At 69.8% G+C, this 106,337-nt stretch carries 92 protein-coding genes, 1 tRNA gene, 1 pseudogene and 1 riboswitch; of the genes and pseudogenes, 51 read left to right on the forward strand and 43 right to left on the reverse strand.

The window, feature by feature from the left end; translation table 11 throughout:
• The 4 genes from AB0C30_RS54595 to AB0C30_RS54610 form a co-directional block, all read right to left on the reverse strand.
• Positions 1-415, reverse strand: a 415-nt coding sequence (locus tag AB0C30_RS54595; protein ID WP_357959894.1) for an endo-1,4-beta-xylanase, incomplete at its 3' end; no start/stop codon positions are given.
• Between the two features lie 585 nt (positions 416-1,000).
• Positions 1,001-3,826: a glycoside hydrolase N-terminal domain-containing protein gene (locus AB0C30_RS54600; RefSeq protein ID WP_357959896.1), complete on the reverse strand. Its 2,826-nt coding sequence runs from the start codon at positions 3,824-3,826 to the stop codon at positions 1,001-1,003.
• Between the two features lie 169 nt (positions 3,827-3,995).
• The gene (locus tag AB0C30_RS54605) at positions 3,996-5,351 is read right to left on the reverse strand and encodes a lectin (RefSeq protein WP_357959898.1); all 1,356 of its coding nucleotides are present in this window, start codon (positions 5,349-5,351) and stop codon (positions 3,996-3,998) included.
• Between the two features lie 341 nt (positions 5,352-5,692).
• Positions 5,693-6,463 (reverse strand): FadR/GntR family transcriptional regulator, encoded by a 771-nt coding sequence (locus AB0C30_RS54610; RefSeq protein WP_357959900.1) that lies wholly within the window; start codon positions 6,461-6,463, stop codon positions 5,693-5,695.
• 133 nt (positions 6,464-6,596) lie between these two features.
• Between AB0C30_RS54610 and AB0C30_RS54615 the strand changes: the two genes are divergently transcribed.
• From AB0C30_RS54615 to AB0C30_RS54630, 4 genes are read left to right on the forward strand one after another with little or no spacing between them, the layout of a single operon-like run.
• Positions 6,597-7,877 (forward strand): extracellular solute-binding protein, encoded by a 1,281-nt coding sequence (locus AB0C30_RS54615; protein ID WP_357959902.1) that lies wholly within the window; start codon positions 6,597-6,599, stop codon positions 7,875-7,877.
• Between the two features lie 4 nt (positions 7,878-7,881).
• On the forward strand, positions 7,882-8,841 hold the full coding sequence (locus AB0C30_RS54620) for a sugar ABC transporter permease (RefSeq protein WP_357959904.1): 960 nt from the start codon (positions 7,882-7,884) through the stop codon (positions 8,839-8,841).
• Positions 8,841-9,668 (forward strand): carbohydrate ABC transporter permease, encoded by an 828-nt coding sequence (locus AB0C30_RS54625; RefSeq protein WP_357959906.1) that lies wholly within the window; start codon positions 8,841-8,843, stop codon positions 9,666-9,668. The genes AB0C30_RS54620 and AB0C30_RS54625 overlap by 1 nt, the downstream gene beginning before the upstream one ends.
• A gap of 1 nt (position 9,669) precedes the next feature.
• The gene (locus tag AB0C30_RS54630; RefSeq protein ID WP_357959909.1) at positions 9,670-10,833 is read left to right on the forward strand and encodes a mandelate racemase/muconate lactonizing enzyme family protein; all 1,164 of its coding nucleotides are present in this window, start codon (positions 9,670-9,672) and stop codon (positions 10,831-10,833) included.
• Between the two features lie 53 nt (positions 10,834-10,886).
• Here AB0C30_RS54630 and AB0C30_RS54635 read toward each other — a convergent pair whose 3' ends face one another.
• Positions 10,887-12,368, reverse strand: coding sequence for an arabinofuranosidase catalytic domain-containing protein (locus AB0C30_RS54635; protein ID WP_357959912.1), 1,482 nt, complete (start codon positions 12,366-12,368; stop codon positions 10,887-10,889).
• A 333-nt stretch (positions 12,369-12,701) separates the two neighbouring features.
• The gene (locus AB0C30_RS54640) at positions 12,702-13,439 is read right to left on the reverse strand and encodes a FadR/GntR family transcriptional regulator (RefSeq protein WP_357959915.1); all 738 of its coding nucleotides are present in this window, start codon (positions 13,437-13,439) and stop codon (positions 12,702-12,704) included.
• 335 nt (positions 13,440-13,774) lie between these two features.
• Here AB0C30_RS54640 and AB0C30_RS54645 point away from each other — a divergent pair, with 335 nt between their 5' ends.
• The 3 genes from AB0C30_RS54645 (at position 13,775) to AB0C30_RS54655 (ending at position 20,786) form a co-directional block, all read left to right on the forward strand.
• A complete protein-coding gene (locus AB0C30_RS54645) occupies positions 13,775-16,156 on the forward strand; it encodes a ricin-type beta-trefoil lectin domain protein (protein ID WP_357959918.1) in 2,382 nt (793 codons plus the stop codon).
• 87 nt (positions 16,157-16,243) lie between these two features.
• A complete protein-coding gene (locus AB0C30_RS54650; protein WP_357959921.1) occupies positions 16,244-19,069 on the forward strand; it encodes a carbohydrate-binding protein in 2,826 nt (941 codons plus the stop codon).
• Positions 19,070-19,079: 10 nt separating this feature from the next.
• Positions 19,080-20,786 (forward strand): ThuA domain-containing protein, encoded by a 1,707-nt coding sequence (locus AB0C30_RS54655; protein WP_357959924.1) that lies wholly within the window; start codon positions 19,080-19,082, stop codon positions 20,784-20,786.
• Between the two features lie 30 nt (positions 20,787-20,816).
• Here the strand turns inward: AB0C30_RS54655 and AB0C30_RS54660 are convergent, their stop codons facing one another.
• From AB0C30_RS54660 to AB0C30_RS54690, 7 genes are read right to left on the reverse strand one after another with little or no spacing between them, the layout of a single operon-like run.
• A complete protein-coding gene (locus AB0C30_RS54660; RefSeq protein WP_357959926.1) occupies positions 20,817-22,148 on the reverse strand; it encodes a nucleotide pyrophosphatase/phosphodiesterase family protein in 1,332 nt (443 codons plus the stop codon).
• Positions 22,148-23,260, reverse strand: coding sequence for a metabolite traffic protein EboE (gene eboE, locus AB0C30_RS54665; protein ID WP_357960133.1), 1,113 nt, complete (start codon positions 23,258-23,260; stop codon positions 22,148-22,150). The genes AB0C30_RS54660 and eboE overlap by 1 nt, the downstream gene beginning before the upstream one ends.
• A gap of 2 nt (positions 23,261-23,262) precedes the next feature.
• Positions 23,263-24,108 carry a TatD family hydrolase gene (locus AB0C30_RS54670; RefSeq protein WP_357959930.1) on the reverse strand — a complete coding sequence of 282 codons (846 nt, stop codon included), beginning with the start codon at positions 24,106-24,108 and terminating at the stop codon, positions 23,263-23,265.
• Positions 24,109-24,615, reverse strand: coding sequence for an EboA domain-containing protein (locus AB0C30_RS54675; RefSeq protein ID WP_357959933.1), 507 nt, complete (start codon positions 24,613-24,615; stop codon positions 24,109-24,111).
• A complete protein-coding gene (locus AB0C30_RS54680) occupies positions 24,560-25,426 on the reverse strand; it encodes a sugar phosphate isomerase/epimerase family protein (protein ID WP_357959936.1) in 867 nt (288 codons plus the stop codon). The genes AB0C30_RS54675 and AB0C30_RS54680 overlap by 56 nt, the downstream gene beginning before the upstream one ends.
• On the reverse strand, positions 25,423-26,268 hold the full coding sequence (locus AB0C30_RS54685; protein ID WP_357959939.1) for an SCO3242 family prenyltransferase: 846 nt from the start codon (positions 26,266-26,268) through the stop codon (positions 25,423-25,425). The genes AB0C30_RS54680 and AB0C30_RS54685 overlap by 4 nt, the downstream gene beginning before the upstream one ends.
• Positions 26,265-27,398, reverse strand: coding sequence for an inositol-3-phosphate synthase (locus tag AB0C30_RS54690; RefSeq protein ID WP_357959942.1), 1,134 nt, complete (start codon positions 27,396-27,398; stop codon positions 26,265-26,267). The genes AB0C30_RS54685 and AB0C30_RS54690 overlap by 4 nt, the downstream gene beginning before the upstream one ends.
• Before the next feature lie 395 nt (positions 27,399-27,793).
• Between AB0C30_RS54690 and AB0C30_RS54695 the strand changes: the two genes are divergently transcribed.
• The 6 genes from AB0C30_RS54695 (at position 27,794) to AB0C30_RS54720 (ending at position 37,069) form a co-directional block, all read left to right on the forward strand.
• A complete protein-coding gene (locus AB0C30_RS54695) occupies positions 27,794-29,227 on the forward strand; it encodes a sugar ABC transporter ATP-binding protein (protein ID WP_357960136.1) in 1,434 nt (477 codons plus the stop codon).
• Positions 29,224-30,237: an ABC transporter permease gene (locus AB0C30_RS54700; RefSeq protein ID WP_357959946.1), complete on the forward strand. Its 1,014-nt coding sequence runs from the start codon at positions 29,224-29,226 to the stop codon at positions 30,235-30,237. The genes AB0C30_RS54695 and AB0C30_RS54700 overlap by 4 nt, the downstream gene beginning before the upstream one ends.
• Positions 30,234-31,184, forward strand: a complete 951-nt coding sequence (locus AB0C30_RS54705; protein WP_357959949.1) for an ABC transporter permease — start codon at positions 30,234-30,236, stop codon at positions 31,182-31,184. Before AB0C30_RS54700 ends, AB0C30_RS54705 begins: the two co-directional genes overlap by 4 nt.
• The gene (locus tag AB0C30_RS54710) at positions 31,171-32,367 is read left to right on the forward strand and encodes an ABC transporter substrate-binding protein (protein ID WP_357959952.1); all 1,197 of its coding nucleotides are present in this window, start codon (positions 31,171-31,173) and stop codon (positions 32,365-32,367) included. The genes AB0C30_RS54705 and AB0C30_RS54710 overlap by 14 nt, the downstream gene beginning before the upstream one ends.
• Positions 32,368-32,404: 37 nt before the next feature.
• Positions 32,405-33,238 carry a sugar phosphate isomerase/epimerase family protein gene (locus tag AB0C30_RS54715; protein WP_357959955.1) on the forward strand — a complete coding sequence of 278 codons (834 nt, stop codon included), beginning with the start codon at positions 32,405-32,407 and terminating at the stop codon, positions 33,236-33,238.
• Between the two features lie 354 nt (positions 33,239-33,592).
• Entirely contained in the window at positions 33,593-37,069 is a 3,477-nt protein-coding gene (locus AB0C30_RS54720; protein ID WP_357959958.1) for a ThuA domain-containing protein, read from the forward strand.
• 71 nt (positions 37,070-37,140) lie between these two features.
• On the opposite strand, the gene AB0C30_RS54725 is transcribed toward AB0C30_RS54720, so the two are convergent.
• Positions 37,141-37,458, reverse strand: a complete 318-nt coding sequence (locus AB0C30_RS54725; protein ID WP_357959961.1) for a hypothetical protein — start codon at positions 37,456-37,458, stop codon at positions 37,141-37,143.
• A gap of 107 nt (positions 37,459-37,565) precedes the next feature.
• Here AB0C30_RS54725 and AB0C30_RS54730 point away from each other — a divergent pair, with 107 nt between their 5' ends.
• Positions 37,566-38,180, forward strand: a complete 615-nt coding sequence (locus AB0C30_RS54730; protein WP_357959964.1) for an integrase core domain-containing protein — start codon at positions 37,566-37,568, stop codon at positions 38,178-38,180.
• Positions 38,181-38,236: 56 nt separating this feature from the next.
• Here the strand turns inward: AB0C30_RS54730 and AB0C30_RS54735 are convergent.
• Positions 38,237-38,476 (reverse strand): annotated as a pseudogene (locus AB0C30_RS54735) (NAD(P)-binding domain-containing protein); the annotation flags it as partial.
• A gap of 570 nt (positions 38,477-39,046) precedes the next feature.
• On the reverse strand, positions 39,047-39,952 hold the full coding sequence (locus tag AB0C30_RS54740; protein WP_357959967.1) for a LysR family transcriptional regulator: 906 nt from the start codon (positions 39,950-39,952) through the stop codon (positions 39,047-39,049).
• A 93-nt stretch (positions 39,953-40,045) separates the two neighbouring features.
• On the opposite strand from AB0C30_RS54740, the gene AB0C30_RS54745 reads away from it, so the two are divergent.
• Both AB0C30_RS54745 and AB0C30_RS54750 read left to right on the forward strand, forming a co-directional pair.
• Positions 40,046-40,801 (forward strand): SDR family oxidoreductase, encoded by a 756-nt coding sequence (locus tag AB0C30_RS54745; protein ID WP_357959969.1) that lies wholly within the window; start codon positions 40,046-40,048, stop codon positions 40,799-40,801.
• A gap of 102 nt (positions 40,802-40,903) precedes the next feature.
• Entirely contained in the window at positions 40,904-41,788 is an 885-nt protein-coding gene (locus AB0C30_RS54750; protein WP_357959972.1) for an MBL fold metallo-hydrolase, read from the forward strand.
• A gap of 165 nt (positions 41,789-41,953) precedes the next feature.
• On the opposite strand, the gene AB0C30_RS54755 is transcribed toward AB0C30_RS54750, so the two are convergent.
• Positions 41,954-42,166: a hypothetical protein gene (locus AB0C30_RS54755; protein WP_357959975.1), complete on the reverse strand. Its 213-nt coding sequence runs from the start codon at positions 42,164-42,166 to the stop codon at positions 41,954-41,956.
• Positions 42,167-42,419: 253 nt separating this feature from the next.
• Here AB0C30_RS54755 and AB0C30_RS54760 point away from each other — a divergent pair, with 253 nt between their 5' ends.
• Entirely contained in the window at positions 42,420-43,427 is a 1,008-nt protein-coding gene (locus AB0C30_RS54760) for a phosphotransferase (RefSeq protein ID WP_357959978.1), read from the forward strand.
• Between the two features lie 535 nt (positions 43,428-43,962).
• Here the strand turns inward: AB0C30_RS54760 and AB0C30_RS54765 are convergent.
• A tRNA-Ile gene (locus AB0C30_RS54765) sits at positions 43,963-44,036 on the reverse strand.
• A gap of 207 nt (positions 44,037-44,243) precedes the next feature.
• The gene (gene tnpA / locus AB0C30_RS54770) at positions 44,244-44,672 is read right to left on the reverse strand and encodes an IS200/IS605 family transposase (RefSeq protein ID WP_357959981.1); all 429 of its coding nucleotides are present in this window, start codon (positions 44,670-44,672) and stop codon (positions 44,244-44,246) included.
• A gap of 42 nt (positions 44,673-44,714) precedes the next feature.
• Between tnpA and AB0C30_RS54775 the strand changes: the two genes are divergently transcribed.
• Together AB0C30_RS54775 and AB0C30_RS54780 are read left to right on the forward strand one after the other, a co-directional pair.
• Positions 44,715-46,013, forward strand: coding sequence for a transposase (locus AB0C30_RS54775; protein WP_357959983.1), 1,299 nt, complete (start codon positions 44,715-44,717; stop codon positions 46,011-46,013).
• Positions 46,014-46,065: 52 nt separating this feature from the next.
• Positions 46,066-46,431, forward strand: a complete 366-nt coding sequence (locus AB0C30_RS54780) for a histidine phosphatase family protein (RefSeq protein WP_357960139.1) — start codon at positions 46,066-46,068, stop codon at positions 46,429-46,431.
• A gap of 106 nt (positions 46,432-46,537) precedes the next feature.
• On the opposite strand, the gene AB0C30_RS54785 is transcribed toward AB0C30_RS54780, so the two are convergent.
• Complete coding sequence (locus AB0C30_RS54785; RefSeq protein WP_357959986.1) at positions 46,538-47,470, reverse strand: LysR family transcriptional regulator; 933 nt, start codon at positions 47,468-47,470, stop codon at positions 46,538-46,540.
• 97 nt (positions 47,471-47,567) lie between these two features.
• On the opposite strand from AB0C30_RS54785, the gene AB0C30_RS54790 reads away from it, so the two are divergent.
• Together AB0C30_RS54790 and AB0C30_RS54795 are read left to right on the forward strand one after the other, a co-directional pair.
• Positions 47,568-47,792: a DUF6158 family protein gene (locus tag AB0C30_RS54790; protein WP_357959988.1), complete on the forward strand. Its 225-nt coding sequence runs from the start codon at positions 47,568-47,570 to the stop codon at positions 47,790-47,792.
• Positions 47,792-48,028, forward strand: coding sequence for a hypothetical protein (locus AB0C30_RS54795; RefSeq protein WP_357959991.1), 237 nt, complete (start codon positions 47,792-47,794; stop codon positions 48,026-48,028). Before AB0C30_RS54790 ends, AB0C30_RS54795 begins: the two co-directional genes overlap by 1 nt.
• 76 nt (positions 48,029-48,104) lie before the next feature.
• Here the strand turns inward: AB0C30_RS54795 and AB0C30_RS54800 are convergent, their stop codons facing one another.
• Positions 48,105-48,266: a hypothetical protein gene (locus tag AB0C30_RS54800; protein WP_357959995.1), complete on the reverse strand. Its 162-nt coding sequence runs from the start codon at positions 48,264-48,266 to the stop codon at positions 48,105-48,107.
• Positions 48,263-49,894 carry a sodium:solute symporter family protein gene (locus AB0C30_RS54805; RefSeq protein ID WP_357959997.1) on the reverse strand — a complete coding sequence of 544 codons (1,632 nt, stop codon included), beginning with the start codon at positions 49,892-49,894 and terminating at the stop codon, positions 48,263-48,265. Before AB0C30_RS54805 ends, AB0C30_RS54800 begins: the two co-directional genes overlap by 4 nt.
• A 75-nt stretch (positions 49,895-49,969) precedes the next feature.
• Between AB0C30_RS54805 and AB0C30_RS54810 the strand changes: the two genes are divergently transcribed.
• A complete protein-coding gene (locus AB0C30_RS54810) occupies positions 49,970-50,749 on the forward strand; it encodes a putative hydro-lyase (protein ID WP_357959999.1) in 780 nt (259 codons plus the stop codon).
• Here AB0C30_RS54810 and AB0C30_RS54815 read toward each other — a convergent pair.
• Positions 50,746-51,327, reverse strand: coding sequence for an ATP-binding protein (locus AB0C30_RS54815; RefSeq protein ID WP_357960002.1), 582 nt, complete (start codon positions 51,325-51,327; stop codon positions 50,746-50,748). The two genes, AB0C30_RS54810 and AB0C30_RS54815, sit on opposite strands and share 4 nt — an antisense overlap.
• Positions 51,328-51,415: 88 nt before the next feature.
• On the opposite strand from AB0C30_RS54815, the gene secY reads away from it, so the two are divergent.
• Entirely contained in the window at positions 51,416-52,708 is a 1,293-nt protein-coding gene (gene secY, locus AB0C30_RS54820; RefSeq protein WP_357960005.1) for a preprotein translocase subunit SecY, read from the forward strand.
• Positions 52,709-52,762: 54 nt separating this feature from the next.
• Here the strand turns inward: secY and AB0C30_RS54825 are convergent, their stop codons facing one another.
• The 3 genes from AB0C30_RS54825 to AB0C30_RS54835 all read right to left on the reverse strand — a co-directional run bounded on the left by AB0C30_RS54825 (position 52,763) and on the right by AB0C30_RS54835 (position 55,914).
• On the reverse strand, positions 52,763-53,470 hold the full coding sequence (locus AB0C30_RS54825) for a response regulator transcription factor (RefSeq protein ID WP_357960008.1): 708 nt from the start codon (positions 53,468-53,470) through the stop codon (positions 52,763-52,765).
• Positions 53,467-54,744 (reverse strand): histidine kinase, encoded by a 1,278-nt coding sequence (locus AB0C30_RS54830; protein ID WP_357960011.1) that lies wholly within the window; start codon positions 54,742-54,744, stop codon positions 53,467-53,469. The genes AB0C30_RS54825 and AB0C30_RS54830 overlap by 4 nt, the downstream gene beginning before the upstream one ends.
• A 273-nt stretch (positions 54,745-55,017) precedes the next feature.
• Complete coding sequence (locus AB0C30_RS54835; protein ID WP_357960014.1) at positions 55,018-55,914, reverse strand: aryldialkylphosphatase; 897 nt, start codon at positions 55,912-55,914, stop codon at positions 55,018-55,020.
• 175 nt (positions 55,915-56,089) lie between these two features.
• On the opposite strand from AB0C30_RS54835, the gene AB0C30_RS54840 reads away from it, so the two are divergent.
• Entirely contained in the window at positions 56,090-56,545 is a 456-nt protein-coding gene (locus tag AB0C30_RS54840; protein ID WP_357960017.1) for a TIGR02611 family protein, read from the forward strand.
• 55 nt (positions 56,546-56,600) lie between these two features.
• Positions 56,601-57,590, forward strand: coding sequence for a hypothetical protein (locus tag AB0C30_RS54845; RefSeq protein ID WP_357960020.1), 990 nt, complete (start codon positions 56,601-56,603; stop codon positions 57,588-57,590).
• Here AB0C30_RS54845 and AB0C30_RS54850 read toward each other — a convergent pair.
• Positions 57,587-57,907: a co-chaperone GroES gene (locus AB0C30_RS54850; protein WP_219533268.1), complete on the reverse strand. Its 321-nt coding sequence runs from the start codon at positions 57,905-57,907 to the stop codon at positions 57,587-57,589. The genes AB0C30_RS54845 and AB0C30_RS54850 overlap by 4 nt on opposite strands.
• 49 nt (positions 57,908-57,956) lie before the next feature.
• A complete protein-coding gene (locus AB0C30_RS54855; protein ID WP_357960023.1) occupies positions 57,957-58,892 on the reverse strand; it encodes an endonuclease/exonuclease/phosphatase family protein in 936 nt (311 codons plus the stop codon).
• A gap of 66 nt (positions 58,893-58,958) precedes the next feature.
• Here AB0C30_RS54855 and AB0C30_RS54860 point away from each other — a divergent pair, with 66 nt between their 5' ends.
• On the forward strand, positions 58,959-60,212 hold the full coding sequence (locus AB0C30_RS54860) for an ArgE/DapE family deacylase (RefSeq protein WP_357960026.1): 1,254 nt from the start codon (positions 58,959-58,961) through the stop codon (positions 60,210-60,212).
• Here AB0C30_RS54860 and AB0C30_RS54865 read toward each other — a convergent pair.
• Together AB0C30_RS54865 and AB0C30_RS54870 are read right to left on the reverse strand one after the other, a co-directional pair.
• Entirely contained in the window at positions 60,163-61,458 is a 1,296-nt protein-coding gene (locus AB0C30_RS54865) for an NAD(P)-binding protein (protein ID WP_357960029.1), read from the reverse strand. The genes AB0C30_RS54860 and AB0C30_RS54865 overlap by 50 nt on opposite strands.
• 93 nt (positions 61,459-61,551) lie before the next feature.
• Positions 61,552-61,866, reverse strand: coding sequence for a rhodanese-like domain-containing protein (locus tag AB0C30_RS54870; RefSeq protein ID WP_357960031.1), 315 nt, complete (start codon positions 61,864-61,866; stop codon positions 61,552-61,554).
• A 36-nt stretch (positions 61,867-61,902) separates the two neighbouring features.
• Between AB0C30_RS54870 and AB0C30_RS54875 the strand changes: the two genes are divergently transcribed.
• Positions 61,903-62,535, forward strand: a complete 633-nt coding sequence (locus AB0C30_RS54875) for a helix-turn-helix domain-containing protein (protein WP_357960034.1) — start codon at positions 61,903-61,905, stop codon at positions 62,533-62,535.
• Between the two features lie 29 nt (positions 62,536-62,564).
• On the opposite strand, the gene AB0C30_RS54880 is transcribed toward AB0C30_RS54875, so the two are convergent.
• From AB0C30_RS54880 to AB0C30_RS54890, 3 genes are read right to left on the reverse strand one after another with little or no spacing between them, the layout of a single operon-like run.
• A complete protein-coding gene (locus tag AB0C30_RS54880) occupies positions 62,565-63,377 on the reverse strand; it encodes an ABC transporter ATP-binding protein (protein ID WP_357960036.1) in 813 nt (270 codons plus the stop codon).
• A gap of 51 nt (positions 63,378-63,428) precedes the next feature.
• Positions 63,429-64,436: an iron chelate uptake ABC transporter family permease subunit gene (locus AB0C30_RS54885; RefSeq protein ID WP_357960039.1), complete on the reverse strand. Its 1,008-nt coding sequence runs from the start codon at positions 64,434-64,436 to the stop codon at positions 63,429-63,431.
• Positions 64,433-65,482, reverse strand: coding sequence for an iron chelate uptake ABC transporter family permease subunit (locus tag AB0C30_RS54890; protein WP_357960042.1), 1,050 nt, complete (start codon positions 65,480-65,482; stop codon positions 64,433-64,435). The genes AB0C30_RS54885 and AB0C30_RS54890 overlap by 4 nt, the downstream gene beginning before the upstream one ends.
• 86 nt (positions 65,483-65,568) lie before the next feature.
• Here AB0C30_RS54890 and AB0C30_RS54895 point away from each other — a divergent pair, with 86 nt between their 5' ends.
• Positions 65,569-66,564, forward strand: a complete 996-nt coding sequence (locus AB0C30_RS54895; protein ID WP_357960045.1) for an ABC transporter substrate-binding protein — start codon at positions 65,569-65,571, stop codon at positions 66,562-66,564.
• 190 nt (positions 66,565-66,754) lie between these two features.
• Entirely contained in the window at positions 66,755-68,785 is a 2,031-nt protein-coding gene (locus tag AB0C30_RS54900) for a zinc ribbon domain-containing protein (RefSeq protein WP_357960047.1), read from the forward strand.
• Here the strand turns inward: AB0C30_RS54900 and AB0C30_RS54905 are convergent.
• Positions 68,782-71,202, reverse strand: a complete 2,421-nt coding sequence (locus AB0C30_RS54905; RefSeq protein ID WP_357960050.1) for a helicase-associated domain-containing protein — start codon at positions 71,200-71,202, stop codon at positions 68,782-68,784. The genes AB0C30_RS54900 and AB0C30_RS54905 overlap by 4 nt on opposite strands.
• A gap of 79 nt (positions 71,203-71,281) precedes the next feature.
• On the reverse strand, positions 71,282-71,788 hold the full coding sequence (locus AB0C30_RS54910) for an ATP-binding protein (protein ID WP_357960052.1): 507 nt from the start codon (positions 71,786-71,788) through the stop codon (positions 71,282-71,284).
• A 221-nt stretch (positions 71,789-72,009) separates the two neighbouring features.
• Here AB0C30_RS54910 and AB0C30_RS54915 point away from each other — a divergent pair, with 221 nt between their 5' ends.
• From AB0C30_RS54915 to AB0C30_RS54930, 4 genes are all read left to right on the forward strand, one after another.
• Complete coding sequence (locus tag AB0C30_RS54915) at positions 72,010-72,831, forward strand: helix-turn-helix transcriptional regulator (RefSeq protein WP_225299863.1); 822 nt, start codon at positions 72,010-72,012, stop codon at positions 72,829-72,831.
• Positions 72,832-73,068: a DUF397 domain-containing protein gene (locus AB0C30_RS54920; RefSeq protein ID WP_225299640.1), complete on the forward strand. Its 237-nt coding sequence runs from the start codon at positions 72,832-72,834 to the stop codon at positions 73,066-73,068.
• A gap of 87 nt (positions 73,069-73,155) precedes the next feature.
• A complete protein-coding gene (locus AB0C30_RS54925) occupies positions 73,156-73,407 on the forward strand; it encodes a hypothetical protein (RefSeq protein ID WP_357960055.1) in 252 nt (83 codons plus the stop codon).
• A 47-nt stretch (positions 73,408-73,454) separates the two neighbouring features.
• Positions 73,455-74,213, forward strand: a complete 759-nt coding sequence (locus AB0C30_RS54930; protein ID WP_357960058.1) for a hypothetical protein — start codon at positions 73,455-73,457, stop codon at positions 74,211-74,213.
• A 20-nt stretch (positions 74,214-74,233) separates the two neighbouring features.
• Here AB0C30_RS54930 and AB0C30_RS54935 read toward each other — a convergent pair whose 3' ends face one another.
• Positions 74,234-74,818 (reverse strand): histidine phosphatase family protein, encoded by a 585-nt coding sequence (locus tag AB0C30_RS54935; RefSeq protein WP_357960061.1) that lies wholly within the window; start codon positions 74,816-74,818, stop codon positions 74,234-74,236.
• A 59-nt stretch (positions 74,819-74,877) separates the two neighbouring features.
• Here AB0C30_RS54935 and AB0C30_RS54940 point away from each other — a divergent pair, with 59 nt between their 5' ends.
• On the forward strand, positions 74,878-75,843 hold the full coding sequence (locus tag AB0C30_RS54940; RefSeq protein ID WP_357960063.1) for a zinc-binding dehydrogenase: 966 nt from the start codon (positions 74,878-74,880) through the stop codon (positions 75,841-75,843).
• Here AB0C30_RS54940 and AB0C30_RS54945 read toward each other — a convergent pair.
• From AB0C30_RS54945 to AB0C30_RS54955, 3 genes are all read right to left on the reverse strand, one after another.
• Entirely contained in the window at positions 75,833-76,744 is a 912-nt protein-coding gene (locus AB0C30_RS54945; protein ID WP_357960066.1) for a TIGR03621 family F420-dependent LLM class oxidoreductase, read from the reverse strand. The two genes, AB0C30_RS54940 and AB0C30_RS54945, sit on opposite strands and share 11 nt — an antisense overlap.
• 232 nt (positions 76,745-76,976) lie before the next feature.
• Entirely contained in the window at positions 76,977-77,102 is a 126-nt protein-coding gene (locus AB0C30_RS54950) for a hypothetical protein (protein ID WP_357960069.1), read from the reverse strand.
• 101 nt (positions 77,103-77,203) lie between these two features.
• Positions 77,204-81,616 (reverse strand): cation-translocating P-type ATPase, encoded by a 4,413-nt coding sequence (locus AB0C30_RS54955; RefSeq protein WP_357960072.1) that lies wholly within the window; start codon positions 81,614-81,616, stop codon positions 77,204-77,206.
• Positions 81,617-81,733: 117 nt separating this feature from the next.
• Here AB0C30_RS54955 and AB0C30_RS54960 point away from each other — a divergent pair, with 117 nt between their 5' ends.
• The 10 genes from AB0C30_RS54960 (at position 81,734) to AB0C30_RS55005 (ending at position 91,540) form a co-directional block, all read left to right on the forward strand.
• Positions 81,734-82,462 carry a hypothetical protein gene (locus AB0C30_RS54960; RefSeq protein WP_357960075.1) on the forward strand — a complete coding sequence of 243 codons (729 nt, stop codon included), beginning with the start codon at positions 81,734-81,736 and terminating at the stop codon, positions 82,460-82,462.
• A 402-nt stretch (positions 82,463-82,864) separates the two neighbouring features.
• The gene (locus tag AB0C30_RS54965; RefSeq protein ID WP_357960077.1) at positions 82,865-83,626 is read left to right on the forward strand and encodes a phytanoyl-CoA dioxygenase family protein; all 762 of its coding nucleotides are present in this window, start codon (positions 82,865-82,867) and stop codon (positions 83,624-83,626) included.
• Between the two features lie 105 nt (positions 83,627-83,731).
• Positions 83,732-84,688, forward strand: coding sequence for a phosphotriesterase-related protein (locus AB0C30_RS54970; RefSeq protein WP_357960080.1), 957 nt, complete (start codon positions 83,732-83,734; stop codon positions 84,686-84,688).
• Positions 84,685-85,983 carry a cytochrome P450 gene (locus AB0C30_RS54975; RefSeq protein WP_357960084.1) on the forward strand — a complete coding sequence of 433 codons (1,299 nt, stop codon included), beginning with the start codon at positions 84,685-84,687 and terminating at the stop codon, positions 85,981-85,983. Before AB0C30_RS54970 ends, AB0C30_RS54975 begins: the two co-directional genes overlap by 4 nt.
• Positions 85,980-86,795, forward strand: a complete 816-nt coding sequence (locus AB0C30_RS54980) for an SDR family oxidoreductase (RefSeq protein WP_357960087.1) — start codon at positions 85,980-85,982, stop codon at positions 86,793-86,795. The genes AB0C30_RS54975 and AB0C30_RS54980 overlap by 4 nt, the downstream gene beginning before the upstream one ends.
• Before the next feature lie 170 nt (positions 86,796-86,965).
• Positions 86,966-87,829, forward strand: coding sequence for a Gfo/Idh/MocA family oxidoreductase (locus AB0C30_RS54985; RefSeq protein ID WP_357960090.1), 864 nt, complete (start codon positions 86,966-86,968; stop codon positions 87,827-87,829).
• Positions 87,830-87,836: 7 nt separating this feature from the next.
• Positions 87,837-87,957: riboswitch (cobalamin riboswitch) on the forward strand.
• Between the two features lie 72 nt (positions 87,958-88,029).
• Positions 88,030-88,989 (forward strand): ABC transporter substrate-binding protein, encoded by a 960-nt coding sequence (locus AB0C30_RS54990; protein ID WP_357960093.1) that lies wholly within the window; start codon positions 88,030-88,032, stop codon positions 88,987-88,989.
• An 11-nt stretch (positions 88,990-89,000) separates the two neighbouring features.
• A complete protein-coding gene (locus AB0C30_RS54995) occupies positions 89,001-89,999 on the forward strand; it encodes an iron ABC transporter permease (protein ID WP_357960142.1) in 999 nt (332 codons plus the stop codon).
• The gene (locus tag AB0C30_RS55000; RefSeq protein ID WP_357960096.1) at positions 89,996-90,799 is read left to right on the forward strand and encodes an ABC transporter ATP-binding protein; all 804 of its coding nucleotides are present in this window, start codon (positions 89,996-89,998) and stop codon (positions 90,797-90,799) included. The genes AB0C30_RS54995 and AB0C30_RS55000 overlap by 4 nt, the downstream gene beginning before the upstream one ends.
• A gap of 90 nt (positions 90,800-90,889) precedes the next feature.
• Positions 90,890-91,540, forward strand: coding sequence for an adenosylcobinamide amidohydrolase (locus AB0C30_RS55005; protein WP_357960099.1), 651 nt, complete (start codon positions 90,890-90,892; stop codon positions 91,538-91,540).
• Positions 91,541-91,681: 141 nt separating this feature from the next.
• On the opposite strand, the gene AB0C30_RS55010 is transcribed toward AB0C30_RS55005, so the two are convergent.
• Both AB0C30_RS55010 and AB0C30_RS55015 read right to left on the reverse strand, forming a co-directional pair.
• Entirely contained in the window at positions 91,682-93,385 is a 1,704-nt protein-coding gene (locus AB0C30_RS55010) for a hydantoinase B/oxoprolinase family protein (RefSeq protein WP_357960102.1), read from the reverse strand.
• Positions 93,378-95,381, reverse strand: coding sequence for a hydantoinase/oxoprolinase family protein (locus tag AB0C30_RS55015; RefSeq protein WP_357960105.1), 2,004 nt, complete (start codon positions 95,379-95,381; stop codon positions 93,378-93,380). Before AB0C30_RS55015 ends, AB0C30_RS55010 begins: the two co-directional genes overlap by 8 nt.
• A gap of 106 nt (positions 95,382-95,487) precedes the next feature.
• Here AB0C30_RS55015 and AB0C30_RS55020 point away from each other — a divergent pair, with 106 nt between their 5' ends.
• From AB0C30_RS55020 to AB0C30_RS55040, 5 genes are all read left to right on the forward strand, one after another.
• On the forward strand, positions 95,488-97,011 hold the full coding sequence (locus tag AB0C30_RS55020; protein ID WP_357960107.1) for a hypothetical protein: 1,524 nt from the start codon (positions 95,488-95,490) through the stop codon (positions 97,009-97,011).
• Positions 97,011-98,528, forward strand: a complete 1,518-nt coding sequence (locus AB0C30_RS55025) for a serine/threonine-protein kinase (RefSeq protein ID WP_357960110.1) — start codon at positions 97,011-97,013, stop codon at positions 98,526-98,528. Before AB0C30_RS55020 ends, AB0C30_RS55025 begins: the two co-directional genes overlap by 1 nt.
• Positions 98,529-98,616: 88 nt before the next feature.
• Positions 98,617-100,719 carry a DUF6421 family protein gene (locus AB0C30_RS55030; RefSeq protein WP_357960113.1) on the forward strand — a complete coding sequence of 701 codons (2,103 nt, stop codon included), beginning with the start codon at positions 98,617-98,619 and terminating at the stop codon, positions 100,717-100,719.
• On the forward strand, positions 100,716-101,345 hold the full coding sequence (locus AB0C30_RS55035; protein WP_357960116.1) for an SDR family NAD(P)-dependent oxidoreductase: 630 nt from the start codon (positions 100,716-100,718) through the stop codon (positions 101,343-101,345). The genes AB0C30_RS55030 and AB0C30_RS55035 overlap by 4 nt, the downstream gene beginning before the upstream one ends.
• Positions 101,342-102,388 (forward strand): low specificity L-threonine aldolase, encoded by a 1,047-nt coding sequence (locus AB0C30_RS55040; protein WP_357960119.1) that lies wholly within the window; start codon positions 101,342-101,344, stop codon positions 102,386-102,388. Before AB0C30_RS55035 ends, AB0C30_RS55040 begins: the two co-directional genes overlap by 4 nt.
• Positions 102,389-102,428: 40 nt before the next feature.
• Here the strand turns inward: AB0C30_RS55040 and AB0C30_RS55045 are convergent, their stop codons facing one another.
• The gene (locus AB0C30_RS55045; RefSeq protein ID WP_357960122.1) at positions 102,429-103,877 is read right to left on the reverse strand and encodes an NAD(P)/FAD-dependent oxidoreductase; all 1,449 of its coding nucleotides are present in this window, start codon (positions 103,875-103,877) and stop codon (positions 102,429-102,431) included.
• 157 nt (positions 103,878-104,034) lie between these two features.
• Positions 104,035-104,688 (reverse strand): DUF305 domain-containing protein, encoded by a 654-nt coding sequence (locus tag AB0C30_RS55050; RefSeq protein ID WP_357960125.1) that lies wholly within the window; start codon positions 104,686-104,688, stop codon positions 104,035-104,037.
• Between the two features lie 121 nt (positions 104,689-104,809).
• Here AB0C30_RS55050 and AB0C30_RS55055 point away from each other — a divergent pair, with 121 nt between their 5' ends.
• Positions 104,810-105,517, forward strand: coding sequence for a DUF3105 domain-containing protein (locus AB0C30_RS55055; RefSeq protein WP_357960128.1), 708 nt, complete (start codon positions 104,810-104,812; stop codon positions 105,515-105,517).
• A 212-nt stretch (positions 105,518-105,729) separates the two neighbouring features.
• On the forward strand, positions 105,730-105,924 hold the full coding sequence (locus tag AB0C30_RS55060; protein ID WP_357960130.1) for a hypothetical protein: 195 nt from the start codon (positions 105,730-105,732) through the stop codon (positions 105,922-105,924).
• The last annotated feature ends 413 nt before the right edge of the window (positions 105,925-106,337 follow it).

Consider the following 106,337-nt stretch of genomic DNA (forward strand, 5'->3'; position numbering starts at 1 on the left):
ACTGCATCCAGCCGGGCTGCTGGCCGTGCCAGGCCAGCGTGTGCCCGCGCACCCGCTTGCCGTTCTGCACGGCCCAGTTGTAGACCCGGTCCCCGCTGGTGAAGTTGAACTGGCCCCGGTTGGGCTCGGTGGCGTCGATCTTCATCTCGTTCTCGGCCGTCACCATGTTGAACTCGCGATTGGCGATCGTCGTGTAGGCGGAGTCGCCGAGCTTGCCCGAGGCGATGGCGGTGCCGAAGTAGCGGCCGCTCTGCGCGGCTGCCGCGCCGAGCGTGCTCGCTGCGGCATCGGCTGGAATCGCCGTCGCAAGTGCCGTGATCATGCCGAGCGCGCCGAGCGCGCCGGTGATCAGCGCCCGGCGGCGCGCGCCGAGCGGCCGCCGGGCGGCAGGCGGGGACATGGTGTTGACACGCATGCTTGAGCCTCCATAGGCGAATCATGGGAAGGGGGAACTCACCTCGGGCACTCAGTGTGTGGATCTCGCCGAAACTTGTCAAGAAAGTAGTGAAACTTTCGGAGTCGCCTGCTCATTCTGTATCTGCTGGACTGGCCAGATGCGCAATCTTGGTTCGAAATATTTCGGGCGGCTTGGCGGGATGGAAGTTTCATGGCGCCGCTCTCGCTGGGTCGATCGCGTCCGGACCGGATAATCCGAGGTGAGCGCACCTGGTCGGTGCCTCCTCCGGCCACGGCAAGTTAAGGCGCTCTTGACAGTACCTTTTTGCCGCATATTTGCTGCGTCCCTCCACCGACATGGTGAACTGGACCGATCACGGCTCCCCGCTGAGCCTGACCACCTTCAGTTGGGCGAAGTCCGACGCAGCGGAAGCGGCTACCTGTTCAACGTGAACTGGTGGCAGTTCAGGACGACTGCGGCGTCCGCGACTCGACAGGCCCCGTCCCTTCGTCCTGATCCGCCCGCGTTCGGCCCCGCCCATTCGCTCGCGTCGGGCGGTTGAGTAACCCTCTCTCTCCAAAGTGATCGGCGGTGGATATGAGGTCACAGGCCCGTGATGGTCCATTGGTTGTTGGTGCTGTTGTTCGGCGTCCACATGGCCACCGTGGAGCCGGCTGTGCTGTTGCCCATGCCGTCGAGGGCCGTGCCGGTGCCGCGGTTGATGATCTGGTAGCGGCTGTTGCCCGTGCTGTTGAGGCGCCACTGCTGGTTGTCGCCGCCGCCCCACGCCGCCTGCCTGGCGTTGGCTCCGTTGGCGGTGTTGCCCCAGCTGTCGGCGACCATGCCGTTGGTACGGTTGACGATGCGGTACCACCCACCGCCCAGGTCCACGAGCTGCCACTGCAGGTTGGTGCTGCCGTCCCAGTTCCACTGCTTGAGGTTCGCCCCCGAGGCGACATTCCCGCCGCTGTCCAGCGCCAGGCCGGTGGCCGCGTTCGTGATCCGCACGTAGGTCGCCGGCGGGGTGCCGCCGGACCCGGTCATGCGGTATGTACGACCGGCCTGACCGGTCAATCTGATGACGTCGTTCTCGGGTTTGGTGACGCTGACGGTGTCGCCGGTCGTGGTGTCGACCACCTGGTAGGTCCCGGCGAATATCCGGCCGCGCACGTTGACCGTCCCGTCACGGTCGAACCTGATGAGGATCTCGGTGGCCCCGCCGGAGCTCCACGTCGCGTCCACGGTGTAGCCGCCGCGCCCTCGAAGACCCTGTGCCGTCCCGCTCGGCCAGGCCGCCGGGAGCGCCGGCAGCACGTGAAGCTCACCGTTGTGGCTCTGTAGCAGCATCTCGGCGATGCCGGACGTCGCGCCGAAGTTGCCGTCGATCTGGAATGGCGGGTGCAGGTCGAACATGTTGGGCGCGAGCCGGGCCGTCGTCACGAGGGCGCGGATCAGGTCGTGCGCCCGCGTGCCCTCCTCCATCCGCGCCCAGTAGTTGATCTTCCACGCCAGCGACCAGCCCGTACCGTCGTCACCGCGCAGTTCGAGGGTCCGCCGCGCGGCGGTGTACAGCGCGGGGGTGCCGCGCTTGGTGATCTGGTTGCTGGGGTGCAGGCCGTAGAGGTGGGAGATGTGCCGGTGGTTCTGCTCGGTCTCGACCCAGTCGTACAGCCACTCCTGGATGTTGCCGCGCGAGCCCACCTTCATCGGCGTGAGCCGGTCCCGGGCGGCCAGGACCCGCGTACGGAAGTCGGCGTCGACGTTGAGCGCCTGGGCGGCGTTGGCGCAGCCGTTGAACAGGTCACGCAGGATCTGGTTGTCCATCGTGGGTCCGGCGCAGATGCTGACGCCCGAGTGGTGGTTGAGTTCGGGGGAGTTCGACGGGTTCGTTACCAGGTAACCCAGGCTCGGCTCCTGCACGAGGGTCTCCAGGAAGAACTGCGCGGCCCCCTTCATGGCCGGGTAGTACTGCCGCAGGAAATCGAGGTCGCCAGTGAACAGGTAGTGATCCCAGATCATGGTGGCCAGCCACGCGCCGCCGGTCTGCCACATGCCCGCCGCGGCGAAGTCGACGACCGACGAGGCCCGCCAGCCGTCGGTGTTGTGGTGGGTCACCCAGCCGCCGGCGTTGTACTGCACCCGGGCCGTGCGGGCGCCGCTGACCGTGAGATCGTTGATCATCCTGAACACCGGCTCGTAGCACTCCGACAGGTTGGTCGTGTCGGTCGGCCAGTAGTTCATGGGCAGGTTGGCGTTGAGGGTGTACTTCGAGTCCCAGGACGGGGTCAGCGAGTCGTTCCAGATGCCCTGCAGGTTGGCTGGCTGGGTGCCCGGGCGCGAGGAGGAGATCAGCAGGTAACGGCCGTACTGGAACAGCAACGCCGAAAACTGCGGGTCGTTGCTGTTCGCGTGCTGCGCGATCCGTACGTCGGTCGGCTGGTCGGCGGCCGAGGTGCGGCCGAGGTCGAGCGTCGTGCGCCCGAACAGCCGCTGGTAATCGGCGACGTGCCGGCCACGCAGGTCGTCGTAGGTCCGGCCGGCGGCGGCGTCGAGATGGCGCCGGGCGATGCCCTGGTAGTCGCCGCCGACGTCCTTGTAGTTCACGTAGCTGGAGCCGATGGAGATCAGCACCGTCACGCTGTTGGCGGACCTTACCTGCAGGGTGCCGCCGGAGCTGCTGACACTGCCGCCTTCTGCGACGGCCCGGGCCAGTGCCAGGAACCTGACTTTGCCGGCCAGGCCCCTCTGGTCGCCGGAGATGCCGTCGAGCGCCACCGTCGTGCCGTCCGGGCTGGACCGCGTCGTCCGCTGCGGGCTGCCGAAGGTCGCCGAGAACGTGATCGAGCCGGGCTTGTCGGCGGTCAGGCGGAGGGCGATCACCTGATCCGGCGCGCTCGCGAGCACCTCACGCCGGTACCGGACGCCGTTCTGCAGGTACGTCACCGTCGTGGTGGCCGTGGTCAGGTCGAGGAAACGGTTGTACTCCGAAACCCCGGCGGCGCTGCCGAAGGTCAGTCGCAGATCGCCCACGGGCTGGTAGGCCAGCTGAGCCGAAGGGTTGCCCAGCATGTTCTGGTCGACAAGGGTCTGGGCCTGGCTCCACTGGTTCTGGAAGACGAGCTGCCGGATCTGCCCCAGCGCCGCCGCACCCTTCGTGTTGCTCTGGTCGTACGGCCCGCCGGCCCAGATGGTGTCCTCGTTGAGCTGCAGCCGCTCGGTGTCGACGTTGCCGAACACCATGGCGCCCAGGCGACCGTTTCCGATCGGAAGCGCGCGCAGCCACTCCGTGCCGGCGCTTTCGTCGTACCACAAGGCCAGATCGTTCGCGGCGCGCACCTCCGGAGGCGCCACCGACGCGGCCCGGGCCGCGGCCGTCCACTGCAAGGGCAACAGCGCGGCTCCAGCTCCAGCCGCGCCGAATCTCAGCACTTGTCTTCGCGATAAATCAGCCATTTTCGGTTCTCCAAGCCCATGAGGGTTTCGCGGGCGGTCGGCCTCCGTTGGGTACGAGCACTAGCCCTGCACCACATACGTGCCTGCGTGCTCGTGGTCATCGCCGGGGCGATGACTCGTCCCGGCGATGGCGCGTGGTCAGCTGTCAGACGCGGGTCCATTGCTGGTTGGTGGCGCCGGTGCAGGTCCAGATCTGCACCTTGGTGCCGTTGGCGGTGCCGTACCCGGACACGTCCAGGCACTTGTTCGCCCCTACCGCCGTGATGCTCCCGTCGGCGTTGAGGCGCCACTTCTGGTTGTTCTGCCCGTTGCAGTCCCAGATGATCACCGCGGTGCCGTCCGCCGTCCCGGCCCCGTTCACGTCCAGGCACTTGCCGCCGTAGACCCGCAGCTCACCGGAACTGGTGGCGGCCCACTGCTGGTTGGACTGCCCGTTGCAGTCCCAGATCTGCGCCTGCGCGCCGTTGGCCTGCGAGGCTCCGCTGACGTCCAGGCACCGCCCCGACCCCACACCCTTGAACGCGCCTGTCGTCGGCGGATCAACCGTCGGCGTCGGCGTCGGATTCGGGTCGCTGCCTCCGAACTGCGCGAAGAAGTTCCACACCACTGGCCTGGTCCAGGACTTCTCGCCGGGCTCCAAATCGCCGGGCTTCCCGTCCACGGGACCGGGGGTATGGCCGGCGTCGAACGCCGCCCATGCGACCGGATACCCGGCCCGGCACCCCGAGTAGTTGGTGACGATGTGCGTAAGGCTGCCTTGCGCCGGCTCCGGCGGGTTCTGGGGGGTGCAGCCGTTGTTCCTGACGAACCTGTCACGTAGCGACCGGCCCGTGGAGATGTTGAGCACCGGATCCCTGAGGCCGTGCAGCCCGATGTACGCGATGGGCTCGTTGCCGCCGCTGCACCCGCTGAGCTGCCCGCCGGAGTAGACCGCCACGGCGCGGAAGACCGTCGCCCTGGTGCACGCGAGCGAGTAGCTCATGCCGCCGCCGTAGCTGAAGCCCATGGCGAAGCGCTGGGAGGTGTCCACACAGAGGTCCGCCTCGATCCGGCGGATCATGTCGTCGACGAAGGTGATGTCCTCACCGCCCGAGTTGGCCCAGCCGTTGTTGAAGCCCTGAGGCGCGACGAAGATCGCGGTGTTGTTCGACAATGCCCTGAGCCCGTAGTAGGACCAGGGATACCCACTGGTTCCGCCCCCGTCGACATCGTTGGCGGTGCCGCCATTCCAGTGGAATCCGAAGATCAACCGGTATGGGGTGTTGTTGTTGTAGTTGTCTGGAATTCTCAGAATATAGCTACGATTCTTCCCGCTGGTGGTAATCGACTGCGTACCGCTTCTCAGCGTTGGGGTCTTGCCGCATCCAGCGGTGCCCGCGAGGGCGCTCTGTTGTGCGAGAGGCGGGGGCGCGCTGTCGCCCAGCGCCGTATGCACCGTGGCCAGGACGACGAGCAGTACAGCGGAAGCGATAGCGGTGAGGAGGTATCTAAGCCTCGACATCACACATTTCCTTTCCCTTTTTTTGGGGGGACAACGTAAAAGGGAAGCCACTTCCACCGCCGTTTCCGGAGGTGAGGGCGTTGGAGTGTTAGCGCTCACTCAACGCCGCCATAATGGGGCCTCCTTTCTTCCTGGCGGCTGGAGGCGATGGTGCAGCGGAGCAAATATGACCGTGACAAGACCTGTCAAGGCTCGGCCTTCTCGACATTGCGGGCCTGTGCCTGAGACGACCCCATCGCTCCGGCTGCTGACCAGGAAAAGCGACCGTGGTCACCACTGACGCGCCGCGATGAAACTTTCACGGCCCTCGATCGAATCGGTTCCGTGGACGCGAACGGGTGCTAACGCTGCAACCGGGCGGGGTCGGCCGTTCCGCTGCGGCGGACGATCCAGGCCTCGGTGATGTGATGGAACATCGCCTCGGCGGCGCCCGCGGGATCGTGGGCGGCGATGCGTTCGTAGACGCGGCGGTGGCCGAGGTTCGACGCCACGCACAGGGCTCGCTCGGTCCGGCCCATGTACCGGGCGGTGTTGATGACCTGGCTTTCCATCGCCCGTACGACGCCACGGGCGATGCGGTTTCCCGACGCCCGCATGATCGTGTCGTGGAAGGCGCGGTCGCTTTCGGCGTAGGTGACCGGGTCGGCCACGAGCTCGTCCATCCGATCCACCAGTGCGCGCAGCTGCTCGATGGTGTCCGGCTCGGCCAGGCGGGCGGCGACGTTGGCCATGTCGGACTCCAGCACGCGCCGCGTGACGACGAGGTCGTCGAGGATCGTCAGGCTCTCGTCCGCGGCGATGGCCGCGGCGAGGACGAGCTCGTCGAGCATGTCCCACATCACCGGAGGGGTCACCATGGTGCCGGAGCCCTGACGGACCCGTACCAGTCCCTTGTCCTGCAGGACTTTCACCGCTTCCCGGACGACGGTGCGGCTCACGGAGAAGGCTTCGCACAGCGCGGGCTCGGTGGGCAGCGGCGTCCCCGGCGGGTGCACGCCGCGAACGATGCGCTCCACCAGCTCGGCGGTCACCGCTCTGGCGAGACTGGCCGGACGCTGGGCCCAGGCCGGTGGCGCCGGGACGGCGCTGCCCGTTTCCTGCGATGCCGTCATATCCCCCCTCTGGTGACTGGCAAGGACAGCGCGACCGCATCAGTCTACATGTCCCTCTTGACCGTAATACGTCATACGAATTATGTTTCCCAGGGCGACGGGCATATCGGCCGCTCTCGGAGGGTGAACAGCTATGAGGCAGCGAGCGTTGTGGTCGGTCCTGCTTGCCGCGGGACTGGCCGTGGCCGGCTGCGGGAGTGCGGCGCGGACGGAGTCCCCGTCCGGCGGAGACTCGCAGTCCAAGCCGCAGAAGCTCGTGGTGTGGGACTGGAAGTCCGGCGAACCGGCGGCGGCCACCTACATCGAGAAGGCGAAGGCCGACTTCGCCAATCGGCATCCCGGCGTCACCGTCGAGTTCGTCGCCCAGCCCTTCGACCAGTACTACACCTTGCTCGGCACGGCCATTCAGTCCAGCAAGGGACCCGACGTCATGCTGTTCAACGGGGGCGGACAGCTCCGCGATCGGGTCGCCGCGCTCCTTCCGCTGGACCAGTACGTGAGCGAGGACAAGAGCCGGTTGGCGGGCTGGGACGCCTTCAGCAAGGACGGCAAGACCTACGCCGCGCCGGTGACCCTGCAGGGCCACCCGATCTACTACAACAAGGCGCTCTACGAGAAGGCCGGTCTCGACCCGGCGAACCCGCCCAAGACCTGGGAGGAGCTGGTCAGCGGCTGCGCCGCCATCAAGAAGGCGACCGGAGCCGCGTGCTTCGCGCTCGGCAACAAGGAAGGCATCGGCATCCAGTTCTTCATGTCGGGCCTCGGCTCCGGCATCTTGACGCCTCAGGAGTACGACAACTGGATCGCCGGGAAGCGTGACTGGACCTCCCCCCACGTGAAGCGGATCTTCGAGCTGTGGAAGGACGCCGGCGACAAGGGGCTGAACAACGACGGTGCCAACTCCACCGCGATGTTCACCGACATCTTCAGGGTCTTCGAGACCGGTAAGGCCGCGCACATCATCGGGCTGATGTCGGACGTCGGGCACTGGAAGGACTTCGCCGAGTTCCTGCCGCCCGACAAGATCGGCGTCATGCCGGCCCCGGTCGTCACCGACGGAGCCACGCCCAGCCTTCCGTACGACGGCGGCATCGGCTACGCCGTCGCCAAGTGGACGAAGGCCCCGAAGCTGGCCGCCGATCTGGTGCGATCCCTGACCTCGACCGACGCCTTGACCGCGTTCTACGCCAAGGCCGGCGCGATCGCGTCCGACACGACGATCGACGTCTCTCAGGCGGGCCCGGCCGTCGCCGCGATCGTGCCCGAGATCAAGACCGGCAAGCCCGCCCTGCATGTCGCGCTGTCCTCCAAGACTGTGGACCTGATGGGAAGACTGTCCCAGCAGCTCCTGAGTGGTTCGACCACCGTGGACAAGGCTGTGGAGCAGCTGGCCGCCTCCGACCGGACAGGCTGACCGGGTGCCGATCGGAGGTCCGTCGCCGTTGGTCCGCCCGGCCGGCTCCGGGCGAGCCGGCGCAGCGACCGTCACGCACCGGGGCGCCGGTACCACCCGTAGGGCGCGCGCCGAGCGCCTCGCGCCCTACGTCCTGGTGGCGCCGGCCGTACTGATCATCGTGGTGTTGCGGCTGTGGCCGCTGGTCCTGGGGGTCAACTTCTCCTTCACCGGTGACGGCGAGCTCAATGGGGCCCCGGTCGGCCTGAGCAACTATCTGGAACTGCTCGGCGACCCGTTGTTCAGCACGTCGCTGCGCAACGTCGGGCTGCTGGTGCTGCTGCTGCCCGTGGCGGTGGCGATCCCCGGCCTGCTCGCGACCTTCATCTATCTGCGGGTGCCCGGTCACCGGGTCTACCGCAGCGTCTACTTCTTCCCGGCCGTGCTCTCACCGGTGATCGTCGGTGCGATCTTCAACCTCATGCTCGGGTTCGACGGCCCGTTGAACGCCGTCCTCGGGGCGGTCGGCGTCGGCCCGGTCGACTGGCTCGGCGATCCGGGCATCGCCATGTTCACGGTTGTCGGCGTGCACATATGGGCGACGTTCGGGATGGCTCTGGTGGTGTTCCTCGCCGGGTTCAGCACCCTGGACGCCTCGCTGCTGGACGCCGCCCGCGTGGACGGCGCCTCGCTTGGCCAGATCATCTGGCACGTGATCATCCCGAGCCTGACGCGCACCATCCAGTTCGTCTTCGTGACCACCATGATCGGAATGCTGACCTCCATGTTCGGCCTGCTCTTCGTCATGACCGGCGGAGGACCGGAGGGTTCGACCTACCTGCCGGAGTTCTACATCTGGCACCAGCAGGGACAGCTGAACCAGCCGGCGCTCGCCTCGGCCGCCTCGACGGTTCTCTTCGTCGTCATGCTCGTGGTGGGGCTCCTGCAGATCACTCTGCTCCGGCGCGCGGGCAGGCAGGACTGATGCCCGGCAGGCGTCCGGCCAGGTGGGTGGCCGCTGTCTCCATGGCCGCTCTCGCGCTGGCGACGATCTATCCTCTCCTGTTCACCGCCAACGTCGCGATGAAGACCCGCCGCGACTACATCCTCGACCGGTTCTCCCCGGCGGGCTCCCTGCGCTGGGACAACCTCGCCGAGGCGTGGGCCGGCGCCGGAATGGCGCGATACTTCGTCAACTCGTTCATCGTCGTGGCATTCGCCGTGGCCCTGCTGCTGCTGTTGGGTTCGATGGCGGGCTTCGCGCTGAGCCAACTGCGCTTCCGCGGATCCTCGGTGATCTTCCTGGGCTGTCTCGCGGGGCTGTTCATCCCCTTCCAGGTGATCATGGTGCCGCTCACCAGGATCATGGCCGACAGCGGGCTCATCGACACCTATCCGGGGCTGATCCTGGCCTACGTCGCGCAGTTCCTGCCGTTCACCGTCTTCCTGATGACGAGCCACTACAGGACCATTCCGGCGGAGATCGTCGACGCGGCCAGGATCGACGGGAACACGGTGTACGGCGTGTACCGGCGGATCATGCTGCCGCTGGGCGTTCCGGCGCTGCTGTCGGTCGGCATCCTCGACGCCTTGTTCTGCTGGAACGACGTGCTCATCTCCCTGCTGATGATGCCGTCGCCCGAGCATCGCACCCTCATGATCGGGGTCAACGCGCTGCGCGGACAGTATTCCGACGACATCCCCACCTTCGCCTCGGGAGTCCTGATCGCCGCGATACCCGTACTGATGATCTATCTGTTCCTCCAGCGGCAGATCGCCGACGGCGTCACCGCCGGTTCCACGAAAGGCTGACATGCGCATCACGGCATATCGGACCACGACGACGGTCCAGAGATGGGGCCGTCCTGTCGGTGACGCCAACGGTGTCTTCGCCGACGGTGTCGTGTCGGTGCCGGTCGTCATGGTGGACACGGACGAGGGGATCACCGGCATCGGCCTCGGGCCGCACGTCGAGATCGACACCGTGTTCGCCGCGATCGAGGGGGAGGACCCGCGCGGCGTGACGGCTCTTTACGACCGCATGCTGCGGCAGACGTTCAAGGCCGGCCACGCCGGAGCCGTGTTCGGCACGATCGGCGCGCTCGACACCGCCCTGTGGGACATCAAGGCACAGGCGGCCGGTGAACCGCTCTGGCGGCTGCTGGGCGGACGCGACCGGCGGGTCCCCGCCTATGCCTCAGGCCTCGACATCGGCCTGACCGACGACGAACTCGTCTCGGCGTACCAGCTCTACGCCCAGCACGGCCTGCGGGCGGCCAAGCTCAAGGGCGGCCTCGACATCGACTGCGACCGGCACCGCCTGACACTGGTACGGGACGTCCTGACCGAGGCGAGGCACGGATCACGGCCGGGCCTGATGCTCGACGTGAACGAGGCCTGGACCCGCAAGCAGGCGGTCCGGCACGTCTGCGAGCTCGAACGCACCCTGGATCTCACCTGGATCGAAGAGCCGGTCCGGAGGTGGGACGCCGAAGGCCTGGCCGTCGTCGGCAACGGCATCCGCGCCTCCGTCGCCACCGGGGAGAACCTGACCGGGCTCGAGCAGTTCCGTCCGCTGTTGGCCACGGGAGCGGTCGACATCGTACAGACGGCCGCGGTCTGGGGGGTGACCCACTTCCTTCGGGTGTCCGCCCTGGCGCACGCCCATGACCTGCCGGTCAGCCCGATCGGCACCACGCCGGTCGGGCTGCTGCACGCCGCGACGTCGGTGCCGAACCACCTGGCCAGCGAGCTGCAGGATCTGCACCCGCCGATCGGGATCTCGCTCGACCTGTACATCGAGGACGGCGCCTTCATCCTCGGAGACGCGCCGGGTCTCGGCATCACGATCGACGAGAACGCGATCAACGCGTTCACCCGCCGACCGGACGCCAGGGCCGCGGAAGGCCCCAACATCCGGCCGGAGCACGCCGGACGACGGCTGCTGGCGGTCACCGGCGGCTTCCATCAGACCTAGTGTCATGCGCCTCTCGCCGGCCTCCGGGTCTGTCGAAGGTTCGGGAGACCGGGTCAGCGGTAGCCGGCGGCGATGATGTTGGTCTGGACGGCGTTCTCGGTGGCGTCGGTGGGATAGCCGGCGGTCATGGCTCCTTCGTAGAAGGTTCCGGCGCTGAGATTGGCGCCGCCATCGGGCTTGCAGCAGTCGCCGCCGCTGCCCAAGATGATCGCCCCCTGCTTCTTCATCGGGTTGTAGCCGTTGGGGAGCGGCCCGTCGTACAGGGTGTACAGGTTGCCGGACTGCGCGTTGCTGCCCTTGATGGCGAACCGGCTGGTGCCGTTGTTCTTCAGCGTGGCGGTGACGAACTTGTGGGGGAGGGCCCGCTGGTTGGGGTTCCACGACTGGCTGCCGCCGGGGTACAGACCCCATTCCAGGTCGGCCTGGACCCAGGGGCCGCCCCCGGAACAGCCGCCGAACCAGCACTGGGTACTGAAGTTGATGGCGTCCATGGCGCCGGCGGCGTCGGCCTTCCTGGTCGTCTCGCTGTTGCCGTAGTCGAAGCAGCAGCCGCCGTTGACGTGGGTGCCACTCGTCACCATGTACATGCCCTCGGGCGCGGTCCCCGTGGGCACGCCGGTCAGGTGGCCGTCCCGCCAATAGCTGTTGCCGGGGTTGATGTAGAGCGAGTACGCCTTGCCGCCGCCGACGGTGAGCGACTCGGTGGTCGCGATCGCGGGCCTGCTCTGAGGGGAGCCGGGGACCACGCTGGATCCCTGGTACCACAGGTCGTTGCCCCGCCCGGACTGGTCGTACACGACGGTCATGACGCACGTGGTGCCGGCGCAGAACGAGTCCTGGGCCGCGGCGTCGGCGACACCGCCCGCGGTCAGCACGCCGATGTTCCTGGTCGTGTTGTCGGAGCGCCTGACCTGGTACAGGTTGCCGTTGTAGGAGCCGTAGAGCGCCCGTGTCGTGCTGTGCGCGGCCACGCACGGCGTGCCGCCGGAGGCGTAGATGTCGCACGGGCGCGCGCCGGGCGGCTGCGGGGTCGGGGTCGGCGTCGGGGTGGGCTCGGCTCCGGTGGTCCATTTCTGGTTGGTGCCGCCGTGGCATGTCCAGATCTGCACCTTCGTGCCGTTGGCGGTGCCGGCGCCGCTGACGTCCAGGCACTTGTTCGCGCCGACCGCGGTGACGGAGCCGTCGGCGTTGAGGCGCCACTTCTGGTTGTTCTGGCCATTGCAGTCCCAGATGATCACGCTGGTGCCGTCGACGGTGCCGGCGCCGTAAACGTCCAGGCACTTGGTGCCGTACACCCGCAGCTCACCCGCGGCGGTCGAGGTCCACTGCTGGTTGGCCTGGCCGTTGCAGTCCCAGATCTGCGCCTGCGCGCCGTTCGTCTGCGAGGCGCTGACATCCAGGCAACGCCCCGAGCCCACGCCCACCAGCGGCGTTGTCGCTGCCGAGGCCGGTGCCGACCAGGTCAGGGCGGTGGCCAGGAGCGTTGCCAGCGCCGCCACCACAGCTGCGACGACGGCCGCCCGAGAACGCCTCACACGGCCCGATAAGGGAACGGATGAAGGCTGCATTGTCGTACTCCTTGGAGGTAGGGCGAGACGGAGACAGCCGCGCTCGGAGACCGGTGCGAATCGATTCGCCAACGTACTGATCAACTGAGGAGGGGGAGACAGCGGTGTACGGCGAAGCACATACGACGGGCGGACGGCCTGTCAAGGCTCGGTCCTGTCCGGCTGCCTGCCGGAACCCCTGTCCGGCGGCACTCATCGGCCACGCTCGTAGCCGGGCTCGATGAAACGTTCATCCGCCGTCGGCCCGGCTGATCAGGTCCCGTCAGTGCCCCGCAGGGCGAACCGGTTCGGAGGGCCGGATCACTGGGAGGAGAAGAGGCGCTGCTGGATCTCTCTCCGGTAGTCGTCGAGGGTGTTGTCGATGTGCGTGGCCGCGGCCTGGGCGGCCGCTTCCGGGTCGCCGGCGCGGATGGCCTGGTAGATGGCGTCGTGCTCCTCGACGGCCTTGGCGGCGTGCCCGCCCACCGAGCCGCTCAGCCCGATGAGGTTGGACTGAGCCTGTAGCCTGCGGGCCTCCCGCACCGCCACCTGGAGGAACATGTTGTGCGAGGCCGTGGCGATGGCGGTGTGAAAGGTGTCGTCGCCCTTGTTGAACAGGTCTTCTTGCCCGGTCTCGAAGCCGTGGCGGCACACGCCGGCCGCCTCCTCGATGGCCCTCAGCTCCGCGGGGGTGGCGCGGCGGGCGGCCAGCCTGCTGGTCTCCATCTCCTGCACCCGGCGGAACTCGAACAGCATGTAGACGTGGTCGAGGTCGGTCGGGAGGAAGAAGGAGGCCCAGCGCCCGGTGCCGAACATCCCCTCGTCGTCGGCCACGTACAGGCCGCGGCCCTTCTGAGCGCGTACCCGGCCGAGCGCGGAGAGCAGCTTCACCGCCTCGCGTACCACCGTGCGGCTGGTGCCCAGTTGCCCGGCCAGCTCGATCTCGGTCGGCATGCGGTCACCCGGACGCAGGCCGAGCCGGACGATCAATTCCAGCACCTGCTCGGCCGCCACCTCGTAGCCCGGCCGGTATCCGCTCTCGCGCGGGGTGTCGGTCACCGTGCTTCCTCCTCGCCGTTCTCTGCAAAGTATGACTGATGTGGGTTCCTCCCAAGCTCAGACGTACTGCCGATTAGTACGACACATATGAACGGTTCATACGAGGGCGATCGGCGCGGGTAACCGTGATGGCCTGCATTGCCGCTGGTAAAGAAAGAGATGCGGCTAACTATGGCCATGCGCCAGGTGTGCAAATGGTGAAATAAGCGGGCTTAAGGTCTTGACGGCTATCAATACTCACAACGTAATTAGAGGCGAGGACCCTCAGAAGGGTGTCACCTGCCTGAGCAGCAGGGCGTGACCTGGCCACACCCGTACCCCCCAAAGGAACAACTGTGCAGTCATCTTCGCCCGTCACGGCACTGAGACCGGCTCTGATCGGCATCGTCGCCGCGGCGCTGGCCGCGGCGTTCGCCCTCATCGCCCCCGCCACCCCAGCCCTGGCGGCCACCACGACCCTGTACGCGTCACCCGCCGGCACCGGCACCGCCTGCACCTCCACCCAGCCGTGCTCGCTGTCCGCGGCGCAGACGGCGGTACGCTCGCTGAACGGCGCGATGTCCGGTGACATCGTCGTGGAACTGGCCGACGGGGTGTACCGGCTCTCCGCGCCGCTCCGGCTGGCCGCCGCCGATTCCGGGAACAACGGCTACTCCGTCAAATGGCAGGCCGCGGCGGGCGCCCGTCCCGTCATCAGTGGAGCCAGGGCGGTCACCGGATGGACCGTGGCCGATTCAGGGAAGAACATCTGGCGCGCCGACGTCGGCACGGGAATCGACACCCGGCAGTTGTACGTCAACGGCGCCATCGCCACGCGGGCGCGTACGGCCGTGAACCGGTCGGACCTCACCGCGAGCAGCACCGGCCTGCGGTTCGGCAACAGCGCGCTGAACTATCTGAACAACCTGGCCAACCAGAACCGGGTCGAGATGGAGAGCGTGGGCTCGTTCACGGACCGCTATGTGACGGTGCAGAGCATCAGCGGGAACTTCATCACGATGCAGCAGCCCGGCTGGAACAACAACACCTTCGGGTACGACACCTTCACGCAGCCGCACCGGGCGGGTCCGCTGTACCTGGAGAACGCCTACGAGTTCCTGGACGCGCCGGGGGAGTGGTACATCAACCCCGGGACCGGCGTCCTGTACTACATCCCGGCTGCCGGGCAGAACATGAGCAATGTCAACGTTGAGCTGCCGGTTCTCCAGTCCCTGGTGAACGTCGGAGGCACCTACGACGCACCCGCGCACCACATCACGTTCAGCGGGATCACGTTCACCGGCACGACCTGGCTCGGACCCAGCGGCAACCAGGGCTATGCGGACCAGCAGACCGGCGCCTACATCGCGGGTAACTGGAACTGGCCCGCCGACAGGCTGACCTCCTGCCAGGAGGGCTGCCAGCAGTTCGAGGCCGCGCGGCCGCACTGGCAGCAGATGCCGGCAGCGGTGCAGGTGTCCGCGGCCGGCAACATCACCTTCACCGACTCCCGGTTCGTCAACCTCGGCCAGACGGCCGTGGGCATCGGCAACGACGCCAACGCGCACGCCAGCGGGGTCGGCCTGGGCGCCGGCGACATTACCGTCACCCGGTCCGAGATCGCCCAGAGCTCGGCCGGCGGCATCGTGGTCGGTGGCGTGCGCGCCGACGCGCACCACCCCAGTGACCAGCGCATGGTCAACCGGAACATCACCGTCAGCAACAACCGCATTCACGACCTCGGCCTGGACTACCGGGGCATCGTCTCGGTCCTGACCACCTACGTCACCAACACCGACGTGTCACACAACGAGGTCTACAACCTGCCGTACACCGGCATGTCGATCGGGTACGGCTGGGGCGCCAACGAGCCGGGCGGCAGCAACCAGTACGCCAACCGCGGCCTGTACAACTACCAGCCGCGCTACACCACTCCCACCACCGCGTCCGGCAACAAGCTCGTCGGCAACTACGTGCACGACGTCATGCAGCAGATGACCGATGGGGGCTGTATCTACACGCTGTCGTGGAACCCGAACGCGGTGATCAGCGGCAACCACTGCCTGCGGACCAACGGCTGGTTCGGGATCTACTTCGACGAGGGCTCCAAGTACTACACCGTCACCGGCAACGTGCTCTCGAACACCGGCACCTGGGCCACCGCCAACTACTGGGGCGGTGAGAACATGGGGAACTTCACCGTCACCGGCAACTGGTCGACCAACGGCAGCACCAATGTGACCAACGGCGACCGCGGCAACGTGGTGAACAACAATGTCACCGTCACCAACGGCGCTTGGCCCGCGGGCGCCCAGGCGGTGATGGCGTCCGCCGGTCCCCAGGGCCAGCCTTCGGGGAGCACGAGTGCCTTGAAGGGTGTGGGGTCGGGGCGGTGCCTGGACGTCAGCGGAGCCTCGCAGGCCAACGGCGCGCAGGCGCAGATCTGGGACTGTAACGGCCAGGCCAACCAGCAGTGGACCTCGACCGCCGCGGGTGAGCTGCGGGTGTACGGCGGCAAGTGCCTGGACGTGAACGGGGCCGGGACGGCGGACGGCACCGCGGTGATCATCTGGGACTGCAACGGCCAGAACAACCAGAAGTGGCGCCTCAACTCCGACGGCACCGTCACCGCGGTCGGGGCGAACAAGTGCCTGGACGTCGGTGCCACCGCCAACGGCACCAAGGCACGCATCTGGACCTGCACCGGAGGCACCAACCAGAAGTGGGCGCGCGCCTGACACCGTCTGGCGACGCGCCCTCGGCGCCCCACTCGCGGGGGACGAGAAAGCTTTCGCTCGAATCGATTCGATAGCAGAGGAACGCTCATGTCCCGACGTCCGTGGCTCACCTTGCTGACCACGATGGCGCTGATCATTCCCGGAGCGCTCGCGCTCGACGCCTCCCCGGCGAACGCCCTCGCCATTCCGGCGGCCGACTACCAGCAGGTGTCTCTCGCGTCGGGAGGTGCCGAGCTGGGTGAGGCGATGTCGCTGGCCGTCATGCCGAACCGGTCGGTGGTGCACACGGCGCGCGACGGCACGGTACGTGTCACCGATGTCAACGGCAACACGAAGGTGGCCGGCAGGCTCAACGTCTACAGTCACGACGAGGAGGGCCTGCAGGGTGTGGCGGTGGACCCCGACTTCGCGTCCAACCGGTACATCTGGCTCTACTACTCGCCGCGGCTGAGCACGCCGAACGGTGATGCGCCGAGCAACGGCACGCAGGCGCAGTTCGACCAGTGGAAGGGCGAGCTGCACGTGTCCCGGTTCATCCTCAAGGCGGACGACACTCTCGACATGGCCAGCGAGAAGGTGGTCCTGCAGGTCCAGAACGACCGCGGCCTGTGCTGTCACGTGGGCGGGGACCTCGACTTCGACGCTGCCGGAAACCTTTATCTGACCACCGGCGACGACAGCAACCCCTTCGAGTCGAGCGGCTACTCCCCGCTGGACGAGCGGACCGACCGCAACCCGCAGTTCGACGCCCAGCGCTCGGCCGGCAACACCAACGACCTGCGCGGCAAGCTCCTGCGCATCAAGCCGCAGCCCGACGGCACCTACACGATCCCCAGCGGCAACCTGTTCCCGCCGGGGACGGCGAAGACCCGGCCGGAGATCTACGCGATGGGCTTCCGCAACCCGTTCCGGATGAGCGTGGACAAGGCGACCGGCATCGTCTACCTCGGCGACTACGGGCCGGACGCGGGGGTGACCAACGCCAACCGGGGGCCGAGCGGGCAGGTGGAGTTCGACCGCATCACCGGTCCCGGCAACTACGGATGGCCGTACTGCACGGGCACGAACACCACCAGCGAGACCTACAACGAATGGAACTTCGCCACCAACAGCACCGGTCCGAAGTACAACTGCGCGGGCGGCCCGACCAACAACTCCTTCCGTAACACCGGCCTGACCACGCTGCCTGCGGCGAAGCCGGCGTGGATCAGGTACGCGGGGGACGCCGGAAGCCCGCCGGAGTTCGGCTCCGGATCGGAGTCGCCGATGGGTGGTCCGGTCTACCGTTACGACCCCAACCTGAACTCGGCCGTCAAGTTCCCCCAGGCGCTCGACGGGCGGTATTTCGCCGGTGAGTACGGCCGGCGCTGGATCAAGGCGATCGAGGTCAAGCCGGACGGCGCCTATGGGGAGATCTCGGCGTTCCCTTGGTCGGGGACGCAGGTGATGGACATGGCCTTCGGTCCTGACGGGGCCCTGTACGTCCTCGACTACGGCGACGGGAACAACAACCAGGCGCTGTATCGCATCGAGTACATCGGCAGTGCCAACCGCAATCCGATCGCCAAGGCGTCCGCCGACAAGACGTCTGGACCGGCTCCGCTGACGGTGAACTTCTCCTCGGCGGGCAGCTCCGACCCGGAGGGCGGCGCGCTGACGTACTCGTGGAACTTCGGCGACGGCACCACCTCCACGGCGGCGAATCCGAGCAAGACCTACACCACGAACGGCGCCTACACGGCGACGCTCACGGTCCGGGACCCGCAGGGCCTCACCGGCACGGCAAGCGTGATCGTGAACGTCGGCAACACCGCGCCGACGGTCATCCTCACCACCCCCTCCGCCGGACAGCTGTTCTCCTTCGGCGACACCGTTCCCTTCCAGGTCACCGTCAGCGACCCGGAGGACGGCACGATCGACTGCGCCGGGGTCACCGTCGCCTACTTCCTCGGCCACGACAGCCACCGCCACCAGATCACCTCCACGACCGGCTGCTCAGGCTCCATCTCGGTGCCGGTCGACGGTGAGCATGACGCCGCGGCCAACATCTACGGCGTCTTCGAGGCCTCCTACACCGACAAGGGCGGTCTGACCTCCACCAGCGACCGTACCCTCCAGCCGCGGCATCGGCAGGCCGAGCACTTCGGCGCCCAGCAGGGCATCCAGACGGCCGACCACGCCACCGCGGAAGGCGGCAAGACGGTCGGCTTCACCGACGACGGCGACTGGATCTCCTTCCAGCCGTACAACCTGGGCAACGCGACGAGGATCACCGCCCGGGTCTCCTCGGCCGGCGCGGGCGGCCGGATCGAGGTGCGGGCAGGCTCGGCGACGGGCACACTGCTGGGAACGGTGAACGTGGCGAGCACCGGCAGCTGGGACACCTTCACCGACGTCTCGGCGAACCTCAGCGGCGCGCCGGCCGGCACCACGACGCTCTATCTGGTCTTCCGCGGCCCGACCGGACAGGGTTACCTGTTCGACGTGGACGACTTCACTCTCGACACCGGCACCCCGCCCTCGGGGAGCACGAGTGCGTTCAAGGGTGTGGGGTCGGGGCGCTGCCTGGATGTCAGCGGAGCCTCGCCGGCCAACGGCGCGCAGGCGCAGCTCTGGGACTGCAACGGGCAGTCCAACCAGCAGTGGACCTCGACCGCCGCGGGTGAGCTGCGGGTGTACGGCACCAAGTGCCTGGACGTGAGCGGGGCCGGGACGGCGGACGGCGCCGCGGTGATCATCTGGGACTGCAACGGCCAGAGCAACCAGAAGTGGCGCCTCAACACCGACGGCACCATCACGGCGGTGGGGGCGAACAAGTGCCTGGACGTCACCGGCGCCGGCACCGCCAACGGCACCAAGATGCGCATCTGGACGTGCACCGGAGCAACCAACCAGCGCTGGACCCGCGTCTGAAAGGACACCCATGCCGAGCGACCGAAAGACATCTGTGCTGCGACGCCTCTCAGTGACGGTGGCGGCGATCACCGCCGTCGCGACGGTGATCCCCGCCATCCCCGCCCAGGCCGCCGCCTACAAGGTGCTGGTGTTCTCCAAGACGGCCGGATTCCGGCACGACTCGATCCCCAACGGGATCCAGGCCATCCGCGACCTGGGGGCCGCCAACGACTTCGCGGTCGATGCCACCGAGGACTCGAACGCCTTCAGCACGGCCAACCTTGCCCAGTACAAGGCGGTGGTGTTCCTCAGCACCACCGGTGACGTGCTGAACGACAACCAGCAGACCGCCTTCCAGACGTACGTGGACGGCGGGGGCGGCTACGTCGGGGTGCATTCGGCCGCGGACACCGAGTACAGCTGGGCCTACTACGGGCAGCTGATGGGGGCCTGGTTCAACAACCACCCGGCGATCCAGCAGGCCACCGTACGGAACGAGGACCGGGCGCACGCCGCGACCGCTCACCTGGGGGTGACCTGGTCGCGTACCGACGAGTGGTACAACTACCGCACCAACCCCCGCCCGAACGTCCGGGTGCTCCAGAGCCTGGACGAGGGCAGCTACAGCGGCGGCGGCATGGGCGATCACCCGATCACCTGGTGCCACCCTCAGTCCTCCGGCCGCGCGTTCTACACCGGCCTGGGGCACACCAAAGAGTCGTACGCCGATCCGAACTTCCGCACGCTGCTGCTCGGCGGAATCCGGTACGCGGCCAAGGCCACCAACGCCGACTGCCGCCCGGAGACGGGGTACACGACGTTGTACAACGGCTCGACGACGGGCTGGTCGCAGGCCGGGCCGGGGTCGTTCGCCAACAGCGACGCCACGCTGACCTCCCAGGGCGGCATGGGCATGCTGTGGTACAACGCCAAGGAGTTCCGCTCCTACTCCGTCAAGCTCGACTGGAAGATGACCGGCGACTCCAACTCCGGCGTGATCGTCGGTTTCCCGGCCACCAGCGACCCCGACGCGGCGCTCAACACCGGATATGAGGTGCAGATCGACGCGACCGACACCCCGGACAAGACGACCGGGGCGATCTACGGGTTCAAGACGGCCGACATCGCCGCCCGCGACGCGGCGCTGAACCCGCCGGGTCAGTGGAACACTTATGAGCTGCTGGTGGAGGGCGAGCGGCTGCAGGTGTTCCTGAACGGCACCAGAATCAACGACTTCACCAACGCCGATCCGGTCCGCTCGCTCCAGCAGGGCTACATCGGCATCCAGAACCACGGGTCCGGCGACGTGGTGTCATTCCGCAACATCCGCGTCAAGGAACTGGCCGGCACACCGGGCGGCTCGGGCGCCCTCAAGGGCGTGGGGTCCGGGCGGTGCCTGGACGTCAGCGCCTCGCCGGCCAACGGCGCGCAGGCGCAGCTCTGGGACTGCAACGGCCAGGCCAACCAGCAGTGGACCTCGACCGCCGCGGGTGAGCTGCGGGCCTCTGGCGGCAAGTGCCTGGACGTGAACGGGGCCGGGACGGCGGACGGCACCGCGGTGATCATCTGGGATTGCAACGGGCAGAACAACCAGAAGTGGCGCCTCAACTCCGACGGCACCGTCACCGCGGTCGGGGCGAACAAGTGCCTGGACGTCGGTGCCACCGCCAACGGCACCAAGGCGCGCATCTGGAGCTGCACCGGAGGAACCAACCAGCGCTGGACCCGCGTCTGAGGCCGATATGGCGGCCCGGGGTGTCCGCGGTCAGCGGCTTCTCCGGGCCAGACCGGCCAGGAGGTCCTTGACCTCGGTCGCCTCGTAGGAGTCACGGTCGAAGGGGCCGATGATGAGCGGGCCGTCGTCGGGGAGGTCGGGCAACCGGCCGTGACTGCCCCGCACCGGCGCCGGGTCGAGCGGCACCACCCGCATCGTGTAGCGGAAGCCCAGTTTCTTCCTGGCCAGCGCCGCCGCCGCACGGAGCTTGACGAACGGATCATTCGGGTCCATGAACAGCTCGGCGGGGTCGTAGCCGGGTTTGCGGTGGATGTCCACGAGCCTGGCGAAATCCGGGGCGCGGTCGTCGGAGAGCCAGTAGTAGTAGGTGAACCAGGCGTCAGGTTCCGCGACCGCGACGAGTTCGCCGGCGCGTTCGTGGTCGAGCCCGTACTTCGCCTTCCCCGCGAGGTCGAGCACCTCGTCCACGCCGGTCAGCTCGGCGACGACGGCGCAGGTGCGGCCGAGGTCGGCCGGATCGCGCACGTACACGTGGGCCACCTGGTGGTCGGCGACGGCGAAGGCCCGGGACGTCCACGGGTCGAGGTACTCCATCCCGGCCTGGGTGTGGACCTCCAGGAGACCCGCGGTCCGCAGCGCCCGGTTGATGTCCACCGGGCGGGACACCGGGGTGATGCCGTACTCCGAGAGCACGACCACCTCGGCGTCCTCGGCCAGGAGCGGAGCCAGCGCGGCGTCGACGGCGCGGGCCGCCGCGATGGCCTCGGGACCGGCGGGGCCGTACCGCTGGAGGTCGTAGTCGAGGTGAGGCACGTAGACCAGCAGCAGATCCGGCCGTTCGCGGGCCAGGATGCGGCGGGCCGCGGCGATGATCCATTCGGACGAGGTGATCCCCGCGTTGGGGCCCCAGTAGGTGAAGAGGGGGAACGGCCCCAGCGCGGCCTCGAGGTCGTCGTGAAGTGAGGGCGGGCGGGTGTAGCAGTCGGGCGACTTGCGGCCGTCGGCGTGGTAGACGGGGCGCGGGGTGACGAGGAGGTCGGTCGGCGCGCCCATCGCATACCACCAGCAGACGTTGGCGGTGCGCAGGCCGGGCGCCGCGGTCCACAGCTGGTCACCCTGGATGAGCGCGTTGTGCTGGCGCCACAGCAGCACCTCGCCGAGGTCCCGGAAGTACCACCCGTTGCCGACGATGCCGTGGTCGCGGGGCATCGAACCGGTCAGCAGAGTGGCCTGCATCGAACAGGTGACGGCCGGGAGCACGGGCCGCAGCGCGGCCGCCGCGCCCGCCTTCGCCACGTTCGGCATGTGCGCGAGCAGGCGCGGGGTGAGCCCGACGACATTGATCACGATCAGCGGTGCCATCACGTCTCCTTCAGCCCGAGGGCGGCGAGCTGTCCCCGCATCCAGTCGAGCTCGGCGGCGATGCCTTCCGCGACATCGGCCGGCGCGCCGGGAAGCACGTTCCACGTGTAGGTCTCCACCTCGACGTGCCTGGTCAGCGGCCGTTCTCCGCCGAGGAGCACGTTCAGCAGGTCACGCAGGTAGGGGGCGCTGGTGGCGAGCGGAGGGGGCGGCGCGTCGTGCAGCGGGACGTGGAAGTGCACGCGCCAGCTCTCGTCCGCGGGCAGGCCGCCGGACAGGGCCTCGCCCAGGTCATCGGCGTATCCGGTGGCGGAGCGCGTCTGGTGGAGGAAGCGGGCCTCGTCGAACGCGGCCAGCGCCCGCTGTGCTCCCGGTGGGGCCACCAAGGCGCACGACGCCTGGAGCTTCACGATGGGCAGCCCGGTGCGGGCGGCCGCGCCGGGTTCCTCGAAGCCCACGGCCATGTGGCAGGCGTCCAGGCAGAGGCCCAGGTGGTCATGATCCACGCCGCTCAGCAGGGCGGTAGCCTGGGGCGTCGTCTCGACGATGCAACCGGGCTCCGGCTCGAAGCCCAGCCGGATCACCTTGCCGGTACGGCCGGCCAGCGCGCGCAAGCCCTGGGCGACCGCGTCGAGATTGGCCATGACCGCCGCCGCTTTCTCTTTCGTCCACCCGGTCCGCCAGGCGAGGGGGAGGGTCGAGATCGTGCCCTCGGTGACGCCGTCCGGCAGCAGCGCGGCGAGGATCTCGGCGAGCCCGAGCGTGTAACGCAGCCGCTCCGCGTCGGCCCAGTCAGGGGTGTAGACGCGGTACTTCACGATCTCGTCGTGGAAGCCGCGGTAGGGGAACCCGTTGAGGGTCACGACCTCCAGCCCGAGCGCGGTCAGCCGCTCGCGCAGCCCGGCGAGTTCCCCGGGCCGGGCGAGGAGGTCCGCGGCGGCGTGCTGGGACAGCCACAGCCCGAGCCCGAGCCGTTCGACGCCGAGCAGGCGCCTGACCCGCGCGGCGACGCCGGACAGCTGACCGTGGATGCCGGGGAGATCCTCGGCGGCGTGGACGTTGGTGCAGTAGGACAGGTGCACCGTCGAGCCGTCCGGATGGCGCAGCCGCATGGTCACCCCCGCTTGATCGTGTTGCCGGCGTGGTCGGGGCCGGCTTCCGAGCCGGTCTCGAGGTCGAGGCGGCCGCTCTGCCCGTAGAAGGCGACCGGATTGCGCCACAGCACCCGGTCCACGTCGTCCTCGCCGAAACCGGCCGCGAGCATGACGTCGGCCACCTCACGTGTCTTGAGCGGGTCGCTCCGTCCCCAGTCGGCGGCCGAGTTCACCAGAATCCTGTCCGTGCCGTACTCCTTGAGCAGGGCCACCATCCGGTCCGGGTCCATCTTGGTGTCGGGGTAGATCGAGAACCCCATCCAGCAGCCCGAGTCCGCGACCATGCCGACGGTCATCTCGTTGAGGTGGTCGATGAGCACCCGTTCGGGGGGTATCCCGGCGTCCCGTACCACGTGGAGGGTCCGGCGGGTGCCCGCGGCCTTGTCCCGATGCGGAGTGTGCACGAGCACCGGAAGGTCATTCTCCTGCGCCAGGGCGAGCTGGGCCTCGAAGGCCCGTTCCTCCTCCGCCGTCATCGAGTCGTAGCCGACCTCGCCGACCGCGACGACGGAGTCTTTCAGCAGGTATCGCGGCAACTCGGCCAGCACCCCCACGCACCGCGCATCGTTCGCCTCCTTCGGGTTGAGCGCGAGCGCGCAGTGGTGGTGGATGCCGTACTGCGCGGCGCGGTACGGCTCCCAGCCGAGCAGCGCGTCGAAGTAGTCGAGGAAGCTGCCCACGTTGGTACGGGGCTGCCCCAGCCAGAAGGCGGGTTCGACCACGGCCCGGACCCCCGCGGCGTACATGCGCTGGTAGTCGTCGGTGGTCCGGGAGGTCATGTGGATGTGGGGGTCGAAGATGCGCATTCAGCTCCTCTCCAGGATGTCGCTCGGGACGGGCCGGCCGGCCGCCCGCAGCTCCGCCGCGTAGTCCGACAGCATCCGGGCCAGTTCGGCGTCGAAGCGGCGGTCCAGCCCGGCCACCGCCGCCAGGGGGATCGACATGAAGACGCACTTGAGCACTCCTTGACGGAAGGAGTGGTCGTCCAGCCACGCCGAGCCGTACGGGCCGAGAGCCGCGGCGACCAGCCGCGTGTCATTGGTGCGCAGCGCGTCCTCCACCAGCCCGACCGCCGTCCCTTCTGAATCGAGCTCATGCAGGACGGTCAGGATCGCCAGCCTCTCGCCGCTGTCGCCGGCCTCGTACAGGCCGTGGATCACCGCGTGGTCGCCGTGCAGCGCGCCGAGCAGCGCGCGTCGGGCGCCGGGGCCGCCCCGCCGTTCGGCCTGCGCGAAGAGCCGGTGGATCGCGTACGGGTCAGCCTCGACCTGCCGGACGGCCTGTGCCAGCCACTCCTGCGCCGGCTCCTTCATGTGCCCTCCTCAAGAAGTCGATCGAGCGGCGGGCGACCTGCGGGGCCGCATGGCTGTGCCGGGCCAGCTCCACGGCCACCAGACCCGAGTAGCCGTGCAGAGCGGCGAGCACCGGCACGAAGTCGATCTCACCCTCGCCGAATTCCAGGTGCTCGTGGACCTCGCGGCGCATGTCCTCGATCTGCACGTGCACGGTGTACGGCAGCGCCCGGCGGATACAGGTGCCCAGGTCCTCCCGCTCCACGCAGTGGCAGTGCCCGATGTCGAGGGTGAGACCGAACCGGTCATGGCCGCCGAGCATCGCGCGCAGCCGCTCGAAGCCGTCCAGGTCGGCGACGAGCATCCCGGGTTCCGGTTCGAATCCCAGCGTGACGCTCACCTGGTCGGCCTCGTCGAGCAGCCGTGCGCACTGGCGGGCCAGCCGCGTGTACGCCTCCGCCTCCGGCATGCCGTCGGGGCGGACCCCACTCCACAGGTGCACCACGGGAGCGCCCAGATCGGCGGCGACCCGCATCGCCGTGGTCAGGAACTCCACTCTGCGCTCGGCGTTGTCGCTGATGAGGGTCGGATGGTGTTTGCGCAGGGGATCGAGGGTGTAACGCCCGCCCGTCTCGACGACGGCATCGAGGCCCAGGCGTTCGAGGAGCCCGGCGATTCGCGACACCGCCGCGGCCAGGCCGGGGGAGTGGGGGTCGAGATGACCGTGGTCGAGCGTGATCGCCGCACCGGTGTACCCCAGATCGGCCAGGACCGCCAGCGCCTCGGGGAGCCGGTGGCCGGCGAAGCCGTTGGTGCAGTAGGCCCACTTCACGATGTCGCCAGCCGGGATGAGAGCCACCTTCCCAGCGGCAGCGAACACAGCAGCGCGCCCGCCGTCGCGAACCGCCCGCCACCGGCGACCGCCGCCGCCTGGAGCGGGATCAGGCCGAGGATGCTCAGGCGGACGGCCTGCCGGACGTTCTCGGGGTCGGGACGGGCCCGCAACCCGGCCTGGACCGGGAGGGTGAAGGCGAGATAGCCGGCGATGAGGACGCCCGCTCCGGCCCGGGCGGCGGCTCGGTTGCCTACACAGGAGGCGGCTGCGAGACCGGCCGCCGCGGTGCTGGCCACGAGCGCGCGCTCGGCGGTCCCGCGTGCCGCCCCCGTTACCTCGGCCCGGCCCAGGACGCTGATCCCGTAAGTGTGCGCACCTATCGCCAGCGCCGTCGGCACGGCGGCCCTGACCTGCTCGCCCGCGCCCAGAAGCACGTCGAGCACGCGGCAGGCCGCCATGGAGGCCGGTCCCGCCGCCGTCCGTTTGAGGCCCAGGTCGTAGGCCCACACCGCGCCGGCCAGCAGGCCGGCGACGGTGAGAGCGCGACGGCCGCCGGCGAGGGCGGCGGTGGCCAGGCCCGCGCCGGTCAGGGCGGCCGCGAGCCCGAGCGCGGCGCCCGGGCGGACCCGGCCTGACGGGATCGGGCGCTCAGGACGCTCGACGGCGTCCGCTTCACGGTCTGCCCAGTCGTTGAGCGCCATTCCCGACCAGTACATGAGCACCGACGCCAGGGCCAGGCCGCGTGCCGGACGCCGTCCAGCGGCGGCGGCCCCCGCCATGGTGTCCCCCGGCACCGACAGTGCGGCCGGTGCGCGGACCAGCTCGAGCAGCGCCCTCATGACAGCTCCTCGGCGAAGGCGCGCAGCCGGGCGTACTGGGCGGCCAGCGCGTGCTCGTCCGTCCCCAGCGGGCTCTTGAAGAAGTAGCCGAGCTCGGGCAGGACGCCGTGCCGCCCTTTCTCGTGCGCACGGGCGACCAGCCGGGCCAGGTCCAGGACGAGCGGAGCGGCCAGCGCCGAATCGCAGCCCTGCCAGGTGAACTGCAACGTCATCCGCACGCCGAGAAAGCCCTCGAATGTTACGTGGTCCCAGGCGGTCTTCCACTCTCCGAGATCCGGGACGTAGTCGATGTGCGTCTCACCCTCGACGGGTCCTCCCAGGACCTTCGCGACGACCTGGTCCTTGGAGAGCTGTTTGCTGGACCTGGCGGCCGGATCGGCGAGTGTCGCCCCGTCGCCGCCGCCGAGGAGGTTGAGCCCGGACCAGGAGCGGACCCGCAGTGCCCGGTCGGCGAACATGGGCGCCAGGGCGCTCTTGACCAGGGTCTCGCCGGTCTTGCCGTCGCGTCCCGCGTACGGCACGCCCCGCCGGGCGGCGAGTTCCGCCAGGGCGGGAAGGGCCGGCCCGGTGGAAGGGGTGAACTCCACATAGCCGCACCCGGCGTGGAACGCCGCATAGGCGTACAGCGAACTCGGCGGCAGGACGTCGTCCCCCGCGGCGAGCCGCTCCTCGAGATCGGCCAGCCTCTCGAACTCCGGACGCGAATCCACCGGGGGCTCGGTCGACGACACGTTGACGACGACCACCCGGGCCAGCCCGTGCCGGGCCCGGAAGCCGGCGATGTCGTCGATCAGCCGGGTCGCGGCCCGGCCGCCGTCGCCGGGGACGTGGCCCGGCCGGATCTCGGCGTCTGCGGCGTCCAGGTCGCAGGCGAGCAGCCCCGGCAGGTCCGGTGATATGACTCCTGCTCTGCCCAGCTGTTCGGCGCGCTTGCGTAAGGAGGTCTCGGTGATGTCATGGCCGCCGAAGGCCAGGTCGGTCAGCGGAACCAGGTGCCCGGGAAAGCCGGGGGACTCGCTCACACATCCTTGCGGGGTGGCAGCTCCTGCCCTGATGGCCGCGGCTCCCACGATGGCAGTGGTCGCCACGGATCCCCGTGCCCCGATAAGCCACACACCGAGCTTGTCCATGAAAGCTCCATCGTGTCGGGACTATCCCCGCATGCGGAAGGCATCCGGTATGTAAGTCTCCGTGATGGTAAGAGCCATTTTTGTCGATGGTCAAGCATAAGAAGGCTTATCGCTGTCATATTATCCGCCGATTACGGCCATCACCGCCGCACCGGTGATGGCCGCGCGGTCGCCGAGCTCGCTCGCCAGGATGTCGAGGTGCTGCTCAAGGCCTGCTGTAGACCACCGATTATGCCGTCAAGGGTGCGAGCTTTTGCTTGACCGTCGACATAAGCCCGCTTAGCATCCGGCAGCATGAGGGCTATAAGGCCGAAACTTGCCGCTGGCCCAGGCTTACCCTCAAGACTCCGTCCGCGGGATCGGCCACGGTGGGGGAGGTGGGCGGGGTGCTGAGCATGCGTGGCATCGGCAAGAGCTTCCTGGGCGTGCGGGTGCTGTCCGGAGTGGACCTGGACGTAACGGCCGGCGAGGTGCACGCCGTCGTCGGCGAGAACGGCGCCGGCAAATCCACCCTGATGAAGATCATTTGCGGTGTTCACCCGCCGGACGAGGGCACGATCGAGATCGACGGTCACCCCGTCTCCTTCGGCCATCCGCTCGAGGCGCAGCGCTCCGGCATCGCGATCATGTACCAGGAGTTCAACCTGCTGCCCGAGCGTACGGTCGCCGAGAACGTCTTCCTCGGGCGCGAGCCGCTCAGGCGCGGCCTGGTCGACCGGGCCACCATGGAGCAGGCGACTGCGCGGCTCCTCGCCGAACTGGGCGAGGACTCCTTCGGCCCCCGCAACGCGGTCAAGCGCCTGTCGGTGGCCCAGCAGCAGGTCGTCGAGATCGTCAAGGCGTTGTCGATGAACGCCCGGCTCGTCGTCATGGACGAGCCCAGCGCGGCGCTCGCCGAGCACGAGGTCGAGCTGCTCTACCGGCTGATCGGGCGGCTGAGGGAGCGCGGCGTTGCCGTCGTGTACATCTCCCACCGATTACGCGAGGTGTTCGACCTGGCGGACCGCGTCACCGTGCTCAAGGACGGCTCGCTCGTCACCACGCTCCCGATCGGCGAGGTGACCCCCGACGAGCTGATCCGCCTGATGGTGGGCCGCGACCTCGGCGCCTACTTCCCGCCCCGCTCGCCGGGCCCCGGTGAGGTACGGCTCAGCCTGCGCGGAGCGGGCAACCACAAGCTCCGCGACATCGATCTGGAGCTGCGTGCCGGGGAGATCGTCGGCATCGCCGGCCTGCAGGGATCCGGCAGATCGGAGCTCGCCAAGGCGATCTTCGGCGCGGAGCCGTTCACCACGGGCGAGATGACCCCGTCGCGCCCCCGCTCAGTCCGGGAAGGCGTCGCCATGGGCATCGGGCTCGTGACCGAGGACCGCAAGGCCGAAGGACTCGCCCTGCGCCAGTCGGTTCGCGACAACGCCCTGCTCGTCGCCCGGGCGGTGGGCGCCAAGGGCCGCAACGGCGTCCACGGCCTGCTCGAACGGGTACGCCTGTCGCCTCCACGACAGGAACAGGAGGTCCGCTACCTGTCCGGAGGCAACCAGCAGAAGGTCGTGCTCGCCAAATGGATGACGATGGCGCCGCGCGTGCTGCTGTTCGACGAGCCGACCCGGGGCGTCGACGTCGGGGCCAAGGCCGCGATCCACGACCTGATGCGTGAGCTGGCGAATGGCGGCATGGCCATCATGATGATCTCTTCCGAGCTGCCCGAACTCATCGGCATGAGCGATCGCGTCGTCGTCCTGCGCGACGGCCGGATCGCAGGCACACTGCCGGCCGGCCCCTCTGAGGAAGCCATCATGCGTCTGGCCGCAGGAGAGGTGGCTGAATGAACACGCTCTCACGCGTCCGCCGTCCCGCCCACCCCGGCGAGGCGCACAGCGGCCTGGCGGCCTGGTTACGTGAGCCCACACAGGTGGTGTTCCTCGCGCTGCTCGGCCTGGTCGCGGTCGGCTGGGTCCTGGTCGCGCTCGACGGCGGTCAGTTCCTGACCATGGAAAGCATCGTCGGGATCCAGCAGCGCTCGGCGGCCCTCGGCATCGTGGCGATCGGGCAGACGCTGGCGATCCTGGCCGGGTCGCTCGATCTGTCCGTGGCGTACCTGATCAGCCTGACCTCGCTGATCGCGGCGGAGATCATGGCGGGCCAGGACGGGAACATCCTGCCGGCGGTCGCCGCGGTGCTTGCCGTCAGTGCATTGGTGGGGCTGGTCAACGGGCTGGTCATCACCAGGCTCCAGGTTCACGCCTTCATCGCCACGCTCGGCGTCGCCCTGATCATCAGGGGCATCGTCGACCACCTGTACGACGGCCCCGCCGGCAAGGTGCCCGAGTCGTTCCAGATCCTCGGCTACTCCCGAATAGGGCCGATCCCCGTCTCCGCCCTGCTCTGGGCAGGCGTCGCCGTCGCCGCCTGGTTCCTGCTGAGCAGGACCCGGCCGGGCTACCGCATCTACGCGGTCGGCGGGAACGAGGAGGTCGCCCGGCTGTCCGGGATCCGTACGGGTCGCGTCATCCTGCTCACCCACGTGCTCTGCTCGGTCTGCGCCGGCATCGCGGGCCTGCTCCTGGCCGGCAGGCTCGGGGCGGGGGCGCCCACGGTCGGCACCGACGGCGGCTACGACCTGGAGTCCATCGCCGCGGTCGTGCTCGGCGGGACCGCGCTGGCCGGCGGCAAGGGTGGCGTCGCCGGAACCGTGGGCGGCGTCCTGCTGCTGGCTGTCCTGGACACCATCTTCAATCAGCTCGAGGTCAACTCCTTCGTCAAGGACGTGGTCCGCGGCGTGGTCATCGTGATCGCGGTGGCCGTCTACGCCCGGCGCACCAAGGAGCGGTCGGCATGAAACGGGCACTTCCCATCGTCGCGGTCCTCCTGGTGCTGCTGGCCGCGATAGCGGTCGCCAACCCCTTCTTCCTGGAGCCCGCCGGGTTCCTGGCGTTCCTCAAACGGGCCGCGCCGCTGGTGATCCTGGCCGCGGGGCAGTACTTCGTCATCGTCTCCGGCGAGTTCGACCTCTCAGTCGGCTCGCTGGTGACGGCGGAGGTGGTGATCGCCGCGCGGCTCATCGACGGCGACGAGTCCGCCACCTGGCCGGTCCTCGCGCTGCTGACCGCCGTCGGGCTCTTCGTCGGACTGATCAATGGCGTGATCACCACCAAGCTGCGGGTGCCGTCGTTCATCGTGACGCTCGGCATGCTGCTCATCCTGTCCGGAGCGGTTTTCCTGTGGACCGGCGGCGCACCGCGCGGCGCGTTGTCGGAGGGCTTCCGGGCCCTCGGCCGCGGCGGCCTCGGACCGGTGCCGTGGTCGGTGCTGATCCTCCTCGCCGGGGGCGCGGCGGCGATCTTGCTCATGCGCGCGGATTTCGGCAAGACGCTCATCGCCACCGGCGACAACGAACGCGCCGCGGCCCTGTCCGGGGTCCGGGTCCACCGAGCCAAGATCTTCGCCTTCATGCTCTCCGGCCTGGCCGCGGCCGTCGCGGCGATCCTGCTCGGCGGCTTCGCCGGTGTCTCGGCCCAGGTCGGCCAGGGACTGGAGTTCTCCGCCATCACCGCGGTCGTGCTCGGCGGCGTGGTGCTCGGCGGCGGCCGCGGCTCCGTGCTGGCCGCCATGGCCGGGGCCTTCACGCTGGAGGCGCTGTTCACCCTGCTCAACCTGTACGGAATCTCGGGGGCGCTGGAGTTCACCGTGCAGGGCGTCATCATCATCGCCGCGGTCGCGGCGGGAGCAATCCGGCTTCCCCGGCCGTTCACCCCCCGCAAAGGAGACGCACATGCCGCGTCATAAGGCCGCAGTCGCCGTGCTCGCCGCGCTCGCCCTCGCCGGCTGCACCACCGACAAGCTGACGTCCACTACCCAGTCCGCGGCTCCCGCCACGAGCGCTCACCGTTCGGGCACGGGTGCGCAGTCGAAGTTCTTCGTGCGGGCGGACTTCGACGCCCAGCTGGCCATGCGCTCCCAGACGCCGCAGGGTCCCACGGACAAGCCTTGGGAGCAGGCCATCGCTCCGCAGATGGTCGATACGGCGAAGTACAAGAAGAACGGACCGTACCACCTGTGCTTCTCCAACGCCGCGGTCAACAACCCATGGCGCCAGGTCGGGTGGAAGACGATGCAGGCCGAGGCCGGCCTGCACAAGGAGATCACCAAGTTCACCGCCTTGGATGCCGAGGGCAAGGACGACAAGCAGATCTCCGACATCGCCGAGTTGCAGGCCAAGGGCTGTGACGCGCTGATCGTCTCGCCGAACACCACGGCCACGCTCACCCCGGCCGTGACGGCCGCCTGCGGGAAGGTGCCCGTCATCGTGTTCGATCGGGGCGTGGAAACGGACTGCCCGGTGACGTTCATCAAGCCGATCGGCGGCTACGCCTTCGGCGCCGACGCCGCCGAGTTCCTGGTCGAGAAGGTTCCGGCCGGCGGTAAGGTGCTCGCGCTCCGTATCCTGCCCGGCGTGGACGTACTGGAGACCCGCTGGTCGGCGGCCAAGGTGGTCTTCGACAAGAGCGAGGTCCAGGTCGTGGGGGTCGAGTTCACCGACGGCGACGCCGCCAAGACCAAGAGCATCGTCAGCGACTACATCCAGCGGCACGGCAAGATCGACGGCGTCTGGATGGACGCAGGCGCCACGGCGGTGGCCGCGATCGAGGCATTCGAGGACGCGGGCCTGCCGGTACCACCCATCAACGGCGAGGACCAGCAGGACTTCCTGCAGAAGTGGAAGGACGCCCACCTCACCGCCATCGCGCCCACATATCCGACCTACCAGTGGCGCACCCCGATCATCGCCGCGCTGAAGATCCTCAAGGGCGAGGAGGTGCCCAAAATGTGGAACCTGCCGCAGCCGAAGGTCACCTCGGAGAACCTGTCGGCGTACCTGAAGCCGAACATGCCACCGCTGCACTACGCGTTGTGCGGCTGCGAAACCCTGCCCGGGTTCCCCGAGAACTGGGGCGGGAAGAAGAGCTGATCGGCTCCTTCCGCGAACCGACCACGAAGAGGGGCGCATGTTCTCCATCGGAGTGAACACCTGGGTCTGGGTCTCCCCGCTGACCGACGACGAACTGGCCCGGCTCGCGCCCCGCATCGCAAGGTGGGGCTTCGACGTCATCGAACTGCCGATCGAGCAGCCCGGCGACTGGAACCCGGACAAGGCCGCGACGGTACTGGCCGAGCACGGGCTGGCCGCGTCCGTGGTACTGGTCATGCCGCCGGGGCGGGAACTCGTGGCCGCCTCTCCGGAGACCATCCGCGACACCCAGGACTATCTGCGGCACTGCGTCGACGTGGCGACGACCGTCGGCTCCCCCGCGATCGGGGGGCCGGCGTACGCCTCGGTCGGCCGTACGTGGCGGCTGGCGCCGGACGAGCGCAGGGCGGTCTACGCGGAGTTGCGTGAGCATCTGCGGCCCGTTTTGGACTACGCGGCCGGCCGTGGGGTGAAGCTCGCGGTCGAGCCGCTCAACCGGTACGAGACCAGCCTCGTCAACACCGTCGAGCAGGCGCTGGACGCGCTGCCTGAGGACTGCCACCTGGCACTCGACACCTACCACATGAACATCGAGGAGAAGGATCCCGCCCAGGCGGTGCGGGTCGCGGCGGATCGGATCGCGCACGTCCAGGTGTGCGGCACCGACCGCGGCACGCCGGGAGCCGACCGCTTCGACTGGCCCGGCTTCACCCGGGCCCTGAACGACGCCGGCTATCAAGGGCCGCTCGTCATCGAGTCCTTCACCGCGCACAACCAGACCATCGCCACCGCGGCCTCCATCTGGCGACCCCTCGCCGAAAGCCAGGACGCGCTGGCCGTGGACGGCCTCGCCTACCTGCGCACCCTCTGATCAAAATGGTGCTTGAAAGTTTCATACTTATCGAAGGCTTTTTCCTTGCCCTTTTGAATGCCGGCGGAGCGGCGCGGCATCGGTAACGCGGCCTGAACCTGCGGATTTCCGGTAAAGGCGGTGAGACCCTGGCTCAGTAGAAGCGGAAAGGCGGTCCTGGACTCGCTTGATAAGCATGCTTGACACTCATGTTTGGCCCGACCTATTTTCGTTCCGAATCGATTCGACATCCTCGCATGGTCAGGCCCCGCCGCCCGGATCGATGGGTGGGTCACTGCTGAAGACGACCGGCATCGGCCGAGATGACGCACGCCTTCCCACCCGTCAACTCCGTAACCCCCCAGGAGATCCTTCATGCGAACATCACGCCTGCTTTCCGCCCTCGCCGCAGCCTTATTAGGGTTGTGGCTGTCCGCGGTGCCGCTGGTGGCGCACGCGGCCGCGCCGCAGTTCAAGGTGCTGCTGTTCACCAAGACCGCGAGCGGCGCCTATCGGCACGACTCGATCCCCGCCGGTGTCGCGATGTTCCAGCAGATGGCGGCCGACAACAACTTCCAGCTCGACCAGAGCGAGGACTCCGCCGTCTTCACGGCCGCGGCCCTGAACACCTACGACGCGGTGATCATGTTCCAGACCAGCGGCATGGTGTGGGACAACGACGCCCAGCGTCAGGCCTTCCAGGCGTACGTGCGCAGCGGCCACGGCGTCGTCGCGATCCACAACGCCACCGACATGAACATCGAGGCGCAGTTCCCCTGGTGGGACCAGGTCGCCCTGGCCGGCGCGCACATGACCGCGCATTCATCCATCCTGCAGGGCACCGCCAAGGTGGCCGACAAGGTTCACCCCTCCACCAAGGGACTGCCGGATCGCTGGGTGCGCACAGAGGAGTGGTACAACTTCGACAAGAACCTGCGCGGCTCGGTGCACGTGCTGGTGACCGCGGACGAGACCACCTATGACGCGGGGCCGAACAAGATGGGCGCCGACCACCCGATCTCCTGGTGTCACAACCCGGAGGGCGGCCGGGTGTGGGCCACCGCGATGGGCCACCAGGCGTCCTCCTATTCGGAGCCGTCGTTCAAACAGCACCTGCTGGGCGGGGTGAAGTGGGCGGCGGGCGCGGCGCCGGGCGACTGCGGCGGCACCGTCGCGGCCCGGTTCCAGAAGGTGACCCTCGACGGCGCACCGGACCAGCCGATGGAACTGGACGTGGCCGGCGACGGCAGGGTCTTCTACATTTCGCGCTCGGGCAAGGTGAACCTGATCCCCGCCAACGGCGGGGGCACGCGCGTCATCGCCACCCTGTCGGTGTACGACGGAGGCGAGGACGGCGGCATCGGGCTGGCGCTGGACCCGAACTTCGCCACCAACGGCTGGATCTACGTCAACTATTCGCCGTCCAACGGCGGCGAGGTGAACCGGGTGTCGAGGTTCACCTTCAACGGCACCAGCCTCGACCTGGCGAGCGAGAAGAAGATCATCGAGGTTCCGGCGTACCGCAACGTCGACGAGCCCGGCCACACCGGCGGCTACCTCGCGTTCGGGCCGGGCGGGAACCTGTACATCGGCCCGGGTGACGACACCAATCCCAACGGCTCCAGCGGCTACGCCCCGATCGACGAGCGGCCGGGCCGGGAGCATTACGACGCCCAGCGGTCCGCGGCCAACACCAACGACCTGCGCGGCAAGATCCTGCGCATCCACCCCGAGGCCGACGGCACCTACACGGTTCCGTCCGGCAACCTGTTCGCGCCCGGCACCGCCAAGACGCGGCCGGAGATCTACGCGATGGGCTTCCGCAACGCGTTCCGCTTCTCGGTCGACAAGGTGACGGGGTGGATCTCCCTGGGTGACTACGGCCCCGACGCCGGCGCCGCGAACCCCAGCCGCGGTCCCGAGGGCACCGTCGAGTGGAACCTGATCAAGCAGCCGGGCTTCTACGGCTGGCCGTACTGCGTCGGCAACAACATCCCGTTCAACGACTACAACTTCGCCACCAACACCTCCGGCGCGAAGTTCAACTGCTCGGCGCCCGTCAACGACTCGCCCAACAACACCGGGCTGACCAATCTGCCCGCGGCCAAGCCCGCGACCGTCTGGTACAACTACCACACCTCGGCCGAGTTCCCCGAGATCGACTGCTGCGGCGGTGCCGCCCCGATGGGCGGCCCCTTCTACCGCTACGACGCCGCCGGCGGCTCTGACCGCAAGTTCCCCGAGTACTTCGACGGCACGCCGTTCGTCTACGAATGGAGCCGCAACTTCGTCAAGGAGTTCCGGCTGGACTCCTCGGGCAACCTCCTGAAGATCAACCCCTTCGCGGCACAGCTCGCCCCGCACGCGCCGATCGACATGAAGTTCGGTCCGGACGGCGCCCTGTACATGGCCGACTGGGGCAACGGCTTCGGCCACGCGAACACCGATGACAGCGTCTACCGGGTCGACTACGTAGCCGGAAACCGCGCGCCCCTGGCCAAGGCGAGCGCCAACCCCGACTCGGGCGCGGCGCCGCTGACGGTGGCGTTCTCCTCGGCCGGCTCGTCCGACCCCGACGGCGACGCGATCACCTACGCGTGGGACTTCGGCGACGGCGGGACCTCCACCAGCGCCAACCCGTCCCACACCTACAACGCCAACGGGACGTACACGGCCAAGCTCACCGTACGGGACTCCGACGGGAAGACGGGCAGCGTCACGTTGTCCATCGCCGTCGGCAACACCCGTCCCAAGGTCGTCTTCTCGGCTCCGCCCGACGGCGGGTTCATCGACTTCGGCGACCAGGTGGCCTACACGGTGAACGTCACCGACCCCGAGGACGGCGCCATCGACTGCACCAAGGTCAACGTGATCACCGCGCTCGGCCATGACCAGCACGCCCACGACACCGGCCAGTACACCGGTTGCTCCGGAACGGTCACGACCACCGCCTCCGGCCATGACGAGGCCGCCAACGTCTACTACGCCCTGTCCGCCGACTACACCGACAAGGGCGGCCTGAAGGGCAGCGCCGGCGTCACCCTGCAGCCCAAGCACAAGCAGGCCGAGCACTTCACCGGTTCGTCCGGAATCCGGATCGTCGACGAGCCCGGAGCCGAAGGCGGCAGGCGCATCGGCGACATCTCCAACAACGACTGGACCTCCTTCAGCCCGATCAACCTGTCCGGGATCGACACGGTGTCCTTCCGCGTCTCGGCACCGTCCAACACCGGGGCGTCCATCGAACTGCACGCCGACTCGCCGACCGGAGCCCTCATCGCCTCCAGCCCCGTGCCGGCGACCGGGGGATGGAACACCTACGTGTCCCTGCCCGCGGTGCAGGTCACCGATCCCGGTGGCACCCGCAATGTCTACGTCGTGTTCAAGTCGCCGTCCGCGAACTCGTTCGACGTGGACTCGTTCACCGTCAACGGCAAGGGCGTCGGGCAGGGCGACGGCTCGCCTCCGGGCAGCACGGGCGCGCTGCGGGGTGTCGGGTCGAACCGGTGCCTCAACGCCGCCTCGCCGACGAACGGTACACAGGTGCAGATCTTTGACTGCAACGGGCAGGCCGGCCAGCAGTGGACGTCGACCGCCGCGGATGAGCTTCAGGTGTACGGCAATAAGTGCCTGGATGTGAACGGGGGCGGGACGGCGGACGGCACCGCCGTGATCATCTGGGACTGCAACGGGCGGAACAACCAGAAATGGCGGTTCAACGCCGATGGCAGCATCACCGCCGTCGGGGCGAACAAGTGCCTGGACGTCAGCGGCGCCGCCACCGCCAACGGCACCAAGGTGCAGATCTGGGCGTGCAACGGCCAGAACAACCAGAAGTGGACCCGCGTCTGAATGCCACGTGCCGTCCGGACCCTGGAGCCGGCCTTTCCGCAACGGCTCCAGCGGTCTGGACGGCGGGGGCGTCATTGCGGACAGCGGCCCCGGCCCGACGGGCCATGGTCCAGCGAGGACTTTGGCATCTCCAGCAGCCCACGTACATCCCATGGACCGAGACGTATTTCCGCACCTGCCGCGTGGTCGACGCCGGCGAGCACGTCGCGCACCGCGGTCGGTGCCGTTACGGCGATCTCCTGCCAGGTCCAGTTGCGCAGGAAGCGCAGCCGCCGTCCGTCCGCCGTGACGGCGCAGGTTGAGGTGACGCCCGCCGGCATGCCGCCCCACGACCCGGCATCGGAGACCCACCGGCCGAAGTGCGGGTGCCGGTAGTCGGCGAGCAACATGATCGCGCCGAGGACCGAAGTCGTCGCCGAACCAGAGCCCGAAGCTGGAGAACAGCGCGCCGGTGCTCTTCGTGGCCGCCACCACGAGCCGACCCGGTCGGCCCCGGATGAGCAAGGAGATCCGGGACCTGATAGCACACCTGGCGCGGGAGAACCCGGCCCGGGGATATCGCCGGGTGCACGGTGAACTGGTCCGGCTCGGCTACCAGGTCAGCGAAGCGACCGTCCTGCGGAGCTGTCGGTCCGGCCCGGCTCCCCGAAGCACCGACACCTCGTGGAGCCTGCACGCCCAGGCGAAAGGGCTGCCGGCCGTCGACTTCTTCCATGTCGACACGGCCTTATTGAAGCGCCTGTACGTATTCCGCTTCCTCATCCGCGACCGAGACGCCAAGTTCGCTGTGACGTTCGACGAGGTCATCGCCAGCGAGGGCGTGACGGTGGTGAAGACCCCGCTGCGGACGCCGCGAGCCAACTGCTACGCCGGGCGGTGCGTGCGTACTGTTCGGGCCGAGTGCACCGGCCGCATGCTGATCTACAACGAACAGCACCTGCGGTCGGTGCTGAGCGAGTATGTCGATCACTACAACGGGCATCGGCCGCACCAGTCCCGCCGACAGCGACCGCCCGATCATGACGAGCAGACCGTCGTACCGCTGGCAGGCCGGATCGAACGCCGGAAGGTGCTCAGTGGGCTGATCAACGAGTACCGCCGAGCCGCATAGACGCTCCGGGGAAATCCCAGCTCAAGCCCAATGCGATGAGTTTTGAAGCGGTACAGGTCCGGCGCAAGGATCATCGTGAGGTTGGCCTCCTCGACGGCCTCGGCCGGCGTGACGACCCGCAGCCCGTCGTTCTCGGCCTTCTCACGGCTCTTGGAGCCCTCCGGCAGGCCGACGCGCACGTCCACGCCGGAGTCACGCAGGGAGAGCGCGTGGGCGTGGCCCTGGCTGCCGTACCCCAGCACGGCCACGTGACGCCCCTGGATGATCGACAGGTCGGCCTGATCGTCGTAGTGAATCTCGGTCACTTGCTCAAACCTTTCAGGCGGTACGGTCCAGCGCCCTGAGGGACCGGTCGGTGATGGAGCGGGCACCGGGCCCACCGCGGGGTCCACGCGGCGGGCCCGGAATGGACGCGGCTGGTGCCCAGCCGCGCCGGCCCTACTGGAAGTCGCATCCAGGGTTGGGGGCGTCGGTGGAGAGGGGCGTGCCGTGGGGCATGATGTAGGCGACATCGAGAACGACGGGCTTCTTGCCGAGGTTGCGACCGAGGTGCACGTATTTCGCGCGGCCACGCTGTTGTAGGCGTTGCGGGTGGCCGGGGAGCTGTCGGGAGGGGTCGCCTTGACCGCGTCCCACATCGCGTCGGCGTAGTCGTACAGCGCCTGACGTGCCCTGGCCTGGCGGGCCCGGTCGGCCGGCGACAGCTGGCCGAGCAAGTGGGCGTCCAGGTAGTGCAGCTCGTCGAGAAAGTCGATCGGCGGACGGCCGTTATCGATGAGAATGATCTTGCCTGGGCTCGTCCTGGGCGAGCCCAGGACGCCGGTGGTCTATGGCATCCGGCCGCACTGGGATGTGTCTGCGGGTTCTCAGGCGAGTGCGGCTGCCTGCCGGGGATGGTCTGCGGCGACCTCGACGGCGGTGTGGACGAAGCTGGCGACGGTGCGGGAGCGGGTGGAGTCGGGCCAGGCGGCCACGACCTTGCTCGGGCTCAGGTCGGCGACCGGTACGAAGACCAGCTCCGCCCGGCCGTGTTGGCGGGCGATGGAGAGCGGTATGTAGGCCACCGCTTGGCCGAGTGCGACCACGTCGAGTAGCTGGTTCATGTCGCTGATCTCGGGCCCGTCTGGTGTCTCCCCGGGACCGTTGGCCCAGTAGGCGGCCGTGGCCGTGTCGGTCTGCTTCGCCCAGCGTGGCATTGGTTCCCCGGCCAGGTCGGCGCGGCGCAGGCTGCGGCGCCGCGCCAGGCGGTGCCCGGCGGGCAGGACCGCAACACGCGGCTCGACGAACAGCAGTTCGGTGTCCAGGCCGCGGTCGTCGAACGGGGTATGCAGGAGCGCGACGTCGGCGGTTCCGGCGCGCAGGGCGGCGGCCGGTCCGCCGTCGTGGACGAACTGGACGTGCACTTGGGGCATGAATGGATCGTCCGCGCAGCGTCGTGTGATCTTGCTGAGCAGCTCGGTGCCGGCGCCCGCCTTGATGGCGACGGTGAGCCGGTCGGCCTGGGTGCCCGTGCGGCGGGTGCGCTCGAGGGCGGCGCCGACGGCCTCGACGGCGATCCGGCCCTGTTCCAGCAGTTCCTGCCCGGCCGAGGTGAGGTGGACGTGGCGGCTGGTGCGCTCCAGCAGGGTCACGCCGAGTTTGCGCTCCAGCTTGCCGATAGCGGTGGACAGGGGCGGCTGGGCCATGCCGAGGCGTGCTGCAGCACGGGTGAAGTTCAGTTCCTCGGCGACCGCGATGAAGTAGCGAAGCTCGCGCACTTCCACGTCATCCATATCCCCAGTGTATGGAACGAGAGCCAACGTGTCCTTCTGCTCAGGCTTGCGCGCTGGTGGACTGATCCCCGCCCGAAACGAAAGGGATTCACCATGAGCTTGGACGGCAAGGTCGCGCTGGTCACCGGCGGCAGCCGCGGCATCGGCGCGGAGATCGTGCGGCGGCTGGCAGCGGACGGGGCCGACGTCGGCTTCACCTACAACACAGGCAAGGACGAGGCGGAGAAGGTGGCCGGGCAGGTACGGGCGCTGGGACGCCGGGCCTTGACGATCAAAGCGGATCTGGCCGAGGCCGAGGCCGCCGCCGAGGTGGTGGAAGCGGTGGCGGGAGAGTTCGGGAAGCTGGACATCATCGTGAACAACGCCGGGGCCGTCTCTTGGGGGCCGCTGGCGCGAACGTCGGTGGAGAGCTTCGATCATCTCGTGGCCGTTGACGCACGGGCCCCGTTCCTGGTGATGCAAGCGGCGGCGGATCTGCTCAGCGACGGCGGCCGGGTGGTGAACGTCTCGTCCGGGGTCACCAACACAGCATTGCCGGGTAGCGCGCTCTACTCGGGCGCGAAGGCGTTCCTCGACCAGGTCACCAAGGTCGCCGCGATCGAGTTCGCCGCCCGGGGGATCACTGTCAACGCAGTGGGGCCAGGCGCCACCACGACCGGTCCCCTGGCCGACCCCTCGCCGGAACGGCGCGCGCAGATGGGCGCCGCTTTCGCGCTCGGCAGGGTCGGCGAGCCCGCGGACACAGCCGATCTCGTCGCCTTTCTGGCCTCGGCAGACGCCGCCTTCATCACCGGCCAGGTGATCTACAACACCGGCGGCCAGCACAGCCCTGTCGGCCGCGCCGTCTGACCGGGCGTCCACCGAGCCAGAGGCAACGTGGGCAAGGGGCTTCGGTCCATGCCTGATCCACCGGGTCAACGTCATTTGTGTCGCGCGAGGAGCAACCACGCCATGAGCAGCCATCCGCCCGATACCGGCTGGCACATCGATCAGCGCTGCACGAACTGCGACGTCGCCCGTCAGCTTGCCCCCGGACTGATCGGTGAGGTCGACGGCCGGTCGGCGGTCATCCGGCAACCGCGCACCGACGCGGAGGAACGGGCCATGCGCGCCGCCGCGTACGCCTGCCACACCCGCTCGATCCGGCACGACTCGCAGGGGCTGAATCCGACGCTCGACCCGTTCCCGCTGGCCCTGGACGAGCACCTCTACTTGTGCGGGCACAACTCACCGAAGACCGCGGGCGCCAACTCCTATCTGCTCTGCCGTCCGACCGGAAATCTGATGATCGACACGCCACGGTGGAGCTCCGTTTCGGCCGCGAAGTACGAGGCGCTCGGCCCGGTGACCGAGGTCCTGCTCACACACCGCGACCATGCCGCGCACGGCCGTCGTTACGCCGACCGGTTCGGTGCACGGCTTTGGATCCACGAAGGCGACCTCGACGCGGCTCCAGACGCCGACGAGATCATTCATGGCACCGAGCCGATCGAGATCGCCGACAAGGTGGTCGCACACCCACTGCCCGGACACACCAAAGGCAGCGTCCTCTATCTCGCCGACAACACCTACTGCTTCAGCGGCGACAGCCTCTACTGGTCACGCACCACCAGGGACATCGAAGTGTTCGACAGCATCACCTGGTACTCCATCACCGAACTGGCAGCCGCACTGGAACGGACGGCACCACGCCTTCACTTCGAATGGCTGCTGCCAGGCCACGGCGACCGCAGACGACTCGCCCACGAGGACATGAAACAGCGGCTCCAGAACCTGGCCGCCCGAACCCGCAAACTGCCGCCGGCCCCCATCAACTTCTCCGCTCTTCGCTGGTGAACCGAACGGCGAACTCGACCCCAGATCGGCTCTCGAGCAGGCATCGAACACCGATCCCCAACTGCTCGGCCAGATAGTCCACCACCGGCCACGGCACCGATCCACGCACTCGAAGCCGCCCCACCCACCATCAGCCAGGGCACCGGGCCGGCCGTCACCAGGGCATCACTGCAAGCCGACCTGTTCGCTGCCCACGAACGGGCGGTCCGACTCAACGCCCGCGCCCAGCAACTTGAGAAACGCCTGTCCGAGGCACTCGGCGAACGGGTCTGGCGCGAGTCCGGGCTCGGCACACCCGCCGATGTCGACACGCTCAACGAGAAGATCACCCATCTGGAGCAACAAGTCGTCGATCTGCGCCTCCAACTCGAAGAACACGACGAGGATCTGTCCGCCGCACGCGCCACCAATCGCGAACTCATGGCTCGGCTCAACCAGGCAACCGCTCGCCGGTGACCGGGGTGAGCCGAGATGGCAGAAATTCCGGTCATGAGCGGATCTTGAACTCTCTGACCTGCGAAATATCGAGGCAACGAGCTCCGTCGCGGGCCTCGCACCAGCCGTACTCTTGCTCTGAAGGGGGCCTATAACCGGTTGCCCGCCGACCTGGGCATGCCGCCAGAATTGGCGCATGACCGCCTCCGCCGACCTGGAGTTCCTGGCCCCGCTGCTGGCAGCGTGGGGTTTCCCCCCGGACACGACGATCATCCGAGCCGAGCAGGGGACCAACAACCAGACGTTCCTGCTTCGCCAGGGGGGCGTTCGATTCGTGCTCCGGGTCAGCCAGACCCAGTCCGCCGCGCAGGCCGGCGCCGAGCACCGGATCCTGCGGCGGCTACGGTCGGCCGGACTTCCCTTCCAGGTGCCTGAACCAGTCGCCACGCCCAGCGGGGACACGGTGATCGAGACCGCGGCCGGGCCCGCCACCGTCTGCCGGTGGATCCCCGGCGTGCAGCCCGACCTCACGGGCCCGACGGCACTCGAGCGCTTCGGCCGGGCAGCCGGGCTGCTCGGCGAGGCGATGCTGGGCGTGCCACCAGAAGACGGGCTGGGGGACTGGCGCGGTAATCCTCTGGCGCACCCCGCCGTGCCGCACGTCGGCGCCCTTTGCCATCAGCTGCGCGCCGCCGGAATCAGCGCGGAGCGGGTCGCCCGCCTCGACGCCGTGGCGCGCCGCGTCGGGCAGGAGTGGCCTGCGGGCGGTGGCGCGCTGCCGACCCAGGTCATCCACGGTGACCTGGCGGCCTCGAACGTACTGGTCGACGAGGACACCGGGGAGGTGAGCGGGCTGCTTGACTTCGAGTTCGCCGGGGTCGGCTTCATGGTCCAGGACATGATGGCGGCGCTGTTCTACAGCGGGGCCCTGGAGACGCGTGACTGGCAGCTCCGCACGATGGCCTTCCTGCGGGGGTACGCCTCGGTCCGCCCGCTGGACGCCGCCGAGGCCGACGCGCTGCCCCGGCTGCTCCTCGCCCGGGCGGTCGGCAGCGCCCTGTCGCGGGCGGGCCGCTGGCTGAACGGGAAGGCACAGCTCGGCGAGGTCACCGACCGGATCCGCAAGCTGGAGGACACGACCCACTGGCTCGACGCCAACGGCGGAAAGCTCCAGTCACTCGCGGCCGCCGGCGGGCACCAGTGACTCGGAAGTACGGCTGGCGCGAGCCCCACGACATTCGGCTGGGGCGTCGACCGGACCGTCCAATGGATCACCGAGCGCATCGAGTCGGCCATCCTGGAAGCCTGACCGGCCGGCGCAGCCAGAATCCATCAGCCGCCCCTACGAGTGGTCTCAACTTGAAGAGCGACTTCCTCCTCATCGCCCTTGAGAGGGGTCTCACGCAGCCGTAAAGATCTTCGGCGACGGGAATGGCGCTACTGCCCCTATGACCTCGAACTGAACGTCGTCCTACAGGTGTCCGGAGCAGGGTGGCTCGACTTGGCGGGAAGAGCGAAAGTCGCGGCCTTGCTTGGGCCCCCTCCTGTGTCCAACCCGCGCCCACGCCGGCGTACGCGCGCAGGTGGCCGACCTCGACTCATGACCCGGAACCGTGGGGACGCATTGGGGAGAGACGTTCGCGAACGATCGGCTCCAGCCGTAGACAGCCGGACGTATGTGGCCCCCGCCCCGGCACAAAAGTGCAGGTCAGGCGGGGGTTTCTGCTGGTATCGAGAAGTAGGGCGGGTGGGACTTGAACCCACGACCCACGGATTATGAGTCCGATGCTCTGACCGGCTGAGCTACCGCCCCTTGCAAACATGCAGTCTTCCACACCTGAGCCCTCATGCCAGCATAGATCGTCCTCGTTCACTCAGCGCGTACGCCAGACACCGGGATCCATGGGTAGCGTCGGGCCATGGCGGTCAAGCTGATCTACCGGGATGTGGGCCAGTGCTCCGGCGTTTACGCCGGGGGTGAAGGCCCACGCGGGAAGGTGCTCCAGCGCCTGAGCGTGCCTTAAACCGGTCGGCTTTGCTGCTCGATGTACTGGCGCAGTACCGAGATCGGGGCTCCGCCCACCGATCCGGCGAAGTAGGAACCCGACCAGAAGTGTCCGCCCCACAGGTATTGACGCACGTGGGTCGAGTATTCCTGGCGCAAATAGCGGGCCGAGACGCCCTTGAGGCTGTTGACCAGCTTGGACAGGGCGACTTTCGGCGGGTAGTGGATGAGGAGATGGACGTGGTCGTGTTCGCCGTTGAACTCGCGCAGCTCGACCTCGAAGTCCGCGCACACGTCTCGCATGATCTCCTCGCAACGGGCCAGCATCGGGTCGGTGAACACTCCACGCCGGTATTTCGTGACGAAAACCAAATGCGCGTGGAGGTTGTAAACGACATGACGCCCAGTTCGGACATCGGGATTGGCGTTCCACCGAGGTGACATAAACCAAATGATTAGATCCGAGCCGTGGAGATGGTGAAGCGGGTGCGCGCACACCGCGCGCGCCTGAACCTCAGCGCGGCCCAATCCGGGGCGCTGGAGGGGCAGGCGCACACCGCGCGCGCCCTGTGGAACCTGTTGCACGAGTACGTCACTTTCCGGCAGGGCAAGCTCGCGACTGTCAAAGACTGCGACGAGGCGATCCGGGCGGCCCGCAAAGAGATCGACTGGCTGGGGCACCTGCCCGCCCAGGCAGCCCAAGCCGTATTGAAGACCTACCGGCAGGCGTGGGCGAACTTCTTCAACCCCGATCACCCCGCGCAGCGGCCCACGTTCAAGGCCAGGTTCCGCGCTCGGATGGCCGTGGATGTCCCCCAGGCCCGCGACCTGCACATCTGTCGAATCAACCGCAGGTGGGCAGCGGTGAACCTGCCCAAGATCGGCCGGGTACGGTTCCGGTGGACGAAAGACCTGCCCGGCCTCACCAAGGGCGGTCCGGCCGGGCGAATCACCGGGGCCCGCCTGGTCAAGGACGCCCATGGGTGGACCATCGTGTTCCGCACCGAAACCCTCCTCGACCCCTCCGCCCCCCACCAAGGGCCGGTCGTGGCCATCGACCGGGGCATCAACATCCCGTTGGCGCTGTCCACCGGGGAGAAGATCACCCACCGCAAGGAGTGGCTCTCCACCGCAGAGCGGGAGCGCCTGCTTCGCCTGCAGCGCAAGGCCGCCCGCCAGAAAGCCCACCGCAAGCCAGGTCAGAACAACAGCACCCGGCTCAACCGCACCTACGACCAGATCGCCCGGCTCCGCGCGACAGCCAAGCGCCGCGCCGTCGACTGGCAGCACCAGACCACCACCGACCTGGCCGCTCGGTTCAGCGTGATCGTGGTCGAAGATTTGCAGATCGTGAACATGATGGCGTCGGCGTCGGGGACGCTCCAGGTGCCAGGCACGAACGTTGCCCAGAAACGCGGCCTGAACCGCGCCATCGCGGGCGAAGCCTGGGCCCGTACCGTGGAATTCCTGACCTACAAGTGCGCTGAGCGGGGCGGCCGGGTCGCCACGGTTGCACCGCACGGCACCTCACGCGAATGCCACCACTGCCACACCACCATCCCCGGCAGCCGGGAGACGCAATCCCGGTTCGCGTGCAAGAACCCGCGGTGTGGGTGGATCGGCAACGCCGATACCAACGTCGCCCGCAACCAGCTTCATCGGTACAACTCCGCCGCCGGACGGGCGGTCACAGGACGTGGAGACTCCGCGATAGCGGGGCCGGTGAAGCGTCAAGCATCCTGTCCCACAGCCTCGCCCGCACCCGCGCCGAGAGCTGCTGCGTGAGCAGCACAGGAATCTCCCCTATTTATGGGGGAGAGCACGTCAAGCCTCTGATCTGCGGCGGGCGGTGCAGACGGCGGAGGTCGCGTTCGGGGATGGGCGGGAGATTCGGCTCGACTCCCGGTTGCGGGAGTGCGACTACGGGATCTACAACGGGCGGCCCGTCAGTGAGGTGGCGAGGTTGCGGCGGCGGTTCATTGAGATGCCGTGGCCCGGGGGGCAGAGCTGTCGGCAGGTGGTCGCGGAGACCGCGGCGTTTCTTGAAGAGGTGATGGACAAGTGGCAGAAGCGTACGGTGCTGGTGATCTCGCACTCGGCCAATCGGTGGGCGTTGCAGAATCTGCTTGAGGGCGTGGCGTTGGAGGAGCTTGTGGATGCTCCGTTCGACTGGAAGCCGGGGTGGGAGTACACCCTGGCCTAAGCGCCTAGAGCCCCCAAGAGCTCCCTGGCGGGCACGGGGAGGCGTGGCTCCCCGGCCCTCACTTACGAGATCGCGGCCCAGCGCGGAGGTCGGACATCAGGGCAGGTTAGGGAGCGGTGCCGAAGCCGGTGTTCCGTACCAGCCAGTCCTGGTAGACCGTGCTTCGCCGTACCACCTCCGCGTGGGTCTGTTTGGCCTGTTCCGCCACCCAGGCGGCATCCGGGGCGGCGGGGTGGTGGCCGAGGAGTTGCCGCCAGCGCAGCGGCGCGCCCGCGAGCGGGACCATCGCCAGGCCGGGGGCGGGCTGGTGGGTGGCCTGGCAGAGGGCCACGGCCCGGCCGACCCGGGCGAGGTGGGTGCAGGTGGCCACGTCGGTCTCATAGATCGTTCCCGGGGTGAAGCCGGCGCGGGCGCAGGCGGTGGCGAAGCAATCGGCGAAACAGCCGTCGCCGGGCGTGACGGCCCAGCTTTCGAGGGCGAGTTCGGACAGGTCCAGCTCCTTCTCGCCGGCCAGCGGGTGGGTCTCGGCGAGCAGGGTGAAGACCGGGTCATAGCTGATCGTCTCCCATCGCAGCGAGCCCGTGGGGGTGCCGCCGTCGCCGCAGGCGCCGGTCAGCGCGTAGTCGAGCCGGCCGAGCCCGGTCATGGCGGTGAGTTCGTCGGCCGACCATGAGGTGTACGTGCTCACCGTCCGTTCCGCGGCGAGCCGGTCGACGAGGCCGCCGAGTATCGGCCCGTTCGTGGCGCCGATGCGGAAGCCGGGGGAGGGGGCCTGGGCGAACCGTACGGCCTCGTCCTGCAGTTCCTTGGCCGCCGGGAGGAGCACGCGGGCGCGGGCGAGCACCAGCTCGCCCAGCCGGGTGGGCCGGGCGCCGTGCCTGTCGCGCTCGAACAGGGTGCCGCCGAGTACCCGCTCGATACGTTTGAGCTGTGCGGTGAGGGCCGGTTGCGCCAGCCCGAGCAGGGACGCGGCCTTGCTCACACTTCCCGCGTCCGCGACCGCGCGAACGATCCTGAGGTGCCTGAGCTCGAGGTCCATAACGGGAAGGTAAAGCGGTGATCTCCTCCCGACAATGCCCTTATGTCAGGAAATGTGACACATATTGTCGGGCGCCTTCTGGGGTAGGGGCTACTCCATGACGATGATGGGAATCGATCCAGCGCAACTCCAGGACGACGACCTGCTGCGTGAGCTGCGGCAACTGCACACCACGCGGACCGACACCTTCCTGCACGGCTCGGACGACGCGCTCGCGCGCCACACCACCCGGACCAACCAACTGGAGAGCGAATACCTGCGCCGCTACCCGGAGCGCGACATCGACCCCGGGCGGCTGAGAGAGGGAGCGAGGCGACGCTGATGGCCCGAGATCACGATGTGCAGGCACTGTCCGACGTCGACATCCACGTGTACGAGGCGGTCGCCTCGCAGGCGGTCGAGTCCGGCGGCGCGGAGCTCGGCGCGCTGATCCGCGCGACCGGTCTGGAGGAGGAAGAGGTACGCCGGAGCGTGGCCATGCTGATCGAGCAGGGCTACGTGGTGCCGCGGGGGAACGGGTTCGGCCTGGGCGCTCATACGTTCGGGCTCGACTACTGAAAACCTCGACAGGGGGCGGCGGGCCGATGGGCCGGCCGCCCCCCGGCGTTGGATGCGGGCCGGCCGCCCCCCGGCGTCAGATGCGCTTGACGCGGGCCCAGATCACGAAGGCGCCGCCGAAGACCGCCATGACCAGCCCGGTCCACAGATTGACCGCCGCCCCCACCACCCCGGCGATGATCAGGATCACCCCGTAGATCAGGAACAGTCCGCCGATCACCATTCTGATGTCGCTCACAGGATCACCCCGTACATCGCGGCGGCCAGGACGATCGCGCCCGTCCCGAGGATCACGGGCGAGCGGTACCACTTCTTGTCACCGGCCAGCGCGTCGTCCGCCAGGTCGACGGCGCTGAGCCCGTACACCAGCCCGCGCAGTTCCTCCACGGGCTTGGGCGTGGTGACCAGCGTGACCACCACCGAGACGAGCAGGTCGACGACGAAGGCCACGCCCGCGCCCCAGAAGCTGGCGTTCAGTTCGGTGCCGAAGTCCAGCATTCCGGCCTTGTACGCGATGTACGAGGCGAACGCGGACGCGGTCCCGGCCAGCAGGCCCCAGAAGCCGGCCCACGGCGTCATCCGCTTCCAGAACAGCCCGAGGATGAAGGTCGCGAACAGCGGCGCGTTGAAGAACGAGAACAGCGCCTGCAGGTAGTTCATGATGTTGGAGTAGCCGGCCGCGATGAACGCCGTGCCGACGCCCAGCGCGACGCCCGCGACGGTGGCGATCCTGCCGACCCGCAGGTAGTAGCCGTCGTCGCGGTCCTTGGCCAGGTGCGCCTGCCAGATGTCGTTGGTGAACACGGTGTTGAACCCGCTGATGTTGGCCGCCATCCCGGCCATGAACGAGGCCAGCAGCCCGGTCACCGCCACGCCGAGCACACCGTTGGGCAGCAGGTCCTGCATGAGCAGCGGGATCGCGTTGTTGTAGGCCTGACCCTTGCCCAGGTCCTTGAACAGGACGAGGGCGATCAACCCCGGCAGTACGGTCACCAGCGGGATGAACAGCTTCGGGTAGGACGCGATGATCGGGGTGAGCCGGGCGGCGTTGGTGTTGCGGGCGGATAATGCCCGCTGCACCTCGGCGAAGTTCGTGGTCCAGTAGCCGAAGGACAGCACGAAGCCCAGGCCGAACACGATGCCGAGCCAGTGGGCCTCCATCGGGTTCTTGCCCGCGCTGTCGGCCCACGTGTGCAGGCCGGCCTCGCCGAGCGCGCTCTGCCGTACCTTGTCGAACAGGCCGGAGACGCCGCCCACCTTGGCCAGCCCGAGGATGGTCAGCGGGATCAGGCCGGCCAGGATCACGAAGAACTGCAGGACCTCGTTGTAGATCGCCGACGACAGCCCGCCGAGCGTGATGTACGACAGCACGATCACCGCCGCCACCACCACCGACACCGGCAGGGGCCAGCCCAGCAGGGCCTCCATGACCAGTGCGAGCGCGTAGAGGTTGACCCCGGCGATGAGGATCTGGGCCACGGCGAAGGAGAGCGCGTTCAGGAGCTGGGTGGCGCCGTTGAAGCGGCGGCCCAGGAACTCCGGGACACTGCGTACCTTCGAGCGGTAGTAGAACGGCATCATCACGATGCCGAGGAACACCATCGCGGGCACCGCGCCGATCCAGTAGTAGTGCACGGTCATGGCGCCGTACTGGGCGCCGTTGGCCGCCATCCCGAGGATCTCGATCGCGCCGAGGTTGGCCGAGACGAAGGCCAGTCCGGTGATCCACGGGGGTAATCCACGGCCGGCCAGGAAGAAGTCGAGGCTCGAGCTGATCCGCCGCTTGGCGGCGAACCCGATGCCGAGCACGGTCGCGAAGTAGATCGCGATGAGCGCGTAGTCGAGGAGGTTCACATCAAGGCGCACGGCGTTCCCTACTACCCCGAAAAGTCAGAGTATGTCGGCGATTGCGGGCCCAGTTACCGGGCGTAATCTCGAGGTGTGGATGTCGCAGACCTGACCCCGGCGCAGGCGCGCGAGCGCTTCCGCGCGGGCGAGCGGGTGCCGACCGCGGGCTGGTGCTCCGGCTGGACGCAGGCCAATCTGATCGCCGTGCCCAAGGAGCTGGGCTACGAGCTGCTGCTGTTCGCCCAACTGAACGCACAGGCGTGCCCGGTGCTGGACGTGGGGGAGCCGGGGGCGTGGTCCACCGCCCTGTTCCCGGGCGACCTGCGTACCGATCTGCCGGGATACCGCGTCTATCGCGACGGGCGGCCGGTCGCCGACCTCGACGACGTGGTCGCCGAGTGGCGTGACGACCTCGTGGCCTTCCTCATCGGCTGCAGCTTCACCTTCGAGCAGGCGCTGCTGCGGGCCGGGGTGCCGATCAGGCACCTCGAGCTGGGGACGAACGTGCCGATGTACCGGACGAGCGTGCCCTGCCGCCCGTCCGGCCCGCTGTCAGGCCCGCTCGTGGTGTCGATGCGGCCGGTCCCGGCGGCGCTCGTGGACGTCGCGATCGAGGTCAGCGGCCACTACCCGCAGGTGCACGGGGCGCCCGTGCACGTGGGCGACCCGGCCGCGATCGGGATCACCGACCTCGGCCGGCCCGACTTCGGCGATCCGGTGGAGGTACGGGCCGGCGAGGTGCCGCTGTTCTGGGCCTGCGGCGTGACGCCGCAGGCGGTGATCATGGCCAGCGGCGTGGACTTCGCGATCGGCCATCTGCCGGGCCACATGGCGATCATCGACGCGCGCGACGACGAGTATCGGGTTCCTTAACCTGATTTGTCGGGGCGCGGTGGGATGCCCGCTCTTGACAGCTGCTCGCCGACCGACGGCGCGCCAGGGCGGTTGTCGATCTCCAGGTGCGGTACGGCCGGCGGCTCGGACACCCGGATCGCCGCCAGGTACGCCTCGAACGCCGCCAGCTTGCCCGCGTCCTTCTCCAGCCCTCTGGCCACCAGGCGCTCGCGCAGGGTCGGCCCGTCCGAGCGAACCCAGATGAGCCTGACCGGGTCGCCACCCAGCTCGCCGACCCAGCGCTCCCAGAGCCGCGCCGAGTGCACCTGCGCGGTGAACGGGCCGTCGAGCAGCACCGGGCAGCCGTGCTCGCGGATCTGCCTGGCCGTCCTGGTCATGCCCGCGTACTCGTGCGCCTTGATGTGCTCGTCGTACCACGGGCCTTCGCGTTCGCCGTGGTGCCTGCCGTACCCCCGGAGGATCTCGGTCGCGAAGTCGCCGTACAGGGTGTCCTTGTCGAGCAGGGCGGCCGGCGGGTCGAGGCGGGCGAGCAGCGCCGCCGCGACGGTGGACTTGCCCGCCCCCGGCGGGCCGCTGATCACCCAAAGCGTGCTCATGTGGTCAGTGTCGCGTACGCGGATCTGCGTACGCGGGTGACGCGGCTCGGCGGACGACCGGAGACGGGCGCGCCGACAGACTCGGCTCATGCTGACCGTGCTGTTCAGGGCGTTCCGGGTGCCGGATCTCCGTAAGAAGTTACTGTTCACGCTGGCCATCATCGGGCTGTTCCGGCTGGGGCAGATCCTGCCGGCGCCGGGGGTGGACGTCGTGGCGGTCCAGCAGTGCCTGGGTACGGCGCGTGGCGGGCTGTTCGACATGGTGCAGATGCTCAGCGGCGGCGCGATGCTGAAGCTGTCGGTCTTCGCGCTGGGCGTCATGCCGTACATCACCGCCAGCATCGTGATGCAGCTGCTGACCGTCGTCGTGCCGCGACTTGAGACGCTCAGGAAGGAAGGGCAGTCGGGGCAGGCGAAGATCACCCAGTACACGCGTTACCTGACCATCGGGCTGGCCGTGCTCAACGCCACCACGGTGGTCGCGCTGGCGCGCGGCGGGCAACTGCTGCCCGGGTGCGCGCGGCCGCTGCTGCGCGACGAGAGCCTGCTGGGCGTCGCGGTGGTGGTGGTCACCCTGGTGGCGGGGACCAGCATGGTGATGTGGCTGGGCGAGCTGGTGACCGACCGGGGGATCGGGAACGGGATGTCGATCCTGATGTTCACCCAGGTCGTGGCCTTCTTCCCGTCGTACATGTCGACCATCTTCGTGCTCAGCCCGTTCGCCTTCGGCATGCTGCTGGTGACCGGGGTGTTCCTGGTGGCGGCCGTGGTGTTCATCGAGCAGGCGCAGCGGCGCATTCCCGTGCAGTACGCCAAGCGGGCGGTGGGGCGGCGGATGTACGGCGGGAGCAGCACCTACATCCCCCTGAAGGTCAATCAGGCGGGCATTGTGCCGGTCATCTTCGCCACGTCGCTGTTGTACCTGCCGACGCTGGCCGCTCCACTGCTCGGTGACGAGGTAGGCGGCTGGGTGTCGCGGAACATCACCGCCGGCACGCACCCGCTCTACATGATCGGATTCTTCCTGCTGATCGTGGGATTCGCGTACTTCTACGTGTCGATCACCTTCAATCCCGTCGAGGTGGCCGACAACATGCGGCGGTACAGCGGGTTCGTGCCGGGCATCCGCCCTGGCACGCCGACCGCGCGGTATCTGGCGTACGTACTGTCGCGGCTGACCGCGCCCGGGGCCGTCTACCTGGGGGTGCTGGCGCTGCTGCCGCTGCTCGCGTTCGCGATCCTGCGGGATCCGAGCACCCAGCAGAACTTCCCGTTCGGGGGGACCAGCATCCTGATCATGGTGGGTGTGGGGCTCGAGACGGTGAAACAGATCGAGGCGCAGCTCCAGCAGCGCAACTACGAGGGCTTCCTCAGGAAATAGCGACGTTGGTACGGCCGGGTCGGCTGGCTGCGTTGGGACGGCCAGGCCGGCTGGTTACGTTGGGACGGCCAGGCCGGCGCGCATCGCGAACACGACCAGTTGGGCGCGGTCGCGGGCGTGGAGCTTGACCATGGCCCGGCTGACGTGCGTGCGGACGGTGTCGGGGCTGATCACCAACTCCTTGGCGATCTCCTCGTTGGACCTGCCGGTGGCCACCCAGGCGACCAGTTCGCGTTCGCGCGGCGTGAGGGTGTCGAGGCCCTCGACCGGCTCGGTGCCGTGGCGGCCGAACAGGCCGATGACCTTCCTGGTGATCGCGGGCGACAGCAGCGCCTCGCCCGCGGCCACCACCCGGACCGCGCCGACCAGCTCGTCGGGGGCGCTGTCCTTGAGCAGGAACCCGCTGGCTCCGGCCTGGAGCGCGGCGAAGATGTATTCGTCCACGGCGAACGTGGTCACCACCACGATCCTGGTGCCGCTCAGCTCGCGGTCACCGGCGATGGCCCGCAGGGTCGCCAGGCCGTCCATGCCGGGCATGCGGATGTCGAGCAGGAGTACGTCGGGACGGGTGCGGCGGATGAGCTGGAGCGCCGCCGCGCCGTCGGCCGCCTCACCCACGCACTCCAGGCCCGGCTCCCGGTCCAGCAACGCCCTGAGCCCCATCCGTACGACGGCCTGATCGTCGGCGACGGCCACCCGGATCACCGGCCCCTGCTCGGCTTCTTTGGCTTCCTCGGGTTCCTCGGCTGAGGCGGGGGTCACGTGAGGTCTGCCGGGGAGTCGGCGGTGTTGTGGCGAGCTGAGCCGGTCTGGAGTGCGGGTTGCTGCGGGAATGTGGCGAGGACCTGGAAGCCGCCGCCGTCCCGTGGGCCCGCCGTGAAGTGTCCACCTGCGGCGAGCACCCTGGTCCGCATCCCGGCCAGTCCCCGGCCCTCGGACGTCCCTGCTCGGCCGTGCTCCTCGGTCGTTCCCAGCCGGCCGGCGGCTGGACCAGTGCTTCGGAGGGCGCCTCGGTCAGCGATTTCCAGGACAAGCAGCCCAGCCGGGTCGCTGGACAGCCGGACGAGCGCCTGTGTCGGGCCGGCGTGGCGCAGGACGTTGGTGAGCGACTCGCGTACCACCCCGTAGACGGTCGCGCTGAGGTGAGCGGGCACGACGGGGTCGGCGGGCTCCACGTCCACCGCGAGCCCTGCGGCCCGGACCCCGTCGATGAGGCTCGGCAGGTCGTGGGCGCCGTCCCGCGCGTCATTGGCGCCGGCGCGCGGGTCATGGGTGCTGTCGCGCGGGTCGAGCCGGTCGAGTGCGGCGCGTAGCTGGGTGAGCGCCGTCGTGCTGGTCTCCCTGATCGCCAGCAGCGAGGCGCGCGCCTGCTCGGGGTCGTCGTCGAGCGTGACGAGCGCGAGCCCGGCCTGCAGGGCGATGGCCGCCAGCCCATGCCCGGCGGCGTCGTGCACCTCCCCGGCGATCCGCGCCCGCTCGGCGGCGAGTACATCCTCCCGGGGCCCGCCACCCGATGCGGCGTCACCCACTGCGCCGTCACAGGGGACGTCGGCGTGGAGGGCGCCGTCGCAGGGGGCGTCGTCACGGAGGGCGCGGACCGTGCGGTGTGCCGGGGCGAGGCTGTGGGCCGCCGGGATGCCCCAGGCCCTGGCGGGCGTCGCGGTCGCCAGCGAGCCGGTACGTACGGCATCGGCGGTGACACCGGCTCGTGCAGCGTCGGCGGTGGTGCCGGTTCGTACGGCATCGACAGGTAGGCCGGTTCGTGCGGTGTCGGCGGCGGTGCCCACTCGTGCGGCATCGGTGGAAGTGCCGGCTCCTGCCGTGCCCGTGGAGATGGCCGGTGGCGGCTCGGCCTCCGCGGCGGCCGCGGCAGCGGCGGCGCGTGCCTGGGCCAGGCCGCTGAAGGACCACGGGACGGCCAGCCAGCCGGCCCAGGCCAGCATGATCACGACCGGGACGTCACCCAGCCGGGCCATGCGGGACAGCGCCTTGAACGGCCCGCGCGGGCCGTCACCGCTGTGCGTGTGCTCGGTCACCGTCCCCCCACCTGGCCAGGCTCGCTCAGCCCATAATCCTAGCCAGTTTCCGGCCCTCCGGTTGGCGGCTGGACCGCCCGAACCCCCACGAGACGATCTTGTGGGGGTTCGGCTGGCCGCCACCTGGAGCGCCTGCCAATCTGGAGCGCGCCCGCCAACCTGGGGTGCGGCCAGCAACCTGGGGCGCAGTTGGCAACCCCGGTCACCTGGGGCGCGGTTCGGGTCAAGCGACTCCGCCTGGAGCGCCGCCGGCCACCTGCAGCGCCGTCCAGGTCAGGCGGCTCCGCTGGTGAGCCAGCGCAGCGGGTTGTCCCGGGTGACGAGGCGGATCGTGTCCTCGGTCACCCCGGACTCGCGCAGGCGCGGCAGCAGCGTGTGGAAGAGGTGCGCGTACCCGGGCCCGCCGTACCGGTTGACCTGCGCGATCCGGCTCACGCCGGTGCTGAGCAGGAGGCGGTCGGCGTGGCCGTCCTCGATGAGGGCGAGCGCGATCCTGGCCGACTGGTCCGTGCCGAGGCTGAGCGAGCCCAGGCTGACGTACGCACCGGCCTCGGCGATCTTGCGGGCGACGGCCGGGTCGCTGCCCGCGTAGCCCACGCTCACCCTGTCGCCCGCCAGGCCCTGGGCGAGGAGGATCTCCAGCATGGCCAGCCCGTTGTGCCCGTACGTGGCCACGGGCAGGCGGGAGGCCAGCGCGGCGCGGGCGGCGGCGATGAGGCCGCGCTCCTCGGCCGGGCTGGGTTCGGTGCCGCAGCAGCCGGCCTGGCCGATCACGCCGGGGAACACGCCGATGTCGTCGAGGCCGTCGGAGATCTCGCTCATCAGCCGCCTCGTGAGCGTCTCGACGTCCGTGTCGCGGGGACCGCTGAACGGTCCGGCGAACAGGCCGGTCGAGGCGATCACCGGAACCCGGCTGCCCATCGCGATCCTGGCCAGGGCGGCGGCGTCGCGGCCCATACCCAGGCAGGTAAGATCGATGATCAAGCCGAGGTGGTCGGACTGGCGCACCTCGCGGAGTTCGGTGGTGACGGTCTGGTCCTCGTCGAGCCACCGATAGGGGTCGGAGTCGATGCCGGTCGCCCAGCGCATGTCGGTGCGCAGGTGCTCGCGGGGAAGGACGGCGCCGTCGATGGCGGTCGCGGGTACGGGACCGGTGACGGTACGAAGCATGGCCTCGGGCATAGGAGACGGTAACCGATTTTTGCCCGAAGTCGCCTATAAAAGCATGAAATTTTACGTTTTGAGCGGTTTGTCGATTTGGCGGGTTGTCGGGTTGGTAAGGCAGCCTATTTCAGGGCCGCTGGGCCGTATCCTGGGGGGCACATCGACCGTGCGGGGGAGTACGTTGCCGATCCAGGACTCCGAGACCGGAGACGCCGACGCGATCAAGGATGAGTCGGCAGACCGTTCCAGCATGCCCGAGCGCCGGTCGGGCATCCACGGCTGGCTGGACGGCATTCGATCCACCCGCGCGGGCGCGCTCACGCTGAAGATCGTCATCGGCGCCATCGGCGCGATCATGGTGGTGGGCGGCCTGATCATGGTGCCGTTCCCCGGGCCGGGCTGGCTGGTCGTGTTCGCGGGGCTGGCCGTGCTGGCCACCGAGTTCCACTGGGCGCGCCGGGCGCTGGAGTTCGGCAAGCGGGTGCTGCACGACTGGACCGAATGGTACAAACGGCAGGGCTGGACGGTCCGCGTCATCGTGCTCATCGTGACCGTGGCCGTCGCGGCCGTGATCGTCTACATCGGGCTCAGAACGCTCGGCATCGATCTGATCGCGCTGGCCCAGCGCGTTATCTAGACCGGGTCGTTATCGCTGCCGGAATTCGGGCCATCCGGTGCCTATTCTGCGGGGCGTGATCGCCCACATCGCCGTCGCCGTGTCGCTCGCCCTGCTCGCTCCGGCCTCACCCACCGGTACCGCCGTGCTCCCCGCCGTCCAGGCCGGGCTCCCGACCGCTCAGGCCGGGCTCCCGACCGCTCAGGCGGACACACTGCTCCTTCCCGGCATCAGCGTGAAATATCAGGAAAAAGCGGGTGATCCCGTACGGCTCAGCAGCTACGGCCTGGGCACCAAGAGCACCTACCTCAGGACCAGGACCGGCAACGCGTTCGCCAGGCAGCCGGCCCTGTCGGAGGCGGCGGTCTCACCCGACGCCGCCACAGTGGCCGGCGTCCCGAAGTCCTACCGGGCGGGCTACGACTCGCTCCTGCTCACCGACCGCGCCAGCGGCCAGACCAGGCGGGTGCGTACGGTCAAGAAGCCCCTGGCCGCCTCGTACATCTCATGGTCGCGCGACAGCAAGCGCGTGGCGCTCACCGTCGAGCAGAAGGCCGGCGGGAACTGGCGGACCGTCGGCTTCACCGTCGTCGACGTGGTGGCGGGCACCGCGCGCACGGTCCGCCCGGCCGGGCTCGACGGGAGCGCGGACTTCGGGTGGAGCCCCGGCGGCGACCTCGTCGCCAGGTTCGGCGACGGCCTGCGGACCTACCGGGCCAGTGACGGCGCGACTCTGCGCACGTTCGTGGGCGTCGGACCGCCGACCGGCCCGGAGGACGCCTACTCGCCGTCGGGCAGCCGCCTGACCACGTGGTGCCCGGCACGCTTCACGCAGCAGCTCTGCGTGGTGAACCCGGCCACCGGCAAGATCGCGAGCCGGGTGGCCGTCAGCCCGCCGATGCTGTTCGGCTGGTGGGACGAGAGCCATGTCATCGCGGTCATGCCCCACCAGAGCGTCTACCGCCTGTCGGTGCTCGACCTGACGAGCAAGGTGACACGGGTGCTGGCCGACATCCCGTCCCAGACGTGGAAGGCGAACCTCTGGCTGACCTTCCACCGGGGCTAGAGGTAGAGGCCGGTGCCGTGGTCGGTCTCCTGCGTGGCGACGGCGTGCAGGTCTCGCTCGCGCATGACGAGGTAGACCTGCGCGTGCAGCTCCACCTCGAACTGGTCCTCCGGGTTGAGCAGCACTTTGTCGCCTACCTTGACCGCGCGCACGTTCGAGCCGACCCCGCAGACCTCGCCCCAGGCCAGCCGGTTGGCCATCTTGACCGTCGCGGGGATGACGATCCCGGAGCCGCTGCGCCGCTCCTCGGTCTCTTGCTCAAGCCGGATCATCACCCGGTCGTTGAGCATCTGGATCTCGAACTTGGGTGCTACCACGCGCTCAGTTTACGGTCATCCGGACTCCCGCGAACCGGCAATGGCGACGTCAGGGCAGTGTGAGCTCGGCGAAGACGGGCCGATGGTCGGTCTTCGCCAGCGATTCGACCGAGAACGCGCGTACCCCCATCCCGGCGGAGGCCAGCACATGGTCGATCACCACACCGGGAGCCCGCCCGCCGCTGGGCCAGTACGTCGCGGTGAAGCCCCGTCCGGTGACGTCCGCCGCGTCGCGGTAGCCGGCGGCCAGCAGGTCGCGCATCGGTACGTGGTCGAGCGTGGCGTTGAAGTCGCCGGCGAGCACCCGCGCGGCGCCGCCGCCGCGAGGCAGCGCGACCAGCCCCTGCTGCCAGCAGGGCGTACGTCCCTCGTACTTGGGCGCGCACGGATGCACCGACACCACCTCGATCTTCGTCCCGCCCGGATCCGTGACCACCGCCCTGGCCTGCCCGAACGCGCCGAACTGGATGGCCGGCCCCGCCGTGAGCGGATAGCGCGAGTAGACGCCGGAGCCGCCCACGCCGGGCAGCGCCCGGACCACGGCCTGCGGCAACGCCTTGCGCAGACCCGCCCGGTCCAGGGCCGCCGCGGCCTTCGGGGTGAGCTCCTGCAGCGTCAGGACGTCCGGCCGGAGCCTGGCGACCAGGTCCATCAGCCCCGCCGTGTCGGCCGAGCCCACCATCAGGTTGGCCGCCAGCACCCGCAGCGTCCTGCCGCCCGCGACCGGCTCGCCGTCGGCGAACCAGCGAGGTAGTACGGCCAGCGCCAGGGCCGCCACGGTGACGAGCGCGACCGCCCCGGCGACCCACCGCCGCAGCGCCCCGGCCAGGGCGAGGGCGAGCACGGAGGCCGCCGCGGCGTACGGCGTGAACGCCACGATCGGCACCCACGGCCACAACCCGTCGTACGGACTCACCCGCAGCGCCGCCCACACCGCGAGCGGAGCCACCACCAACCACACCAGAACGCTCACCAAAGTTCGCACCCGCACCTCCTCCCATGTATCGCCACGAATCATCACAGAGGTTCACGTCATGAGATGGTGGGCTCCATGCGCGACGCGGAAGCCAGGGTCCTCCAGGCCATCGACGACACCGACACCGTGCACCTGCTGGCCGAGACCGTCAGAGTGCCCAGCGTGACCGGCACCGACGCGGAGTCCGAGTTGCAGCACCGCGTCGCCCGCGTGCTCACCGAGGCCGATCTGGACGTGGACGTCTGGAAGCTGGACCTCGACGACCTCGGCCGCCGCGCGGGCTTCCCCGGCACCGAGGCGCCCCGGGCCGAGGGCTACGGCGTGGTGGCCGTGACCGGCGGCGAAGGCACCCCGGCACTGGCCTTGCAGGGTCACGTCGACGTCGTGCCCATCGGCGACCTGGCCCAGTGGGCGGGACACGACCCGTTCGCCGCCAGGATCACCGGCGACACCCTGCACGGCCGCGGCGCCTGCGACATGAAGGCCGGGCTGGTGGCCAATCTCGCCGTCGTCCGCGCGCTCAAGAAGGCCGGGGTACGGCTGGCCCGGCCGCTCGCCGTGCACTGCGTGGTCAGCGAGGAGGACGGCGGCCTCGGCGCGTTCGCCACGCTGGCCAGGGGGCACACGGCGGAGGCGGCGGTCATCACCGAGCCGACCAGTGGCGCCGTCATCACGGCCAACGCGGGGGCGCTGACGTTCCGGCTGGAGGTGGTGGGCCGGGCCGCGCACGGGGCCACCCGGTACGAGGGGGTCAACGCGGTCGAGGTGTTCTGGCCGGTGTTCGAGGCGATCCGGCGACTGGAGGCCGAGCGCAACCGTGACGTGCCGGCCATCTTCGCCGGGAACGCGATGCCGTACCCGATCGAGATCGGCACCGTGCGGGCGGGCGACTGGGCCAGCAGCGTGCCCGACCTGCTCGTCGCGGAGGGCCGGATGGGCGTCCGGCTCGACGAGGACCCGGCGGCGGCGCGGGCCGCGTTCGAGGAGGCGGTGCTGACGGTCGCGCACCCGTGGCTGCGCGACCACCCGCCGGCGATCACCTGGCCGGGCGGCCAGTTCGCCAGCGGGCGGCTGCCCGAGGCACACCCGCTGCTGGCGGAGGTGACCGGGGCGATCGCCGACACGACGGGCGCGCGGCCGATGGAGAAGGCCGCGCCGTACGGGAGCGACCTGCGGCTCTACGCGGCCGGCGGGATCCCGGCGCTGCACTACGGCCCTGGCGACGTACGGTACGCGCACGCCCCCAGGGAGCAGGTCGAGCTGCGCGAACTGCGCGAGGTCACACGAGCGCTGGCAACGCTCGTGGTGCGCCGTTGCGGAACACTTTGAGCAGCGCCCCCAGGCTCATCAGCGACGGCGGCGCGTCCATCAGGTTCGACACGCGGAGGAAACGCCTGGCCAGGTCCGCATCGTGTGCCGCCGCCGCGTGGAAGCGCCCCAGGTAGGCGTTGATCATCCGGATCTTCGGCGTGAGCTCACCTTCCACACCGGACAGCCGCAGGTCACCGCCGACCACGATGTCCCATGGCGCGTCGAGCACCTTGGTGATCCGCCTGAAGAACGGCAGCGGCCGCAGATCCGGGTCGAGCAGCGCCTTGGCCTCCAGCGCCGCGACCGACATGCCCTGGCCGTAGAACGGGTTGAACGCGCAGACGGCGTCCCCGACCACCAGCAGGCCCTCGGGGAAGCGCGAGAGTCGCTCGTAGCGATACCTGACGCTGGCCGGGGTGTGGTACGAACGCGGCTCCCCGATCGGCTCCGCGACGGTGATCAGCTGGTGCAGGTCAGGGGCGGGCAGCGTCTCGGCGAACGCGGCGAACTGCCGGAGTGGGAGCTCCGGCCCGTTGCCGGTGTACCCGGCCATGGTGACGATCCAGCGGTCGCCCTCCAGCGCCAGCGCCACCCCGCCGCGCGGGATCTCGGCCGTCGGCGCCACCACGAGCACCAGGTCGCCGCCGAGCTCGTGCGGCCGGCGGCGGAACTCACGCGTGCCGTACCTCAGGTCGATCGTCACCCGCTCCTCGGCGGGCCGCTCGTAGCCGAGCTCGGCCAGCCAGTACGGCGTACGCGAGCCGCGCCCCGAGGCGTCGACGACCAGGTCGGCCGGCATCGGGTCGCCACTCGCCAGCCCTACGCCGCATACCCGGCCCCGGTTGGCGAGCAGATCGGTGACGGGGCGGTCGTCCAGCACCCGCACCCCCGGCAAGGCGCTGACGCGGCGGCGGATCTGCCCTTCGAGCAGCGTGCGGCTGACCGACAGCCCGATCAGGCCGCTCTCCGCGCGGGCGTGTGTATACCCGCTGTGGATCCAGCGGGCCCGGCTCTGCAGATCGCCCATGAGCGCGCCCTGCGCGACGAGCTCGGCGGTGAGCCCCGGCAGCAGCTCGTCCATGACCTCACGGCCCCTGGCGAGCAGGCCATGCGCGTGACGGCTCTGGCCGACGCCCCTGCGATGAGCGTCGGCCGAGGGCAGTGTGTCGCGGTCGATCACGGTGACTCTGGCGTACCTGCGGTGCAGAGCGGCGGCGGACAACAGGCCCGCCATGCTCGCGCCGATCACGATGGCGTGATCCATGATGGTTCCCCCTGAGAAAGTTGTGGCTTCCAGAGGGTCACCCGCGCCCGCCGCCCGCTTCCACGTCCTTTGGCACGCTCCAAGAACTATGTTCTACGAGGACTCCACCGGCAGGCCCGCCGTCACCCAGTCCTCGATCCCCTCGACGTACCTGCGCACGTTCGTGTAGCCAAGGGAGGTCAGGCGGCGGGCGACGGCCTTGCTGTTGTTGCAGGCCGGGTTCGAGCAGTAGGTGACGATCGGCGCGTCCTTGTCGGGCAGCAGAGCGGGCGCCCGCTCGACGACCTCGCTCTCGACCAGCGCGATGGCACCAGGCAGGTGCTGCTGTTCGTAGTAAGCGCCGCCGAGCGTGTCGAGCACGGTGACCGTGCCGAGTGCGGCTCGGAGCTCGTCGCGGGTGATGGTCATTGTGGCCTCCGGTCCAAATGGACTACAGTCCGGTTTGTGGATGGCTCGAAAGCTAACGGACCGCGGTCCGGTTCGTCAAGACAGAGACTGGAACTGCTTCGCGGGGGCCCGGTCAACGAACGTGCGGACGCGGCGCGCAACAGGGAGAAGGTCCTTGCCGCCGCGGCCAGACTGTTCGCTGAGAAGGGTGTCGAAGCGGTCTCCATGGATGCGATAGCGACGGAGGCCGGGGTGGGGAAGGGCACGTTGTTCCGCAGATTCGGGGACAAGTCGGGGCTGGCGGTGGCGCTGCTCGACGAGCGCGAGCGGGTGCTGCAGGAACGCATCCTGTCCGGCCCGCCGCCGCTAGGCCCCGGCGCGCCCGCGCGCGACCGGCTCACCGCCTTCGTCGACGCCTATCTGGACTACGTGTTCGCCCACCTCGACCTGGTACGCATGTCCGAGACGGCCAGTCCGGGCGCCCGCTACCGGATCGGGGCCTACCGCTTCTGGCACCGCCACGCGGCCATCCTGCTGGCGGCCTCGCGCCCGGGGTCCGACGCGGACGTCCTGTCCCACGCGCTCCTGGCGGCGACCGCCGCGGAGGTGGCGGGCGTGCTCAGGGAGGAGTACGGCGAGGCCCGCGCCCGCGACGCGATCACCGCCCTGGTCGGGGCCCTGGTGGGCTGAGAGCGGGATGAGAGGGGGGAGCCGGTGGATCAGGCCGTCGTTCTCACCTGGCGGCGCGCCTCCGGGATGATGAGCGGAGTGCCCGACTGTGGGTCTTCGATGATCTCGCAGCGCAGGTCGAACACCTGGGCGACCAGGTCGGGCGTGACGATCCCGGCCGGGTCGCCCTCGGCCACGATGGCGCCGTCGCGCATGACGATGAGGTGCGTGGCGTAGCGGCACGCCTGGTTGAGGTCGTGCAGGACCGCCACCATCGTGCGGCCGGCCTCGTGCAGGTCGGCGCAGAGGTCCAGCACCTCGATCTGGTGGGAGATGTCCAGGAACGTGGTCGGCTCGTCGAGCAGCAGGATCGGCGTCTCCTGGGCCAGCGCCATCGCCAGCCATACGCGCTGCCGCTGGCCGCCGGACAGCTCGTCCACGATCCGGTCGGCCAGTTCGGACACGTCGGTGGCGCGCATCGCCTCGCTCACCGCGGTCTCGTCCGCGCGTGACCACTGCCGCATCAGCTTCTGGTGCGGGTAGCGGCCGCGGGCCACCAGGTCCGTCACGGTGATGCCGTCGGGCACGATCGAGCTCTGCGGCAGCAGCCCGAGTCGCCTGGCCACCTCCTTCGACGGCAGTGAGGTGATCACGCTGCCGTCGAGGTGGACCGCGCCCTTCCTGGGCTTGAGCATTCTGGCCAGGGCGCGCAGGAGGGTGGACTTGCCGCAGGCGTTCGGGCCGATGATCACGGTGAACGACTCGTCGGGGATCGTCACGTCCAGCTCGGCCGCCACGACGCGCTGGTCGTAGGCGAGGGTGAGGTCGCTGCCCGACAGCCGGGCGGACCGGGGGGTTGCCATCAGTGGCGGTCCTTTCGCGCGAACATCAGTGGCGGGCTTTTCGGAGGAGCATCAGTGGCGGTCCTTTCGGAGGAGCAGGGCGAGGTAGGCGCCGCCGATCGCGGCCGTGAGCACGCCGACAGGCAGTTGTGTGGGGGCGAGTACGCGCTGGGCGGCCAGGTCGGCGCCGGTCAGGAGGACGGCGCCCATGAGCGCCGAGGCGCCCATCGTCACGCCGGGCGACCGGGTCAGCCGCCTGGCCAGCTGCGGAGCCGCCAGGGCGACGAAGATGACCGGTCCGGCGGCGGCCGTGGCGACCGCGCACAGCAGCACGCCCGCGGTGATGGCCGTGGCCCGTACGGCCTCGACCCTGATGCCCATGGCCCGCGCCGAGTCGTCGCCCATCTCCAGCATTCGCATCGGCCGCGACACGGCGGCGCAGACCGGGAGCAGCGCCGCGAGCGCCACCGCCACCGGGATCGCGTGGTCCCAGCCGCGCCCGCTGAGGCTGCCCGTGAGCCACGCGCCCGCGGTCGCGGCGTCGTTGATGTTGGCCCTGGTCAGCAGGTAGGAGTTGGCGGACAGGAGCAGCGCGTTCGCGCCGATCCCGACGAGGACCAGCCGGTAGCCTTGCACGCCCCCGCGATGGGCCAGCGCGTACACCAGCACGGCGGTGCCGACGCAGCCCGCCAGCGCGCCGCCCGCGATCTGCAGCGCCGTGCCGCCCGCGATCACGCCGAGGATGCCGCCCGTCGAGGCGCCGGCGGTGAAGCCGATGAAGTCGGGGCTGCCGAGCGGGTTCCTGGTCAGGCTCTGGAAGATCGCGCCGCTCAGGCCGAACGCCGCGCCCACCAGCAGCCCGGTGACCACCCGGGGCGCGCGCAGCTTGCTCACGATCAGCTCGGCGACGGGCGTGCCCTGGCCGAACAGCGCGGTCAGCACGTCGGGTACGGACACGGTGAACTCGCCGGTCGAGATCGCAGCCACGGTCACGGCGAACGCGACCAGGACGAGGACCAGGGCGACGACGAGGGCCCGCGGCGCCAGCCGTACGGACCAGGGACCGAAGCGGAAGCTCATAGCGCGGCCAGCCTCCTGCGCCTGGCCATCAGGATGAAGATCGGCGCGCCGACCACGGCGCACATGATGCCCACCTGCACCTCGCCGGGCCGGGCGATGAGCCGCCCGGCCACGTCCGCCGCCAGCAGCAGCGCCGGAGCGGCCAGCAGCGTGTACGGCAGCACCCACCGCTGATCCTGGCCCACCACCGCGCGTACGGCGTGCGGCACGGCCAGCCCGACGAACCACAGCGGCCCGGCCGCCGCCGTGGCGGAGCCGCAGAGCAGCGTGACCGACACGGCCGTGAGGACCCGCGTACGGGTGACGGCCACGCCCAGGGCCTTGCCGGCGTCGTCGCCGAGCGCCAGCATGTTCAGCGGCCTTGCCAGCAGCAGCCCCACCACCAGGCCGACGACCATGAAGGGCGCGATCCGCAGCAGCACGTCGGAGGTCTGCCCGGCCAGCGAGCCGGTGAGCCAGAACCGCATCCGGTCGAACGTCTGCGGGTCCATGCGCAGGATGGCCGAGGCCACCGCCGTGAACACCATGCCGACGGCGATGCCGGCCAGCGCCAGGCGTACCGGACCGGCGCCCGAGCGGCCGGCCGAGCCCAGCGCGTAGACGACGACGGAGGCCACGGCGGCGCCGCCGAAGGCGAACCACACGTAGACGGCCGGGTCCGTGAGCCCGAACAGCCCGAGCGCGAGGGTGACACCCAGCGCGGCGCCCTCGTTGATGCCGAGCAGGCCCGGATCGGCCAGCGGGTTGCGGGTCAGGCTCTGCATCAGCGCGCCCGCCAGCCCGAGCGCGGCCCCCACGCCGATGCCCAGGAGGGTCCGCGGGACGCGTAACTCGCGGATGACCGTGTGGTCGCCGGACCCGTTGGGGGCGGTCAGCGCGTCCAGCACCGTGGACAGCGGCACCGATCGGGCGCCCAGCGCCACGCTGGCCATCGCCCCCAGCACCAGCACGCCGAACACGACCACCAGCCCACCGGCCAGCGCCGCCGGACGCCCCCGGGACGCCACGGGCTCGACCTCGGCCGGGCGCTCTTTTACCGCGGGCAACCCGCACCCCTTTCGTCACGGTCACATTTAGGCGAGGCTAAGGTAAAGCCCCACAACCAAGGCAAGCCTAACCTTAGGAGATGGACATGTCGGGACCGGTACTGCCTCGCAGGGGCTTTTTCGCGGCCACGGCGGGCGTCGCGGCGGCCCTGACGCTGGCGGCCTGCGGCGGCGAGGGCGCCGCCACCCAGGCGGCCCCGACCGGCGCGTCGGGCGCGGCCAGCGCGTGGACGTTCACCGACGACCGGGACAAGAAGCTCAGCCTGCCCAAGCGCCCCACCCGGGTGGTCGCCCAGGTCGGCGCCGCGGCGGCGCTGTGGGACTTCGGCGTGCGCCCGGTCGGCGTCTTCGGCCCGCACAAGCTCAAGGACGGCGCCAGGGACCCCCAGGTGGGCAACGTCGACATCACCAAGGTCACGGGGCTGGGCAACGTGTGGGACGAGTTCAACGTGGAGCAGTACATCGCGCTCCAGCCCGACCTGCTGGTCAGCAGCATGTACATCAAGGGCACGCTCTGGTACGTACCGGAGAAGTCGAAGGCCACGATCGAGCAGATCGCCCCGACGGCCGGCATCATGCTCACCGGGCGCAGCGCCATGGAGGTGATCGGCAAGTACGAGGAGCTGGCCACGTCGCTGGGCGCGGACCTGCAGGGGGTGCCGGAGGCCAAGGCCCGGCTGGCGGCGGCCGGCAAGGAGCTGGCCGCGTTCAAGGACCTCAAGATCCTCATGGTCTCGGCCGGCCCCGACGCCATGTGGGTGGTGAACCCGCCGGAGTATCCGGACATCGTGCACCTCACCCAGAACGGCCTGACCGTCGTCACGCCCGCCAAGGTCGACGAGGGCGGCTTCTTCCAGACGCTGAGCTGGGAGAACGCCGACACCTACGACGCCGACGTCATCCTCTACGACACCCGCACCCAGTCGCTCAAGCCCGCCGAGATGATGAAGAAGCCCACCTTCGCCAAGCTGCCCGCCGTCAAGGCCGGGCATCTCTACCCGTGGAGCGCCGAGGCCCCCTACAGCTACCAGGGCTACGCCGACTTCGTGGAAGGCCTCGTGGCCAACCTGAAGAAGGTATGAACGCTTGTCCTGATTCGCTGAGCGAATGTGGGTGGAGATGTGTTTCGGATCATCCGATCGTCTGTTTCGTGCCGGGATCGGCGAGCGGTGGGGTTGGGTGACTCCGGGATTGTCGGTGGCGGTGTGTAGCGTCGCGTGCACATGATGTGACTGATGGTTCGGGGAGGGGCGGGTGCGCATGGTGGCGTTGGTGGCGACCGCATCCTGTACCGGGTATCGGGCTGTGGTGGAGGCGAGTGGGGAGGTGGTGGCCGGGCCGGTGCTGGGTGAGCGGGTGGCCTGGCTGACCGCGCTGACCCAGGCGATGACGGCCGGGATCGTCGCTGAACGGTGGGATGCGCGGGATCTGGATCTTCTGGCCGGTGGGGTGGGGCCGGATGGGCGGGTGTTGCCGATCAAGGGGTGGGTGGCGATCCGCCGGCTGGGCTGGGGGTGTGCTGCCGCAGCGGGCAGTGGTGGGGTGTATCTCTCGGATCGGGTGCGGCGGTGCGCGGAGGAGCAGGCGGCTCGCATGTTGCGGGCGGCGGTGCATCGGCGGGGCGTCGTGGCGGCGATCTTGGCCACGTGGCCGCGGGATCCCCGGCGGCGTGACGAGGTGGAGCGGAAGGCGTTGCGCGCGGCGCTGCCGCAGGGGGTCAGCGCCGCCGAGATCCGTAACCGTACCCGGCAGATCCGCGCCGTGCTGGAGCGCGATGGCGTGTTGCCGGGTGACCTCACCGAGGTGGAGGAGCCGCCCCGGGTGGCCGCCCAGGCAGTGCTGGCGGCGGCCGACAGGCAACTGGTCACCCTGATTCGCACCGGCGAGTCCAGCGCGATGTTGCGGGTGCAGTTGCCGCTGAAGGCGACTCCGGCCTCCCGCAAGGATTGGGCGTGGCATGCCATCGCGATGACGCTGCCGCCCACTGTCGGAGCCCAGGCCCGGCCGTGCACTCCCACGGTGCGCATCGCCGACGGCCGGGTGCGTATCGATCTGCCGTTCCAGAGCCCGATCCCCTCAGCGCGGGCAGTCGGCCACACGGTGGCTCTGGGCTTGGACTGGGGCGTGAACACGCTGCTGACCGGCTCCGTCGCCCGGCTGCGCGACGGCCAACCGCGCGAGGGCCGGGTGTGCACCGACGGGCGGATGCTGCGCTACGACGCCACGGTGATCTCGGCCAAGCTGCACCGGCTGCGCGGCCACCGTGAACACCTGGCCGCCAAACGCGATCACTGCGCGGCACTGCTGTCCGGGCTGAATACCGCCGATGCCCATGATGTGCGCCGTGTGGCGCTGGAGCGCGGGCTACGGGTAGTGGCGGTGGAGCATGAGCGGGTGTGTGCCCGGATCCGGCGGCTTGATCATGCGCTGGCCTGGTCGGCGGCGCGGTGGGCGGTGGATCAGGCGGTCGCGCTCGGTGCCGGGGCGATCTATCTGGAGGATCTGGCCACGCTGGAGGCGCGTGGGGTCCGCCGGGGCAATGCGGCGTTGTCGGGGCAGGTGCGCGGCATGGTGATCGAGGCGATCCGGCATCTGGCCGCCAAGGACGGTGTCGCGGTGGTGACGGTGCCCGCACGGGGCACCTCCCGCTACTGTCCACGCTGCGGTGAGGGTGGCAGCGTGCTGCGGCATGTTCCGGCGCCTGACCGGCCGGGCGAGCGTGGCTGGAAGTGGGCCTACTGTCCGGCGTGCGGGCTGTCGTGCGACCGCGATCATGCCGCGGCCGAGCGGATCGCCGCCCGCGGCCTGCTCGGCCAGCGCCACACCCGGACCGCCCCGGGCACCGGCGTGCGCACCATCGCGGTGGTGGTGGAAGGCAACGTGACCCGGGCGCGCCGCCGCAACAGGCCCACCCGCGCGGCTCGTCGGGCCCGGCGCACCCAGACCGATGTGCATCCACGCCCACCGGCCCGGGCGCGCGCCAAGACCCGGCCGACCCCCAAACGGCGGCAGGTCAGCCGCACCAAGACGTTCAGCCGTGTGCCCGACCGGCGCACGGTGCCCGCCCCCGACCCCGGCACGCCCGGGATGGGAAAGCGTCCGGCGGGCCAGGCACCCCAGGCATCCCGCTCACCGGCGGGACGTACAGGGCCTGTACGCAATTCTCACCACCGGACTGGCTTCCACCGTGTCGCAGCCACCCCCGTACTCCCCCTGGGAACGTACGCAGGTGGCCCGCCACGCGCCACGCCCGCCCGGAATGCCGGAAATCCCCCGGCAAACACAGAGAATCGCAGACGCTAATAAGCTCCCGTGACCTCGACGATCTCGGCCAGCGGGAACTCCAGGTAGTCGCCGGCCTCCTCGCACCAGGCGTCGAGGGCGCCGCCCTTGAGTTCGCCATGGCTGATCGTCGCGGTCAGGCCGTCGGTCAGCGTGATGCCGGCCCGCACGCCGCGGTCCACGACGAAGCCCAGCAGCGACTGCTGCGCCGTGGGCAGCCTGGTCGCCATCCGGCCGATGACGGCCCAGGTGCGCCCGGCGCGCTCGTTCGCCGCCCGGCTGGCGCTGATCAGGCGGGCGGCGTGCTCGTGCGGGTCGGGGATCGGTTCGGCGATGATGTGCGGGATCGCCTCGGCCCCGCCGATCGCCGCCAGCTCCGACAGCTCGGCCACCTGGCCGCCGGGCAGCAGGATGAGCTTGCCGTTGTGGGGCTCCTCGACGCGGGTGCGGCGGATCGTGATCTCACCGCCGTCGGTGACGGGGACGGGCGAGTAGCCGTGCTCGCGCAGCGCGGCGAGTGTCCGTTCGGCGCCCGCCGAGCTCACCAGCACGGTGGGCGCGAGCAACCGCAGGCCGAGCCGGCTCAGCCGCCGGTGAGCGGCGATCTCGGCGAGCAGGGTCGGGTCGGAGGCCTGCACCACGCAGCCCACCGTGGTCACCGTCACCTCGCCGTGCCGGCGGGCCACGTCGCGTACGAGGTATTCGAGCGGCTGCGGGACGGTGCCGACGCCGGACAGCTCCTCCAGCAGCTCGTCGGCCTCGTAGCCGTGGTCCAGCGCGCGGCGCACGCTCTCGGTGGTGAACCGCCACACCGAGGCCGCGCCCCGCGACTCCCGCTCGGCCACCCGGTCGAGCAGCGCGGCCAGCTCGGCCGACGGCGGTCCCGTCACCACCGCGGTCAGGTCGGGGCCGAACAGCGCGCTCCTGCGCACGCTGGCCAGCGCCCTGGTCGACGCCTCCGCGAGTATCGGGTCGTGCTCGACCAGCGGCACCGCGTCGTCGCTCTCCTCGCCCGCCTTGGCGGCCAGCCCGGCCAGCGCCCTGCCCAGGTCGGTCAGCGAGTCGTTGGCCAGCAGGCCGAGCAGCCGCGCCTCGACGAGCACCGCGGACGCGCACTCGGCCAGCAGGTCCTGGTCGAGCATCGGGGAGTGCCAGTGGACGTTGCGGACCAGGCCGGCGCGATCGGCGAAGGCCGTGCCGGCCGGCAGGTGGGACAGGACCGACAGCACCGCCCGGCGCACGCGCGCCACGGCGGCGCCCGACTGGTCGTCGCCCAGCACGGTGCCGTACTTGCCGTCGATCTTGCGCAGCGACGAGCGCTCCATGCGCCACCAGGCCGACAGCAGCACCCGCAGCCTGGCCGAGCCCTCGTCGAGCCGCCAGCGGTCGAACCGCTCGGTGGGGATCATGCCGCCGGACGGCTCGTCCCAGGCCAGCAGCCTGGCCACGGTGCAGATCTCCAGCAGCAGCCGGGTCTCGTCCTCGTCGCAGCCGGTCTCCTTGGCCATCCTGCGTACCTCGCGCACGCCCACGCCGCCGGTCTTGAGCAGCGGCAGCGGCGCCTTGGAGGCGTTGTCGAGCAGTGCCGCGCACCGCTCCACCACGTGCGGAGCGGCCAGCGTCATCAGATGGTCGACCTCTTCCGGGTCGATCGGGATTGTGGCCACCTCGGGTGGTTCGGGGGTGAAGGGCGGGTGGTAGTCGCTGCCGCGCAGGCCGAGCGCCACCTCGCGCGGCATCTCGGCCACGTGCCAGCTCGGCCGGTAGAGGAGCCCGTGGTCGGCGGCCCACTTCTCCGGCGTGCCGGGCATGACGAACCGGCCGCCGTCGACATCGCGTACGGGGCCCTCCCAGGCGAAGCTGTCCAGCAGCCGGACCGTGCCCTCGGGGGCGGTGCGCAGCAGCGCGTCGAGCCGGTCCCGGTCGCCGAGCACCTCGCTGGCCCGGCTGACCGTGCGGCGCTTGTTGCCGTCGGGCGGGAGCCCCAGGTTTCTGGCGAGCGAGCGCAGCGTGTCGTTGCTGATCGTCCAGGAGTTGAGGTAGTGGTCGAGCGGCTCGCCCAGGCCGAGGGGCGCGGTCCACCACCGCGACACGGGCTCGGCCAGGCGGATGACGCCCTCGCCGTCGGGCCAGGCCAGCGCGTGGTCATGCAGGAGGTCGAGCCAGGGGGTCAGCTCCTCGGCCGGCACGCCGAGGAAGGCCGCCAGCCGCTCGGGAGTGGCGTGCCGCACGACCAGGCACGCCTGAGCCAGCTCAAGGCAGGGAAGGGGCAGGCCGCGCAGGGCCTCCATCACGGCGAATCCGTTGCCGAGCCGCTGGGCAAGGGTGTCGAGCCGCCGCGGCCAGGGGGCCGCGATGGCGTCGGGCCGGGTCGCCAGGATGCGGCCCAGCCTGTCTTCGTCAAGTGTTCTTAGCCAGCCGAGCAGGTGATCATCCATCTGTCAGCACTCTCATGGGGTCGCACGCAGGGACTCACCGTGAGCCATGAGCATCCACGGTAATGCAGATCACCCCCGGTCAGGAGAGGACTGCCCAGACGATCTTCCCGTGGGGCGCGAGTGCGGACCAGCCCCATCGGTGGCTGAGCGATTCGACGATGTGGAGTCCGAGGCCGCCGGTGTCGAGAGGGCCAGGGTATCTCAGCACGGGCACCGATGAGCCTGGATCGGTGAAGGCGCTGGTAACCAGCGCGCCGCGGCGCACCAGGGACATGTGGACCGGGCGATGGCAATGCGGCTCGGCCAGGCGTAATCCGTGTCGCAGGGCGTTGGTGGCCAGTTCGGAGACCACCAGCTCCATGTTCTCGATCAGCTCACCGAGCCCCCATCCCGTCAGGGTGCCGTTGGTGAAGCTGCGGACGGAGTGGATCGAGGACGCCGTGGGCGGGAGGACGAACGTGGCGCTCGAGGCCGGGCCTGGGACCAGCAGGTCACGCGCGGCCTCCGGCCACCACCCGACCGGGGGCCACCAGTCGAACGTGGTCCACGAGCCCTGCGTCGCCGTGGTGGATTGCACGTTGATCATTCTGGAGCAAACTCTCGTGCAGGTGCAAGAGCGAATGCACGTGCAGACACCGTGTGCAAGCGCTACCGTTGCCCCAAAAGGTCAATCAGTGGGAAAGGGGATCTTGTCCGCGGCATATGATCTTTCGGCCGTGGAGTGACAGACTGTGTGCTAAGGAAACGACCAAGGAGCAGCACGTGTCCCTCGATCCGCCCGGTTCAGGTTCGACCGTTCGGCGCATCATGCTTGGCGCCAGTTTGCGGCGGCTGCGTGAAGCCAGCGAGCTCACCCGCGACCAGGCCGGATTCCACATCCGGGCGTCCGAGTCGAAGATCAGCCGTATGGAACTCGGTCGCGTCGGATTCAAGACACGCGATGTGGAGGACCTGCTCACCCTGTACGGCGTCGTCGACGACGCCGAGCGCCGTGCCCTGCTGGAGATGGTCCGCGAAGCCAACACCCCCGGGTGGTGGCACAAGTATTCAGCCGTTCTGCCCGCGTGGTTCACCACGTACGTGGGGCTAGAGGAAGCAGCCAGCGTGATCCGTACCTATGAGGTGCAGTTCGTGCCCGGTCTGTTGCAGACGGCAGCATACGCACGCGCGGTATACCAACTCGGCAACCCCGATGAGACCCCTGGGCAGATCGAGCGCCGCGTGCATCTGCGCATGCAGCGACAAGAGCGCTTCACGCAGAAGGACGGCCCGCGACTGTGGGCGGTCATCGACGAAGCGACCCTCAAGAGGACCATCGGCGGGCGGGAGGTCATGTCCGAGCAGCTTCAGCACTTGCTGGAAGTCGCTGCCCTTCCCAATATCACCATTCAGGTGATGCCCTTCAGATATGGCATGCACGCCGCTGAAGGTGGCGCGTTCAGCATCTTGCGATTTCCCGAGTCCGACTTGTCGGACGTTGTCTATGTCGAGCAGCTCTGGGGTGCCCTGTACCTGGACAAGCGTGAGGACATCGATCCATATCTCACGGCTATGGAGCAGTTATGCGTGGAGAGCACCACGCCAGGGGGCACCGTCGAGCTCATCGGCGGTCTTCTCAGAAAGATGTAGATGAAGCAGACCTACAACGGCATGCCCGCGACTGACCTGCAGCAGGTCGCCTGGCGCAAGAGCCACTACAGCAACTCACAGGGGAACTGCGTCGAGCTCGCGAAGCTCCCCGACGGCGGGGTGGCGGTGCGCAACTCGCGCTTCCCCGATGGCCCGGCCCTGATCTACACCCGCGACGAGATCCGAGCCCTCGTGCTCGGAGTGAAGGATGGGGAGTTCGACGGCCTCCTGGTGTAACAGGTTGTTAACCTCCGGCGGGCCCCCTTAACGGGGGCGCGCCGGAGGCGTAACCGCCCCGCCTCCGGCGGACTCCATGATCAGCACATGCTCGACCAGATGACCCTTTATCCGATCGCCGACGACGTGCTCTTCGCACCCGGCGGCAAGGTCGTGATCCGCACCTACGGCGTCGCGCCCTCCGGTGCCGCCGTCTCCTATCGCACGTGGGTCACGGGTCTTCGTGACCAGCCGCGCTACTGGCACTGGGGACACTTCGAGGACGCCACCTCCGGGCACCGCAGGGTGCTGGAGTGGCTGACGGGGAGAGGGCCGCAGCCTACCCAAGCGGTCGCTTGATCGGCTAGGGTTGAGGCCGAGCAATCGCTTGGTCAAAGGAGCCCTGGATGCGGCGTGGGATCTACCTTCTCGAAGAGGTCGACTTCCGGCCGATGAACTCCCGGCGCCCGATGGAGTACCTCACCTGGCTGACCCGCTACAAGCGCGAGGACGAGGCCCGCCAGGCGCCCACGCTGACCTCCGGCATGTCCATCAGGTCCCGCGAGATCGACCTGGCCGGCGCCTTCTACGCCGTGGGCATCACCGGGCACCCGCAGTTCAAGGCGGTCACGCTGTGGGACTGCCACGGCGGCTGGGACGGCGGCTGGCGCCAGATGATGGAGATCTACCGTGGGGTGGACGACCGTCTGTTCCTGTCCGACATCGACGACCTGCGCTTCTCCGCCTTCTCCCGCCCGCTCGGCGCCGTGCCGGGCTGCCCGGACCTGAGCGAGGTGGCCACCGCCGAGTTCTACGTGTTCGAGAGCGCCCGCGTACGACCCGGCGCCGCCCTCGACTACCTGGAGGCGGTCCGCACCGAACGCGCCCCGCTGCTGGCCGAGCACGGGCATCACTTGGTCGGCCTGTACGAGGTGCTGTTCTGCGACACCGAGGCCGTCACGGTCTGGGGCGTGTCGCTCGACGACCACCTGCGCACCCAGCGGGCCCGCGACGCCGCCCTCGGGCTGGACGACGAGGTGCCGCCGGACCCGCGCCTGCTCGACTGGGCCAGGCGGGCCCGCGACTTCCTCGACGGGCCGTGGCGCGAGACCCTCCTGTCGCCCTTCCCCGGCAGCCGTCTGGCGCCCGGAGGCACATCGGGTTAGCGTCGGGCTGCTCGCCGGGGTCAGGCGACCGGTGCGTTCCAGGTGGTCACCACGGGTTCGGCGTGTTCGTAGCCCAGCCGTGAGTACGTGCCGGTGTCGAGCTTGAACAGGCGGCCGTCGGTGGGCGGCAGGTCCAGCCAGCGGGCCGTCAGCACGCGCAGGAAGTGCCCGTGCGCCACCAGCGCCACCCGCCCCTCGGCCGCCTTGGCCCTGGCGATCACCCGGTCGGCGCGCGCGCCCACGTCGGTCGCGCTCTCCCCGGGATGCTCGGCGTCGCCGGGGGTCACGCCGTCACGCCACAGGTACCAGCCCGGCCGGGTCTCCCGGATCTCGGGCGTGGTGATGCCCTCGTAGCCGCCGTAGTCCCACTCCCACAGATCCGCGTCCACCTCGTACGCCTCCAGCCCGGCCAACTCCGCCGTCCGGCGGGCTCGCTGGGCGGGGGACACCAGCACCAGATCGAACGTCATCTCCTTGACCAGCGGCGCCAGCGCCCGCGCCTGCTCCTCGCCCTCGGGCAGCAACGGCACATCGGTGCGGCCCGTGTGCTTGCCCGCCTTGCTCCACTCTGTCGCGCCGTGCCTGAGCAACACCATCTCGTCCATGACTTCCATCATCCGGCACGGTTGACCTCAACCGTGGTTCAGGTAGCAGGCTGGGCGGCATGCACGCGATAAAGCTCTATTCCTACGGCCCTGCCGAGAACCTCCGCTATGAGTCCGTCCCCGATCCCTTGCCGGGCCCCGGCGAGATCCGCATCGCCGTACACGCTGTCGGTGTGCACTTCATCGAGACCCTGTTCAGGCGGGGCATCCCGATCGGCCCGCACCCCGCGCCCGACCTGCCCACGACGTTCGGCCACGAGGTGGCCGGGGTGGTGGAGTCGGTCGGTGCGGGCGTCGGCCCCGGCCTGCTGGGCAGTCGTGTGGTGACCTCCGAGGTGACGTCGGGCGGCTACGCGTCGCTCGCCGTCGCGCCCGCCGCCGGTCTGACGGTGCTTCCTGACGGGCTGGAGTACGGCGCTGCGGTCGCCATGCTCTCAACCGGCGCCACCACGCTGGGACTGCTGGAGGTCGCGCCCGTGACGGCCTCGGACGTGGTGCTGGTCATGGCCGCCGCCGGGGGGATCGGCACGCTGCTCGTCCAGTACGCCCACCGGGTGGGCGCGACGGTCGTCGGAGCGGCGGGCGGCCCCGCGAAGGCGGCCCGAGTTCGCTCGCTGGGCGCCGACCTGGCGGTCGACTACAGCACGCCCGGCTGGACGGATGTCGTGCGGGAGTCGGTCGGCGACGTCACGATCGTCTTCGACGGGGTCGGTGGCGCACTCGGCAGGACCGCCTTCGAACTCCTCGAGGGTGGGCGGCAGGTTGTGTTCGGGCAGGCGTCGGGGGAGTGGTTCCATCCTGAGAAGGACGAGTTGACGGCCCGCGGCGTGACCTCGTACGACGCTCTCGCCTACCTCCTCGGCCGCCAGGGCGGCATGGACGACCTGCAGGAGCGGGCGCTGGAGGCGGCGGCGAACGGCGAGCTCACGCCGGCCGTCCAGTCCTTCCCGCTGGAGCAGGCCGCGGCCGCCCATGCGGCGCTGGAGAGCAGGAACACCATGGGTAAGGTGATCCTCACCCCGTAGCGAGTTCCTCGACGATCGGGGTGAAGGCGTCGAGGTCGCGCTCGTGGTGCACCACGAAATACGAAATATCATGCTCGTCCCGCCAGTAGCGGAGCTTGTCGACGATGTCGTGGTGGGTGCCGAGGAGTACCTGCGGTGTCTCGTCCAGCTGTGAGGTGTCGGCGGCGCTCCAGGTCTCCTCCGGCTTGCGTACGCCCACCTGCACCACGCTCGTGCCCAGCTCCAGCCGGTCGTAGCGGTCGCCGGCGGCCGCGCGTACCGTCCGCAGCTTGTCCATGAACGCCTGCCGCCCGCCGTCGTTCCCGTCGGGTCCGGTGCCGTCGGCGCGTACCCGCATCCCCAGGTTCACCACGTCGGCCTCCCGGGCGGCCAGCCGCAGCATCCGCGGCCCGCCGCCGCCCAGGAGCAGCCGCGGGTGCGGCCGCCGCACGGGCTTGGGCTGCTGGTCGAGCGCCCGGATCTGGTAGTGCGCCCCGTCGAAGGTGTACGGCCCGTCGCCCCACAGCCCCTTGAGCACCGCCACGGCCTCGGCCAGCCGGTCCACGCGCACCCCGGGCGGCTCGAACGGCAGGCCGGCCCGCTGGTAGTCCTCGGCCATCCAGCCGGTCCCGAGTCCCACGTCGAGCCGCCCGTCGGACAGCACGTCGAGGGTCGCCGTCTCCTTGGCCAGCACGGCCGGATGCCGGAAGTCGTTCGCGAACACAAGGGTCCCCACCCGAAGCCGCGTCGTCACGCTCGCGGCGGCGGCCAGCGCCGCAACGGGGGCGAATCGCGGACCGACCAGGTGGTCGGGCACGAGCAGCACGTCGAACCCGGCACTCTCCAGCCGCCTGGCCTTGTCCGCCCACGCCTTGCCCGACTCCGCCTGCCGCACCACCGCCCCGAACCTGAACCGCCGCACGTGCCTCTCCTTGCTTGAGCAAGCGCTTGTGTAGCTACGCTTGCCAGCCTAGAGGCGATCACGCGGCGAAACCATGGAGATGGTCAACTATGCGCACGTAACGGCGCCCGGCCACGTGCGGGTTCAGCGGCCGTTTTCCTGGAGGCCCCCAGTCATGTGCGGCGGGTGGCGGGTGGGGCGGCTGTGCCGTACGGGAAACAAAGGCCCTGACCGGAAGACGCGCGCGGCGAGATCAGGCCAGGCGGAGCGCGGTGCGGCCCGCGAGGGACGTGACCAGCGCCTGGACGATCCGCGCGATCAGCATTTCCAGGAGCATCATGCCCGCCTTCGCGAGCACAGAGGCCAGAAATTCAGACACTGAGTACCTCACATCAGTAAACCTACCGTTATGAGGATAATCAGCCACAAAAGTTGCGATAAGGCCACAATTCAGGTGTCTATATGGTGAACCGCTGATGACTACCCCGTGCTCGCCCGCTCCATCAGCCCCGCCACCAGCGCCGCCGCCCCGGCGCAGCCCAGCCCGATGGCCCAGCCGAACGGGCCGACCGGACGGCAGCCGAAGACCTGGCTGAGCCCCGGGACGGAGATGATCACCATGAGGGCCGCCAGCGACGACACCGACGCGAGGAACACCAGCCGATCCCCATCCCCCACCGACAGCGTCTGCAGCAGCTGCGCCCCCACCAGGCCGATGAGCCCGACGGTGGACGCGCGGCGCGGTGTGCCCGTCATCCGGCCGAGCAGCCACGCCGCGGTCGCCGCCGCCGCGGTGGTGACCGCGCGTACGTAGATGTCCCGGGTCAGGGCGGCGCCGAGCGAGACCTCCGGCCCCTCGGCGAGCAGCTTCTCCGGGGTCTCGGCGTTCGGCGGGCGAACGGCCACGGCCATGGCGGGCAGCATGTCGGTCAGCAGGTTGACCAGGAGCAACTGGCGGGCGTTCAGCGCGCTGCGCCTGGACAGCAGGCTAGAGCCGACCGTGAAGGCGATCTCTCCGACGTTCCCGCCGAGCAGGATGCCGAGCGCGTCGCGGACGGAGCCCCACATCGCCCGGCCCTCGGAGATCGCGTCGATGATCGTCTCGATGCGATCGTCGATCACCACGATGTCGGCGGCGGCCCTGGCGGCCGGGACGGCACGTGGTCCGAGGGCGATGCCGATGTCGGCGAGCCGGATCGCGGGGACGTCGTTGGCGCCGTCACCGGTCACGGCCACCACCTTGCCGGCGCGCCGCAGGCAGGAGACGATGCGGGCCTTGTGCTCGGGCGTGGTACGCGCGAACACCGCCACCTCGGGCAGCACCTCGGCCAGGGCGTCGTCGTCCAGCCGCTCCAGCTCGGGTCCCGTCATCACCCGCTGACCGTTCAGAACGTGGATCTCGGCGGCGATGGCCTCGGCCGTGCTCGGATGGTCACCAGTGATCATGATGACCCGCACGCCGGCGCCCATCAGCCCCTCGACGCTCCGCTTCGCCGTGGGCCGTACGGGATCGGCCAGGCAGAGGAAGCCCAGGAAGCACAAGCGCTGGATGCGGGCCTCGTCGAGATCGGCGCGGCTGGACGCCTCACGCTCGGCGACGGCGAGCACGCGGAAGCCCTGCAACGCCTGCCTTTCCACCTCCTTCTCCAGCTCACGCCTGGTCCTCGGGCCCATGGGCACCTGCTCGCCACCGCGGATCAGGTGGGTGCAGCGGTCGAGGACGACCTCGGGGGCTCCCTTGACGCTCAGCAGGTGACCCGACTCGGACAGGCCGAGCACCGCGTGGTAGCCGCGGGCGGGCTCGAACGGCAGCTCGTCGACCCGGTGCCACTCCCGAAGGCCGTCCTTGGGCGCCACGTGGAGCTTGGCGGCACCGTCCACGACGGCGCGGTCCGTCGGATGGGGGATGGCCCGCCCGCCCTCGAAGCGGGGGCCCGCCCGGAGCGCCGCGCCGACGATCACCTTCAGCTCCGGCGTCAACGTCTCGACCGGCCGGGCGTGGCTTCCGTCCGAGACCTGGCGCAGGCTGATGTGGCCTTCGGTCAGCGTCCCGGTCTTGTCGAAGCAGAGCACGTCGACCCGGCCCAGGGCCTCGATCGTCGACGGGTTGCGGACCAGCGTGTTGCGCTGGGAGAGCCGTTTGCTGGAGGCGAGCTCGGCCACGGTCGCGATGAAGGGCAGCCCTTCGGGGACCGCGGCGACGGCCAGGCTGACCGCGGGGGCGAGAGCCGCGGAAAGGGGCGAGCCGCGCAGCAGGTTGGTCACCATCAGGACCAGGCCCGACCCGATCGCGGCGGGCAGGATGCGGCGGCTCAGCCTGCGCAGCCGCAGCTCCACACCGCTCACCGGCGGCCTCTCGGTGGCCAGCCCGGCGGTCCGGCCCGCCTCGGTCTCCTCCCCGGTCGCCACGACCACGGCCAGTCCGTGACCGGCCGCCACCGTAGTGCCCTCGTACACCATGGATCGGCGATCCGCGACGGCGGCGGCCACGGTGGGCGCCGCGGTCTTGGACACGAGCTGCGATTCGCCCGTCAGCGTGGACTCGTCGATCTCCAGGTTGACCGCCTGGATCAGCCTGCCGTCGGCCGGTACGGCGTCACCGGCGCGCAGCTCGATCACGTCCCCCTTCACCAGGTCGTCGGCGACGCCGGAGACGCCGCCGCCGGGCCTGCGCAGGCGGACCCGGACGGCGGTGACCTCGGTGAGCCGGTGCACCTCCCGGTCGGCGCCGCGCCGCTGCGCCCCGCCGATGACGGCGTCGACCACCATCACGCCGCCGATCAGTACGGCGTCCAGGACCGAACCGACCGATGCCGACAGCCCCGCGCCCGCCGCCAGGACCGGGGTCAACGGGTTGGCGAGCTCCTCCAGAGACGCCATGACCAGGGAGGTGGGCCCGGCGGAATCCGGCCGCGCCGGTTTCGTCCTGCGGCGCTCGGCCTCCCTCTCGTTCAGCCCGTGCGGCGACGTACGCAGCAGGTCGAGGACGTCGGCCACCGCCATCGCGTGCCACGGCGTGCGATCGGCGGGCACCGGCGGCGCCGTCCGCCTGACGTTCCGTCCCACCCACTCCCCGGTGACCAAGGCGGCCACCGAGGCGCAGTCGCGTACCAGGTTCGCCCGCGCCACCGCCGTCGGGGCCGGGCCGAGCACGGCCAGGCCCGCGCCGACGACCCCCGCCGCGGCGGCCACCCGCACGCTGCGCCTGCTGGCCTTCTTCGCGTACGGGACGCAGCGCAGCAGCAGGTGGATCCCGTCGAGGTCGCTGATCACGTCGGCGTCCCACGGCACGCGCCGCGCCCCCCTGAGCACGCCGATGCCCAGGTCCGCCTGGCGCAGGCCGCGCCTCGACGTACGGGACACCAGGGCCACGACGTGTCCTTCGGACTGCAGCGACCGAAGTGCGGCGACCAGCCGGGAGCCGCCGTCGACGACCCGGTCCACACCGAGTCGCGGGCCGAGGTACGCCTCCCCACCGGCCAGGACCACGTCACCGGCGCATTTCGCGGCGGCGACCACGGCTTCGGCCAGCGGGTGGAGCTCCGGCGCCACCCCGACCAGCGCGACCGGGACTCCCTGCCGAGAGACGCTGATCGGCCGGATCCCCTGGCGGCGCCACTTCCGCACCTCCGCGGGCTCGCGCGTCGCCGAGTACGGCCCCGCCGACCAGCCGTCCCGCTCGCGCCGGGCCGCCGGATCGGTGAGGTCGAGCAGCGTGTAGATCTGCGCGTGCAGCTCGTCCAGGCTTTTGTCCACGCCGTGGTCTGTGCCTAGGTTCGCGCCGATGTCCGAGCGGTGGTCCGCGCCGATGTCCGTGCGGTGGTCTGTGCCGAGGTTCGCGCGGTGGTCCGTGCCAAGGTTTTCGCCGAGCGGGACGATGCCGTCGATCGTCCACCCGCCCGTGGTCAGCGCGGCGGCGTCGAGGAGGACCGTGCCGACGCGATCCAGGCGGCCCAGCGCGCGGCGGTGGAGCACCATTCCACCGCGGTTGGCCAGGGCGCGCGCGAGAACGCTGGTGAAGGCGTCCCTGCCGAAGTGCGCGGCCTTCGGGATCCCCGTGATGAGCACGGAGAGCCCCCGCTCGTGGCCGCCGCCCACCACGGTCGTGACCGCCTGCGTCACCACCGTGGCGGTGCTCGCGGCGTTGGCGTACAGCTCGACGGGCCCGTGCGGCAGCGGAACAGGCCGAGGCCGCTCCGCGACCTTGATGTGCCGGTACGCCCCGTCGGCGTCGGCGAACTCCTCCTCGCGCAGCTCCCAGGCCCGCCGCCCGGCGCACGAGTCGACGAAGCGGATGGCCGCCGCGACGGAGTCGACGAGCATCGACACGGGCCGTACCGCCAACGTCTGGGAGACCAGGCGAGTGGACGCGACCACCGCCTCCGCGGTGGGAACGCTCATGTACCGCTCCAGCTCGCGCCGGATCCGCGGGGTGTGCTCGGCCAGCGACAGGACGGCGGGCACGGCCGCCGGCAGACTCGGCAGGCGGGCGACCCGGCCGGCCAGCGCGAGCCCGGTGCCCAGGACGTGCAGGCCGAGGCTCATCGCGGCGCGGGCCTGCTGCTGCACCCCGTCGAGCGCCACCGGGCCACCGGCGCCGTCCAGGTCGAGTTCGTCGACGATGGCCGTGAGCTTGTCCAGATCGGCCGTGGCCGCGTCGCAGCCTACGAACACGCAGCCGAGCGCGCCGTTCACCTCGGCCCGGTCCACCCCGGCCGCGCGCAGCCGGTCTTCGAGGACGCGGGCGGCCGACTCCGTGCCGGGGCCGCCGACGTGCCGCAGTTCGATGCGTACGCCACCCGCGCACTTCTGTATCCGGCGAGGGCGGGGGAGCAGGCTCCGTACCGGCTCGGGGAGCACGCTCAGGACCGTGTCAGCGGAGAACGGCCACATGTCGTCCCCTCAGCGGAACCGTCCGGGCGGCGCGCAGGCTGCTCGGCGGAACTGTCCAGGCGCGCGGGCCGCTCAGAACACGCTGAACCGTCCGGGCGCGCAGGCTACTCAGAACACGTGGCAACCCGGTCTCACCGGCCCGACCGCGCACGCCCGGTGGTGCTCGCCCGAGCACCTCGTGACGTGGTGGAGGAGGCCGTTCTGCGCTGGGAGGAGGCTCTCTTCGAGGAGCCGGTGGTCGCGGCGGCGCTCGTCGAGGAGGTGCTGCGCCTGCCGGAAGCGGTACGCCGACCCGAGGTGGCGGTCCCGCCCGAGGCGGTGCTCTTTGGTGTGGCGGTGCTCCTGGACGTGGTGGTGCTCTTGGATGCGGCGGAGCTCCGGGAGGCGGTGGTGCTCTTCGGTGTGGCGGTGGTCCTGGAGGTGGCGGTGCTCTTCGGCGTGGTGGCGCTCCTGGAGGTGGTGGTCCTGGAGGTGGTGGTCCTGGACGTGGTGGTCCTCTTCGGTGCGGCTGAGCTCCTGGACGTGGTGGCGCTCTTCTGTTCGGTGTCGCTCTTCGGTGTGGCGGTCGCGGCGGTCGCGGTGCGGCTGCGCGCGGCGGAGGTCGTGGCACGGCCGCGGGTCGTGGCGGACGTGGTGCGGCTGCGGGTTCCGGAGGTCGTGGCGCGACGACGGGCGGTGGAGGTCGTGGCGCGGGCGGTGGCGGGCGGGGACGCCTGCGTACCGCGGGCGGGTGTCCCGCTCTCCCCTTGCTGGCCGCGCCGCGCGATCAGCGCACCGGCGCCGATGGCGGCGGCCACCGGCCAGTCGAGCACGCCGAACGCAGCGAGAGCGCCGAGCGCGCCGTAGTACGCGAGGCGCTCGGGCGGCGGAAGGAACGTCCGCGCCACGTCCACGGCGTGACCGAGCTCCCGCCGGGAAAGGCGCGGCAGCCCAAGACGTGGCAAACCCAGATGCGGCATCTCGACGTGCGGCATCCGCAGATCCGGGGGATGGACCTGGACGCTCATCATCGGCAGATCAATCGTTAGTTCTTTGGACGAACGCGCTCGAGACTGGGCAACGGCCATGATTCCTCCCCCATATCGCGGACGTCGAACGCCTCCCCCGCGCGCGACGAACAAGAGTTCCCTGCCCACTTTTATGGCCGTGTATCCGTTTTATGCTTCCCCTTCCGTATTTGAGGGCTCTAGTTGACCGAAGGGGCAAGGGCACTTACCAAGCGCTTGCTCAGGTGCAAGACTGTGGGGCATGGAGATCCCCGTGCGCGCCGCGTCGGACGACGAGGCGGGCTTCTTTCATGAGCACGGATGGGTGCGGCTGCCCGCCCTCGTGCCCCCCGACGCCGTGGCCGAGCTGAGGCAGCGGGCGACCGGCTATCTGGCGGCCCGCGCGAAGGAGCGGCGGACACTGGTGGACCAGGCGTTCGGGCAGTCGCGCGACATCGCCGAGAGCGACGAGGCGTTCCGGACGCTGGCCCTGAGCCCGGCCATGGGCGTGAACGCGACCCGGCTGCTGCACGGTGTGGAGGCCGTGCGCGTGCAGGTCACGAACCTGCTCGTCAAGGAGCCCGGGGAGCACGCGGCGACCGAGTTCCACCAGGACTTCCCGTGGATGCCGATGGACCGCTCGGCGATGCTGACGGTCTGGCTGGCGCTGGTGGACGTACCGGCGGACATGGGGTCGCTGCGCTTCTTCAGCGGTTCGCACCGGTACGGACTGCTCGGGCGGAGCTTCACCCGGACGGGGGACGATCAGCTCAGCCAGCACCCGTGGCTCAAGCAACTGGAGCTGTCGCCGCCCCTTGACCTCGCGGCGGGCGACGCGACCGTGCATCACGCGCTGACCGTGCACGGAGCACCCGCCAACCACCGTGACCAGCCGCGCCTGTCGTTCACTGTCACGTACTTCGACGCGAACGCCCTCTACACGGGCACGCCGTACCAGCAGACGGACGGGCTCGACCTAGAGGTGAACCGGCCGTTCGACCATCCGAGGTTCCCGTGCGTGTGAGCGCCCCAGTCGTACAGATGAGACCAGTCGTACAGATGAGACCAGTCGTACAGATGAGACCAGACGTACAGATGAGACCAGACGTACAGATGAGAGACGACGCCTATGCCTGAGACGGTGAGAGGGCCGGTGGGCGGGCTCGGCGCCACGCTCATGCATGAGCACGTGTTCGGGCTCAGCCCGGAGATTCTCTGGAACTGGCCGGACATCCCGGAAGGGTGGGACCTCGAGCGGCGGGCGAGGGAGGCGGCGGCCAAACTGGACGACCTCCGGGCCGAGGGCATCGACACGATCGTGGACCTGACCGTCATCGGGCTCGGCAGGTATATCCCCGCCGTCCAGCGGGTGGCCGAGCTGACCAGCGTGAACATCGTCGCCGCCACCGGCCTCTACACCTACGACGCCCTCCCCCCGTACTTCGGCAACCGGGGTCCCGGCTCGCTGTTCGGCGGGCCTGATCGGCTCGCGGAGTTCTTCGTACGGGACATCGTTCAGGGCATCGGCCGGACCGGGGTCAAGGCGGGCATGCTCAAATGCGCCACTGACCATCTCGGCATGACCAAGGGGACCGAACGGGTGTTCCGGGAGGTCGCCGAGGCGCACCTGGAGACGGGCGTGCCCATCACCACCCACTCGCACAGTGCCTCCAGGGGCGGCCTGGAGCAGCAGCGGCTGCTCGGCGAGCTCGGCGTCGACCTCACCAGGGTCGTCATCGGTCACGCGGGCGACTCGACCGACGTCGCCTACCTGGAGGAACTGGCCGCGAACGGCTCCTACCTCGGCATGGACCGCTTCGGCATCGAGACGCTCTCGCCGTTCGAGGACCGGGTGTCGATCGTGGCGACGATGTGCGCGCGCGGCCACGCCGACCAAATGGTGCTAAGTCACGACTCGTACTGCTTCAACGATCGCTTTGACGCCGAGGTCGTACGGCAGCGCCACCCGAACTACCACCTCCTGCACATCTCCCGCGACGTCCTGCCCGAGCTGCGCAAGAGAGGCGTCACCGAGGACCAGATCCACCAGATGCTCGTCGACAATCCCCGGAGGATCTTCGCATGATCGAGGGCACGACCGACGGGACGCTCAAGGACGCGACCGATGGCACGGCCGGCGGGACGGCCGGCGGCACGAGCTACGGCGCGACCCACGGCACGATCGGGGACGCGATCGAGGACTTCGACGTCGGCTCGGATTGGCACGTCGCCTCGCCGTACGAGTTCCTCGGCAGGCTGCGCCGGGAGCGGCCGGTGTTCCGCAGCGAGCACCTCGGCGCCTATGTGCTGACCCGGCACGCCGACGTGCGCGCGGCGTACGGCGATCCGAGGCGGTTCTCCTCGGAGGGCTCGCTGACCATCTCCCGCAGCCTCACCCGTGAGACGCGCGACAGGCTGGGCGAGCACGGGTCGTTCCTGTCCAGCTTCGTGGCGAACGTCGATCCGCCCGACCACACCAGACTGCGGCGTTCGGTGTCGAAGGCGTTCACGCCACGGGCGGTCTCGGCCATGGAGCAGCACTTCCGGCGGCTCAACGAGGACCTGCTCGACCGCGTGGCGTCCAGGGGCGAGGCCGACTTCGTGTCCGAGATCGGGCACGAGCCGTCGATCAAGCTGACCGCCCGGTTCATCGGGGTGCCCGAGTCGGACGAGGGGTTCGTACAGGCGCATGTGAAGGACTGGTTCCAGCTCTTCCTGTCGCCGCAGCCGCCCGACCGCCAGCTCGAACTGGCCGACAGTTTCCTGACCTATCTGGATTACGTGGATCGGCTGGTCGCGGCCCGCGCCAAGGAGCCGCGCGACGACTTCACCTCGCTCATGACCTCGCTGATCGGCTCCGAGCTCAGTCACCGCGAGGTGGTGGAGCTGATCTCCACGATCCTGCTCGGCGGCAACGACACCGTGCCGAACCAGCTCGCCAACAGCGTCCTGCGGCTACTGCGCGAGGACGCCTGGCCAGTCGCGCCGCCGCTGATCCAGAACGCGGTGGAGGAGTGCATGCGCATCGACGGCGCCTCCCTCGGGTCGTTCCGGTACGCCACCACGGATATTTCGCTACACGACGTGATAATTCCGGAAAAGTCGTTGGTACTCCTCTCCACCGACTCCGCCGCCCACGACGAGACCGTCTTCCCCGACCCGGACCGGTTCGTCATCGACCGGCCCAACGCCGACGCCCACATGGTGTTCGGCTACGGCATCCACTTCTGCGTGGGCGCCGCGCTCGGCCGACTGCAGCTTCGGACGGCGCTCGACGTGCTCGGCCGCCGCCTACCCTCGCTGAGGCTCGCCGACGAGCCCATCGTCTACCGCAAGTCCCTCGTGGGCCGGGGGCTGACGGCTCTGCGGGTGACGTGGTGAGTGCCGCGCCGGGTCGGTTCGATGGGCGGGTTGCCCTGGTGACGGGCGCGGGGTCGGGCATCGGCGCGGCGTGCGCGTCGCGCCTGGCCGCCGAGGGTGCCTGCGTGGGCGTCCTGGACGTGCACGCGGCGGGGGCCAAGTCGGTCGCCACCGCCATCCGCGCCAGGGGCGGCACGGCCACGGCGCTCGTCTGTGACGTGTCGGACGAGAAGCAGGTGGCCGAGGCGATCGGTGACCTGCTCGCCTCGTTCGGCCGCCTGGATATCGTCCACTCCAACGCGGCCGCGCTCGACCCCGGCACCTACGGCCGCGACCGCGACCTCGAGGACCTCGACGTCGCCGTATGGGACCGCACGATGGCGGTGAACCTGCGCGGCTGCCTGCTCATGGTCAAGCACGCGGCCCCCGTGATGGCCGACGGCGGCGCGTTCGTCGTCACCTCGTCGGTCTCGGGCCTGCTGGGCGACGTCGCGCACGTCGCGTACGGCACCTCGAAGGCGGCGCTGACCGGTTTCGTGCGCTATGTGGCCACCAAGTACGGCTCGCGCGGCATCCGCTGCAACGCCATCGCGCCCGCACTGGTCCTGACCGACGCGGCCGCGCAGGCCCTCGGCCGGGAGCGGCTGGCCGACAAGGCGGCCGAACGGCTGCTGCCCTGGGCCTGCACCCCGGACGACGTGGCCGACCTCGTCGCCTTCCTCGCCTCGGCTGAGTCCCGGTGCATCACGGGACAGACCATCGTCATCGACTCCGGCACGGTGGCCCACCGCCCTGAACACGCCCTGCGCCAATGGCGCGACGCGGCGGGGTGACCACCGGAATTCCCCGGAGCGGTCCGTCACACGACTGTCTCGATCCCTGTGACGGTTTGTCGTGGCAGGAGTCCCTCGGAGCGGACACCCCTGCGGGGGAGCGGAAGCCCGGATACCCGGAGAACATTCCTAGGAACCGCATTAGGGTTGTGGCGGATCAAGGGGGATGAATGGAGCCGGTGTCGGTCGGGTTGGTCGGGGCGGGGCCGTGGGCGGAGCGCGCGCATGCGCCCATGCTGGTCAACAGCCCGCATCTCCGGTTCGCCGGCGTGTGGGCTCGGCGTCCGGAGGCTGCCGCTCGGCTGGGGGCGCCGGTGTTCGAGCGGGTCGAGGAGTTGTTCGAGGCGTGCGAGGCCGTGGCGTTCTGCGTGCCGCCGGGCGTACAGGCCGAATTGGGGGTGCGCGCGGCGAAGGCCGGGAAGGCGTTGTTGCTGGAGAAGCCGCTCGCCGACTCGCTGGAGAACGCGCGGCGGCTCGCCGATGCCGTGCGTGAGGCCGGTGTGGCCTCCCAGATGGTGCTCAGCATGCGTTATATGAAGCAGGTCAGGGAGTTCCTGGCGCGCTGCGCGGAAATCGAGGCGTTCGGCGGTCACGCCGCGAACATCTCCGATGTCCTGCTGGGCGGCCACCTCTTCGGCACCCCGTGGCGGCTCGAGCGCGGGGCGCTCCTGGACGTCGGGCCGCACGTGGTCGACCTGCTCGACGCCGCGCTCGGCCGGGTGACCGGCGTGCGCGCGCACGGCAACCCGCTCGGCTGGACCGGACTGCTGCTCGATCACGAGGGCGGCGCGGCCAGCGAGGCGTCGCTGTGCATGGCCGCCGCCGGTGACCTGCCGCCGGCCAGCGTCGCGGTGTACGGCAGGACGGGCAGCGCGACGCTGCTGCCCAGTGATGACGACGATCCGTTCGAGACCATCGCCGAGGAGTTCGCGCGGACCGTACGCCAGGGCGGCGGCCACCCGCTGGACGCGGCCCACGGGCTCAGGTTGCAAGAGATCATCGCCGAGGCGGAAGCCCAATTGGGCACCCCTTGACTTAACGCGCATCTGGCGCATTGATAGCGTCTGTCCGACGCGCAGAGTTGCAGCGAAGTCCGGTGCGAGTCCGGCGCTGTCCCGCAACTGTCATAGCCAGGTCGCCTGCCTCCGCGCTGACGTCATCAACCCTCGTGGAAAAGGGTGATCCGTCGCTCTCAAGCGGGTCTCTCGGTTCCGACAGTGTGAAAGGACTTCTCGTGAGGCCCGTACGCACGGCCTTCGCGGGCGCGCTGCTGGGAACGCTCGTTCTGGCCGGATGTGGTCAGACCAGCACTACCACCACCCCGTCACCCGCGAGCCCCACCGGCACGACCGGCTCGACCAGCTCCGCCGCCTTCCCCGTGACGGTCGAGGCGGGCAACGGCAAGGTCAGCATCGCCAAAAAGCCGGAGCGGATCGTCTCGCTCTCCGCCAGCCATACCGAGACGCTCTTCGCCATCGGCGCGGGCCCCCAGGTCATCGCGGTGGACGACCAGTCCAACTACCCGGCCGGTGTCCCCAAGACCGACCTGTCCGGCTTCAAGCCGAACGTCGAGGCCATCGTCGCCCAGAAGCCCGACCTGGTGATCGTCTCCAACGACATCGACGGCATCGTCGCCAAGCTGGGCAAGGTGAACGTGCCGGTCCTCCTGGAGCCCGCCGCCACCAAGCTCGACGAGGCGTACGACGAGATCACCGACCTCGGCGCCGCCACCGGCAACACCGAAAAGGCCGGACAAGTCGTGACTGGCATGAAGACGTCCCTCGACAAGCTCTCGGCGAACGCCCCCAAGGACAAGAAGCTCACCTACTACCACGAACTCGACCAGACCCCCTACGCGGCGACGTCCAGCACGTTCATCGGGCAGATCTACGCCATGTTCGGCCTCACCAACATCGCCGACAAGGCGCCGGACCCGGCGGGCGGCTACCCCAAGCTGTCGGCGGAGTTCGTCGCCCAGGCAGACCCGGACCTGATCTTCCTGGCGGACGTGAAGTGCTGCCAGCAGAGCAAGGACACGCTGGCCAAGCGCCCCGGCTGGAAGGGACTGTCGGCCGTCAAGGGTGACCAGGTGATCCAGCTCGACGACGACATCGCCTCGCGCTGGGGCCCGCGGGTCGTCGACCTGGCACAGACCATCAGCGACGCCGTCGGCAAGGCGGCCACCCGCCAGTGAGGTCCAGACCGATGTGGACGGCGGGCGCGCTGGCCGTGCTCGCCGTCTCCATGGTCGCCGGGCTGCTCGGCGGGGCCGCCGACATCTCGCCGTGGCAGGTGGTGCTCCAGGCGCTCGACTGGCTGCCGTACGTACACGTGGACTCGGGGCTGGCCCCCGTGGAGCAGGGGCTGCTGTTCGAGCTGCGGCTGCCCAGAGTGCTGGTGGCGGCCGTGGTCGGCGGACTGCTGGCCATCGCGGGGGCCGGCTACCAGGGGGTGTTCCGCAACCCGCTGGCCGACCCCTACCTGCTGGGCGCCGCGGCCGGAGCCGGGCTGACCACCACCGTGGTCATCGTGCTCGTGCCGACCCCGGCCGTCGGCATCCCGGTGGCCGCCTTCGCGGGTGCGGTCGGCGGGGTGTTCCTCGCGTACGTGCTCGGCAACACCGCCGGGCGCTCGGGCGGCACCGCCACGCTGGTGCTCGCCGGGGTGGCCGTCACCTCGTTCCTGACCGCGATCCAGACGTTCATCCAGCAGTTCAAGGTCGAGCAGTTGCAGCGCATCTACTCCTGGATCCTGGGCGACGTGGGCGGCGGGTGGGACCAGTTCTGGCTGGTCCTGCCGTACGCCGCCGTCTCGGCCGTGCTGCTGCTCGCGCACGGGCGGATGCTGGACGTGCTCTCGGTGGGGGACGAGGAGGCCACCAGCCTCGGCGTCCGCGCCGGGCGGGTACGGCTGGCGGTACTGCTCGCCGCCTCCCTGGCCACCGCGGCGGCCGTGGCGGTGAGCGGGCTCATCGGGTTCGTCGGCATCGTCATCCCGCACGTGGTCAGACGGCTGGCGGGCGGCTCCTACCGGATCGTGCTGCCACTGTCGCTGATCGGCGGCGCCGCCTTCCTCGTGCTCGCCGACCTGGTCGCGCGCACCGTCATCGCCCCCGCCGAACTGCCCATCGGGGTGGTCACCATGTTCGTCGGCGCGCCGTTCTTCGTGGCGGTCCTGCGCATGACCCGGCAGACCGCCACATGACCGCCGACACGGCCCGGCCGGCCCGGATGATCGAGACGAGCGGCCTGTCCGTACGGCTCGGTGAGCGCGAGGTGCTCAGCGACGTCGACCTCTCCGTACGGCGCGGCGAATGGCTGGCGATCATCGGCCCGAACGGCGCCGGAAAGTCCACCCTGCTCAAGGCCGTCATGGGCGTCGTCGCCCACCGGGGCGACGTCACCGTCGGCGGCCGGGCCGCGAACACGCTCAGGCCCAGGGACCGGGCCAGGCTGGTCGCCTACGCCCCCCAGACGCCCTCGCTGCCACCCGACATCACTGTGTACGACTACGCCCTGCTCGGCCGCACCCCGTACATCCCCTACCTCGGCAGCGAGAGCCGCCACGACAAGGAGGTCACCAGGTCCGTGCTCGAACGCCTCGACCTCACCGAGTTCGCCGCGCGCCGGCTGGGGGAGCTGTCCGGTGGCGAACGGCAGCGGGTGGTCCTGGCCAGGGCACTGGCCCAGGAGGCGCCCGCGCTCCTGCTCGACGAGCCAACGACCGCGCTCGACCTCGGGCACCAGCAGCAGGTGTTGGAACTGGTCGACCGGCTCAGGCTCGCCGACGAGCTGACCGTGGTGACGACGCTGCACGACCTGACCCTCGCCGGCCAGTACGCCGACCGGCTCCTCCTGCTCGCCGGCGGCCGGGCCATCGCTGCCGGGCGGCCGGGACAGGTGCTCACGGAGGCGCTGGTCGGCACCCACTTCGACGCCCGGGTGGAGATCGCGCCGGGTCCCGGAGGCCGGCCCGTGGTGCACCTGGTCAGGGGTGTCTCGTGAAAGTGGCGTCGGCCTATCGGGTCGAGGATGTCGTCCTGAAGGGGATCTGGTGGCCTACCGGGTCGAGGGCGTTGTCCTGAAGGGGGTTTCGTGGAGCTGACGTATCGGGTCGAGGACGGAGCGCGGCTCGGGTCGCTGCTGTGGGAGTTCGGGCCGGGGTGGCGGATGATCTCGTCGGCGCTGCTGGGCGGGGGGATCGGGGAGCGTACGTGGGTGCTGAACGCGCAGGTCGTGGCGGGCTACTCGCGGATGGACCCGGTCGAGCACCTGCTCGATCTCGGGCCTGATGGCAGCGGGGTGGGGATGATGACCGCCGCCTCGGTGGAGCGTTACGCGCGGTCGGTGGACGGCGGCGCGGAGGTCGTGGCGACGGTCGGGTTACGCGTCCCCACCTGGGCGGCCGCCCCCGAGGGCGCCACCGACCCCGAACTGGCCCCGATGCTCGCCACCCCCGCGCCGCCCGTGGGGACGATCAACCTGATGGCCGTGGTGCCGGTCGCGATGACCGACGCCGCCCTGGTCAACGCCGTGATGACGATGACGGAGGCCAAGTCGCAGGCGCTGATCGAGGCGGGCTTCCCGTGCACCGGTACCGCCTCGGACGCCCTGTGCCTGGCCGTACGCGTTGAGGGGCAGCAGGAGCTCTTCGGCGGCCCGCGCTCGACCTGGGGCGCCCGCCTGGCCCGCGCCGTCCACTCCGCCGTCCACCAGGGCGCTGCCTCCTGGCGCCCCCGGAGCTAGGACGATGGTCCCCCGGGGTGGTTCGTCCCACGACCGCCTCGATCTCCTGTGACGGGCCGTGGAGGTTGGTGTCCTTGTGGAGGGATGCCACCTTCGGTGGGATCCGGGGGCGGGGAAGAGTGGACGTCCGCAGCCGCTGGATCAGCGGGTGAGGCCGTAGTCCTCCTGGGCGCCGCGTTCCGTGACGTGGCCCGCGTCGAGGTCGGCGAGCACCGCTTCGCGGTCCCGCTCGTACGGGGAGCCCATTCCGCCCCCGCCCGTCGTCTCCACCACGAATGCCTCACCCGCGGCGAACCGTACGTTGTTCACCTTCGACGCCAGTCGCTCGACCGTCCCGTCCAGGTGGCGCTTGAAGAAGCCGCCGACCCGTCCCGGCAGCCCGCCGTCGCGGCCCGGCGGGGCCAGACGCAGCCGGTCGCCGCGCGTCGTGACGTGGCAATCCGCCAGGAACCGGTACACGGTCCGCGAGCCCAGCCCGCCGCGATGCCGTCCGGGGCCGCCGGAGTCCGGGATGGTCTCGATCGACTCCACGATCAGCGGGCAGCGGCTCTCCACCGGCTCCGCCTGCGGCACCGAGTTCCGGCCGATGCCGAAGTGCACGCCTGTCGCGTCCGGCCCGTCGAGCCCCCGCCGCGCGCCGACGCCGCCGAAGTCGTACGACAGGTGGATCCAGTACGGTGCCCCGACGGCCGCGATCGAGAACGGCTGGAGGATGCCGCTGGGCGCGATGGCCCGCTCCGGTACGGCATCCGACAGCGCTTGGAAGATGGCCTCCATGGCCGCGTAGATCGGCACGTACCGTCCACCGCACGGGTAGGGAGAGCGGGCGTTGAGCAGCGAGCCCTCCGGCAGCCGTACCTCGATCGCGCGCAGGCAGCCGTCGTTCATGGGAATCGTCGGATCGAGGAAGCAGCGCACCGCGAAGACGGCGGCGGCCAGCGACTGTGACGCGGACGCGTTGATCGCCGCCGGCACCTGCGCCCCGGTCCCGGCGAAGTCCAGCACGGCCCTCATCTCGGGCGCCTGAGGCTCGACGCGCCCGCCATCGGAGGAGTGGCGTTCCAGGGTGATGGCCACCCGGACATCATGCGATTTTTCGAGACTTATTCCGTCGTCGTCGATCGGGTACGACGCCTCGAAGCGGCCCTCCGGGAGGTCGGCCAGCGCGGTCCGCGTCCTGGCCTCCGTGTAGTCGAGGTAATCGTCGATCCCGCTCGCCAGCCCCGCCGCCCCGTACTCCGCCACCAGCGCCCCGACCCGGGCGGCCGCCACGGCGGTGCCCGCCACGAGCGCCCGTACGTCGCCCATGACCTTGTCCGGCGTACGGCTGTTGGCCCGCAGGATGGCCTCCACGGCCGGTTCCAGACCGGCGGAGGTGGCCAGCCGTACGGGAGGCAGCTGGAGCCCTTCGAGGAAGATGTCGGTGGCCAGCGGCGCCATGCCACCGGCGGACAGCCCACCCAGGTCCGATACGTGGATCATGGTCGCGGCGAAGTACGCGGGCCGGTCCTCGACGAAGACGGGCCGGTAGACGAGCAGGTCGTTGGTGTGCACGCCGCCCCGGTAGGCGTCGTTGAGCACGTACACGTCACCGGGCCGCATCGTCTCCAGCGGCACGTCCCGGACGAGCTCTGGCAGGGCGACCTTGAGCGCCATGCTGTTCATGAGCGTGGTGGCCATGGAGTGCGCGATCAGCTGTCCGCGCGCGTCCAGGACGGCGGCGGACGCGTCGGACCCCTCCACGATGAACGTCGAGTACGCCGACCGCACGACGACGATGCTGGCCTCCTCGGCGGCGACCACCAGCGCGTTCCGCAGCACCTCGGCGGTCAGCACGTCACTCATGCGGCTCCCTGCTCAGATGTACGGCCCGCGCCGGGCCCAGCGTGGCGGTCCACCCGGGCGGCACCACGATCGTGGACTCGGCGTCCTCGATGATCCCCGGACCGGGCAGCACCGCCAGCGTGTCGCGGGTGTGCACCGGCACCTCGACATAGTCGCCCAGCTCCGCGAAGTACGCGGACCGCACTCCAACCGGGCCGGAGCGCACTCCAACAGGCTCCGAAAGAGCCCCGGGGACCGGGGCGGCGGGCAGGGTGACGCGGACCCGGTAGCTGACGATCTCCACCTCGCCCCGCTGCGAGATCCCGTAGACCCGCTCGTACCGGTCGAAGAACCGCCCCTCCAGCTCCGTACGCGACGAGCTCCACGGCACGGTCAGATCATGCGACTGCCCCCGGAACCGTACGTCCACCGACCGCGAGACCCGCACCCCCGGATCGGACGGCGACACCCCGAGATCCTCCGCCGCCGCCCCGGCCAGCGAGTCGAACACGTCCGAGGGATCCCCGGCGTCCAGCCGCGACAGCACCCGGTCCGTCGAAAGGTCGCCCACCAGCAGCCCGGCCGCCGACGCGACCCCGCAGTGGGCGGGCACCACTACGGTCCCGATCCCGAACCGCTCCGCCACCCGCGCCGCGTGCATCGGCCCGGCCCCGCCGAAGGCCACCAGCGCGTACCCCCGCGGATCGATCCCCCGCTGCACGGTCACCACGTGCACGGCCGCGGCCATCGAGGCGCTGACGATCTCGTGGACGGCATGCGCCGCCGCCGCTCTGGACACCCCGAGCGGCCCGGCCAGCCGCTCCAGCGCCTTGTCGGCGAGCGGCGCGGACAGCGGGATCGACGCCGATGTCAGGTAGCCGAGCACCAGGTTCGCGTCCGTGACCGTCGGCTCGGAGCCGCCCAGTCCGTAGCAGGCGGGCCCCGGGTCGGAGCCGGCCGAGTGCGGGCCGACGCGCAGCGCGCCGGCGGCGTCGAGCCAGGCGATGCTGCCGCCGCCCGCGCCCACCTCCGCCAGGTCGATGGCCGGGGTCTTGATCGGCACCCCGGTCCCGGCCCGACGCCCGCCGAAGCTGCCCTTGCCGCCGACGTGGAACTCGTGCGTGATCTCCGGCCGCCCGTCACGCACCACACAGGTCTTGGCCGTCGTCCCGCCCATGTCGAAGGAGATGACGTTCGCGAACCCGCTGCCCGCCGCCGCGAGCACCCCGGCCGCCGGGCCGGACTCGATCATGGCGACGGCTCGCCTGGCGGCCAGCTCGGCGGAGATCACGCCGCCGCTCGACTCCATCACGTGGACGGGCGCCTCCACACCCAGCGAGGCCAGCTGGTCGCGCAGCCTGGAGAGGTACGAGGCCATGATCGGTCCGATATAGGCGGACATGATGGTCGTCGTGGCCCGCTCGTACTCGCGGATCTCCGGCCACACCTCGGACGAGACGACCACGTTCTCGACCGATTCGCGAAGGATCGCGGCCACCTGCCGCTCATGGTCGGGATTGGCGTAGGAATGCACCAGGCACACCGCAGCCGACGTGATGCCCCGCCGCGCGATCTCCGCCGCCACCCGCCGTACGGACTCCAGATCGAGGGGCGTCAGTACGGCCCCGCGCGCCGACACCCGCTCCACCACCTCGAAGCAGTCGCCCGCGGCCACCGGCGGGGGCGGCGGGGTGAAGCGCAGGTCGTAGCGGTCCTCCTCGACCCGGGCGTACCGGCCCAGGGGGACGACCGAACGGAAGCCCTGGGTGGTGACGTAGGCCACCCGCACGCCCTTGCGTTCGAGCACGGCGTTGGTGGCCAGCGTGGTGGCGTGGACGACCCGGGTGACCGACGCGGGGTCCACGCCGGCGAGCACGCGTGTAACACCGTCCGTAATTCCGGCGATGGGGTCGTAGGGGGTGCTCAAACACTTGGCTACCGTTACCTCGCCCACATGACCGCGCAGGACCACGTCGGTGAAGGTACCGCCTACGTCGATGCCGATCGCGTAGCCCATTCCGGTACCGTAGACGTCCAAGCAAGCGCTTGTCTATGAGCACGTCTATTGACTTCCGGCAGGTGATTGAGACCCTTATTTCGATAACTGCGAAATTGGAGCGGAGATGGCACGTCTCACAGCTCTTGCCGGGGGTGTCGCGGCGACACTCGTCCTGCTTGCCCTGCCCGCGGCGGCGCACGAGCATCCCAGCGGGATCACCGACCTCGTCACCCCGGCCGTGGTTCGCGTGGAAGCCTCCTCGCACGTCGAGATCACTCTGCTCGATCACATAGGCGAGCTGATGCATGTGGAACGGTCCTACGATGTCCCCTTAGGAGTGGGAACGGGCATCGTGGTCAACCCCGAGGGCGCCATCGTCACCCTCACCCGCGTGGTCAAGACCGACAAGGACGTGGCGGTCTACGCGGCCAACAAGATCTTCGCCGAGCACCACAAAGTGAAGATCCCGATCGACTTCGAGCGGCACAAGGTCAAGGACGACCTGCTCGAGCACCACTTGAAAGAGTGCTACCCGCCCAAGACCAACGTGTCGACCTGCATCATCAACGTCACCACCAACGTCACGATATTTCCGAACGTCTCCCCGGCCGACCCCAAGGGCATCAAAGCCGACATCGTCAAGACCGGCCCGCAGCCCGACAGCCCCGCCGTCCTGATCCCCACGGGCCGGGCCGTCGGCAGCGTCGGCATGCCCACCGCGCCCCTCGCCGACAAGGTGCCCGACCAGCAGGGCTCGCCCACCAACGTGGCCGGGTTCACCGACCGGCCCGGCGCGAACGTCAAGGAGACGGTGGAGATCGCGCACCTGGGCAAAGGCGGCGGCGGACAGGACGCCGGCCGGAGCTTCGCCGATCCGGAGAAGAAGGTCGACGAGCCCGTGAAGCTCGGCGCCCTGGTCGATCGCGGCCTGCTCGGCGCGCCGGTCATCGGCGACAAGGACGGCCACGTCATCGGCATGCTGATCGGCGGCGGCAAGGAAGCCAGGATGATCGGCGTCAGGGAGATCCTCGCCGCGCTGGCCAAGGCCGGGGTCGCGCCGCGCCGTGGCGCCATCGACGCCGCCTTCGAGGCGGCGCTGACCCGCTACCACACCAAGTACTACACCGAGGCCGCGCCGGGCTTCCAGCGCGTGCTGGAGCTCTATCCCGGCAACGTGGTGGCGGCCAAGCTGCTGCAGACCTCCCTGCAGAAGCGGGGCGGCCAGGAGGACGCGGGCAGCAAGCAGGCCGTGGCACCGGCGCCCAGGAGCATGCCGCTGTGGCCGTTCATCGTCGCCGCCGGGGTGCTGTTCGTGGCCGCGGGCGCCGGGGCGTACCTGCTGTGGCGGCGCCGCCGTACTCCTGACGACCAACCTGAGCAGCCACCACCGCTGGTCGCGGCGGCAGCGGCGGCGGCCGCGGCCTCGTCGGTGTCGTCCGCGCCGACCTCACCGCCGGTGCCGCTCGACGAGGGCGCGAACCAGACCGTCGTGGTCCGCAGGTCGCAGCCCTTCCAGGTGATCCCGCAGCAGAAGCAGGTGCTCACCGAGCAGGACCAGCCGTCGGTCAAATACTGCACCGCGTGCGGAATGCGGCTGGGGGCCGCGCACCGCTTCTGCGGCTACTGCGGCCACCCCATCGAGACGTGATGCCCGTGAACGACAGATCGCTCGTGGGCCAGGAGGTGGCCGGCTATTACATCGAGGACATCGTGGGCAAGGGCGGCATGGCCGTCGTCTACCTGGCGCTCGATCCGAGGCTGAGCCGGCGGGTGGCGTTGAAGATCCTGAACCCGGTGCTCAGCGTCGACGACCGGTTCAGGCAGCGCTTCATCCTGGAGTCCCGGACGGTCGCCAGCATCGAGCACCCCAACATCATCCCGATCTACGAGGCGAACGCCGACGCCGACGGCGTGCTCTACATCGCCATGCGCTACGTCGACGGCCTCGATCTGCGCCGCCTCATCTACGACCGGGGGGCGCTGCCGATCGCGCAGGCGAACCAGATCATCTCCCAGGTGGCCGCCGCGCTCGACGCCGCGCACGCGCACGACCTGATCCACCGCGACGTGAAACCGGCCAACATCCTGCTGGCCGGGGATCACGTATACCTGACCGACTTCGGCATCACCAAGCACCGTACGTCGATCTCCGGGCTGACCCAGACCGACCAGTTCATCGGCACGCCCCGCTACATGGCGCCCGAGCAGATCAACAAGGAGCACATCGACGGGCGGTGCGACCAGTACGCGCTGGCCTGCGTCGCCTACGAGGCGCTGTCGGGGCGGCTGCCGTTCCCGCGCGACAACGACATCGCGCTGCTCTGGGCGCACTTGGCCGAGCAGCCCACGCCGCTGTCACAGGTCAGGCCGGAACTGCCGGTCGAGGTCGACGGTGTGATGATGCGGGCGCTGGCCAAGTCGCCCGAGCAGCGCTACCCGTCGTGCACCGCGTTCGTCACCGCGCTGCGCGACGCGATCAGCGGCCAGCCCGCCGCGCCGTCGCCCACCCCGTCGTCGGCGGTACGCCAGAGCCGGAAGGCGACCTCCGCCGGGTCCGGCGGCCCGAGCAAGCTGCCGCTCGTGGTGGCCACGGTGATCGCGGCCATCGCGGCGCTGTCGCTCGTCGTGCTGCTCGTCATGACCCAGAAGGGCGACTCCTGGGCCCGTTACCAGAGCACAACCGCCGCCCCGCTCACCTTCGAGTACCCGGCCGACTGGACCGTCAGAACACACGGCGACCTGTTCGTGGTGGCCTCGCCGCACGCCGCCGAGTTCGAGTCGATGTTCGTCTCCGGGGCGGCCGCGGACTGGACCGCGGTGAACGAGGTCATCACCGGCGACGCCGACAACGCCGTGGGCGTGTACGTGCAGGTCTCCGACGCGCTCAGCGCGAGCGCGACCGCCGCCCAGATGAAGGCCATGCTCGAAGGGCTGCTGCCCGGCGAGATCGTGGTGGACCAGCCCGTACCCGACCGCGCCGGCGACAGCGACGCCACCCGGTACGACGGCTCCCTGCGCGACCGCAACAGCGGCAACCGGCTCGGCTTCGTCAGCTACGTCATCGACCGCCGGCCCAAACCGCTGCTGGTGCTGTACTTCTGCGCCAAGAACCGCTGCGACGACGCCACCGAGGGCCGCGTCAGGCAGAGCGTCCACCTCTCCTGACATCTCACCATGCGGACAGGTTTGGCGGTTTTGGGCATCCCTATATGTATATTTTCCCGTAGAAGATGCTTATGGCGGGAGATATTTCATGCAGGCGTTCCCCAGGGTGCTGTTCGACGAGGCCCACAGCGAGTCGTGGACCATCCGGCGCGAGGTCGCCGAGGCCATCAACCCGGCCCACCCCGACGACAACAGCTACGCCCGCGCGGCCGAGCTGCTGCGGCGTCTGGGGCACACGGTGACGGCCCGTCAGACGGGACCGCTCGACGCGGGAACGCTCCAGGAGCAGGACGTGCTGGTCATCGCGCATCCGTCGGGGGAGCGGTGGGAGCGCACCACGGGGCAGGGGAGCCCGGTGTTCTCCGCCGCCGAGTTGGACGCGGTGGCGGCGTTCGTCGCCGGTGGCGGCGGGTTGGTCGTGCTGGCGGAGGAGGAGCAGGACAAGTACGGCAACAACCTGGCCGAGTTGCTGGGCCGGTTCGGGGTGGGTGTGACGCACGCCACGGTGCGGGATCCCGGGCACGCTCACCGTGGGGTGGCGACCTGGGTGCTCGGCGAGCGCGCCACGAGTGACGGGCTGCTGGCCGGGGTCAAGACCGCCTGCTTCTACCGCTCCGGCGCGCTGACCCTTGCGGATTCTTTGGCGGACGCGGCGTCGGCCGACGCGGATTCGTCGGTGGACGCGACCGTGTTGTTCACCAGTTCCGGGAGTGCGGATCCGGCCGGGGCGCCGCTGGCGGTGGCGGTGCGGCACGGGCGCGGCCGGGTCGTGGTGTTCGCCGACTCGGACCTGTTCGGCGACGACTCGATCGAGGACTACGACCACCGCACCCTGTGGGGGAATGTGGTCACCTGGGCGGCCCGCGTGCCGGACGACGGCGCCACCGGCTCCCGGGACGAGCGGAAGGCGGGCCTGTTCGCCGCCCTCAAGGCGACGGTCGAAGAGCTCCGCCCGCTCCAGGTCAAGGACGGCTCGGTGCCCGCCGACAAGCCCCAGGCGAAGGCGCTGGTGGCTGCGATCGACAGCCAGCTAGCCGAAATATCGCCATATTTCCCGCAGGACGCCGCCTACCTGGCCGCCGTCCGCGCCGACCTGGCCAAGTGGAGCGCCCAGGATCTGGGCGTACCGGACTTCCTCGACTCCCTGGAGCTGTTCCACCCCGACACCCAGCGCGTGGACGGCCTGGAGCACCTCGTCGTGTTCCCCATGTACACCCAGAACGGCAACCCGAACCGCACCCTGGAGGCCGTCTGGCTCCGGACGATCTGGCCGGACTGGCTGGCCGAGCTGGAGTCGTCCGGCTACGACAACCCGATGTTCGTGCCGATCGCCTTCGAGGACTTCACCTCCGGCTACGACACCCACTCGGCCGTGCTCTTCCCGGAGACCGTCGCCGTACGTCAGGCACCCGAGCGGTTCACCTGGGGCGGCATCTTCGCCGACCGTGAGGCCGCCAGGTTCCGGCGGGTCGCCACGGCCGCCACGGCGACGCTCAAGCTCGACCTGCCGCCGGACGCGGCCCGGCTGCTGGAGTCGCAGCGGCTGGCCCAGGACACCTTCGTCATGTGGGACCTGATCCACGACCGTACCCACAGCCACGGTGACCTGCCGTTCGACCCGTTCATGATCAAGCAGCGCATGCCGTACTGGCTCTACTCGCTCGAAGAGCTGCGCTGCGACCTGACGGCGTTCGGCGAGGCCGTGCGGCTGGAGGAGAAGGGTGTGCCGCACGCGCGGTACGTCCAGCACGCCATCCTGTTCGACCGGCTGTTCCGCTTCCCGATCACCGGTGACCGGGTGCGCAACTACGACGGGCTCGGCGGGCAGCTGCTCTTCGCGTACCTGCACCGCAACGACGTGGTGCGGTGGACCGACAACCGGCTCACGGTCGACTGGGAGCGCGTGGCGGGCGGCGTCGCCGATCTGCGGGGCGAGGTCGAGAAGCTGTACCGGGACAGCATCGACCGGTCCAAGCTGGCGCACTGGCTGGCCGCGTACGAGCTGGTGAGCGGGTACGTCGAGCCGAGCCCCGGATCGACGTGGGCCAAGGGGATCCAGGCGCTGCCGGAGGAGCAGAAGGCCAAGGTGGACGCGGTGCTGCCGGACGAGTTCCCGCTGAGCATGTTCTATGAGGCACTGCGCCGTAAGCTGGCCGAAGTGGTCGAATCGACTAGGGGGATCCGGGCATGATCATTCTGGTTACGGGTGCCGGTGGCCCCACGGGTCAGGCCGTCTCCGGATTTTTCCGGAAAAATGGGCACACTGTGATCGGGGTCGGCAGGGACGACGTCGACCTTCTCGACCGCGCGGCCGTACAAGCGCTCGCGGACCGGATCTCCACCGAGCACGGCCACGTCGACGGGGTGGTGCACCTGGTCGGCGGCTGGCGCGGCGCGAAGTCGTTCGCCGAGACCGACCTCGACGACTGGGACACCCTGCACGACCTGCTGATCCGCACGCTCCAGCACGTCTCGCTGGCCTTCGAGCCGCTGCTGCGCAAGAGCCAGAACGGCCGTTTCGTGATCGTCTCCGCCAAAGCGGCCCAGCACCCCACGGCGGGCGGCGCTCCGTACGCCGCCGCCAAGGCGGCCGCGGAGGCGTGGACCCTGGCCCTGGCCGACGCACTGAAGGACACCCATAGCGCGGCGGTCATCTTGGTCATCAAGGCCCTGGTGAACGACGCCATGCGCGCCGCCAAGCCGGACGCCCGTTTCACCGGCTTCACCGACGTCAATACGCTGGCAGAGGCGATCGGCGACCTCTACGACCGGCCCGCCGCGCAGCTCAACGGCACCAGATTGGACCTCACTCAGTGATTGCCCGGCACGACCCGCAGCTCAAGAGCTTCGCCAGCGACAACTACGCGGGGGTACACCCGGAGATCCTGCGTGCCATCGCCGACGCCAACGGCGGCCACCAGATCGCCTACGGCGACGACGTCTATACCGAGGCCCTGCTGAACGTCTTCCAGCGGCACTTCGGTGAGCGGGCCCAGGTCTGGCCGGTGTTCAACGGCACCGCCGCGAACGTCGTCTCCCTGCGCGCCATGACCGCCCAGTGGGAGGCGGTCATCTGCGCCGAGACCGCCCACATCCACACCGACGAGGGCGGCGCGCCGGAGGTCGTGGGCGGCATCAAGCTGCTGACCGTACCCACGCCCGACGGCAAGCTCACCCCGGAGCTGATCGACCGCCAGGCCTGGGGGTTCGGCGACGTCCACCGCGCCCAGCCCCGCGTCGTGTCCATCTCCAACACCACCGAACTCGGCACCCTCTACACCCCCGAGGAGATCGCGGCCGTCTGCGCCCACGCGCACGAGCGCGGCCTCCTCGTCCACCTCGACGGCTCCCGGCTCACGAACGCCGCCGCCGCCCTCGACGTCCCGCTGCGGGCGCTGACCACCGACGCGGGCATCGACGTCCTCTCCTTCGGCGGCACCAAGATCGGCCTGCTGTACGGCGAGGCGGTCGTGGTGCTCAATCCCGAGGCGGCCGGCGGCATCGACTACATCCGCAAGACGTTCATGCAGCTGTCGTCGAAGATGCGCTTCGTGTCCGCCCAGTTCGAGGCGCTGCTCTCCGGCGACCTGTGGCTGCGCAACGCCCGCCAGGCCAACGCCATGGGACAGCGGCTGGCGGCGGCGGTCCGCGACATCCCCGGCGTCGAGGTGCCGCGGCCGGTGGAGGCGAACGCGGTGTTCGCGGTGCTGCCGCGTGAGGTGACGGAGCGGCTGCAGAAGCGGTTCCGGTTCTACACCTGGAACGAGGCGACGGGGGAGGTGCGGTGGATGTGCGCCTTCGACACCACCGAAGCGGACGTGGACGCCTTCGCGGCCGCGATCCGGGAGGAGATGGGCTGACTCTTTGGGCCCTCAGGGCTCTTAGGGCTTAGTAGGGCTCTCAGTCGGTGAGTGCGAGGCGGGCGGCCTGCCAGCCGCCCATGCCGTGCACGGCCGCCCCGGGTGGCGTGGCCGCCGAGCAGAGGAACACCCCCGGCAGCGGCGTCCGCCAGGGCGCCGCCGACCACACCGGCCGCCTGACGAACTGCCCCAGGCTCGCCAGCCCGCCTCCGATGTCGCCGCCCACCAGGTTGGGGTTGGCCGCCTCCAGCTCGGCGGGCCCCATCGCGTGCCTGGCCAGCACCCGGTCGCGGAACCCCGGCGCGAACCGTTCGATCTGCCCCTCGATGGCGTCCGTCATGTCGGCCCTGGACCCGTTCGGCACATGGCAGTAGGCCCACAACGTGTGCCCGCCCCGGCTGTCGTCGGCCGCGTACGGCTGCACGAGCAGCACGTACGGCCGCGGTGAGTGCCGCCCGTGGGCCATCTCGGCCTCGCTGAGCGCGATCTCCTCCAGCGTGCCCCCGAGGTGTACCGTCCCGGCCGCCGCCACCGCCGGATCCCGCCACGGCACGGGTCCGTCGAGCGCCCAGTCCAGCTTGAACACCCCTGGCCCGTACCGATAGCGCTCCAGCCCCCTGCGATACCCGGCCGGCAGCTCGGCCATCGTCAGGAACTGCCGGGGGGTCACGTCGAGCACCACCGTCTCGGCGTCCAGCTCCCGCAGGTGACGTACCCGATGCCCGGTGACCGCCTCCCCGCCCAGCGCCCTGAGCCTGGCCACCAGGGCGTCGGCCAGGACCTGCGACCCGCCCTTCACCACCGGCCACCCCACCAGGTGCGCCAGGGCCGCCAGGAGCAGGCCGTACCCGCTCGTCATGGGCGAGCGCAGGTCGAGCATCGAGTGGGCGGCCATGCCCGCGAGCACCGCCCGCCCCTCGACGGTCCGGAACGCCCGCCGCCCGAGTGTCGTGGCCGGCAATGCCGCCGCCACCCCGAACCTGGCCGCCTGCGCGAACACCCGCGGCCGTGGCTTCCAGGGCCCGAGCGGCTTGAGCAGCAGATCGACCAGCGGCAACCCGGCCCGCGCCGCCGCCCCCACCGTCCGCTCCCACACCGCCGCATCCTGCCCCAAACCGGCCGCGGTACGGCGGGCATCACGGTGCACGAGCACGGCGGGCCGATCGTCGAGCGGATGAGCGGCGACCACAGCGGGATGCACGAACTCCACCGAACCGACCTCACCCCCACGGAGATCGGACTCTTTGGGGCCGGATCCACCGGCACTGATCCCGAGCTCTCTGAAGACGGGTGAGGCCAACGCCATCGCCATCACGGTCGCACCCAGGTCGTGCACCCGCCCGGGCAGCGTCACCTCCGCCGACCGCAGCCCCCCGCCGAACTGATCGGCCGCCTCCAGCAGCAGCACCTCACGCCCGGCCTGAGCCAGCAGAACGGCGGCGACCAGCCCGTTCGGCCCGGACCCCACCACAACGGCGTCGGCACTCACCTCAGGGCCGCCTCAATCCGTGACGCCGCGCGCTCACTTCATCCCCGCCTCAGTCCCTGGCGGCGCGAGCCCACGTGAGGCCCGCGTCAATCCAGCTCATTGCCCTGAGACGCCTCGCGCTCACCTCAGGCCCGCCTCAATCCATGGCGCCTGGCGCTCACTTCAGGATCGTCGGGTACGGCTGCGCGCCGCGCTGCTTGAGCATCTCGGTCATGAGCTTGATCTCGCCGGTCTGCCCATCGATGATCTTCTGCGCCATGTTGACCACCTCGTCCCGCGTGGACAGCTTCAGCAGACCCTCGGCCATCTGCACGCCGCCCTCGTGGTGGCGGATCATCAGCTGCAGGAAGAGCACCTCGGCAGCCGTGCCCTGCAGCTCCTTGAGCTTGGTCAGCTGATCCGGCGAGGCCATGCCCGGCATCGCCCCGCCCACGGGAACGGCCGCGGGGGCGGCCGACGTGCCCGACCCGCTGTGCCCGTGCCCGGCCATCCAGGCCATCGGCCGCCGGTCGGTGGCCTGGTCGAGCTCCCATTGCTGCAACCACCCCTGGAACATGCCCCGCTGGTTGGACTGGGTGGTGATGATGTCGTAGGCCAGGTTTCTGATGTCCTTGGACTGCGTCTTGTCCCTGATCGTGAACGACATGTCGACGGCCTGCGCGTGATGCGTGGCCATGTCGCGAGCGAATCCGGCCTCCGCCGAGGCGTCGCCGGGAGTGCCGCTCCGACCCCATACGAGGAAGATCACCGCTCCGGCGAGTACGAGCACGGCGCAGGCGATGAGCAGTGAGTTCTTGGCGGGCTTTTCCATGGCTCGTCCAGCGTACCCATCTCATCGCCGAGACGAGTCCGGACACTTAAGACGCTCTTATTCTCCGCATACTGCACTAGGGCATAGGGTGACCCGGAGTTGGCATGCCGATGGAGGAACGATGACGAAGGAGAAGGCGCAGGCGCGGCGCGAGCATCTGCAGAAGATGCGAGCGCAGCAGAAGAGCAAGGAGCGCCGCGCCGCGCTGTTGATGTGGGGGGCAGGCGGACTCGTCATCGTGCTGCTCGTCGGAGTGGTCGGTTTCTACTTGGTCAAGCAGGCCAAAGAGACGTCATTGGGGGATGTGGCCAACTACAAGTACGAGGCGGGCCAGCACGTCTGGAACACGGTCACGTACAAGGAGACCCCGCCGGTCGGCGGCCAGCACAACAACTACTGGCAGCAGTGCGCGGTCTACGACAAGCCGATCCACAACGAGCACGCCGTCCACTCGCTGGAGCACGGCGCCCTGTGGATCACGTACCGCCCCGACCTGCCGAAGGCGCAGATCGACGCGCTGAAGAAGACGGCCACCTCGACGGGGCAGCAGGACTACATGCTGGTCAGCCCGTACCCGAACCTGCCCGCTCCGGTCGTGGCATCGTCGTGGGGCCACCAGCTGAAGCTCGACAAGGCCGACGACCCGAAGCTCGCGGCGTTCATCAAGAAGTACCAGAACGGCCCGGACACCCCTGAAGCCGGCGCCATCTGCGGCGGCCCCGACGCCATCACCACGACGGCAGACCAGGCCCCCCTCCCACCGGAGCCCAAGGGCCAGGCCAGCCAGCCCCCCACGGAAATGATCAGCCCCAGCCCCACCAACAAGTAACTCCAAGCTCGGGCCTCCCTGGCGGTCGGGCGGTGCCTCCCAGGGGGCTCCGCCCCCTTCGACCCCCGAAAAGCATGGTCTTCGCTTTCGCTCAGGCTGCCTTCTCGGGGGCTCCGCCTTTCGGCGGGGGCCTGCCGGTCCCCGCTACCCCCGGACGCGATCCCGTCGCGGCTGTCAGACGCGGGGGCACAGGCTGCTGGACTGTCGGCCCGGTGGGGGGTGATGACGTCTACGGCCAGGACCCGCGCCTACGCGGCCTGCTGGAGCAATGCGGGGTCGGCTACGTGCTGGCGATCGCGGGCAACCGGCAGGTGAAGCCGGATGGAACCGACAGCAGCGCCGCCGATTCGCCGTCGGGGTGGCCGATCGGAACTGGCACCGCTACCGCGCCGGCCATGGCGCCATAGGCTCGCGTTGGTATGCCTGGGTCTGGGCGCATCGATGAAACCACCGCCGAGGGATACCGGTGGCTGCTGATCCGCCGCAATCTGACCACCGGTGAACTGGCCTTCTATCGCTACTCCGCACCCACGGAGAGGCCGCTGATGGCTCTGATGAAGACCGCGGGTATCCGTGGGCGGTGTCACTGGGGTATTACGTGATGGCCGACGCGCTGTGGCGCCTTGACGTCTGGGCAGGGCCGGGCCGGAGGTGGGCAAATGATCGTCACTTTACGTGCTCGTGATGTAACAATGAGTGTCATGCCGTCCCCCCGACATGACACCCTCATCAAGCTGTTCGCCGATCGCCCTCAACTGGCGGTGGAGATCCTGCGTGACTTCCTGGGGGCGGACCTGCCCGCCACTCCGCTGATCCGGCG

The sequence above is a fragment of the Nonomuraea sp. NPDC048901 genome, assembly GCF_040649695.1.
Classification (GTDB): Bacteria; Actinomycetota; Actinomycetes; order Streptosporangiales; family Streptosporangiaceae; genus Nonomuraea.

Coding starts and splice junctions, on each gene's coding strand:
- AB0C30_RS54605 (WP_357959898.1), bottom strand. CDS start 5,351: ATGTCGAGGCTTAGATACCTCCTCACCGCTATCGCTTCCGCTGTACTG.
- AB0C30_RS54610 (WP_357959900.1), bottom strand. CDS start 6,463: ATGACGGCATCGCAGGAAACGGGCAGCGCCGTCCCGGCGCCACCGGCC.
- AB0C30_RS54615 (WP_357959902.1), top strand. CDS start 6,597: ATGAGGCAGCGAGCGTTGTGGTCGGTCCTGCTTGCCGCGGGACTGGCC.
- AB0C30_RS54625 (WP_357959906.1), top strand. CDS start 8,841: ATGCCCGGCAGGCGTCCGGCCAGGTGGGTGGCCGCTGTCTCCATGGCC.
- AB0C30_RS54630 (WP_357959909.1), top strand. CDS start 9,670: ATGCGCATCACGGCATATCGGACCACGACGACGGTCCAGAGATGGGGC.
- AB0C30_RS54650 (WP_357959921.1), top strand. CDS start 16,244: ATGTCCCGACGTCCGTGGCTCACCTTGCTGACCACGATGGCGCTGATC.
- AB0C30_RS54655 (WP_357959924.1), top strand. CDS start 19,080: ATGCCGAGCGACCGAAAGACATCTGTGCTGCGACGCCTCTCAGTGACG.
- AB0C30_RS54660 (WP_357959926.1), bottom strand. CDS start 22,148: ATGGCACCGCTGATCGTGATCAATGTCGTCGGGCTCACCCCGCGCCTG.
- eboE (WP_357960133.1), bottom strand. CDS start 23,260: ATGCGGCTGCGCCATCCGGACGGCTCGACGGTGCACCTGTCCTACTGC.
- AB0C30_RS54670 (WP_357959930.1), bottom strand. CDS start 24,108: ATGCGCATCTTCGACCCCCACATCCACATGACCTCCCGGACCACCGAC.
- AB0C30_RS54675 (WP_357959933.1), bottom strand. CDS start 24,615: ATGAAGGAGCCGGCGCAGGAGTGGCTGGCACAGGCCGTCCGGCAGGTC.
- AB0C30_RS54685 (WP_357959939.1), bottom strand. CDS start 26,268: ATGAGGGCGCTGCTCGAGCTGGTCCGCGCACCGGCCGCACTGTCGGTG.
- AB0C30_RS54690 (WP_357959942.1), bottom strand. CDS start 27,398: ATGGACAAGCTCGGTGTGTGGCTTATCGGGGCACGGGGATCCGTGGCG.
- AB0C30_RS54695 (WP_357960136.1), top strand. CDS start 27,794: ATGCGTGGCATCGGCAAGAGCTTCCTGGGCGTGCGGGTGCTGTCCGGA.
- AB0C30_RS54700 (WP_357959946.1), top strand. CDS start 29,224: ATGAACACGCTCTCACGCGTCCGCCGTCCCGCCCACCCCGGCGAGGCG.
- AB0C30_RS54705 (WP_357959949.1), top strand. CDS start 30,234: ATGAAACGGGCACTTCCCATCGTCGCGGTCCTCCTGGTGCTGCTGGCC.
- AB0C30_RS54710 (WP_357959952.1), top strand. CDS start 31,171: ATGCCGCGTCATAAGGCCGCAGTCGCCGTGCTCGCCGCGCTCGCCCTC.
- AB0C30_RS54715 (WP_357959955.1), top strand. CDS start 32,405: ATGTTCTCCATCGGAGTGAACACCTGGGTCTGGGTCTCCCCGCTGACC.
- AB0C30_RS54720 (WP_357959958.1), top strand. CDS start 33,593: ATGCGAACATCACGCCTGCTTTCCGCCCTCGCCGCAGCCTTATTAGGG.
- AB0C30_RS54725 (WP_357959961.1), bottom strand. CDS start 37,458: ATGTTGCTCGCCGACTACCGGCACCCGCACTTCGGCCGGTGGGTCTCC.
- AB0C30_RS54730 (WP_357959964.1), top strand. CDS start 37,566: ATGAGCAAGGAGATCCGGGACCTGATAGCACACCTGGCGCGGGAGAAC.
- AB0C30_RS54740 (WP_357959967.1), bottom strand. CDS start 39,952: ATGGATGACGTGGAAGTGCGCGAGCTTCGCTACTTCATCGCGGTCGCC.
- AB0C30_RS54745 (WP_357959969.1), top strand. CDS start 40,046: ATGAGCTTGGACGGCAAGGTCGCGCTGGTCACCGGCGGCAGCCGCGGC.
- AB0C30_RS54750 (WP_357959972.1), top strand. CDS start 40,904: ATGAGCAGCCATCCGCCCGATACCGGCTGGCACATCGATCAGCGCTGC.
- AB0C30_RS54760 (WP_357959978.1), top strand. CDS start 42,420: ATGACCGCCTCCGCCGACCTGGAGTTCCTGGCCCCGCTGCTGGCAGCG.
- tnpA (WP_357959981.1), bottom strand. CDS start 44,672: ATGTCACCTCGGTGGAACGCCAATCCCGATGTCCGAACTGGGCGTCAT.
- AB0C30_RS54785 (WP_357959986.1), bottom strand. CDS start 47,470: ATGGACCTCGAGCTCAGGCACCTCAGGATCGTTCGCGCGGTCGCGGAC.
- AB0C30_RS54790 (WP_357959988.1), top strand. CDS start 47,568: ATGACGATGATGGGAATCGATCCAGCGCAACTCCAGGACGACGACCTG.
- AB0C30_RS54795 (WP_357959991.1), top strand. CDS start 47,792: ATGGCCCGAGATCACGATGTGCAGGCACTGTCCGACGTCGACATCCAC.
- AB0C30_RS54815 (WP_357960002.1), bottom strand. CDS start 51,327: ATGAGCACGCTTTGGGTGATCAGCGGCCCGCCGGGGGCGGGCAAGTCC.
- secY (WP_357960005.1), top strand. CDS start 51,416: ATGCTGACCGTGCTGTTCAGGGCGTTCCGGGTGCCGGATCTCCGTAAG.
- AB0C30_RS54835 (WP_357960014.1), bottom strand. CDS start 55,914: ATGCTTCGTACCGTCACCGGTCCCGTACCCGCGACCGCCATCGACGGC.
- AB0C30_RS54860 (WP_357960026.1), top strand. CDS start 58,959: ATGCGCGACGCGGAAGCCAGGGTCCTCCAGGCCATCGACGACACCGAC.
- AB0C30_RS54865 (WP_357960029.1), bottom strand. CDS start 61,458: ATGGATCACGCCATCGTGATCGGCGCGAGCATGGCGGGCCTGTTGTCC.
- AB0C30_RS54870 (WP_357960031.1), bottom strand. CDS start 61,866: ATGACCATCACCCGCGACGAGCTCCGAGCCGCACTCGGCACGGTCACC.
- AB0C30_RS54880 (WP_357960036.1), bottom strand. CDS start 63,377: ATGGCAACCCCCCGGTCCGCCCGGCTGTCGGGCAGCGACCTCACCCTC.
- AB0C30_RS54885 (WP_357960039.1), bottom strand. CDS start 64,436: ATGAGCTTCCGCTTCGGTCCCTGGTCCGTACGGCTGGCGCCGCGGGCC.
- AB0C30_RS54895 (WP_357960045.1), top strand. CDS start 65,569: ATGTCGGGACCGGTACTGCCTCGCAGGGGCTTTTTCGCGGCCACGGCG.
- AB0C30_RS54905 (WP_357960050.1), bottom strand. CDS start 71,202: ATGGATGATCACCTGCTCGGCTGGCTAAGAACACTTGACGAAGACAGG.
- AB0C30_RS54910 (WP_357960052.1), bottom strand. CDS start 71,788: ATGATCAACGTGCAATCCACCACGGCGACGCAGGGCTCGTGGACCACG.
- AB0C30_RS54915 (WP_225299863.1), top strand. CDS start 72,010: ATGCTTGGCGCCAGTTTGCGGCGGCTGCGTGAAGCCAGCGAGCTCACC.
- AB0C30_RS54920 (WP_225299640.1), top strand. CDS start 72,832: ATGAAGCAGACCTACAACGGCATGCCCGCGACTGACCTGCAGCAGGTC.
- AB0C30_RS54925 (WP_357960055.1), top strand. CDS start 73,156: ATGCTCGACCAGATGACCCTTTATCCGATCGCCGACGACGTGCTCTTC.
- AB0C30_RS54930 (WP_357960058.1), top strand. CDS start 73,455: ATGCGGCGTGGGATCTACCTTCTCGAAGAGGTCGACTTCCGGCCGATG.
- AB0C30_RS54935 (WP_357960061.1), bottom strand. CDS start 74,818: ATGGACGAGATGGTGTTGCTCAGGCACGGCGCGACAGAGTGGAGCAAG.
- AB0C30_RS54940 (WP_357960063.1), top strand. CDS start 74,878: ATGCACGCGATAAAGCTCTATTCCTACGGCCCTGCCGAGAACCTCCGC.
- AB0C30_RS54955 (WP_357960072.1), bottom strand. CDS start 81,616: ATGTGGCCGTTCTCCGCTGACACGGTCCTGAGCGTGCTCCCCGAGCCG.
- AB0C30_RS54965 (WP_357960077.1), top strand. CDS start 82,865: ATGGAGATCCCCGTGCGCGCCGCGTCGGACGACGAGGCGGGCTTCTTT.
- AB0C30_RS54970 (WP_357960080.1), top strand. CDS start 83,732: ATGCCTGAGACGGTGAGAGGGCCGGTGGGCGGGCTCGGCGCCACGCTC.
- AB0C30_RS54975 (WP_357960084.1), top strand. CDS start 84,685: ATGATCGAGGGCACGACCGACGGGACGCTCAAGGACGCGACCGATGGC.
- AB0C30_RS54985 (WP_357960090.1), top strand. CDS start 86,966: ATGGAGCCGGTGTCGGTCGGGTTGGTCGGGGCGGGGCCGTGGGCGGAG.
- AB0C30_RS54995 (WP_357960142.1), top strand. CDS start 89,001: ATGTGGACGGCGGGCGCGCTGGCCGTGCTCGCCGTCTCCATGGTCGCC.
- AB0C30_RS55000 (WP_357960096.1), top strand. CDS start 89,996: ATGACCGCCGACACGGCCCGGCCGGCCCGGATGATCGAGACGAGCGGC.
- AB0C30_RS55010 (WP_357960102.1), bottom strand. CDS start 93,385: ATGAGTGACGTGCTGACCGCCGAGGTGCTGCGGAACGCGCTGGTGGTC.
- AB0C30_RS55015 (WP_357960105.1), bottom strand. CDS start 95,381: ATGGGCTACGCGATCGGCATCGACGTAGGCGGTACCTTCACCGACGTG.
- AB0C30_RS55020 (WP_357960107.1), top strand. CDS start 95,488: ATGGCACGTCTCACAGCTCTTGCCGGGGGTGTCGCGGCGACACTCGTC.
- AB0C30_RS55025 (WP_357960110.1), top strand. CDS start 97,011: ATGCCCGTGAACGACAGATCGCTCGTGGGCCAGGAGGTGGCCGGCTAT.
- AB0C30_RS55030 (WP_357960113.1), top strand. CDS start 98,617: ATGCAGGCGTTCCCCAGGGTGCTGTTCGACGAGGCCCACAGCGAGTCG.
- AB0C30_RS55035 (WP_357960116.1), top strand. CDS start 100,716: ATGATCATTCTGGTTACGGGTGCCGGTGGCCCCACGGGTCAGGCCGTC.
- AB0C30_RS55050 (WP_357960125.1), bottom strand. CDS start 104,688: ATGGAAAAGCCCGCCAAGAACTCACTGCTCATCGCCTGCGCCGTGCTC.
- AB0C30_RS55055 (WP_357960128.1), top strand. CDS start 104,810: ATGACGAAGGAGAAGGCGCAGGCGCGGCGCGAGCATCTGCAGAAGATG.